Source organism: Actinoalloteichus hymeniacidonis (genome assembly GCF_014203365.1).
In the GTDB taxonomy this organism is placed as follows: domain Bacteria; phylum Actinomycetota; class Actinomycetes; order Mycobacteriales; family Pseudonocardiaceae; genus Actinoalloteichus_A; species Actinoalloteichus_A hymeniacidonis.
In genome coordinates, this window is record NZ_JACHIS010000001.1 from 1 (window position 1) to 115,343 (window position 115,343).

Here is a 115,343-nt window from a genome sequence, read left to right on the forward strand (position 1 = left end):
GCGAACCGACCGACGCATCACGCAGACACTCCGGACAGGCCGGGCGTCCACATCGAGTGCAACTCAACCCGGTGGCACGATCCGGGTGCCGCACACAGCCCGGCAGCGAGGGCGTCCCCTCGCTGCCGGATCCAGGATGCTGCCCAGGTGGCGTGGTCACCACGCCACCCGCACGCTCCGGGCCGTCATCTGGATGATCAGCCTTCCCCGCGCTCGATCTTGATCGTCTTGATGACGACATCGGTGGTCGGCCGGTCGCCTGCACCGGTCGAGGTGTGCGCGATCTTGTCGACGACCGTGCGGGAGTCCTGGTCCGCCACCTCGCCGAAGATGGTGTGCTTGAAGTTCAGGTGCGTGGTCGGGCCCACGGTCACGAAGAACTGCGAGCCGTTGGTGTTCGCACCCGCGTTGGCCATCGCCAACAGGTAGGGCTTGTTGAACTGGAGCTCCGGGTGGAACTCGTCGGCGAACTTGTAGCCGGGGCCGCCACGACCGGTGCCGGTCGGGTCGCCGCCCTGGATCATGAAGCCGTCGATGACCCGGTGGAAGATCGAGCCGTTGTAGAACGGTCCGGAGCGCTCCCCCTGCGCGTTCGGCTCGGAGTAGTCCTTGGTTCCCTCGGCGAGTCCGACGAAGTTCGCCACGGTCTTGGGTGCGTGATCGGGCAGCAGGTTGATCTTGATGTCACCCATCGAAGTCTCAAGGATGGCAACGAGCTTGCTTCCGACCAGCGTCTCATTACTGTCAGCCACGCAACCATCGTGCCATCTTCAGCGAGACCCCCGGCGAAGGGGCAGTATGGGTTTGGCGGCATCACGTCCGTCAACAAGGTTCCGGAGGCAATCGTGGACGAGGTGAGAGCAATGGCCGCGGCGGGAGAATCCGTCGGCAGGGCGATGGGCAGCGGTGTGAGAACCGTCCGCGAAGGCGCGCAACGAGCGAGCAAGGCAGGTACCGAGGCGACCGTCAAAGCGGCCAGGAAAGCGGCCCGCAGTGCCGAGGCACAGCTTGCCGAGCGTCGGCTCACACCCCAGCAGCTCGCGGAACTCATCGAAAGCAAAGCCCGACAGGGGAAGATCACGGTGGCCAGTAACAAGAAGAAGCTGCGCAAGCAACAGGCTCGCACCGGCCGAGACCTGCGCAAGGCAGGGAAGTCGGCCCGACGAGAGCTGGAGAAGCAGCTCGCCGGAGCCCGTAAGCGCAGGCGCTGGCCCTGGGTGCTCGGTTTGATCGCACTGGGTGGGGCGGCCTACGTCCTGAGCAAGCGACCCGAGGTCGACACCATCGCCGTCGACGAGGCTTTCGACTCCAACGATGCGATGCACAGCAGCGGCCGGGAGTCGAACGAGACCGTAAGCCGCAACGGATCCTCTCCCTCGCATCGTGCCGACAAGCCGGCATCCGTCGATGGGGATGCCACGAACCGCAGCTAGCGGGCAAGCAGAACGAACGAGGGCGGGAGCTGATCCCCGCCCTCGTTCGGCGTTCTACAGCGCGAGACCGGTGATGACCTCCTCGACGACTGCCTGCGCCGGGTAGCTCTGCTGCTGGTTGGTCCACACGACCACGGCCGTCTCGTCCTTCCAGACCGCGAACACCGAGCCGTCCTCGCCGCTGGTGCGTCCGCCGCTCCAGCCGCCCTCGACCTCGGCCAGCTGCGAATCGTCCACCGGGGCCTGCTCGTCGACCAGCGCCTTGGCCGTCTGCGGCTCCCCCACGAACACCCGGACGGTTAACTGGTCACTGCCATCCGGTCTGCCGAAGAAGCAGGACGGGTGCGGCTCGTCGTCGCCGATTCGAATATCGCCGAGGCGCTGGCCGTTGACCTGCTCCACGACGGTGGCGTCCAGATACGGACAGGGTCCGTCGGCAACGGGCTCCACCGGCGGCGGTGGTGCGCCGTCATCGGTGACGATCGTCGTCGATGTCGTCGTTTCGGTGGAGCCGGGTTGGGTCTGCGCATCCTGGTTGGAACAACCCGAGACGACCGCAGCGCTCGCCAACAGGACGGCGATGAGAACCGAGTTCTTCATAGCTGGCGATAATCGACCACCCGCCGAAACGACTCGGCACCGGGTCGCAGGCCGCTGCATTCGAAGCATGATCGCCGGATCGGGACATGCAGGCTTCCACGCAGCAGAGCACGTTCAATCGCCAGAACCGGCGGTCAGCAGGGGGAACGGGGGGATTCGAACCCCAACCTCCGCCGTGAAGGGGCGGTATTCTGCCACTTAAACTACGTTCCCAGTCGCCTCCGGTAACTCCTACCGGGGTGAGCACCGCTGCGGATTCGATCTTATAACTCTGCCCGGCACTCGCCATCGCTTTTCCCGGAACCGGCATGCGCTGAACGGCAGCATCGCCATCACGGTCGGTCAGGAATCGAGAAGCGCCGACAATCGGCCCTTCCTATGGTGGATCCACCAGGTTGGACGACGGCACGGGAGTGGGAGAGGCAGATGGCCGACAAGGGATCGAAGTCCGCAGACGGGTTCTCCGCGCAGGAACGCGCGGCGATGAAGAGCAGGGCCGCCGAGCTCAAGGCCGAGGCGCGACGTGCCCGCGATGCGGACAAGGCGGCGACGGACAAAGCGGACGTCCTGGCGAAGATCGCGGAGATGCCCGAGACGGATCGGCTGCTGGCCGAACGCGTGCACGCCACCGTGACCGAGGCGGCCCCCGAATTGGCGCCGAAACTGTATTACGGGCAGCCGGGCTACACCCAGGGCGGCAAGGTGCTGTGCTTCTTTCGCAGCGGGCAGATGGACAAGGAACGCTATTCGACGTTCGGATTCAGCACACAGGCCGATCTGGACGATCCCAGCAGCCTCTGGCCGACCTCTTACGCGTTGAGTGAGCCGACGAAGGAAGCGTTGGCCGCGATCGGCGATCTCGTCAAGCAGGCGGTGCGCCGAACAGCGAATTGACATCGTGCGGGGGCGGTCGGCGCGAGCGTTCGCATCCCATTTACAGGGTGTTGACGACACTCGTGCTGCCGCTTTTGGCCGAGTATTTCCGATTCGATCGGATTTCGACGATATCGCCAGCCCGGACATCGACATCTACATCGTCAGGACCGGGCACGGCCGCGCCGTTCGAATCTCTTACCGGCGTTTCGAAGGACTCACGCTCGAAGAAGGAGCGGCGAAACGGAATTCGGACCTCAAGCCTGCCAGTTCGACAGCGCTGGTCTCCGGTGGAGACGAGGGGGATCGAACCCCTGACCTCCGCCTTGCAAAGGCGGCGCTCTACCAATTGAGCTACGTCCCCGTTCGAGCGAGGAGGACTCGCATCCTCCCGACCCGATCGGCTAGCGCCTGAGCGCTAGCCGAGTACTACGCGACTCAGCCCTCGCTGGGTGCGGTTGCCTCGCGCCACAGGTCCGCCTCCGCCTTCGCGGAACGGTTGCGGCGGACGAGCAGCAGCACGACTCCAGCCACAGCGGCGAGTGCAAGCAGCTTCTTCACCTTTAATCGCCTCCTCAAGAATGTGGCGCACAATGGCCCGAACGGGCCTGAGATTCATCGAAGATCATCATGTGCGGTGGGCCTAGGAGGACTTGAACCTCCGACCTCTTCGTTATCAGCGAAGCGCTCTAACCGCCTGAGCTATAGGCCCCCGTGGGTGCGATGGAAGGAGCGTACCGCACGCCTCCCACCGCACCCAAACCGGCTACCTGTTCAGGGTGCGCGATCCACTGTTCGCGACTGAATCACCTGGTCAGCAAGCCCTAGGCCGTTTTCGCCTCAGTCCCGCTCGGAGAGCGTGACCTCGATGCCGCCCGCCAGGTCGGCCGAGACGTTGTAGACGAAGGCGCCCACTGTGGCCAGAGCAGTGAAGAGCACGATGTTCACCGCACCGATGATCGCCGCGACACCGAAGACCCTTCCGGCGCTGATCAGAGCGGCGTCCGCGCTCTCACCGGCCAGGTCGTTGTAGGTGCCGTTGAGCTGATCCCACACCTGCATGCCGTCCAGAACCCCGTAGAGGACCCCGACGGCGATCAGCCAGACGACGAACATCGCCAGCGACAAGACAAGTGTGAGCTTGAGCACAGACCACGGATCGATCCGCTTGATCTGCAGACTCGCCCGCCGAGGTCCGCGGCCGGGACGTCTACTCGCCCCGCTCGGTGAACCACCGACCGGCCGAGGCGGCGTCTGAGAACCGGGAGTCTGCCCCGGCGCCGAGCCGGGCGGACGAACGCTGCCTGCTGGGAAGGTCACGGCCGTGCGGCCGAGGCCGCCAGCCTGCTGACCACTACCTACGGGTTGGGTCATGGTCGTCGCCTCGCCTCCCCCCGCGCCCATCGATGGGCCTGCGGGTGCCCCACTCGCAGAGTACCCGGATGGCTTCACCGCGTCAGGAGACTGAGCGGCCGACGGCTGCTCCGCCACGGTCGTGCGCTGCCACGGCGGAGCGGCGGCCGGGGTCTCGACCTGCGGGGTGTCCGATCTGGACTCGGACTTCGCCGCAGGCTTCGTTCCCGTCGTCGACCCCGAACCCGCGCCCGTCGCCGAGCTGGTCGAGGCGGTGTCGGTCTTCGCGGCCGATGCTGGGGACCCCAGATCGGTCGCCTTGATCTTCGCTTGGTCGCCGCCCTCACTCTTTTCGCTCTTGGCGTCCAGAGTCGTCATGAATGAGGTCTTCTCCGAGTCCGGCGACTGTTGGTCGGTGCCAGAGGCCGAATCGGAGTTGCCTGGCGAACTCATGGCTGGTCCTTCCCGGCCGACGCAGTCTGGTCAGGGGATCCGGCCACCAGGTTCTGCCGCGCCGTGTCGTCTCCGGCGGCATCGGGATCGGCGGCCTCTTCCGCATTCCGCGCAACCGCGAGCAGGGTGGTGCCGTCGCCGAGGTTCATCAGCCGGACTCCCTTGGTCTGCCTGCCTGCCTTCCTGACCTCCTTGGCGGTCGTGCGGATCACGCCGCCGGTGGAGGTGATGGCGTACAGCTCATCGGCGAGGTCGACGATGAGCGCGCCGACCAGCCTGCCACGCCTACGGTCGTACTGGATCGTCAGCACACCCTTTCCGCCCCGACCCTGGACGGGGTAGTCGTCGATGGGAGTGCGCTTGGCATAACCGCCGTCCGTCGCCACCAGGACGAAGCGGTCTTCGCGCACCACACCCATCGCCAAGAGTTCGTCCCCCTCGTTGAACCTCATCCCGAGCACGCCTGAGGTTGCCCGGCCCATCGGCCGCAAAACCTCGTCTGTGGCGTGGAACCGGATCGACTGTCCCTCGGCCGAGACCAACAACAGGTCGTCCTCATCGGAGCAGAGCACCGCGCCGACCAGCTCGTCGTCGTCACGCAGATTGACGCCGATCAGACCGCCGGAGCGGTTCGAGTCGAAGTCGGACAACCGAGACTTCTTGACCAGGCCCTTCTTCGTGGCCAGCACCAGGTACGGCGCCGCGGTGTAGTCCTTGATCTGCATCACCTGGGCGATGTGCTCGTCAGGCTGGAAGGCCAGGAGGTTGGCGACGTGCTGTCCCCTGGCGTTGCGGCTGGCCTCCGGCAGGTCGAACGCCCTGGTGCGGTAGACCCGTCCCTTGTTGGTGAAGAACAGGATCCAGTCGTGGGTCGAGCACACGAAGAAGTGCGCCACGATGTCGTCCTGCTTGAGCGCCGCGCCCTGCACGCCCTTGCCGCCGCGCTTCTGCGCCCGATAGAGATCGGTGCGGGTGCGCTTGGCGTATCCGGTCCTGGTGATCGTGACGACCACGTCCTCGACCGCGATCAGATCCTCGACGGCGACCTCGCCGTCGTAGGGGATGACCCTGGTCAGCCGGTCCTGGCCGTGCTTGTCGACCACGATCTTCAGTTCGTCGCAGATGATCTTCCGTTGCCGCTCCGGACGATCGAGGATGTCCTGCAGATCGGCGATCTCGCGCTCGATGTCGGCGAGTTCCTTGATGATCTTCTGCCGCTCCAGGGCTGCCAACCGGCGCAGCTGCATCTCGAGGATGGCGTTGGCCTGTGCCTCGTCGATGTCGAGCAGTTCGATCAAACCGGTCCGCGCCACGTCGGGAGTGTCCGACCGGCGGATGAGGGCGATGACCTCGTCGAGCGCGTCGAGCGCCTTGACCAGGCCGCGCAACAGGTGGGCCCGCTCCTCGGCCTTGCGCAACCGGAACCGCGTCCGGCGGACGATGACCTCGACCTGGTGGCGCACGTAGTGCCGGATGATCTGGTCGAGCCGCAGCGTGCGGGGCACCCCGTCGACCAGGGCGAGCATGTTGACGCCGAACGAGTTCTGCAGCTGGGTGTGCTTGTAGAGGTTGTTCAGCACCACCTTGGCGACCGCGTCCCGCTTGAGGGTGATCACGATCCGCATGCCGCGACGCTGGTTCGACTCGTCGGCGATGTCGGCGATGCCGCTGAGCTTCCCATCGCGCACCAGAGCGGCGATGCCCTCGACGAGATTGTCGGGGTTCACCTGGTAGGGCAGCTCGGTGACGATCAGCACCGCTCGACCCTTGGCATCCTCCTCCATCTCCACGACGGCGCGGGTTCGAATCGAGCCCCGGCCGGTGCGGTAGGCATCCTCGATGCCGGAGGTGCCCAGGATCAGACCCTTGGTCGGGAAGTCCGGTCCCTTGATCCGCTGCATCAGCGCGGCCAGGGTCTCCTCATCGGAGGCTTCCCAGTTCTCCAGCGCCCAGACGACGCCGTCGGCCACCTCCCGCAGGTTGTGCGGCGGGATGTTCGTCGCCATGCCGACCGCGATGCCGCTACCGCCGTTGACCAGCAGGTTCGGCACTCGCGACGGGAGAACGTCCGGTTCCTGGGTACGACCGTCGTAGTTGTCGGAGAAGTCGACGGTGTCTTCTTCGATGTCGGCCAGCATCTGCATGGCCAACGGGGTGAGCCTGCTCTCCGTGTACCGCATGGCGGCGGCCGGGTCGTTACCGGGCGAACCGAAGTTGCCCTGACCATCGACCAACGGATGCCGCATCGACCACTGCTGAGCGAGTCGCACCAGGGTGTCGTAGATCGACGAGTCGCCGTGCGGGTGGTAGTTGCCCATCACGTCGCCCACTACGCGCGAGCACTTGACGTAACCCCGATCCGGACGATATCCGGAGTCGTACATGGCGTAGAGCACTCGACGATGCACCGGCTTGAGCCCGTCGCGCACGTCGGGCAACGCCCTGGCGACGATGACGCTCATCGCATAGTTGATGTAGGAGCGCTGCATCTCCTGCTGGATGTCGACCAGCTCGATACGGTCGCCCTCCGGCGGCAGGGTCTCGGTCATTGAAGTCCTTCGTGTGGGGACGTATGCGTGTCTTCGGAAACGACGACGACTCAGACGTCGAGGAAGCGGACATCCTTGGCGTTGCGGGTGATGAACGCGCGACGCGCTTCCACGTCCTCGCCCATGAGCACGCTGAACAGCTCATCGGCGGTGGCTGCATCGTCGAGGGTGACCTGGAGCAGAAGCCGATGGGCCGGGTCCATCGTCGTCTCCCACAGTTCATCGGCGTTCATCTCGCCGAGTCCCTTGTAACGCTGGATGCCGTCGTCCTTGGGAAGCCTGCGGCCTGCGGCGGCGCCCTGCTCGATGAGCCCGTCCCGCTCCCGGTCGGAGTAGGCGAACTGGGCTTCGCCGCGCGGCCACTTGATCTTGTAAAGCGGGGGCTGCGCGATGTAGACGTGCCCGCCCTCGATGAGCGGACGCATGAATCGGAAGACGAAGGTCAACAGCAGCGTCCGGATGTGCTGCCCGTCGACGTCGGCGTCGGCCATGATCACGAGCTTGTGGTACCGAAGCTTGCTGATGTCGAACTCATCGTGGATGCCGGTGCCCAACGCGGTGATCAGGCTCTGCACCTCGTTGTTCTTCAACACCCGGTCGAGCCGCGACTTCTCGACGTTGATGATCTTGCCACGGATCGGCAGGATCGCCTGGAATCGCGACTCGCGACCCTCCTTGGCCGAGCCACCCGCGGAGTCGCCCTCCACGATGTAGAGCTCGCACTCCTCCGGCTTGCGCGACTGGCAGTCCTTGAGCTTGCCCGGCAGCCCGCCGATGTCCAGCGCGCCCTTGCGGCGGACGAGTTCGCGGGCCTTGCGGGCCGCCATCCTGGCCTGCGCCGAGGAGACCGCCTTGCTCACGATCGCCTTGGCCTCGTTGGGGTGGCGCTCGAACCAGTCGGCGAGCTGCTCGTTGCAGGTCCGTTGGACGAACGACTTGGCCTCGCTGTTGCCCAGCTTGGTCTTGGTCTGTCCCTCGAACTGCGGTTCGGCGAGCTTGATGGAGACGATGCCCGCCAACCCTTCCCGGACGTCGTCGCCGGTGAGGTTGCTGTCCTTCTCCTTGAGCAGCTTCTTGTCGCGCGCGTATTCGTTGACGACCCTGGTCAGCGCGGCGCGGAAGCCCTCCTCGTGGGTACCGCCCTCATGGGTGTTGATGGTGTTGGCAAAGGTGTAGACCGACGGCGTGTAGCCGGTGTTCCACTGCATCGCCACCTCGACCTCGACGCCGGTGCCCTTGGCCTCGAAGGAGATGACCTTGCGGTGCACCGCCTCGCGAGTGGCGTTGATGTGGCGAACGAAGTCCTCCAGACCACCCGGGTAGTGGAAGACCCGCTCCTTCGGCTTGGCCTGCTGGCCCTCGGCGTCGACCTGCTCCTCGCCCTCGGCGACCCGCTCGTCGCGCAACCGGATGGTCAGCCCCTTGTTCAGGAACGCCATCTCCTGGAGCCTGCGCGACACCGTCTCCACGTTGTACGTGGTGGTCTCGAAGATCTCCGGGTCCGCCCAGAAGGTCACCGAGGTGCCGGTCCGGTCGGTGGGGCCGACATCCATGAGCTCGCCGGGCTCGGCCTGCACGTAGCGCTGCGTCCACATCCGGCCGCCGGTGTGGATCTCGACCTCGAGTTTCGTCGACAACGCGTTGACGACCGAGACGCCGACACCGTGCAGACCACCGGAGACCGCGTAGGAATCGCCGTCGAACTTGCCGCCCGCGTGCAGCTGGGTCAGCACGACCTCGACGGTCGGCTTGCCCTCCATGGGGTGCATCTCGACGGGGATGCCTCGACCATCGTCGACCACCCGTACCCCGCCGTCGGCGCGCAGCGTGACCTCGACCCTGGTCGCGTAGCCGGCCATCGCCTCGTCGACCGCGTTGTCGACCACCTCTTGAACGAGGTGGTGCAGTCCGCGCTCCCCCGTCGAGCCGATGTACATGCCCGGGCGCTTTCGGACCGCTTCCAGGCCCTTGAGGACGGTGATTGATGATGCGCTGTACTCGTTCTTCTTCGCTGCCACGAGCTTCGAAGTCTCCTCAATACGGCCCTTCCGCACAGGGTGATCCGGTGCGGTCGAAAAAGGGGAACCACGCCCGACCCGACCCGTTCGAAGGGTCGGCCTTCGGCCTGCCGTCCGCCCGGAGCAGACCGGGCGAGAACACGTTCGCCATCGATTCTACTGGGCCGGTACGTCAGGAGTGCCCCAAGGACACCTCTAGAATCCTCGCAGAGCCATCGAAGCGGAACGGGCTGCGATCGGCAACCCTTCCGGTCAGTAGTTCGGTCTGGCGGCCGGCTCGGCCCCGGCCAGGGGCCAAGGCCCACAAGGGTCAGCCGTCTGTGTTCCTCTGGTTACGCCCGGCAGCGTTGCGCGGGCGCGTCCGCCTCAACAAGATCATGTCGGGCATCGCGGGGTGGCAGGCGGGCACCACTCAGCCGTAGGTGTCCCTCGGACCTCGCCCCGGAACATGCTTCGGCCCGTACCGCCAACTCGGCGCCGCCGGACCCTGCACCTTCAGTCGGCGCACCACACCGGGACCTGCGGCGGAGCCGATCCGGGTCAACAGCTGCGGTTGCAGCAGGCGAAGCTGGGTCGCCCAGGCCGTCGAATCGGCCTGCACCGTGAGTTCGCCATCGTGCAGCGCGATCGGTTTGCTGTGCTCGGCCACGTCCGCGCCGACCACCCGGGCCCAACGACTGAAGACCGTGCCACCCGCCAGGCCGTCCGACCAGCCACGTTCCGTCGCCAGGCGGGACGCGAGCCTGCCCAACGGCTGCGGGTCGCGATCGTCGGGACGAGGCCCGGACCAGGTACGACGTCGACCCGCCCGCGAGCTGCGCTTGCCGGTCTGCTGCCGGGGAGACCGCCCCTTGGCCTTCGCGGCCGCGCGCGCCGCAGCGAGACTGGCCCGGGCGAGATCCACTCCCGTCGGCGGTGCCGCATCGGTCGGCGACGTCTTCGCCGGGAAGGTGTTCGCCGCGAATTCGGCGTCGACCGGGGTATCACGCGCCGCCGACGGCTTCGCACCTGCGAAATCCGACACTGTGACCTCGGGCACGCTCCGTCGAGGCGACCGGCCCGCGTCGGCGTCCGCCCAACGTGAGTTATCCACACCATCCACAGGGTTATCCCCAGATATGGGGGTCGTCGGCCCGAGATCACCCATACCGTGTGGTCGACGGTGCTGAGTCAGGTCTCTTGATCGCTCAGTCGTCACGTCGCACCTCCCCGTCTCGCACCCGGTATCGAACGCCCGCCAACTCCGGCGGCACATCGGCGGCCACGGCGGCGGTGATCAACACCTGCTCCGCGTCGGACGCGACCGCGGCCAGCCTGCCGCGCCGTCGTTCGTCCAGCTCGGCGAACACGTCGTCCAGGAGCAGCACCGGCTCCCCGCCATCGGCGCGCAGGAGTTCGTAGGCACCCAGCCGCAGCGCCAACGCGAAAGACCACGACTCGCCGTGGCTGGCATAGCCCTTCGCAGGCAGCGCTCCGAGCGCCAAGTCCAGTTCGTCCCGATGCGGGCCGACCAGACAGACACCGCGCTCGAGTTCCTTGGACCTGACCCGGCCGAGCTCGGCCAGCAGCGCCGCCTCCAGCTCCGCCACCGAGAGGCCCGCCGGGTCCAATCCCTCCACCGAGCAGCGATAACGCAACGATGCCTCCGCTGACTCGGGCGCCACCATGGCGTAGGACTCGGCGACCAACGGCCCCAGATCCGCCACCAGTTCGAAGCGACCAGCCAACAACGCCGCACCGAAATGCGCCAGTCGGGAGTCCCAGACATCCAACGTCGCGATCGCGTCGCCGAGTGGCTCCGGCTCGGACCGACCGGAACGCGACCGGCCACGGCCACGCAGTGCACCCGCGGATTTCAACAGCGCACTGCGTTGCCGCAGCACCTTCTCGTAATCGGCCCGGATCCCGGCGAACCTAGGTGCCCGCGCCGTCAACAGCTCGTCGAGCAACCGCCGTCGATCGGACGGATCGCCCCGGACCAGCGTGAGGTCCTCCGGCGCGAACAACACCGTGCGCAGGATTCCCAACACCGACCGTGGCCTGGGTACCGGCGCCCGATTCACCCGCGCCCGATTCGCCCGCCCCGGAGTGATCTCGACCTCGACCAGCAGTTCCCGGCCCTCGTTGACCACCGCACCACGCACCACGGCGCGGTTCGTGCCCTGCCGGACCAGCGGCGCATCGGCCGCGACCCGATGCGAACCGAGACTGGACAGGTAGCCGACGGCCTCGATGAGATTGGTCTTGCCCTGACCGTTGGCACCGAGCAACACGGTCGGGCCCCGCTCCAGGCTCAGATCAAGCTGGGGCCAGGATCGGAAATCGGTGACCTGGAGATGGCGTAGATGCATGAGCTCCGTCATCCGGTGGGCACTTCTCGGACGGTCGAGAATTGCGACGGTCGAGACGAAGGACCTGGTGAGCAGCGTCCGGCTGGCTGGGCGAGAGGAATCCCCCGCCCAGCACGTCTCGTCTTACGCGTTGTCGGTTACCCGACCGGCGCCGGACGTCGGGCCCGCGTTCTGCACGGCGTGGCCGCCGAACTGGTTGCGCAGCGCCGCCACCGCCCGCATCGCGGGGGAATCGGGCTGGCGCGAGGCGAATCGCGCGAACAGCGCGGCGGAGATCACCGGTGCGGGAACCGCGTGGTTGAGTGCTTCCTCGACGGTCCACCGGCCTTCGCCCGAGTCCTCCACATAGCCTCGGAGGTCATCGAGTTCCGGATCGGATTCCAATGCCTTGATCAGCAGGTCCAGCAACCAGGACCGGACGACGGTTCCCCGGCTCCATGCCTTGAGCACGGCGGGCACATCGGTCACCTCGGGAGCGGCATCCAACAGCTCGAAGCCCTCCGCATAGGCCTGCATCAGGCCGTATTCGATGCCGTTGTGCACCATCTTCGCGTAATGACCGGCCCCGACGCCGCCCGCGTGGGCGAATCCCTCCTCGCGAGGGCCCTCCGGACGCAGGGCATCGAAGATGGGCATGACCCGCTCGACGACGGCCGCATCGCCGCCGACCATCAGGCCGTAACCGACCTCCAGCCCCCACACTCCGCCGGAGACCCCGCAGTCCAGGTAGTCGATGCCGTGCTCGGCGAGGGTGCTCGCGTGCTCGCGGTCATCGGTGTAGCGGGAGTTGCCGCCCTCGATGATCAGGTCGCCCGCCGACAACAGCTCGGCGAGTTCGGCCACCGCCTGCTTGGTCGGTTCTCCGGCGGGCACCATCAGCCACACGACTCGGGGACCGGTCAGCTCGGCAACCATGTCGGCAAGGCTGGCCACGTCGCTGGCCCGAGGATTCCGGTCGTAGCCGACCACCTCGTGTCCCGCGCGACGTAGCCGCTCGCGCATGTTGAAGCCCATCTTGCCGAGACCGACCAGACCGATTCTCACCGAAGTCCTCCCCTGCTGACGAAGCTCTGACAAACCCGGCAACCGCCGGTGGATCAGCCGGGCAACCGCACCGGCATCAAGAGGTACAGGTAGCCCTCGATGACCGCGCCCTCGTCGTTGACCGGCTTGATCAGCGCGGGCCGAGTCGGCACGGTGAAGGACAGGTGGGCGCGATCGGTCCGCATGACGCCGAGGCCGTCGAGCAGGTATCCCGGGTTGAACGCGATGGTCAACGGCTCGCCGTCGAGCTGGATCGGCAGCTCTTCCTCGGCGCTGCCCTCGTCGTCGCCGCCTGCAGTCAGCCGCAGGCTGGACTCGCTGAACTCCAACCGGACCTGGGTACCGCGTTCGGCCACCAGCGACACGCGCTTGATCGCCTCGACCAGCGGGGCGACCTCGACGATCGCGCTGGCGTTGTGCTCGTCGGGCAGCAGCTGCCGGTACTTCGGGAAGTCGGCGTCCAACAGGCGGGTGGTGGTGCGCCGCCCAGAGCCCGCCAGGCCGAGCAGACCATCGCCCGAGGCCAGGGACAGCTCGACCTTGTTGCCCGCGCCGCCGAGGGTCTTGGCCGCCTCGGCCAGGGTCTTGGCCGGTACCAGCACCGAGGTGTCGATGTCGGCGTCGTTGGACTCCCAGGTGAAGTCGCGCACCGCGAGCCGGAACCTGTCGGTCGCGACCAGGGTCATCCGGTCGGCCTGGATCTCGACGCGGACGCCGGTGAGCATCGGCAGGGTGTCGTCCTTGCCCGCCGCGACCGCGACCTGCGACACCGCCTCGCCGAAGGTCTCGCCGAGCACGCTGCCCGCGAGGCCCGGCATCTCCGGAAGCTGCGGGTAGTCCTCGACCGGCATGGTCGGGAGGGTGAATCGTGAGTTGCCACAGGCGATCGTGGCGCGGGAGCCGTCGACGGTGATGTCCACCGGACGGTTCGGCAACGCCTTGGTGATGTCGGCGAGCAGTCGCCCCGACACCAGCGTCCGCCCGGGGGTGACCACCGTCGCGGGGACTCCGACCTGAGCCGAGACCTCGTAGTCGAAACCGGAGACCGTCAGGGTGCGCTCGGTCTCGTCCGGCTCCTCGCCGATCGCATCGGGGTGGCCCGCATCGAGCAACACACCGCCGAGGACCGGGATCGGTGGCCGGGACGGCAGGCTCCTGGCTACCCAGGCGACGGCGTCGGCGAGACCGTCACGCTCGACTCGGATCTTCATCAGGCGTCCTTTCATGCCGCTGCGATCTTGGGCAGCCGACCGAGCGTGACCAGGTCAGACAGCGGCGGCGCACAAGTGGCTCACCGAAGCTGCTGCCGAGCATGCTCGCCGTCGATGGCCGGGCTCGATCGGGCGAGGAGGTGTGGCAGCCCCAGGCGGGGACACCAACGTAGAGCCAGTGGGGACACCACCGTAGAGCCTCCGGGCCGGTGCCCGTGAGTGGGGCCGGCGCTTCGGGAGGTTTTTCGGCGTGTGGTTCGGCGAGCTGTCCCCACCCCCTGTTTTTCTTCTTCTTCTCTCTTAGAAGAAAAAGACAGTGATCGTAGTAAGGGCTGTGGATTGTGGGGATAACCCTCGTTTTCGCTGCTCACATGCCCCGTCACCCTGTGTGTGAACCAGTGGATCAACCGGTGGACAACTGAGGCGTTCGGTGGACAACTTCGAGGCCTTGTCGATCTGTCCACAGGGGAGCCAGGTTGTGCACATTTCTGTCCCCAGATCTGGGGGTAGTTATCACCAGGTGCTGCACAGGCATGACGTGTTGTGGATCTCGCCCGATCGTGGCTGTGGACAACTCTAATCCGAGGCTTTTTTGGGCAGGTCACGGCCCATCGGCGCCCACCGGACCAAAAATTTCTCAGCGATTTTCCGGGTTCTCCGGCCTGTCGACGCCGTTCGGCGTGTCGATGGCCGTTCGAGGACTCCGTCCTGGGCCCCGGGCGTACTCACCGGGCCTACGCACCGCCCCAGCTGGACGCGGGGCTCTCGATGGGGCGCTCCGGTCGGCCCGGCGCGCTGGAGCTCGACCGCTTCATTGCGGTCTGTACTGCTGTACTGCCGGGCGGATGCCGGGCAGGCGAACACGATGTGGGTGGCGTTGTAGCGTCCGCACCGGGCGCGAGCCCGATTAGAGCCGCGCCGTCAGCTCCTCGCGCGCTGCTTGATGCGTGAGGTCAGTTCCTGCACCTGGTCGTAGATGCGTCGCCGCTCGGCCATCTCCTTGCGGATCTTCTTGTTGGCATGCATGACCGTGGTGTGGTCCCGACCGCCGAAGGTCTGCCCGATCTTCGGCAGCGACAGGTCGGTCAGCTCCCGGCACAGATACATGGCGATCTGCCGGGCCTGCGCCAATGCCTTGGTCTTGCCGGGGCCGCAGAGGTCGTCTATCCCGACATTGAAGAAGTTCGCCGTCACGGCCATGATCGTCGAGGCGGTGATCTCGGGGGCATGCGAATCCGGGATCAGATCCCGCAGCACGATCTCGGCCAGCTGCACGTCCACCGGCTGCCGGTTGAGCGAGGCGAAGGCCGTCACCCTGATCAGGGCGCCTTCCAACTCTCGGATGTTGCGCTCGATGCGCGCCGCGATGAACTCCAACACCTCGGCGGGCGCCGCCAACCGGTCCTGCGCGGCCTTCTTCCGCAGGATGGCGATCCGCGTCTCCAGCTCCGGTGGCTGGATGTCGGTGATCAGGCCCCACTCGAACCGGGTGCGCAGTCGGTCTTCCAAGGTCTCCAGCCGCTTCGGCGGCCGGTCCGAGGACACCACGATCTGCTTGTTGGAGTTATGCAGGGTGTTGAAGGTGTGGAAGAACTCCTCCTGAGTTCCCTCCTTGCCCTCCAAGAACTGGATGTCGTCCACCAACAGCACGTCGACATCGCGGTAGCGGCGCTGGAAGGCCACCTTGCGGTCATCGCGCAGCGAGTTGATGAAGTCGTTGGTGAACTCCTCGGTGGAGACGTACCGAACCCGCATCCCCGGGAACAGCCGCTGGGCGTAGTGCCCGACCGCATGCAACAGGTGGGTCTTGCCGAGCCCGGACTCACCCCAGATGAACAGTGGGTTGTACGCCCTGGCCGGGGCCTCGGCGACGGCGACGGCCGCGGCATGTGCGAACCGGTTCGAGGCACCGATGACGAAGGTGTCGAAGTTGTACTTGGCGTTCAGCCTGGTCTGCGAGCTGGGCGGTCCGTGTCGGGGTGCTGTGTAAGCCTCGTTGTGCCCGTGCGCTTGGCCGCCGCCATTGGGCGGCGGGGGGTGCTGGGTCTGTGGAGGAGGAGTGAAGCCCTGCCATGCCTCGCCGGAGTCGGGATGCGGTTCCTGATCGTCGCCGTCGCCATCCTCGTGCGGCTCGATCTCGGGGCCCTCGGACTCCTGACTCTCCTCGACCGGAGTCGGATGCGGGGCGGACAGGACGTCCGGGATCGGGGCCTGACCAGCGTGTTCGCCCCGATGGCCCTCGAACTCGAGCTGGTCGTAGCCGCCGCCGTCGAACGACGGCCGGTCGAAGGGGATGGACTCGAAGGGCAGCGTCTCGAAGTGTGTCGGTCTACCCGGTCCATCGAGTCTCGGCGGTTCGCCCTGGCCTCGGCCGTAGCCGGGGGCGAATCTGCTCGGCGGCGGTGTCCACGCCATCGACGGCGGCATCGGTGCCGGACGGTCGCGGCCGGGGAGTTCGGCGGGATCGACGATCGGCCGTTCGAAACCCTGCGGCGGGGTGGGCGCCTCCGAGGCCAGCGGATCCGACAGCGGATCGGGCTGAGGAAGCGTGAAGGACTGCGGTCTGATCTCGTCGACCTTCACCGCGAGGGTGACCTGCCGGTCGAGATATCGGGAGAGCGCATCGGCGATGGGGACTCGAAGCGTGCGCTCGATCGCGTCCTTGGCGAACTCACTCGGCGCGGCGAGCAGCGCGATCCCATCGAGGAGACCGATCGGCCTGGTGTCTCGAATCCACGCGCGATGCAATGGCGAGAGGGTGCTGGACGAGAGTTCCTGCACCACCTGATTCCAGACAACTCCGAGATCGGCCTGGTGGTCGGCCACCGACGTGCTCCCCTCCCCTCACCACGCTGCCCCGCCCTCATAGCGGGTGCCTGTGCCTGATCGCCGTCCCTCGACGATCGGCCCGCGGAGACGAACCGACCGTGTTGACGCCGAGGTGTGCACGGCCGAGCCGACAATCCACAGGGTTGTCCACAAGCTGTGCATGAAGGTACGACGAAGCGAAGACCGATCCCCCGCTGGGGCCCACCGGGATGGCTGAGGCGGCCCTGGAGAGGAGTCTCGTCGAACGTGCGGGGCTCCGGCGTCGGTCCGGGAGATGGGCACGCTAACAAGCGGCGGGCTCAGCCACAAGGCGGCCCGCGCGGTCGGGTGAGATTCGGAGCGATCGGCGTGGCATGCCGATCGAATAAGGGGTGTCTGTGGTTGGGGAGCGTACCGTATCCAGCCCGGTCCTTGATCAACACCCAGGCGGGCGAACCGTCCCGGTTTGGGCTCTGCCGACTCCACCACGTAGTCTCATGCGGTCTATCGCCCGGCGTCACGTACTCTGGTCTTTCGCACCGCGTCACCCTGTGCCTCGCGCCAGGTTGTAGGTGTGAGTCGACATGGGTTGTGGCGGTGAAGGTCCGCGTTCGCGCCGCCGTTGCCGCCGAGCATTCGCTGGGGGAAGACCGCAGACCCTAGCTGTAGTGAAACCGGGAGACACGACCGTGAGCAAGCGCACCTTCCAGCCGAACAACCGTCGCCGGGCCAAGACCCACGGGTTCCGGCTGCGCATGCGCACCCGCGCCGGCCGCGCCATCCTCGCCATGCGCAGGCGCAAGGGCCGCGAGAAGCTGTCGGCCTGATCCACGCAGGCCGTGCTTCCGTCGGCGGCCAGGCTGACTCGGAGTCAGGACTTCTCCACGGTGGTCCGGCGGGGACGTCGGGCGGGACGACCGCGAGTCGTCGTGCACGTGCTGGCAGCGTTGCGTCCAGACGACAGCACGTCCACCACAGCGGAGGCAGCCATGGCCAGCGGTCAGCGCTCGACCCCCACCCGGGCAGGCAGTGCTCGGGTGGGTTTTGTCGTGAGCAAAGCGGTGGGTGATTCCGTGGTTCGCCACCGGGTCTCCCGTCGGCTTCGCCATGTTCTTCGTGCTCGCCTGGGCGCGCTGCCGCCCGGCACCGATGTGGTGGTTCGAGCCTTGCCGCCCGCAGCGTCGTCGACCAGCGACCAGCTCGCGTCCGACGTCGATCGGGCATTCCGGCGGCTCGGTATCACCGTCGCAGCGGTCGCCGAGACTCCGGCCGAACCCAGAGTCGGCACCGAGCAGCAGGCAGGTGGCAAGTGAACGACGATCGGTCGGCGGACGCCAAGCGCGCCGGGCCGGTCAGTCGTGTGCTCCTGCTACCGGTGCGGGCCTATCAGCGGTGGATCTCCCCGCTGTTGCCGGCCAGTTGTCGCTTCTACCCGACCTGTAGTGCTTACGCCGTCGAGGCGTTGACCGTTCATGGCGCCGCGCGGGGCATTTGGTTGACCCTGCGCAGGCTCGGCCGCTGCGGTCCATGGCACGCAGGTGGGCTGGACCCCGTTCCTCCTCGTCGACCTCCGTCCGAGGAGACCATGGTGACCAACGACAAACGCGCCGAGGAGTAGCTTCCGTGCTCAACTTCATCTACTACCCGGTGTCAGCCATCATGTGGTTCTGGCATCGGGTCTTCGGGTTCGTCCTGGGCCCTGACAGCGGGGTCGCGTGGGCGCTCTCCGTGGTCTTCTTGGTCTTCACCCTGCGATTGCTGCTGCTGAAGCCCGCCATCAGCCAGGTCCGGTCGATGCGGAAGATGCAGGAGTTCGCTCCGCAGATTCAAAAGCTGAGAGAGAAGTACTCCAACGATCGCCAGAAGATGGCGATGGAGATGCAGAAGCTGCAGTCTCAGCACGGGGTGAACCCGCTCGGCGGCTGTCTGCCCGCGCTGGTCCAGCTGCCGGTGTTCATCGGTCTGTTCCACGTGCTGCGGTGGTTCGCGATCCACGACACCGTCTACGTGTTCGGCGAGGCCGAGGTCGCCTCCTACCGCGCCGCGACCCTCTTCGGTGCGCCGCTGTCCGGCACGCTCGCCGACCCGGTGCTCGGGGCCAGCGTCACAAGCATGGCGCTGGTCGCCATCCCGCTCGCGATCATCGCCAGCATCGCCACGCACTTCACGGCGCGGCACTCCGTTCAGCGCCAGGCGATGAACCCCTCGGCGACCTCGAACGCGCAGACCGCCGTCATGAACAAGCTGATGCTGTGGGTCTTCCCGCTCTTCGTGCTGTTCGGTGGTCCCTTCTTCCCGATCGCGATCCTGGTCTACTGGCTGAGCAACAACACCTGGACGCTGGCTCAGCAGCACCTCATCTACCGTCGGATCGACCGCGAGGAAACCAAGAAGAAGGCGGAGGCCGACGCCAAGGCGGAGGCCTCGCGGCAGGCGCTGGCGCCCAAGCCGGGACAGAAGCCGAAGTCGGCAGCAGCGAAGAACCGCCGTCCGGCCGCCGGTGCCAAGCCGCAGAACGCGGCAGGCGGCGCTCAGGTGCCGAAGTCAGGCGGCGCCCAGGAGCAGAAGGCCGCGTCGAACGGCAAGGTCGAGTCGAGTGGCACGAGCTCCAAGGGGTCCAACGATTCCGGGGCCGGGGCAGCGAGCCGCAACGGGGTGACCGATCCGGTGCAACAGAGCTCCAGCTCGAAGAAGAAATCCAAGAAGCGTCGTTGAGGCGACTTCGACGTGCGACCCACCCCGTCGCACACACAGCTCGTCTGCTGGACAGACTCACGGAGAGGAGAGGCCGGTGTCGGACACCGCGCAGGTGACCGGCGTCGACCAAGAGGTCGACGCGGCCGAACAGAATGGCGACGCGGCTGTCCGCGCCGCAGAGAGCAGCGAGGAGTTGCTGGTTCGCGAGGGCGACATCGCGGGCGACTATCTGGAGCGACTCCTGGACCTGCTGGACTACGACGGTGACATCGACCTCGATGTCGAGGCGGGTCGGGCGGTCGTCAGCATCGAGGGCGGTGAGGATCTGGAGCGGCTGGTGGGCACCAAGGGCGCCGTGCTCGAAGCGCTGCAGGAGCTCACCCGGCTGTCCGTCCAACAGGCCACCGGCGTGCGGAGCAGGTTGATGCTCGACGTCGCGGGCTGGCGGGCGGAGCGTCGGGCCGAGCTCGCCGAGTTGGGCCGGACCAGTGCCGAGCAGGTCCGCGATTCCGGCAAGGCGGTCCGGCTGCACCCGATGACGCCGTTCGAGCGCAAGGTGGTGCACGACGCGGTGGCGACTGTCGCGGGCACCCGCAGCGAGAGCGAGGGCGAGGAGCCGCAGCGTCGCGTGGTGGTCCTCCCCGCCGACTGACTCGGACTCGCTGACGTTTCACGTGAAACAGAGAACGGCCCCGTCTTTCCGACGGGGCCGTTCGCTGTTGTCCGGGTGGCTCGCGCCGTCAGAGCTTGCGGAGTCGAACGCGGTGGATGGAGTGATCGCTGCCCTTCTGTAGAACGAGGGTGGCGCGCGCTCGGGTCGGCGCGATGTTCTCGATGAGGTTCGGTTCGTTGATTCCGGTCCAGAGGTCGGTGGCGATCCGGCGCGCCGCCTCGTCGTCCAGATCGGCGTAGCGATGGAAGTGCGAGTCGCTGCGGGAGAAGGCGGTGCGGCGCAAGGTCAGGAACCGGTCGACGTACCACTTCCGGAGATCTGCCAGTCGCGCGTCGACATAGATCGAGAAGTCGAAGAAGTCGGAGACGGCGAGGCTCGGGCCGGGCTGCAGGACGTTGAGTCCTTCGATGAGCAGGATGTCGGGTTGCCGGACCAGCTGGTGCTCCCCCGGCACGATGTCGTAGCTCAGGTGCGAGTACACCGGCGCTCGTACCTCGGAGCGACCGGACTTCACGTCCACCAGGAACCGCAGCAGACTTCGGCGGTCGTAGCTCTCCGGGAAGCCCTTGCGCTTGAGTAGTCCGCGCTGTTCGAGTTCGGCGGTCGGCAGCAGGAACCCGTCGGTGGTCACCAGATCGACTCGCGGATGGTCCGGCCAGCGGGCCAGCAGCGCCCGCAGGATTCGGGCCGTCGTGCTTTTTCCCACGGCGACACTTCCCGCGATGCCGATGACGAACGGCGTTCGAATGCTCGGCTCCCGAAGGAATCGGGTCGTGGTCGCGTGCAGAGCTTGGTGCGCGGCCACCTGGAGGTTGATGAGTCGCGATAGTGGGAGGTAGATGTCGGCTACCTCCTGCAGCGAAATCGCGTCGCCAAGGCTGCGCATTCCGGCGAGTTCGTCGTCGGTCAGTGGCAGCGGGGTGGCATCACGAAGCCCTCGCCAGAGGTCGCGGTTCAGCTCGACATAGGGCGAAGTGTCTAAGGTCGTCGATCGCACCCTTGCAGTGTGCGTTCCCGGCTCGGCGGATGCGACATGATGTGAGCTATCGGCGCGGTGCTTGCCTCCTTGGGCAATCCATGCGGGACACTGTCATCGAGCGACTCGGCGCGTACCGGCGCCGCGCGTTTCACGTGAAACATGGCCTGCGTGGTGGCAGGCGCACCCGAGCTGATCGCTTGGCTTTCCGGCCACGTTTCACGTGAAACGTCAGACCAATGGATAGGCGGCATGACGAACCCCAGCGCGGACTCCCCCACCACAAGCGACGAACCCGAGGCGGTGGCTGAAGCGGCGACCCGGGTATTCGGAGCGGCGTTGCCACTGGCGCGACGCTTCGTCGAGTTGCTCACCGAACATGGGGTCGAGCGAGGGTTGATCGGTCCCCGCGAGGTGGATCGGCTCTGGAGCCGGCATGTGCTCAACTCCGCGGTCGTCGGCGAACTGATGCCCGCCGGTTGCCGAGTCGTGGACGTCGGGTCCGGTGCGGGGCTGCCGGGCATTCCGCTGCAGATCGCTCGTCCCGACCTTCGTCTGACACTGCTTGAGCCGATGGCCCGCCGGGTCGCCTGGCTGGAAGAAGTCGTGGCGGAACTCGGGCTGACGACGACCGTGGTTCGAGGACGAGCCGAGGAGCCCGGGGTGCGGAAGCGACTGCGGGACTTCGATGTGGTCACCGCCCGGGCGGTGGCGCCGCTGGCGAAGTTGGCGGGCTGGGGACTGCCGTTGCTGCGGCCGGGCGGTGTGCTGCTCGCGCTGAAGGGCGCCTCGGCGCACGAGGAGTTGGCCAGAGACAAGTCTGCGGTGACGGCGATCGGGGGTGCCAGGCAGGAGGTGGCCTCCTGCGGATCGGGGATCGTGGCCGATGCCACGACGGTGATTGTGGTTGAGCGCGGTAATGCCACCAAGAGCCGTGACACCCGACGAAACTCCAGGAAAGATCGGTGACGGATTCGTAGGTCGATCGTCTCGACCGGCTCAACTGTGAGACCGAGTGGGCACGATGACCTCTGGCGCAGATCGGAGCAAGCACGGCATGTTCCACGTGAAACAACGCCGAACAGTGGTGTCTTCGGCGTTCCGAGGAGGGTCGCACCGTTGAGTTCCCCGAGGGATCACCATCAGCTTTCCTCCTGGACGCCCATCGCCGAAGAGGCGGAGCGGGCGACGAAGGTGCTGCATCCGAGCGAGACACTGCCTCCCCCGGCCCGGCGGAGGATTCTCACCGTCGCCAACCAGAAGGGCGGCGTGGGTAAGACGACGAGCACGGTGAACCTCGCGGCTGGGCTGGCATTGCGTGGGTTGAAGGTGCTCGTCATCGATCTCGATCCACAGGGGAACGCGAGCACCGCACTCGGTGTCGACCACCGATCCGGTGCGCCCTCGGTCTACGAGGTGTTGCTCGGTGAGATCAGCATCAGCGATGCGGCGGCGGTCAGCACGCAATCCGACAACCTGGTGTGCGTGCCCGCCACGATCGACCTGGCCGGTTCGGAGATCGAGCTGGTGTCGATGGCGTCCCGAGAATCGCGGCTGAAAGAGGCGCTCTCGCCCGAGGCGCTGGATCAGTTGCAGGCCGACTATGTGTTCATCGACTGCCCGCCGTCACTGGGGCTGCTCACGTTGAACGCCTTGGTGGCCGCTCCCGAGGTGCTGATTCCGATCCAGTGTGAGTACTACGCGCTGGAGGGCTTGGGACAGCTGCTGAACAACATCGACCTGGTGCGCGCGCACCTCAATCCCTCGCTGTGGGTGTCCACCATCCTGCTCACGATGTACGACGGTCGGACCAAGCTTGCCGACCAGGTGTCCGCCGAGGTGCGTCAGCATTTCGGCGACCTCGTACTGCGGACGGTCATCCCGCGCAGCGTCAAGGTTTCCGAAGCGCCTGGCTTCGGACAGACGGTGCTGACCTACGACCCGGGTTCTCGTGGCGCGATGAGCTACCTGGACGCGGCTCGGGAGATCGCCGTCAAGGGAGCCGAGTTGGAGAACAAATGACCGAACGCAGGGGGGGACTCGGTCGCGGTCTTGCCGCGCTGATCCCCAGCGGCCCGCCGCCCACCGAGTCGGCCGATTCGAGGAGCGCCCCTCCCCGGACGGACCGGCTCGCTGGACCACCGGTGCGGGGCAGCAGCGTCGCCGAGGCGAAGCTCGATGCTCTCCTGAAGGAGGAGACGGCCAGCGCGGTCTACCGCGAGCTGCCGATCGCATCGATCACGCCCAACCCGAAGCAGCCTCGGCAGGTCTTCGACGAATCCGCACTGGAGGAGTTGGAGCACTCGATCCGGGAATTCGGTCTGCTTCAGCCGATCGTCGTGCGCGAGCTCGACGACGCGAAGTACGAACTGATCATGGGCGAGCGCCGTTGGCGGGCGGCGCAGCGGGCCAGGATCCCGAACATCCCGGCCATCGTGCGTCGCACCAAGGACGACGCGATGCTGCGGGACGCGTTGCTGGAGAACATCCATCGGGTTCAGCTGAACCCCTTGGAAGAGGCGGCGGCGTACCAACAGCTTCTCGAAGAGTTTCACGTGACACACGAGGAGCTGGCTGCGCGGATCGGCCGTAGCCGTCCGGTCATCACGAACACCATCCGGCTGCTGAACCTCCCCCTGCCGGTGCAGCGCCGGGTGGCGGCGAACATCCTCTCGGCGGGTCATGCCCGAGCGTTGTTGAGTCTGGACGACGCCGAGTCGCAAGAGGACCTGGCGGCTCGCATCGTCCGGGAGGGCCTCTCGGTTCGTTCGACCGAGGAGGCCGTCCGGCTGTCCCGCCATGACGATGAGCCCGCCAAGCCGAAGGCTGCCCCCCGGAAGCAGATGCAGGCACCCGGTCTCCAGGACGTGGCCGACCGGTTGTCCAACGCCTTCGACACGAGGGTCAAGGTCGAGTTGGGCCGGCGGAAGGGGCGGATCGTCGTCGAGTTCGGCTCGGTGGACGATCTCGAACGCATTGTGGCGATGATGGCGGAAGATCAGGCAAATCGGACATAGAAGCGTCCTACCCGGTCATACCGGGGCTTTTCGTCACGGTGACGAATCAATCTTGGGCTTCGCCGGCGACTCGGAGGCCATCCGAATCGCCGGCGAGCCGAGATGATCAAGCTCGATCGATGGCGCGCTCGATCAGGTCGGCGAAGACCATTCCGAACGACTGGTCCGCCGCCTCGATCGCCATCGGCAGCAGCGACGTCTCGGTCAGACCCGGGGACACATTCACCTCAAGGAAATGCACCTGGCCGTCCGCGTCGACGACGGCATCGGTCCGCGAGACATCGCGAAGACCGAGCAGCCGATGCGCCGCGACCGCCAACTCCCCCACGTGCTCCGCGTCTCGCTCCGAGAGCCGGGCCGGCGTGTGGAAGTTCGTCAGGCCCGCGGTGTATCGCGCCGCATAGTCGTAGACCCCGCCCGTCGGATCGATCTCCACGGCGGGCAACGCGACCGGACCGTCGGCCGTGTCGATCACGCCGACGGCGACCTCCACTCCTTCGACGAATCGTTCGATCAGCACGGCATCGCCGTAGGCCAGTACTCCCACCATCGCGGCGGGCAGTTCCTCGGCGGTGCGAACCACTCGCGCCCCCAACGCGGAGCCGCCCTGATCCGGCTTGAGCATCAGGGGTAGTCCGAGCTGTTCGACGAGAGCGTCCAACACCGCCTGCGCGCCGAGGGTGCGGAAGGTGCTGTGCGGCAGCACGACCCAGTCCGGGGTGGTGAGACCCGCCCCCGCCACCTCCGCCTTCGCCGACGGCTTGTCCCAGGCCCGCCTGCACGATCGTGAGTCCGTGCCGACGAACGGCACATTGCGCATCTCCAACACGGATTGCACCGCGCCGTTCTCGCCCTCGCCGCCATGCAGTGCGACGACCACGGCGTCGGGTCGATCGCTGCCCAATCTGGACAACAGCGTCGAATCGGCGTCCCACTCGTCCACGGTCACGCCGACCGAGCGCAACGCGGCGGACAGCCTGCGGCCCGACCGCAAGGAGACGTCCCGCTCGTGCGAGAGCCCTCCCGACAGCACGGCCACCCAACGATCTGACACTGCGACTCCTCGAGGTGTTGTTCGGGTCGGGCACGGTTCCCATCGCGTGGCGACGGCGCGGCGACCTAATCGACGGGCGCCAAGCCGGTCGCGGCGAGGGGATCCTCCCAAAACATCATCCGGGCGCGCGCAGACCGGCCGAGAGCCGGTGAGCGAATACAGCGAAAGCCGCCGGAATCAGGCCGTGTCGGGGCTAGGCGACTCGGAGCCGAGCTGCGGACGCTGCGCGACATTGCCGAAGGTGGCGAGCAACTCCAGTTCGTCCCGCAGGACGGTGCCCAGCCTGCGCACCCCCTCGTGGATGCGCTCCGGCGTCGGATAGCAGAAGGACAACCGCATCTGCCTGCTGCCGAACCCGTCCCCGTGGAAGGCGGTGCCGGACACATAGGCCACCCGCTGGGTCACCGCCCGAGGCAGCATCGCCTTGGTGTCGACGCCCTCCGGGACGGTCAGCCAGACGTAGAACCCGCCATCGGGCTTCGTCCACGTGCAACCGGGCGGCATGTACTGCTCCAAGGCACTGAGCATCGCATCGCGCCGCTCGCTGTAGACCTCCCGATAGGTCTTGACCTGGCCCTGCCAGTCGTGTGTTGCCAGGTATCGGGAGACCAACAGCTGGTTGAAGGTGGGTGGGCACAGCGTCGCCGACTCCGAGGCCAGCACGAGCTTCTCGCGCACCGCGTGCGGAGCCAACGCCCAGCCCACCCGCAGGCCGGGCGCGAAGGTCTTGGAGAAGGAGCCGAGGTAGACGACGTTCTCCTCGTCCATCGACCGCAGCGCCGGGTAGGTCTGGTCGTCGAAGCCCAGCAGGCCGTACGGGTTGTCCTCCAGGACCAGCACGTTGTGCCGGGCGCAGATCTCCAACACCTCGGCGCGGCGCTCGACCGCCATGGTGACGCCTGCGGGATTGTGGAAATTGGGGATCGTGTAGAGGAACTTGACCCGCTTGCCCGCGGAATGGACTGCTTCGAGGGCAGCCCGCAGTGCGTCCGGAATCAATCCGTCGTCGTCCATCGCGACGTGCACGACCTCGGCCTGGTAGGCGGAGAAGCTGCCCAACGCTCCGACGTAGGACGGCGCCTCGGCCAGCACCACGTCGCCGGGATCGCAGAAGATCCGGGTAACGGTGTCCAATGCCATCTGGGAGCCGACGGTCACCACGACGTCGTCGGGATGCGCGCGGATACCCTCCAGCGCCATGACCTCGGTGATCTGTTCGCGCAGCTCCGGAACGCCCTGTGCCGAGCCGTACTGGAAGGCGACCTGGCCGTCCTCGGCGACCAGTCGGGCGACCTCGGTGGCCAGCGAGTCCATCGGCAGCGCGGAGAGGTTCGGCATGCCGCCCGCCAGGGAGACGACCTCGGGCCTGCTCGCCACCGCGAAGAGCGCACGAATCTCGGATGCCGTCATGCCCGCCGTCCGCGCTGCGTAGCGGTTCAGGTGCGCATCGAGGCTCCGGCCTCGGTTCTGCTGCGGTGGCTGCGACTCCTGGCTGGTCATGCGGCACTCCGAACTGTGTCTCGTCGCGTCCCGGCGAGTTCCGATCGATCGAGTGTGTTCGGCCGGGTGAGGGGCGCGTCCGACTCCTCAGTGTAACTTCGGCGGCGAAGGTCCACCGTTACCCTGTACTGGTAGATGCGGCCTCCACCGGCTGCGCCCAAGACTGGGCTTAAGGAGGTCAGGTGTCGAGAAGCGTGGTCGGCATCACGCTGGACAACCTGCATGAGCTGCCGAAGCAGTGTCGGCGCTGTGTGTTCTGGGAGCTGGCGCCACACATCAGGGAACAGGCGGAGGAATTCGGCCAGACCGAGTTCGAGAAGGAGGCCTGGATCTCGAGTGTGCTGTTGGAGTGGGGTTCATGCGGTCGGTTGGTTCGGGTTGCCGGAGTACCCGCCGGATACGCGCTCTATGCCCCGCCCTCGGCGGTCCCCAGGTCGGGAACCTTCCCCACCTCGCCGGTCAGCGCGGACGCAGTGCTGCTGACGACCCTCAAAGTGATGCCCGAGTTCGCCGACACGGGCCTGGGACGCCTGTTGGTGCAGTCGGTGGCCAAAGACCTCACTCGTCGCGGTGTGAAGGCCGTGGAGGCCTTCGGATACGCCGAGGGTGAGTCCGAGGGCAACTGCGTGATCCCGGCGGAGTTCCTGCGTCAGGTGGGCTTCAAGACGGTGCGCCCGCATCCTCGGTGGCCGCGACTGCGGCTGGAGCTGCGTTCGGCCTTCACCTGGAAGGAAGACGTGGAGGCCGCGCTGGAGCGACTCCTGGAACCGATGACGGTCTCCACCGACCCGGTTTCCCGTGGTTCGGTGGGTGCACCCACCCGCTGAGCGGACGGTACCCGAGCTGACACAGTCCCCCTCGATACTCCAACAGTCTCCGGTCGGCCCGGGCTGTTCGAGTATCGAGGGGGACTGCGTCGTCTAGTCGATCTTGGCCAGCTCGTGACGGAGCAGGTCGTCGAACGTGAAGGTGCCGGTGGGCTGGTCGTTCTCGCCGAGCAGGTAGAGCCGCTTGACCGCGACCAGGATCCGTTCGGCGAGGATGTCGCGGAACGTGGGGTCCATCAGCCTGCGCCGGTCACCGGGATTGGTCAGGTAACCGACCTCGATGTGCACGGCGGGCATCCGGGTGAGCCGCAGCACCTCCCAGGTCTTGGGATGTGCCCCGCAGTCCACCATGCCGGTCTTGGCGACGACCTCGCGCTGGATGTAGCCCGCGAGCGCCTCCCCGACGGTGGAGGTGGTGCCGTTGCCGGTGCCGAAGTGGTACGAGGCGATGCCCTGCGCAGCTGGAGACGGGTTCGTGTCCGTGTGCAGCGAGAGGAAGAGGTCGGCGCCCGCGTCGTTGGCGAACGCGGCGCGATCGGCCTCCGGCGGGCAGGTGTCCTGGCCACGAACCAGGATGGCCTCCATGCCGGTGGCGACCATGCGGCCTTCCAACCTGCGCGCCAGATCCCAGGCGAGGTCGGCCTCCGCGGCGTCCTCCACCACGGCGCCGCGATCCGCACCGCCATGACCCGGATCGAGCACGATGCGCTTGCCGCGCAGCTTCGGCCCCGAGGTGCGTACCCGTTCCTGCTCCCGGAGGAACACGGGCCTGCCGCCTCGGACCTTGGGCATGAGCTGGCGCAGGGCTCGCAGCGTCTCCGGGCCGCACACGCCGTCGGCGGTGAGCCCGTAGTCACGCTGGAAGCTCTTCAACGCGTGCTCGGTCTGCGCGCCGAAGACCTTGTTCGGTCTTCCAGCGTCGTAACCGAGTTCCAACAGGCGTTCCTGGAGGGCGAAGACGTCGTCTCCGGTGATCGTCTGACTGATCTGATAGGCCAGCGGGCGATCGCCGAGGCTCCACCGGGCGTCACGCAACGCCCGATAGGTGGCAGACCCCACCACCCCGTCGGTGATCAGCCCACGCTGTTGCTGGAAGGCTCGAACTGCGTGCTCGACGAGCCCGTCGAAGACCTGTTCCTTCTCGTCGCCGAGATTTCCGTTCGGCGGTGGGAGCAGACCCTGCGATGTGAGAATGGCCTTGATCTCGGCAACAGCCGGACCGAAGTCACCGCGGTGGAGCAGTTGCATGTACTCCTCGCTTGACTAGAGCGCCGATGTACGGCGCGAGGGGAAGCAGACAACCTATTGTGCCCTGCTGATGACATGCCGACACTTCGGGCTGCGCGCCGAGGCATCCTCACTGGTAGTGGTCTTTTGAACGCCCAAATGGTGGTTTAGCCACTCATTTGGGTGAAAGGTTGTCCGCCGCTGACGGAGCTTCGTCGTGGGGGCCGCGAGACCCTGTCGATTCCCGGCCGAGGACTTCCCCCGATGCCAGACCCGACAGGGTCCGCTGCGGCTGCCCGCACGCCTGATCGGTCAGTCCAGGTGCTTGGACAGCTCACTCATCAGTGCGGCCTTCGGCTTGGCTCCGACGATCTGGCTGACCGGCTGGCCGTCCTTGAACAGGATCAGCGTCGGGATCGACATCACCTGGTAGTCACGCTGGACGGACTGGTTGGCGTCGATGTCCAGCTTGGCGATCGTCAGCTTGTCCGCCTGCTCCGCGGCGATCTCCTCCAACACCGGAGCGACCATCTTGCACGGGCCACACCAGGTCGCCCAGAAGTCGACGAGCACCGGCTTGCTGCTGTCCAACACCTCCGACTGGAAGTTCTTCTCCGTGACGGTGACTGTTGTGCCTGCCATGGTCTCTCCTTGCGTTGTGGCTGGTCGCCGGTTGTGCTGGCGCTTGTAGCGGGGCGAGAGTCGGTGTGCGGTGAGCGCGAGATCGGCCCGTCCGATCGCGACGATGAACCGCCGCGCGCTCGCCGCTGTGAAAACTCCCCGGTGTCAGACCGAGGGGACCGGGTCGCCGAGGCCGTAGCCACCGCCGACGGACTCCGAGGTGGTCTCATGGTCGGCGAGCCACCGCTCGGCGTCGATCGCCGCCGAACAGCCGGAGCCTGCGGCGGTGATGGCCTGCCGGTAGGTGTGGTCCACCAGGTCGCCCGCAGCGAAGACACCCGTCAGGTTGGTCGCCGTGCCGCGCTCGGCAACGCGCACATAGCCCTCGTCGTCCAGCTCGACCTGGCCCTTGACCAGCTCGCTGCGCGGGTCGTGGCCGATGGCGACGAACATGGCGGTGACGTCGAGCACGGACTCCTCGCCGGTGACGGTGTCGCGCAGCCGAAGACCGCTGACCGAGCTCTCCCCCAGCGCCTCGACGACCTCGGCGTTGGTCCGCCACTTGATCTTCTCGTTGGCCCGCGCCCGTTCGAGCATGATGCGCGACGCCCGGAACTCGTCGCGGCGGTGCACGATCGTCACCGACCGGGCGAAGCGGGTGAGGAAGGTCGCCTCCTCCATCGCCGAGTCACCACCGCCGACGACCGCGATGTCCTGGTCCCGGAAGAAGAACCCGTCACAGGTCGCGCAGGAGGACACCCCACGGCCGAGCAGCCGTTCCTCGCCCGGCACGCCCACGTAGCGCGCGGCGGCGCCCATCGCGAGGATGACGGCCGTGGCGCGGTACTCGGTGCCATCGACGACGACCTTCTTCACGGGACCGGCGAGCGACACGGACTCGACGTCGGCAGGACGTAGCTCCGCCCCGAACCGCTCCGCCTGGGCACGCATCTGCTCCATCAGCTCCGGCCCCATGATGCCGTTGCGGAAGCCCGGATAGTTCTCCACCTCGGTGGTGGTCATCAGGGCCCCGCCGAACTGGGTTCCCTCGAAGATGAGCGGCTCAAGCTGGGCACGGGCCGCGTAGACCGCGGCCGTGTAACCCGCAGGTCCCGAGCCGATGATGATCAAATTCCTCACGTCGGACAACTTCGCCGCCTCCGCCGACTCGCGTATGCACCGTTCTCGCTCCGGGCGATCCCGTCCTCGCCCGTCGCCGGTCCTCTTCGCTACGAGTTACGAGCTACCAGGGTCCGACATGGGGTGCAACGCGATCCTATGCGCGGCTGTTCCCGGCGCGAGCACGTCAGGTGGGTTCGTCCGTGGTCGTCGGGTTCGACGACCGGTGTTCGCGACGAACCCACCCGAGGTCATCCGCCGATGGTGGTGTCCCCAAGGAACTCGGATTCACCCGGACCACAGGTCGCGGGGACCACGATGACGCGGAACTGGTTGAAGCCCTCGCTGAGGATCACCATCAGGCCCGGCTGGCCTGCCAGTTCGGCTTCGCGGGAGCCGAGAACGTTCGCATCGGCGACGCCGCCTGCCTCCAGGCAGCTCAGCAGCGCCTGTTCGTCGCCCAGCGCCCCGAACTCCTCGGATTCCAGGACACCGGAGAGATCGGACACTCCGAGGGCGTTCAGATCGTCCTGGCCGTCGAGCATCAGGGGCGGCTGGCCGGAGCCGGTCTCGGAACCCGGTGGGGTGGCGCTGTCGTCCTGCGTCGGGCTCCCACCGGCGTGCGGGATCCCCGGCTCGCTGTTGGAGGGCAGATTCACCGCCACGACGCTGACCACGGCCGCCGCCGCCACGAGCAGACCCGCTCCCCAACCGGCCATCCGCCTGCGCCGCTTGCGGGCCACATCCAGATTCGTCACCGGCGCGGGCGGGCCCTGATCCGGTGCCTCGTGGACCGGATGCTGATTCGGACCGTGCTCGGCGGGCGCTGCGGGCGGCAACTCGGTGACGGTCGCCGGGGTGGCTCGGGCCGGGCTGAACATGGCCTGTGCCTCACGAGCCAACGCGGCGTCCAACCGTTCCGCGAAGATCTCGGGCATCGGTGGCACCGGAGGAAGGTCACGCAGCTGCGCCTGAGTGGCGTCCAACGCTGCGAACAGTGCTTTTGCTTCGGAGTCGGACTCCGTTCTAGGTTTCAGTCGGGCTGCTGTCTCATCATCGAGAGCCCCGGCGTGGAGATCCGCCAAGAGGTCGAGAGACCACGCGGCCCCGTCTTCCGAGTCGGGCCGTGACCCGCTGGTGGGGTCGAGCCCACGCCCTTCCCACTCACTGCCGGTCATCGTCCCTCCCGAGTGCGTCGCTGCTGGCGAGCGATGTCGTCAGATGGGACGTTCGCAACTGCATCGGGGTTCCTCAGGTGCCCGAGAAGTTTCGCCAAGCGGGTTCGCCCACGGGCACAGCGACTCTTCACTGTCCCCTCGGCTATCTGCAGGATCTGTGCGGTCTCCGCCACGGAGTAACCCTCCACGTCGACCAACACGATCGCGGAACGTTGCTCCGCGGGTAGTTCGGCGAGGGCATCGTTCACCGCGAGCCTGGTCTCCTGCTCGGCCATGGCGTCCCGGGTGCTGGCGGGCTCATTGGGCCCGGTCTCCGGCAACGGGACCACCGGTCTGCTTTGTTTTCGTCTGATGCGGTCCAGGCACGCATTCACCACGATGCGGTGTAACCACGTGGTCACCTTGGACTCGGCTCGGAACGACGCGGCCGCCCGGAACGCCGAGATCAAGGCGTCCTGAAGGGCGTCGGCCGCTTCCTCCGGGTCTCGCATCGTGCGCAGCGCCACCGCCCACAATCGGTCGCGGTGGCGCCGAACCAGCTCGGTGAATGCGTATGGATCCCCGCTTGCGTGAGCCGCTATCAGGTCGGCGTCCGAACTTGCTGGGGCTGTCACACGCCGAGGATAGCGGCAGTCACATTCGGACTCGACCAGTACACGGTCCGTTAAATTCCAGTGAACGCCGCCCTGCTCGGCGATGTCGTAGTGCTTACTCGGCCTCTTGGAAGGTCACCTCGGAGATCCGGGTCTGATAGCCGCCCGGCACCGGAACGATCCCGGTGACCCAGAGCAGCACGTGTTCGGTCTCGGCCACCTCGTCGAAGTTCACGGTGGTGTCCCCGTTGGTGAGGTTCATCGTGTCGATCAGTGTGGTCTCGTCGAGCCCGCCAGGGTTGGCGGTCGGTGAGCTGCGAATCTCGATTACGCCGCCCGCGCTCGGCGAGTTCACCGTGACCTCCGCCAGCCGGGACGCCTCGGAGAAGGAGACCATCAAACCGACGCCCTCCTTGAGCGCTCGATCACTGTCGAAGGAGTCGAAGTACGCCGAGGTCGTCCAAGCGGTGGCCGGGTCGCCATCGATCGCCTGACCGGCGCGCGCCGCATCATCGAGATCCTTCCCCGGCGGCTGCCACTCCGCTACGCCGCTGGGACCGATCGGACCAGCCGCGACCGGCGGGCCTGTCTCCTCGACGTCTTCCTCGGCGTTGCCGTCCTCGCCATCGTCCAGCCCGTCCTCGACGATCTCGAACTGGCCCTCGGCGCTACTGTTGCTGGTGAACATCTGGGCCACCTGGAAACCGAGCCACCCGACGATCAACAGGGTCGCGACACTCAGGATCGCCATTCCGACACTGAGCTTGCGCTTGGTGGCGGTGTCGGGCTCCGGGTCGCGGTCCCGCCAGATCTCGTTCTCGGGCGCGGGATTGCCGATCGGCGACTGATGCATCAGGGTGCCCGAATTCTCGGACGCCGCAGCGCGCTCGAGCACCGGGATCATCGCTGCGGCAGTGCGAATGCCGCCGGTGTTGATGGTGCTGTCCGGTCCGGCCAACGCCTTGACCGCCGCGTTCGACAGCTCCAACGGCACCGCCGGCCGCAGGGACCGAGGCGTGATCGGCTGGCCGTCGTGCGGCATCTGAACGGTCTGCACCCCATCGGGGGCGTCCGGCAACGGCCAACGGCCGGTGAGCAGGTAGAACAGCACCGCGCCGAGTCCACGGACGTCGTCGGTGGCGCTGGCCTCGGGCCGCACGCCAGGGAAGGCGAACCGCAGTTCGCCGTCGGCGCTGACCCGGATTCGCTGTGGGTGATCGATGCCGAGCACCAAGCCGACATGGTGTGCGGTCTCCACCGCAACGGCGAGTGCCTGCAGCAGCCGCGCCGCCGTGGCAGGCGGCACCGGCGAGTCCTTGACCAGCTCGGCCAGGTCGGTGCCGTGAGTCCATTCGGCCACCACGATGCCGAGCACCCGATCCGAGTCCGCCAGCCCCTGGTTCGCGCTGATCACGTCGAGCACCCTGGCGGCGCCGACGCAGTGGAAGCTCGCCGCGTGCATGGCGCGTTCGAGGGCTCGACGGGCCTTGGCCGTCACCTGGGTGTCGGAACGGTCGCCGACCAGGATGGTCAGGGCGACGTCTCGGCCCAGCGCGGAGTCCTTGGCCCGCCACAGCTGGGCGTTACCTCGGACGTCGTGGCCCACGTTTCCGATAAGCCGGTAGCGGCCGTCACCGAGCACGGTGCCCGGCGCCAGCCCAGCATCCTCAACGCCCGGACCGGTGTCCTTTCGGTTCGGTGCGATGTACTCCGTCGGCTTGCCGCTCACGGTCATTTCTCCTGGTCCACCCACTCCCCGGACAGCGGAGGCCTCAATGGGCATGCCGTGGTCTCGAATGGCATGCCGTGGAGAGACTCGTGGTCGAGAGTACGGGAAGTCGGCTGTCGTCGAGTTGCCACCAGCACGTCATGTTCGGAGTGCACCCATGTGGCGAAGGGCGGTTCCAACACCTTCAGGGGACGTACTGCAGGGGGTGCGAGGTTGCTTCCCATTTCCATATACGTGTGAGGTGGGCCAATCGTTACCGCCTGATCATGCGTTTGACCCTACCGAGCACCGGATCGAGTTCCCGGACCTTGAGCAACAGCATGAAACCGAGAGTGACGACGGCTAGGAGCGCGGAGCCCGCGATGAGCTGAACCCACGCCGTGCCCGCGCCGTCGGCCTGCGGCATCACCATGCTGATGCCCTGCGCGGCGAGCAGGGCCAGCCCGCCGCCCCAGATCGAGGCCATCGCGGCCTTGCCGATGGTGACCATCAGCGCCTTGTTGCCGAGCTTGCCGATGCGATGACGCAACCACACCTCGCCGACGATCCAGCCGACGACGAAGGTGAAGGAGTTGACGAAGGTGATACCGAGTACGACCTGATCGTCGTCGAGCAACACCGGGCACAGGTACAGCAGCGGCACCTTGACGGCCGTCATGATGGCCAGGATCAGCGTCGGAGTCCTGGAGTCCTTCATCGCGTAGAACACCCGAAGCTGCAACATGGTGATCGCATAGGGCAGCAGGCCGAAGGACGACACGACCAATGCCTGACCGAGTCGAGTCGCGCCGCCCGCGCCCTCGCCGAGCGAGAACAGCGCGACACCGATCTGGGTGCCGAACACCGTCATGAGCACACTCAGCGGGAGCAGGATCAGGGTGCAGAGCCGGGCGCCCAGGGAGAGGTCGGCCTTGAGACGATCGTAGTCCTCGTCGGCGGCGGCCCGGCTCATCCTGGGCAGCACGGCCGTCATGATCGAGAAGCCGATCACGCCGTATGGCAGCTGCAACAACAACCAGGCGTTCTGATAGATGGCCAGGCTGCCGGGGAAAGCGGTAGCCACCCTGGTCAGGGCGATGACGCCGAGCATTCCGACCAGCGCGTAGCCGATCACCCAGGCGGCCAGGCCGCCGAACTCGCTGAGCCGTTTGTCCCAGCCCCAGCGCCAGGCAGGCCGGAAGCCACTGCGACGGAGCGCCGGGATGAGGATGGCTGCCTGTGCCACCACGCCGAGTGTCACCCCGAGGCCGAGGGTCAATAGATGCGCATCGGTCATCCGAACCGGGTCGACGACGATCTCGCCGGGGATCATCCAATAGACCAGGATCGTGCCGATGATGACGAGGTTGTTCACCACCGGCGCCCAGGCCGGCGGACCGAACACCTGCTTGGACTGCAGGATCGCCATCAGCAGGGCGCTCAGGCCGTAGAAGAGGATCTGCGGTAGGAGCAGATAGGCGAACGCGGTGACCAACGCCCGGTTGGCCTGACCGTCGCCGCCGCTCACGTACACCGCCGTCAACAGCGGTGCCGCGATGATCGAGAGCAGGGTGCCGACGCCCAGGATGACCGTCGCCAGGGTCACCAACCGCTGGGTATAGGCCAGACCGCCGTCGGAGTCCTCCTTCTGCGCGCGGACCAGGACCGGCACGACGATGCTGGTCAGCACCCCGCCGAGCAGCAATTCGGTGATGATGGTCGGCAGGTTGTTGGCCACGGTGAAGGAGTCGTTGATCAGGCCGAGCCCGACGACCCAGACCAGCATCGCCTTCCACAGGAAGCCGGTGATGCGGCTGATCAAGGTGGCGATGGCCATCATCCCGCTGGCCTTGAGCAGGGACTTGCCCGCAGGCTTGCTCTCCACCGCCGCCTGCTGCGCGGTGGTCTCGGCATCCTCGTCGGGCACCGACGGCACCGGCGACATCTGGGTCGTCTGCTCCGGGTCGACCGGGTCGAGCATCGGGATGGCCCTGGTGCGGTCGAGATCGGGTCCTCTGGCCGCACCGGGATCGCGGCGCGGGGGTGCCGGACGATCCCGACGAACGTTGGGCCCCGCACCGGGAGCCTGCGCATGACCCATCGCGGGCGGTTGTGGATATCCGGGCGCCGGGCGCCCCTGCTCCGGCCGCAAGTTCGGCTCCGAATCGTGGTCGGGTCGCGGCCGAGGCTGCGACGGGCGATCAGGTGGTGGCTGAGGATGGCGATGTCGCGGCGGGGCCGGCGGGCGCTGCTGGTGCGGAGGCGGTGGGAAGGGCGGCCGGGCCGGTGGACCCGGGGAACCCTGCGGCCGGGTGGGATGCTCGCCGAAGCGAGGGTGCTCCGCGTCGTCCGTGCTCACAACGTCTCCTCGTCGAGCCGCCGGGATAGCGGCCCCTTGGCGCGAGCGGCCCGGCCACCATGCTCTCGGCAGCCGGTCGGACGGACCAATCCGGCGGTGCGGTCAGTCACCGGACTTCTCACTGCTCGTCGACCCACGGCCGGTCGTGAGACCCGCGCTCGCCTCGGCTCGCTCGCCACCCTGCCGCTCCGAACCGTGCCGCTCCGAACCGTGCCGCTCCGAACCGTGCCGCTCCGAACCGTGCCGCTCCGAACCCTCGCCGTCGTCTGCCTCGGCTGGACCCGCCTTGTCCTCGGGGTCGGGTTCGGCCGCCGTCGATTCGGCGTCCCTCGGACCGACATCGGGATCGTCCGCCTGCGGTGAAGCGGCGGGCTCGGGTTCGTCCGGCGAGATCTCGGTGGGTCCCGACTCGGGTGTGTCCGTATCGGCTGCGGTGCCCTCCGTACCGGGATCCGCCGCGTTGCCGCCGTCCTCGGGGTCGGTGGGCACGCGATCGTTGGGATTGGGACCGTCACCCTCGCCCGGCCTGCCCGCGCGGATCCGCCGAACCAGTCGATAGGTGACCAACAGGATCAGCGTCGCGCCCGCGACGATGGTGAGGATGAGTGTCAGGGTGCCGTAGGCGCTGGACATGACCACGAAACGCACCGGGCTGCCGAGACCGGCGCCGTCCGGGGTGCGCAGCGCGACATCGGTGGTGAACTGGCCGGAGCGACTCACCTCGGCCGGCACCCGGATGGCCCGCGAGTTGTGGGCGGGAACGGCGAACTCCTGCACGCTCGCCGCCCGAAGACCGGGCGAGTTCTCCAAGGTCACCTGGACCCGGATGTCCACCGGCAGGTCGTTGGTCACCGACAGCGGCAGCGGACTGTCCGAGGCGGCCAAGGAGAGCGGGATGCCGGGGTCGTTGACCTGCACCTGTCTGCGCAGAGCCGTCAATTCGTCGACAGCCCGATCGACCACCCGCATGGCTGCGCTCTCGTCGCCCCGCAGGCTGCTGGACATGCCGCGCAACAGGCCGAGCTGCAACGGCTGCATCAGATCCACCGGTTCGGTGCGGGACTCCGGTGGAACGGAGAGATCCGAGCTCATCGCCGAGCCGAACTCCTCCGCGAGGGTCGCCGCCCGGGAGACCTCCCGCGACACCGATGCCTGCAGTTCTGCGGCTCCAGCCTCGGCCGGGTAGTTCAGCGTGCTGGTGCCCGCGGGCTCGGTAAGGCCCTCCGAGAGCGGCACGGGCACGGCGAGGCCCATATCGAAGAGCCTGCCCAGCTCGCCGAGCAGGACGGACAGCTCCTCGGCCTCGGGCTGCCAACGGCGCGGCGGGGCGATCACCACTCTGCCTGCCGCTTCGCCGCTGGTGTCACCGATCGCCCGGAACATCACCATGCTCAACGTGTCCTGCACGGGATCGCGAACCCCCGGCGGAACCGTCGAGCCCGCCTCGGCGGTCATGCTCTGCGGTCGCCAACCGGTGGTGGTCGATCCGGCGAGGACGTCGCTGATCAACGGATCGATCTGGACTGCCACCGGCGGGGTCTCGGCTTCCGCGTTCGCCAGGGTCGTCGGGGTGAGTTGTGGCGGCGCGCCTTGGAGGCTTCTCGGATGCAGCAACATCGAACCGGCCCCGGAGCCGACCAATGTGTCGAGCGTCTGATCGTCCAGCACTCCATCGGCCGGCCAGACGAAGCCGTCCATCGGCCGGGTGCCCACGATCTCCTCGACGACGGCGGCACCACGGTCGAGCGCCAGATCGACGAGATCGGGCCGTCCTGCCCTGGACAACGCGACCACATCGGCATCCGCATAGGGCATCGCCACCATGCAACGGCCTTGGGCCACATCCTGCAGCCGCATCAACCAGACGCCTGCCGCCGCCGAACCCACACCGTCGACGAGGCCGCCGCCTGCCGATTGGACACGGTAGCCATCGCGCATGGCCGCGACCGTCTCCAGCAGATCCGGATCGACCGCGAAGCAGACCGACCTGGAGAGCTCCGATGCGGGTGGCACCGAATCCTCCATGGCCGACAACAGCATGGCCAACCGACCACCGCCGACCAAGGAACCCGCCAGCTCGTCATCGGTCAGGATCGTCTCGCCGCCGATGCCGTTGCGCACCATCTTCGGTTCATCGGCCAGCGGCCAGATCAACGTGGTCCGCGGCTGAGTCGATGGTTCGGCCTCGGCGCCATCCGGTACCCCGACGACGGGCAGCAGCAGATCTGCGGTGGCGATGCGGGCCTGCGCGCCGTAGTCGGGCATCCCGTTGACGTTCATCAACAACGGATAGACACCGGGCTCGTCGATGCCTAGTCCATCGGGGGCGTCGACCGGGACGGCCACGGTGAAGTCGGTGCTCCGGCCTGCGGGCAACGGCGACTCGATCGGGACGAACTCCGATGATCCGGCATCGGTCTCGGACTCGCCGCGCAGCGAGGCCAGTGTCGCGCCGGTGCTCTCCAGCGGATCGCCCCGCTGGGCGCGGATCGAGATGGCCTCGATGGACCGATCGCTGGTGTTGGTCAGCGTGCCGGTGATGCGCAGCATCCGGTCGCCGTCGACGGTGACGACCCGGGGGGCGATCTCGTCGATCTGCAGATCGGCCAGCGGCTCCTCCGGCTGTGCCTCGGCGGGGCGCACCGAGCCCACCAATGCCACCGGTAGTGCGACCAGGGCGGCAAGTGCGGCGTGCACCAGCCGGGTGCCGCCCTTTCGGCGGTCGATGTGTTGTCTCACCCTCGCTCCGTGCCTGCCTGACGCATCGACCGCGTCTGGTCGGTTGCGGCATCGAGTTCGGTCAGTACCTGGTCGAGCCTGCGGACCAGCTTGCGCTCATCGGCGTATGCCAGTCGTCCATCCAGCTCACCAAGCGGCACCCATGCCACCTCGGTGACCTCCACGTCCTCGTCGGAAAGCTCACCGCCGACGGCCTCGATCACGAAGTGATGCACCGTCTTGTGTACGCGTCGATCCTCGGCGACGAACCAATAGTCGATCGTCCCCAGCGGGGCCAGAACCGTGCCACGGATGCCCGTCTCCTCGGCTACCTCCCGGACAGCGGCCTGCGGCGCGGTCTCCCCCGCCTCAAGATGTCCCTTGGGAAGCGACCAGAGCAGTCTGCCCCGTCGATCCAGCCGCCCAATGATCGCAGCGTTCGCTTTCGCCGCGTCGAGCACCAGCCCACCCGCCGACGTCTCGTCCACGGTATGGAGTCTCCGACGCCTCCTCCGGTTCCGGCGTCGCGGCTTGGCACCGCCAGAACGGCCGGATGACGTGGGCATACCTGGATGGTAATCCGACTGGTCCAGGCTCGTCTGGTTCCGATGCCACATCCCGACGGCCCAATCAGCCGACACGCAGAAGGCCTCGACCGATACCCTCGCTCACCGTGTCTCCATCCAGGCCAGACCGGCAGCAGTCCGTCCAGCATGTTCCCGACGCCTCGGCGAACGCAGCGATGCCCACCGGCACCGCGATAGGTACCGCAGGCATCGATGATCGTGCCGTGGACCGGGATGCGGTCCGCCGGGAAGCCGTGACACGGCTGCTGCGGACCAATCCGGTCGCCGTCGATCTCGCGGGCCGATTCGCCTCGGCGGGGCATCGGCTGTACCTGGTGGGCGGCAGTGTGCGGGATGCTCTGCTCGGCAGGTTGGGCACCGATCTCGACTTCACCACCGATGCTCGCCCCGAACAGGTGCTACGGCTGGTCAAGGGCTGGGCGGAGGCAGTCTGGGACACCGGGATCGAGTTCGGCACCGTCGGCGCGTCCCGACAGGGCGTGATGGTGGAGATCACCACCTTCCGGGCCGATCGGTACGACCGGATCGGACGCAACCCCGAGGTCGTCTACGGCGATGACATCGAGAGCGATCTGATTCGACGGGATTTCACCGTCAACGCGATGGCGGTCGACCTGGCGGCGGCGGGCACCCCGGATGGGGGCGTCGATGCGGCGGCGGGCTTCGTGGACCCGCACGGTGGGCTCGACGCCCTGCTTGCGGGCCGACTGGACACCCCGGCCACCCCGCAGGAGTCCTTCGCCGACGACCCGCTGCGGATGCTGCGGGCGGCCCGGTTCGTCGCCCAGCTCGGCTTCACCCCGGAGCCCAGGGTGGTCGAGGCGATGACCGCGATGGCCGGTGAGATCGATCGCATCACCGTGGAACGCGTCCAAGCGGAACTCGCCAAGCTGATGTGCGGGGTCGAGCCCCGCAAGGGCATCGAGCTGCTCGTGGAGACGGCCCTCGCCGACCGGGTGTTGCCCGAGGTTCCCGCGATGCGGCTGGAGATCGACGAGCATCACCAGCACAAGGACGTCTATCAGCACTCACTGGTAGTACTCGATCAAGCGGTCGACCTGGAGCGACGCGACGACCCGAACAACCCGGACCTGGTGTTGCGGCTCGCGGCGTTGCTGCACGACATCGGCAAGCCGGACACTCGGCGATTCGAGTCGGGCGGCGGGGTGAGCTTCCATCACCACGAGGTGGTCGGCGCGAAGATGGCGCGCAGGCGACTTCGCGAGCTGCGTTTCCCCAAGGACGTCGTCGAACAGGTCTGCCAGCTGGTCTACCTGCACCTTCGGTTCCACGGTTACGGCACCGGCGAGTGGACCGACTCGGCGGTGCGGCGCTATGTGACCGATGCGGGGGTGCTGCTGTCCCGGCTGCACAAGCTGGTTCGCGCGGACTGCACCACACGCAACCGGCGCAAGGCCAACGCGCTGCAGCGGTCCTACGACGACCTGGAAGCCCGCATCGAACGGCTGCTCGCCGAAGAGGACCTGAAGCGGGTCCGACCGGATCTCGACGGCAACGCGATCATGGAACTGCTGGGGCTGCCGCCGGGCCCGATGGTTGGTAGGGCCTGGAAGCATCTCAAGGAGCTTCGACTCGACCGGGGTCCGCTGGACCGGGACGAGGCCGAGGCGGAGCTGCTGCGGTGGGCTGCCTCGGAGGGCATCGAGGTACCGGACCGTCCCTGAACCACCCGGCGCGGCCGCTTGGATCGCAGCCCGTTGACCGCCGGGCACTCGATCACCCCACCGAGTGGTGGGGAACCGGCTGTCCGATGCCGATGGTCCAGTCGTGGCCGAGGCGCAGTGGGGCGTGATCCCGGACGGAGCTCTGCAGTACTCCTTCGGCACGGGCTCCGCCCCGCCGACGGTGTGGACCAGCTCGGCCGACGTCGACTTCGCGGGCGGCGGCAGCTACGACGCGGTGCGGTTGGATTTCACCGGCGACGGTCGTGCGGTCGATCTGCTGTGGGACTCCGATGGCGACGGGGTGGCGGACACCGCACTGCTGGACCTCGACGGCGACGGCCTGGTGGACGCGGCATTCACCGATCCATCCGGGACGGGCGTATGGAACACCCCCGTCGAGCTGCCCGCAGATCAATCGGGTCCGACCGATGCCGATGCCGATGCCGATGGGGACGCGGCGGGCTCGGCGGACCTGCACTGGGTGGACGCCGACGACACCGCCTGGACCAGCAGAGCCGAGGTGGACATCGACGCGGACGGCATCCCCGATACGGCGTGGGTGGACTACGACGGCGATGGCCTGGTCGACGAGGTGATCGTGGATATCGATGGGGATGGCATCGTCGACGAGGTCTACCTCGACGGTGAGGGCGGCATCCTCGACAGCATGCTGTTGGATCTGGACGACGATGGTCGGATGGACGTCCGGTTGGTCGATTCCGACGGTGACGGAGAGACGGACCAGATCATCGAGCGGGGCGAGCCCGGCTTCTGATCGGCGAACCCGTCGAGGTGCGCGTCATGGGGTCGCGCCGTCGACGGATGCCCGTGCCGGGCTCCGATGCGGGTGCACCGAGAGATGGGCCACCAGCCCGAGCAGATAGACGGCGGCGGCGAGGCCGATGAGCCAGGGCGCGTCCCCATTGCCCGGTACGACGGTGGCCGCTGCGGCGATCGCCAGCACGTAGGCCGCGTTGAAGACGGTGTCGTAGAGGGCGAACACCCGACCTCTAGTCGTGTCGTCGACATCCTGCTGCACGTGTGCGTCGGTGCAGAGCTTCACCACCTGGCCTGCACCGCCCACCAGGAACGCGGCGAGCACCATGGCGGGCAGCGACAACAGGGCGGCCGCGGCCAACTGAGTGGCCGCAGCGAGCAGCAACGCGCCTCGGACGGCGCGGGCGGTGCCGAAGCGGGCCACCAATCGCGGGGTGGCGACGGCTGCGATCAGGACGCCGACGGCGGCTGCGCCGATGAGCTGTCCGACTCCTGGCAGCCCGGCCCGAAACAGGCCTGCATCGACGAAGACATGCCGCATGAGCAGCAAACCCACCAGGGTGGTGATACCGAACGCCGCCCGGTGGGCGATCAACGCCAGGAAGCTCGCGGCGACGGTGGGCCTGCTCGCCGCGGCCCGCGCGCCCTGCCACAGCCCGCCTGCCACGGCGAGGATCGTCTGTCGGGCGGTGCCGTGCTCCAGTCGATCCGGCCCCAGAGCGCCCCGTGCGAAGGTGAGTACCACCGCTGCGGCGCCGAGGGCGCCCACCGCGCCGAACGTCGTGACCATGGCCGATCCGACGTCGCCCGCTCCGAAGACGCTGCGCAGGGCGATCGCCGAGCCCGCGCCGATGGCGGTGACCACGGCACCGAGGGTGGTGGCCACCGCGTTCGCCTCGACGAGATGCTCGCGGGGAACCACATGTGGCAGGGCTGCGGACAGCCCCGCGCCCGCGAATCGGCTGACCGCCATCACGATGAGCGCCCCGACGAACAACGGTGCCCCGTCCGCTCCGGTCGCCAACGCGGCGGAGACGGCCACGATCAGCAGGGCCCGGAGCAAGTTGGCCACCAGCAGGACCCGACGTCGGTCCCAACGATCCAACAGGGTGCCCGCGAAGGGTCCGATGATCGAATATGGCAGGAGCAGAACCGCCAGACCTGCGGCGACCGCAGCGGGATCGGCTTCCCGCTCCGGGTTGAACAGGACAGCGCCGCCCAGACCCGCCTGGAAGATCCCGTCGCCCCATTGGGCAGCGAACCGGGTGAAGAGCAGTTTGCGGTAATCGGCGAACCGGGTGACGAGTTGGACTCCGAGGCGCAGCGAACCGGCCCGGCCCGTCGTCTCGGCCGTGTTCGTCGGTTCGGGGTCAGCACCGGGGTTCGTCGAGGCCACGCGTCGACTCTACGGATCCGTGCCAGGTCAACGTGGTGGTCGGGCCGCTGGAATGTTCCATGCCCGTGATAGCCGGTGGTTGATGATTCGGTATCCCCGGATGGGATCATGGCGGGGTGGGAGCCGACGCCGAGGTGGGACCGGGAAGTCTCTTGGTGGCCTCGCCTGGGCTGGGCGACCCCAATTTCCGCCGTACTGTCGTGTACGTCATCGAGCATCGCGACGAGGGAACGCTCGGCGTGGTGCTCAACCGCCCGGACGAGACCTCGGTCGGAGACGTGCTGCCCGAGTGGGGCCCGTACGTGAGCAATCCGCAGGCGGTCTTCCTGGGCGGACCGGTCGAGCAGCAGGTCGCGCTGTGCTTGGCGACCTTGCGTAGCGGGGTGGATTCCACCGAGCTCTCCGGGGTCGTGGGAGTGCGAAAGCCGGTCGCGATCGTGGCGTTGGACTCCGATCCCGCATTGTTGGCGCCCCGACTCGGCGGGCTGCGGGTCTTCGTCGGTTATGCCGGCTGGGATAGCAGTCAGCTCGCGGGTGAGATCGAACGCGGGGATTGGTTCGTGGTTCCGGGGTTACCGGACGACGTGGTCGGTGTGCCGGGTAAGGATTTGTGGGGTCGGGTCCTGCGACGACAGCCGTTGCCGTTGTCGCTGTTGGCGACCCACCCGCTTGACCTGCGCAGGAACTAGTTAAGAATTTATTTCGCATTTAGTGGCATTCGCGGATGTCGACAGCGGAATAGTTCTCTCTGCAATTACTTTTCAGTGTTCGACTCACGTCGAGAAACGTTGCCCGGAAATAGCCGCCATTGATACCTTCTGTAATGAAGTGGGCACACACGGCTAAGGGGGCGAACGTGGCCACGGGGGATGGATCTACCACGCCGATGATGCTGAAATGCCATCGGTTCGAAGGCTACGAGTTGGCGGAGAAGTATTCCTGGATGCAGGACGGCTCCGGGGCTGCGGAAGCGGTCAGAGTGAGCGCCGCGATCAACGACCTGCACACCCTGATGGCCGAATCGGACCCGCAGCTGCGGTCGGCCCTGGCCAGAATCGGTGTCGAGTGGCACGGCGACACGGCACAGCTGTTGAGCTCGGCCATCGCCGAGAGCGCTGCCTGGTCGGTGCAGACCACCCAGACCGCCCAGGACGTCGTCGGACAGCTCGCGGCGGACGGCGAGGTCTTCGCCGCGACGAGGCAGGCGATCGATCAACCGGCGGACGTCGGAGGCTACGGGCTCGGCGATCGCGTGGTCGACGTGCTCGGCGGTCCCTTCGGCGCCGTGTCCGATCACCGGAAGCGGGCCGAGGAGGAGGCGGCCAAGGACGAGGCCGCCAACCGGGCGCTCTATGCCTATGAAGCACACAGCCACCAGACCTTGGCCGCGATCAGGACTCCGGAGGCCCCACCGACGATCGTCGTTGGCAGCAGTGCCGCGCAGCGCCCGACGATCTCCGAGCGGATCGAGATCGGTGACCTACAACAGCCGGGCGGCCACGGTGGTGGCGGCGGAACCGGTGGTGGCGGTGGCGGGCACGGCGGCGGTGGCGGTGGTGGAACCGACCACGACAACGGCGGGCATGGCGGCGACGACAACGACAGCGATGACGGTCGCGAGCCGGATCTTCCGCCGCGACCGGAGCCGCCGGAGGACGAACTGTCCGACCCGGTCCTGCCGCTGCCACCCGACGAACCCCCGGACTGCCCGGATACCCCGGAGTCCCCCTCGGATCTGGAGATGCCCGACTACCAGATTCCGTGGTCCGAGACGCCCTACCAACCAAGGCCGCCACTCGAAGAACCACGTCCGCCCCTCGAACAGCCCGATACCCAGGTTCCCGATCGACCGAGCCCGGAGGTCGACACCGCCGGATACGGCCCGCCGGGCGGTGGCGGGATGTCACGCCCGGACCTGCCGGTCGCAGGCGCACCGGGCTTCACCGCAGGTCAGGGGACGGGGACACCCGGTTCGGCGGGTCTGTTCGGCACGCAGGTCCCGATCGGCGGTCTCGGTTCTTCCGCTCCCGCCGCCGGCGGCGTGCCTGCAAGCCAGCCCCCGGCGCTCAACTCCCCACGCGCAACCATGGGGACCGCCGGCCTGGCAGGCGGTGCCGCTCCGAGGGGACAGGCTGCCGAGGAGGTCGAGGACCTGGAGCACACCGATCAGTACGCGAAACCGGACGACGGGTTCTTCGGGCTGGACGACCTGCCTGCGGTGGCACCGCCCGTGCTCGGCGAGAGGCAGGGGCCGTGGCAGTGAACTCCTCCCCCGTCGTGGACCGGGCTATCGAACTGTCGGTCGTCGAGTTCGACGTGTGCTGGGAGGCGGCCCGGCTAGGTGAGCGTCCGGTGCAGCTCAGAGGACCGAGCCCGGGGCGGACCGCCGAGGAACGCCGCCGAATCGTCCACGAGGCGATGAACGGGTTGCAGCGGCGAGAACTGGCCTCCGCAGGTAGGCCGTCCGATGAGCTGACCGAACTGTTGACCATGCTCAAGCACCATCGGTGGTCGGTGGACGCCTGGTTGTGGCTGGCCCGACCGGTCTCCGCGATCGTCTGCGTCGCAGGGCGAGAAGCCGTGCTTGCGGCCTTGGACGGGGCCACGGTGCGGCTGCAGGCGTTGCCCGACTATCGGGCCATCACCGGGCTCGTCCGGCTGGCGGGCTCCGCGAAACCGGGCGTCGGTGACTCGACGAGTCTGCGAGCCGACCTACTGCTGCGAATCAACAAGGAAGCCGACGGCGACCTGCACTTCCTCGCGGAACGTCTGATCGCGGCGGGCGAACGGCCTGCGACGGTGCGCTCCTTCCTCCGCATGATCGACGGCGCGGGAACTCACGGTCGGTTCGCCGCAGGCAAGGTCGATGCGAACGGACGACGGCGGTACGGCGATCGAGCCGTGGTCTTCCACGACACCCCGAGCGGCAGACACCTGCAGTTACACACGGGGTCGGGTTCCGACGCGTGGATCACGGTGTTGCCCGCAGACGAGGCGAAGGTCATCGCGGCCGTGCGGGAACTCGTCGATGAGTTGTAGCGATCAATCGAGCTGCATCGAGAAGGAGTCGAGTCGATGACCTCCACACCTACAACCGGAGGTGGTGCTGTGGACATCGAGGTGTCCGAGGAGACGGTCCTGGGTGTGCGCAGCGTGCTCCTGGCCGAGGCGGAACGCCTCCGGGGCGGGCTGATCCACCTGCACCGCGAACTGAATGTCGAGCCGATGGGTGGTGACCCGGTGTCTCTCGAGGCTGCGCCGATCTGGACGGGGAGATTGGCGGTCGATCAGGATTCCTATTGGCAGCGTTGCTGGGACTACATGGAGAGCCTCCGGCAGGCGGGCGAGGAACTCACCCAAATCGCCTTGACTTACGGCTACACCGAAGAAGAGATCAGCAACTCCTTCACGCCGGTCCGGGCGGGACTCGATGACTGAGCAGCGCACGGGACTCGCGATCGTCTGTGTCGTGGTGGGCGTATTGGCCGGTTGTTCGAGCCAGGACAGCGGGTCGGCAGGCCCGACTGCAGGACCGGACACGGCGGGCGGCGATCAGACCGCCCAGCCGGAGGTCGCGCCGACGGATTCGGCGGTGATCGAACCTGTTTCGAGGCCACAGGACATCGATGTCGCGGGGGTCGATTCGTGCACCCTGCTCACCGAGGAGCAACTGGCCGAGCTCGGCGCGTCGGATCCGCCGAGGGCCACGGACTTCGCCGAGGGCTACGACGACGGCTGTACCTATGGTGACTTTCTCGGGGACCCCGCGTTCAGCTATGTCCTCGGGACCGGATCCTCGTTGGAGTTCGATCGCTTCCAGGATTCGCCGAACTCCGAGGTACGGGCCATCGAGGTGCTCGGCTACCCGGCCTCGCAGCGCCAGTTGATCGGGGCCGAGGCGAATTGCATCGTCGATGTGAGCCCGTCAGAAGGACAAACCCTCTCGGTGCAGTACATGGACGACAGCTTCGAGGAGGGTGCCGAGGTCGTGTGCTCGAAGGCGGCCGACGCGGCGGGCCTGGCATTGGAGACGCTGCGCGCAGCAGGCAGTTGAGCACCGTACGCGGCCGTTATCGGCCGCTATGCGCCGACGGTCACCGCGTCGGCGGGGGCGTCGGCGGAGATGCGTGCGGCGCCGATCAGGCGATGCCGCAGACGTTGCTGCCGCAGCACTGGCCCGCGCAGCCGATCTTGCGGGCAGGCTTGTCCGGAACCAGGGCCGCAGCGCGGGTGCCCAGCACGCCACCGGCCGCGACCAGCCCGAAGACGCCCAGCACTCCGATGGCCAGCGCGACCCACTGCGCCGGTCCGGAGAGGCCGAGTAGCGCGACGGCGGTGAGGATGCCGATCACTCCGGAGACCATCGTCGGCAGGCCAGCAGCGCGGTTTCCCACCCGGAACGCCTCGTCACTGCGCAGCGTCGCGGGGGTGCGCACGCCTGCGAATCGATTTCTCGGCAGCTTCTCCTGCAGCCCACGCCAGCCGATGACCGCCAGCGCCGCGCCGACAAGGATTAGCACGACCGACACGGCCACGACGATCGGAAGCGGCACTGTGCCCGCCTCGGCCGTCGCTGCCTGCACGAACCCCTGACTGGACTCCGCATTCGTCACCCCAGCAGGGTAGGCGCCGGTCGATGACGGCCGCCGTTCACCCTATCGGTGCGGTGACCGTGGTCACGGCGGCGCGCTGCCTCGGCGCGGCAGCGGCCGTAGGCCCGGGGGCGGCTCCCGGTATGCTTGGGGTATGAGCACGGGTCGCCTGCTCCTTAGTTAGCCGTGTTGACCGGCTAGGCCGAGTCGACGCGGCAGCCCCTCTCGTCCATCAGGGCGGAGGGGTTTCGTCTTGTTCGGGGCGCACACGTAGCTGCCGAGGCGACCAAGAGGAAGGAACGGACCCATGGGTGAGGGCAATCCCCATCCCGTCACGCAGGACGAGACCCCGCCGTTCCGCTACACAGCGGAACTGGCCGCGCAGGTCGAGAGCCGGTGGCGGACGCACTGGGAACAGCATGGCACCTTCCACGCGCCGAATCCGGCGGGCGCGTTGGCCGAGGACGCCCTGCCATCGGACAAGCTGTTCGTGCAGGACATGTTCCCCTATCCCTCCGGCGCGGGGCTGCATGTCGGCCACCCGCTCGGTTTCATCAGCACCGACGTCTTCGCTCGTTTCCATCGGATGCTCGGCCGCAACGTGCTGCACACGATGGGCTTCGACTCCTTCGGGCTGCCCGCCGAGCAATACGCGGTCCAGACGGGTCAGCACCCCAGAATCACGACCGAACAGAACATCGAGCGCTACCTGGAGCAGATCCGTCGCCTGGGGCTCGGGCACGACGAGCGTCGGCGGGTCGCGACGACCGACGTCGAGTTCTACCGCTGGACTCAGTGGATCTTCCTGCGTGTCTTCAACTCCTGGTACGACCCCAAGGCACGCGACGGGCAGGGCGGCGCCCGGCCGATCGAGGAGCTGATCGAGCAGTTCGCCTCCGGTGAGCGGGCCACCCCCGACGGCTCGCCGTGGGCGGAACTGGACACCGCCCAGCAGCGCGCGGTGATCAACGACTACCGGCTGGTGTACCGGTCGGAGGCCCCGGTGAACTGGTGTCCAGGACTGGGCACCGTGTTGGCCAACGAGGAGGTCACCGCCGACGGTCGCAGCGAGCGGGGGAACTTCCCGGTCTTCCGACGCAATCTGCGTCAGTGGATGATGCGGATCACCGCCTACGCCGACCGGTTGATCGACGATCTGGACCGGCTGGACTGGCCGGACAAGATGAAGACGATGCAGCGCAACTGGATCGGTCGCTCGCACGGTGCGCGGGTTCGGTTCCCCGCCTCGGTGGCCGATGGGTCCGAGGAGAGCATCGAGGTCTTCACCACGCGGCCGGACACCCTGTTCGGCGCGACCTACATGGTCTTGGCGCCGGAACACCCGCTGGTGGACGTGCTGAGCACCAGGGTGTGGGGCCAGGATATCGACCCGCGCTGGACGGGTGGCGCGGAGAGCCCTGCCGAGGCGGTCACCGATTACCGGGCCAAGACGGCGCGGAAGTCGGAGTTGGATCGGCAGGAGAACAAGGACAAGACCGGTGTCTTCATCGGGGCCTATGCCACCAACCCGGTCAACGGCGAGCAGATTCCGGTGTTCATCGCCGACTACGTGCTGATGGGCTACGGCACCGGCGCGATCATGGCGGTCCCCGGCCAGGACCAGCGGGACTGGGACTTCGCGACCGCGTTCGGGCTGCCGATCATTCGCACCGTGCAACCGCCCGAGGGCTTCGACGGCGAGGCGTACGCGGGCGACGGGCCCGCGATCAATTCGTCCAGCCTGTTCTCGGTGAACCTGGATGGCACCGACATCGCCGAGGCGAAGAAGACCATCATCGACTGGCTGGAGTCCAACGGCTGGGGCGAGGGCACGATCCAGTACAAGCTGCGCGATTGGCTGTTCTCGCGGCAGCGGTACTGGGGCGAGCCGTTCCCGATCGTCTACGACTCCGACGATCAGCCGATCGCGCTGCCCGCCGATCAGCTGCCGGTCGAGCTGCCGGAGGTCGACGACTACTCGCCGAAGACCTTCGATCCGGAGGACGCCGAAAGCGAGCCGTTCGCGCCGTTGGGTCGGGCGGAGGAGTGGCTGACGGTCGAGTTGGATCTGGGCGACGGACTCAAGACCTACCGTCGAGACACCAACACGATGCCGCAGTGGGCCGGTTCCTGCTGGTACCAGCTGCGCTACATCGACCCGAAGAACGACGAGGCCTTCGTCGATCCGGAGAACGAGCGCTATTGGATGGGGCCGAGGCCCGAGATCCATGGCGAGTCGGACCCGGGTGGCCTGGACCTGTACGTCGGCGGCGTCGAGCACGGCGTGCTGCACCTGCTGTACAGCCGGTTCTGGCAGAAGGTCCTGTTCGACCTGGGCGAGGTCTCGGCGGTCGAGCCGTATCGGAAGCTGTTCAACCAGGGCTACATCCAGGCGTTCGCCTACACCGACTCGCGAGGGATGTACGTCCCCGCCGCCGAGGTCGAGGAGCGGGACGGCAAGTTCTTCTGGAATGACGAAGAGGTCACCCAGCAGTACGGCAAGATGGGTAAGAGCCTGAAGAACTCGGTCTCTCCCGACGAGCTGTGCGACGAGTACGGCGCGGACACCCTGCGGCTGTACGAGATGTCGATGGGGCCGATGGACGTCTCGCGGCCCTGGGCGACCAAGGACGTCGTCGGCGCGCATCGCTTCCTGCAGCGGTTGTGGCGTAACGCGGTGGACGAGACCACCGGCGAGGCTCGCATCAGCGAGGACGCTCCCGGCGAGGAGACGCTGAAGCTGCTGAACCGGACCATCGCGGGCGCGCACGAGGACTTCGCCGCCTACCGGTTCAACACGGCGGCAGCGAAGCTGATCGAGCTGAACAACCACCTGACCAAGACCTACTCGGCCGAGGCGGGCACGCCGCGCTCGGTGATCGAGCCGCTGATTCAGCTGTTGGCGCCGTTGTGCCCGCACATCGCCGAGGAGCTGTGGTCGAAGCTGGGCCACGGCGAGTCGTTGGCACATGGCCCCTTCCCGGTGGCCGATGAGAAGTACCTGGTCGACGACACGCTGGAGTACCCGATCCAGGTCAACGGCAAGGTGCGGTCGCGGATCACGGTCGCGGCCGACGCGGCCAAGGACGTCGTGCAGGCGGCCGCCTTGGCCGAGGAGAAGATCGTCGCCGCGCTGGAGGGGCGAGAGCCGAAGAAGGTGATCGTCGTTCCCGGGAAACTGGTGAACGTCGTGCTCTGAGGCTTCCGTCGCCCTGCAGTGGGCGATGAAGGTGGACTGCGCTGATCGGCCCGGTCGATGTTTCACGTGAAACATCGACCGGGCCGATTTTCGTCCGTCAGTCGTGCGATCCGGCCTGCTGGTCCGTGGATTCCTGCAGGAAGGCCATGTCCTGCACGAGTTCGGTCAGCATCGACTCGAAGAGTCGTTCCGCGTTGTTCACCGCGAAGGGGAACCGCCCGAACACCTCCAGTGCGACATGCCCGTACACCCGTATCCACCAGTTCAGCAGCGCATAGACCGCGGTGAGCTCCAACATCTGCGGCGGGACCACGATGTCCAGGCCCGCCATGCTCTCGACGACGGCGGTGCGCGCGACGATGAGTTCGGCTTCCAACTCCGGTGGAAACCGTTCTTGGGCGGGCATGGGCGCCTCGGTGGTGACGATATTCGCCACCAAGGCGAGGAATATCTGCCCGAATTGATCCGGGACCGTGCACGAGGGGTCGGAATCGGCGCGGGTATGGCGCGATGCGAAGACGAGTTCGAATTCCTTCGGGTGTTCCAATGCCCAGGTTCGGAGTCGCCGACAGGCGGCGAGCACCCGGCCGGGCAGGTCGGAGGTGTCGACTCGTTCGATCGCGGTCGTCAGTTCCGCCGCGAGTCGCAGACAGATGTCATCGCCGACCTGTCTCAGCAGGTCTTCGCGCGAGTTGTAATAGCGGTACAGCGCTGGCGCCGTGACCCCCAGTTCGCGGGCGATGGCTCGAAGGGTGACCGCGTGCTGTCCCTGGTCTACCAGGAGTTGTCGGGCGTGTTCGCGGATCTCCAGCTCGGTTGCCGCCCGAAGTCGCTCGCGGCGAGTGATCTCTGTCATGCGTCCCTCTTCGGGGTTGTAAACGCTGTTTACTGAGTTCTACAGTGTCCGACTGTAGGTGAACGTAATTCACCGCTTTTTACGTTGTTCACACAACTTATCCCGGTTGCGGCCGGCGATCCAATATGTGGAGGCCGACAGGTGTTCGCCAGATGGGGGGCCGCGGTACACCGTGCTCGGTGGACCGTGCTCATCACGATGCTCGTGCTCGCGATCGTCGGCGGCGGTTGGGGGCTCGGGGTCTTCGATCGACTGACCCAGGGCGGTTACGACGATCCGAACAGCGAGGCATCCGAAGCTGGCGAGATCGCCGCCGATGCACTGGACGGCCAAGCAGGCGACGTCGTCATCATGTACACCGTTCCGGATGGCCAGACACTGGACGACCCGGAACTCGCCTCGGCCGTCAACGACCACCTGGCCTCGCTGCCCGAAGCCCAGGTCGAGAGCGCGATCTCGTACTGGCAGACCGGCTTACCGCAGTTCGCCTCCGAGGACGGCGACGTCGGTCTCGCCGTGCTCGGCCTGGTGGGCGAGGACTCGGACGAGAAACTCACCGCCTATGAGGAGATCGCCGACGATCTCACCCTCGACGGCGTCGAAACCCAGGTCGCAGGCGCGGTCGTCGCGGAACACACCATCGGCATCCGGGCCGAGGAGGACATCATCGCAGCGGAGATCGTCTCGCTGCCGATCGTCCTAGTGCTACTGGTGGTCATCTTCGGTGGTCTGGTCGCCGCTTCGCTCCCGGTCATCGTCGGTGGCCTCGCGGTGTTCGGCTCCCTCGGCGTGCTCAATCTGATCGCGCAGTTCACCACGGTGAACGTGTTCGCGGTCAACGTCGCCAGCATGCTCGGCCTCGGTCTGGCGATCGACTACGGACTCTTCGTCGTCGGCCGATTCCGCGAGGAACGGGAAGCGGGCCGCGACACCTCGGACTCCGTGCGGCGCAGTGTGGCCACGGCCGGTCGGACGGTCGCCTTCTCCGCGGTGCTGCTGGTCATCGCGCTGTCCGGCTTGATGCTCTTCCCCCAGGAGTTCCTGCGCTCGCTGGCCTACGGCGGAATGAGTGCCGTCGCCATGGCCGCGGTGATGTCGTTGACCGTGCTGCCCGCAATGCTCGCGTTGCTGGGTCACCGAGTCGACAAGCTCTCGTTGCCCTTCCTCAAGCGCAGGCAGGGTCGCGACACCGGCGCGGGCTGGCGTCGGTTGGCCAACGGGGTGATGAAGCGCCCCGGGCTCATCGCACTGCCGATCACCGCAGGCTTGATCCTGCTCGGCTCGCCCTTCCTGAACACCCAGTACGGCATGCCGGACGAGCGGGTACTCCCGGCCGACGACCCAGCCCGGGTCGCCACCGAAGCACTCAAGGCCGACTTCCCGGCGATGGGCGGCGACGGCATCCAGGTGGTGCTCCAGGGTGACGGCGCGCCGCCTGCCGAGGCCGAGATCGGTGCCTATCTCGCCGAATTGGGCCAGGTCAACGGGATCGAGTCCGCCGCGCCCGCCGGTGCTGCCGGCGAGGTCGTCGTGTTGGAGGCGCAGGTCGACTCCGACCCCTTCGGCGACACGGCCAACCAGGCGGTCCGCGACATCCGGGCTCTCGATGCTCCGACGGACACCGAGGTGCTGGTCGGCGGCATCACCGCTGCCAACCTGGACAGCCTGGACGCCACCGCCGAGATGTTGCCGTGGATGGCGTTGCTGTTGGTCGGTGCGACCCTGATCCTGATCTTCCTCGCCTTCGGCTCGGTGCTGCTGCCGATCAAGGCCGTGATCATGAGTGCCCTGAGCCTCTCGGCCACCTTCGGCGTGTTGACCTGGTTGTTCGTCGACGGGCACGGTTCCGGCCTGTTGGGCGTGACACCGATGCCGATGGAAGCCGGAATCGTGGTGCTCATCGCCGCGATCGTGTTCGGGTTGTCCACCGACTACGAGGTCTTCCTGCTCTCGCGCATGGTGGAGGCCAGGGCGAACGGTGCCACCACCGAGGAAGCAGTCCGCACGGGTCTGGTTCGTACCGGCCGGGTGATCAGCGCCGCCGCCTTGCTGTTGGTCGTGGTCACCGGCGCCTTCGCGTTCTCCGGCATCCAGATGATGCGGTTCATCGGCGTCGGGATGATCATTGCTCTCATCCTGGACGCGACGATCGTGCGAATGCTGCTGGTCCCCGCCGTGATGAAGCTCCTCGGCGACGCTGTCTGGTGGGCCCCCGGCCCGCTCAAGCGGCTACAGGAGCGCGTCGGGCTCTCCGAGGTCGAGAAGCCCGAGGAAGCCGAGGCCGAGACCGCGAGTGCCGGAGCGGGATCCCGGTAGTCCAGCGGAACCGATTCGTGGTCGACATGATTCGGCGACGGAGATCGAGCATGCTTGGGGTCATGACCGAGGTTGTGTTCTACGCCAGGCCAGGGTGCCCGTTCTGCGTGATGCTGCGGGCTGACCTGCGTCGTCGGAAACTGCCGTTCCGCGAGGTGAACATCTGGGAGGACCCGGAGGCCGCTGCGGCGGTCCGCGCGGTCGCTGACGGGAACGAGACGGTGCCGACCGTGAATGTCGGCGAACGGTGGATGGTCAATCCCTCCGGCAAGAAGGTGATCGCCGCCGTCGAGGAGCAGGCACCGGAGTTGTTGCCCGGCAATTGATGGCGGCTGGGGCGACCAGCCGAGTAAGACCGTGAGAGATGGGGCCGAAAGGATCGCTTTCGGCCCCATCTCCTGTGTCTGCCATCGGTTGCGGCCGGTCTTCGTAGAGCTGCAGGGGCGATGCCGACCGCGTCGGGGGGCTCCACGGAAGGCATCGCCAACCGGCTTCGGCCCGCAGGACGATGGAAATGCCGGTCGAAGTGAACCGACGCGGCCGGCCGACGGCCGGATCCCTGCTTTTGCAAACTTCTGCCGCCGGTGCACCGAGTTCTGCATCACGTGCGGCAACCTCGGATGGCGGTCATCCCGTCGGCCCGTGCCTGGCCTGCCGCCGAAGGGCTAAGGAGGGGCGGCGGTGGTAGCGCTCCGCGCTGCACTAGCGTACGGAGCCGCGTACAAGTGACGGATTGGTCTAGGCCCGGTGAACCGTTGATCACTAAACCGGTAAAGCGGTCGCAAAAGCTTGTGTATTCGATTAACCATCCCGTGTAATCGTTACCAGGGCGACGAGGTCATGACACTCCGTGTCGACACTCTTTCCAATATCGGATTCGTCGTAGACCTCACGAGGAGCGCGCAGTGGCGACCATGAAGGACGTGGCGCAGGCGGCAGGCGTGTCCACCGCCACCGTCTCTCGCGTTCTCAACGGTCACCCCGCGCCCACCGAGCAGACCCGCAGGCGGGTCGCCGAGGCGATCGAGGCACTCGGTTACCGACCCAACACCCTGGCCCGATCGTTACGGCTGCACACCACGCACACGCTGGGCCTGGTGATCTCCGACCTGACCAACCCCTTCTTCGCCGAGGTGGCCAGAGCGGTCGAGAACGAGGCGAGGGAACACGGCTACAGCGTCGTCGTCGGCAACGCCAACGAGAGCGTCGAGCAGCAGCGGCGGTACGTGCGCACCCTGTTGGATCGTCGGGTGGACGGGCTGCTGGTGTGCCCGGCCACCGACGAGGGCGATTGGTTGGCCGAGGCCGCCGAGACCGGGGTGCCGCTGGTGCTGCTGGATCGTCGGATCGCGGGCTCGGTCAAGGTCCCGGTCGTCCGAGTCGATGGCACGGCGGCACTGGACAATCTCGCCGCGCACCTGGTGGCCTTAGGCCATCGACGTATCGGAGTGATCGCAGGCCCGGCGGAGGCCAGCACCGGCCGGGAGCGGCTGGACGCGTTCGCCGCCGCCCTGGGTTCCCGAGGCGCGCCGCTGGCGGAACGCTTGGTCGTCTACGGCGACTTCCAACGGCCCAGCGGTGCCTCGGCGGCGCACACCCTGATGTCCGGGCCGAATCGGCCGACCGCCCTGGTCGCAATGGACAACCTGATGGGCCTCGGCGCTCTGGAACAGCTTCGTGCCATGGGCTTCTCGGTCCCCGGCGACGTCGGGCTCGCCGTCTACGACGACCTGCCCTGGTTCTCGTTGCTCGAACCGGCGATCACCGCCATCGCCCAGCCCACCGATGACCTCGGTCATGCCGCCGTCCGTGTCCTGCTCGACCTCATCGAGCGGGGCAACGCGGAGAACGTGGTGCTGGATGCGGAACTGGTCATCCGCAGTTCCTGTGGAGAACGGGCCGAACACGGCCGAGGAGAAGGTGTATGACCTCGCATGACCCCTTGCACCATCCGGCGGGCCCTGTCCTGCTCGAGGTGCGTGACATCACCAAGCGCTTCACCGGGGCGTTGGCCCTCGACGAGGTGGACTTAGCGGTCCACGCGGGCGAGGTGCATGTCCTGTTGGGTGAGAACGGTGCGGGCAAGAGCACGCTGATCAAGATCCTGGGTGGCGTGCACAGCCCGGACAAGGGCGAGATCCTGGTCGACGGCAAGCCAACGACCATCCGATCGCCCGGGCACGCCAGGAAACACGGCATCGCCGTCATCCACCAGGAGTTGACCCTGGTCCCTCGGCTCTCGGTCGCGGAGAACCTCTTCCTGGGTCGGGTGCCCCGCCGGTTGGGGATCGTGGACAAGCGACGGATGCTGCGGGATGCGATCCCGTTGCTCCAGCGGGTCGGGCTCGACGTCGATCCGCGCGTCGCGGTGGACACCCTCGGCATCGCCCAGCAGCAGATGGTGGAGATCGCCAGGGCATTGGACGAGGACGCGCGGGTGTTGATCCTCGACGAGCCGACGTCGGCGCTCACCGCCACGGAGACCGACCGACTGCTGGAGATCATGGCCGAACTGCGCCAACAGCAGGTCGGATTGGTCTTCATCACCCATCATCTCGACGAGATTCAGCGCATCGCCGATCGGATCACCGTGTTGCGGGACGGTCGCGGTGCAGGCGTGCTGCCCGGCGGCTCCTCGGTCGATCTGATGGTGCGGACGATGGTGGGCCGGGACATCAACGACCAGTTCCCCCGGCATCGGACGTCTACCGGCGGGCCCCTGCTGAAGGTGTCGAAACTGACCCGCAAGGGCGTCTTCAGCGATATCGACTTCGAGGTTCGGGCCGGGGAGGTCGTCGGTATCTCCGGCCTGGTCGGCGCGGGCCGGACCGAGGTGGTGCGAGCCATCTTCGGCGCCGACCGCTATGACTCCGGCACCGTCGAGGTGGCCGGAACCGTGCTCCCCGGCGGGAATATCGGTGCCGCCATGCGCGCGGGGATCGGGCTGGTTCCCGAGGACCGCAAGGGCCAGGGACTGGTGTTGAACTCCTCGGTCGGCGAGAACATGGGCCTGGTCACGCTGCGCTCGGCCACCTCGGCCGGGCTGGTGGATCGCAGCGGCCAAGCGCGTCGAGCCGCCGAGATGGCAGGCAAGCTCCGGGTCAAACACTCCGGTGCGAACCAGACCATCCGCGAACTCTCGGGTGGCAATCAGCAGAAGGTCGCCATCGGCAAGTGGTTGCTGTCCGACCCCAAGGTGCTGATGCTCGACGAGCCGACCAGGGGAATCGACGTCGGCGCCAAGGTCGAGATCTACGAACTCATCAATGCGCTCACCGACTCCGGACACGCGGTTCTGCTGGTCTCCAGTGAACTGCCCGAGGTCATCGGCATGAGCGATCGAATCCTGGTGATGGCGCATGGCCGCATCACCGGCGAGCTGCCCACCGACGGTGTCACCCAGGAACAGGTGATGGCGCTCGCGGTGGCGGCCAGGGAAGAGGAGGACCTGGCGTCATGACCAGTGCCGAGAAGACCGGAAGCCGCACCAAGGGCGGCTTCGACCTCAGCAAGCTGCTCGGCGAGAACGGTGCCCTGCTCGGGCTCCTGGTGCTCGCGGGTGCGCTCTGGCTCATGGTGCCGAGCTTCGGCTCGCCCCAGAACCTGCTGAACATCGGCGTCCAGGCTGCCGTGGTGGCCGTGATGGCCTTCGGTGTCACCTTCGTCATCATCTCCGGCGGCATCGACCTCTCGGTCGGCAGCGTTGCGGCGCTCTCGGCGATGGTCGGTTCCTATTCGGCAGCCGAACTCGGGCTGTCCTCCGAGTTAGCCCTGATCATGGGCCTGCTGACCGGTGTGGCAGCCGGGTTGGTCAATGGAATGCTGGTCAGCTTCGGCAAGCTGCCCGCATTCATCGCCACGCTCGCGATGCTCAGCATCGCCCGAGGGCTCACCCTCGTGGTCTCCGAGGGCAGGCCGGTCGCGACTCCCGAGTCGATCAGCTTCCTCGGTTCGACGCTCGAACTCGGATCGTTCCAACTTCCCGTGCCGGTCATCATCCTGCTCGGCATGTTCCTGGTGACCGGTTTCGTGCTGGTCAGGACCTACTCCGGCCGTGCGATGTATGCGATCGGTGGCAACGAGGAGGCCGCACGGCTCTCCGGGATCAACGTGCGCAACCAGAAGCTCGTCGTCTACGCACTGTCGGGCCTGTTCGCCGCGATGGCGGGCATGATGCTCGCCGGCAGGCTCTCCTCGGCCGGACCGCAGGCCGCCGAGGGTTACGAGCTCGATGCCATCGCGGCGGTCGTCATCGGCGGCGCCTCGCTGTCCGGCGGGATCGGACGCGCGACCGGAACCCTGGTCGGCGCACTCATCCTCGCTGTGCTGCGTAACGGACTCAACCAGCTGCAGGTCTCGTCGTTCTGGCAACAGGTCGTGATCGGCGTCGTGATCGCACTGGCGGTCCTAGTGGACACCCTCCGCAGACGCGGCAGGTGATTCGTCCCGGCTGATGCCGGGCGGGGAACTCGGGGCGACCCGAGGAAGGAGAAAAGTGCAGATGCGAGGGGTACAGCGAGCGGGAACGACCGCTCTCACCGTCGCCGCTCTCGGGTTCGTCGCAGCCTGTGGCGGTGGCGACGCAGAAGGCTCCGGTGGCGGCGACGCGGAGTTCACCATCGGACTGTCGGTCTCGACCTTGAACAACCCGTTCTTCGTCGACATCGAGCAGGGCGCACAGGAGGCTGCCGAGGAGTTCGGCATCGAGCTGATCGTGCAGGACTCCCAGAACGACCCGGCGACGCAGATCAGCCACGTCGAAACCTTCGTCACCCAGGGCGTCGACCTGATCCTGATCAACGCGGTCGACTCCGACCAGGCCACCGCCGCAGCGGCCGCTGCCGCCAATGCCGACATCCCGGTGATCGCGCTCGACCGGTCGATCACCGACGGCGAGGTCGTCCAGGAGATCGTCTCCGACAACGTCCAGGGCGGTGAGCTGGCCGCCGATGCACTGGTGGAGGCCGGTGTCGAAGGCGACGTCATCATCCTGCAGGGCGTGCCCGGTTCCTCGGCCAGCCGGGAGCGTGGCGAGGGCTTCGGCAACGGCGTCGAGGCGCACTCGGAGTTGAACGTGGTGGCAGAGCAGCCCGCGAACTTCGACCGCACCGAGGGCTTGGACGTCATGACCAACCTCCTGGAGTCCAACCCCGACGTCTCCGCGGTCTTCGCCGAGAACGACGAGATGGCACTCGGCGCGATCCAGGCGCTCGGCGAGCGGGCAGGCGAGGACGTGCTGGTCTTCGGCTTCGACGGCACGCCGGACGGTTTGGACGCGATCGTGTCCGGGACGCTGGCGGGCACCATCGCCCAGCAGCCCGAGGAGATGGGCTTCCAGGCCGTGGAGCAGGCGCACACCCTGCTCGACGGTGGCGAGATCGAGCCGAAGATCCAGATCGAGGTTCAGGCGGTCACGCCGCAGAACGTCGAGCAGTACACCCCCTGAGCCGGCGATGACCAAGCAGGCAGACGTGGTGGTGATCGGTTCGGCTAATGCCGATCTCGTGGTCACGGTCGATCGTCGACCGGCGGCGGGCGAGACGGTGCTGGGCGACGACGTGACGACGATTCCCGGTGGGAAGGGCGCCAATCAGGCGGTGGCGGCGGGCAGGCTCGGCGGTGCGGTCGCACTGCTGGGCGCTGTGGGCGCCGATCAGTACGGCGAGCTTCTTCGGGAATCGCTGCGCGCGGCGATGGTCGACACCTGTCTGCTGCGCACCGTCGAGCGGCCCACCGGTAACGCGTTCATCACCCTGACCCCCGATGGGGAGAACACCATCGTGGTCTCGCCGGGAGCGAACGCGGCGGTGTTGCCCGCCGATGTGGTCGAAGCGGCTTCGGCGCTGGCTGCGGCGAAGGTGGTGGCACTGTCGCTGGAGATTCCGCTGGAGACGGTGCGCCACGCCGTCGCAGCGGCCTCGGCCGCCGGGGCACGGGTGTTGTTGAACCTGTCCCCGGTGGCTCCGCTGGACGAACAGACCCTGCGGCAGCTCGACCCCTTGGTGGTCAACGAGCACGAGGCCGCGTGGTTGCTCGAGGAGCGGGCGGCAGCGGATCCGGCGACGACCGCGCGGCGGTTGTTGGAGCTCGGCGTGCGATCGGTGGTCGTCACGCTGGGTGCCAGCGGTGCCGTCGTCGCCGATTCGACGGGGACCACCGCGATCGATGCGCCCCGGGTGCGTGCGGTGGACAGCACGGGTGCGGGTGACGCCTTCGCCGGTGCACTGGCCGTCGGTCTCGCCGACGGTCGGTCGCTGGTCGAGGCGGCCACCTTCGCGGCACGGGTGGCGGCGACCGCCGTGACCCGGCCGGGTGCGCAGCCGTCCTACCCGACGTTGTCGGAGGTGATCTCGTGAAGCGAAGCGGAATCCTGCATGCGGAACTGAGTGGGGCGTTGGCCCGGCTCGGTCACACCGACAAGGTGGTGGTCGCCGATTGCGGGCTGCCCATCCCGGCGGGACCCACTCTGATCGATCTCGCATTCCGGTTCGGAGTGCCGTCGTTCCTCGAGGTGCTGGACGGCCTGCTGGCCGAGGTGGTCGTCGAGGGCGCGGTGGTGGCAGGCGAACTGGCCGCCGGGAATCCGGTGATCGCCAGCGGCGTGGCCGAGCGTCTCGGCGAGACCGAACAGGTACAGCACGAGGAGTTCAAGAGCCTCGTCGCGGGCGCCGCGCTGGTGATCCGTACCGGCGAGGCGACGCCGTACGCGAACGTCATCCTCCGGTGCGGCGTTCCGTTCTGAGTTCGTAGTGTTGCTCGGCTGGCCGTCGCGTCGAATCCTCGACAGCGGCGGTCACGCCGGGCACACCGACTTCCGGCAGCCCCCTTACCACGCTCAGACAGCGGTATGGTCTAGACCATGGCCGTCATCAGTCTGCAAGGGGTAGGGGTCAGCGCCGGGCAAGCGGCCGGACCGATCGTCCGGGTGGCCGAACCGTTGCCGCCGCCCCCGACCGGTCCCGCCCCCACCGATCCCGAGGCCGAGGCCGCGCGGATCGGTCCCGCCGCCGAAGCGGTGGCAGGCGAGCTGACCACCCGCGCCGCGCGGCTGGACGGCGAGCCGAAGGCGGTACTGGAGACCACGGCGGCGATGGCCGCCGACCCCGCCCTGATCTCCTCGGCCGAGGCCTTGGTGCGCGATGGTGGATTGCCCGCCGCCCGCGCGGTGTACGAGGCAGCCGAGAAGTTCGCCGCGGACCTGCGCGCCCTCGGCGGCTACCTCGGCGAACGGGCCAAGGACGTGCTCGACATCCGCGACCGGGTGGTCGCAGAGCTGTCCGGTGCGCGGCCCCCGGGAGTCCCCGACCTGCTCGAACCGGCCGTCCTGGTGGCGCGCGATCTCGCCCCCGCCGACACCGCAGACCTCGACCCCACGCTGGTCCTCGCGCTGGTCACCGAGGAGGGCGGGCCGACCAGTCACACCGCGATCCTGGCCAGAGCACTGCGGATTCCCGCCGTGGTGGCCTGCGCAGGTGTCCTCGAACTGGATGACTCCCTCGGCCTCCACATCGACGGCGACACCGGCACCATCACCGTGCAACAGGGCCCGATCGAGGTCCATGCGGTCGAGCGGAGCCCGGAACCGACCTGGTCCGGCCCGGGACGCACCGCCGACGACGTCCCCATCCGGCTGGTGGCCAACGTGGGTTCGGCCGCCGACTCGGCCTCGGCCGCCGAAGCGGGCGCGGAGGGAATCGGACTGTTCCGTACCGAGTTCTGCTACCTCGACGCCGAGACCGAGCCGACGGAGTCCGCGCAGCGCACCGCCTATTCCGAGGTGCTCGGCGCCTTCCCCGGCAAGCCGGTGGTGGTGCGGAGCCTGGACGCCGGCTCGGACAAGCCGCTGCCCTTCCTCACCGGTGCCGGTACCGAGCCCAACCCGGCGTTGGGGGTGCGCGGTTTGCGGCTCGGTCGGGTGGAGACGGGAGTGCTCGACCGACAGCTGGCGGCCATTGCGGGTGCCGAGGCCGATTCCGGGGCCGTCGTCTCCGTGATGGCCCCGATGGTGGCAACCGCCGAGGAAGCCGCCTGGTTCGCCGATCGGGCGCGGGCCGCCGGAATCTCCCGAGTCGGCGTCATGATCGAGATTCCGGCTGCGGTGCTCACCGCCCGCGAGGTGTTCGAGGTGGTCGACTTCGTCAGCGTCGGCACCAACGACCTGGCGCAGTACGTGTTCGCGGCCGATCGGATGCTGGGTTCGCTGGCCACACTGAACGACCCGTGGCAACCCGCCTTGCTGCGCTTGCTGGCCACCCTCGGCGATGCGGCTCGGGAGACCGGTTTCCCGGTCGGTGTGTGTGGCGAGGCCGCAGGCGACCCGTTGCTCGCCCCGGTTCTGGTCGGATTGGGCGTCACCAGCCTGTCGATGACCGCAGGAGCGCTGTCCTCGGTGGGCAACCGACTCGCCTCGGCGACCTCGGCGCAGTGCGCGGAAGCGGCGCGGATCGCGCTGCGTAGTCCCGACCCGACGGCTGCGCGCGCGGCGGTCCGGGAATCACTCGGCTGACCTACCTCGGGCGGGGTCGTCGCGCGGGCGCTCAGCTACGAGCGTTGCGGATCCGAATGGAACTCCCGCGCGCGATCCCGCTCAGCCGCAGCCGGTGCTCCGGCTCCACTCGCGGCGACCGCGTTCGATCCCGGAAGAAACCGAAGCGGTTCTCCAGATCGATGGAGTCGATGACCGTCGTCCGCCCCACCGTGATGTCCAAGTTGCAGCCCAGGATGTCGATGTCGATCTCGACCACCCGGCTGAGGAACTCCGCCTCGGAGAAGTCGAGTCGCATCTCGCCGGCGCGCGCCTGCACGTTGACCGCCGGGGGAACCGTCCAGCGGCCATTGCGAACCAGGCTGGAACTGGTGAGTTTCAGATTCAGCGGCGTGTGCTCCGGAAGTGGGGCCACGACCAGTCCAGGCAGATCCACCAACAGGACGTTGAGCTCCTCCCTGGTGCGGGAGGTCAGTGCCTGATCGGCTCGATCACTGAATTCGTCCAGATCGATGAGGCCGAGAGCGACGGCCTTCTGGAGCAGTTCGACGACGTGTGCACGTTCGGCATGGGACACCCGGAGACGCCGTGGCGGCACCGGATCTGCGGTGGTCACAGCAGCAACCGTAGGTCATCTTCGGCAGGCGCGCGGCAGATTTGACGGGCCGGACCCATCGCTGTGGCGGACTTCAATCCTCGTCGAGTCCGTGCTCGATGGCGTATCTGGTCAGTTCGACGCGATTGTGCAGTTGGAGCTTGCGAAGTGTGGATTGGACGTGGTTCTCCACCGTTCGATGCGACAGCGACAGCCTGCTCGCGATCATGCGTGCGGACAGGCCTTTCGCGACGAACCGCAGCACCTCGGTCTCCCGATCGCTCAATCTCGGCGCGTCGGCGCCCCGCACCGACGCGATGCGCCGGTACTCGCCGAGGACCAGACCGGCCAGACCCGGCGTGAAGACCGCATCGCCCACCGCGGTCTGACGCACCGCATCCACCAACTCGGTGACCGAGGCCGACTTCAGCAGATATCCCGAGGCGCCCGCCTTCACCGCCTCCAGCACATCGGCGTGCGCGCCGCTCGCCGATAACACCAGGACCCGCACCTCCGGCAGCGACGCGGCCAGTCGCCGGATCGCCTGCACGCCCGACACGGTGCCGAGGTTGAGATCCATCAACACCACGTCGGGGCGGGCTGCCGCCGCGATGCGCACCGCGCTGTCGGCATCGGATGCCGTGGCCACCACGGAGAAACCGCGCTCGGACAGGTCACGGGCGACACCGTCCCGCCACATCGGATGATCGTCGACCACCATCACCGAGATGGCTTCGTCAGTCATGGCTTGCGCTCCCTTGCTCGGTCGTCGACTCGCGGTACCCGTGCCTCCCACTCGGTCCCCGCACCGGGGGCCGTCTCCAATACGAGAGTCCCACCCAGCGCGAGCACCCTGGCTCGCATCGAGAGATCCACTCCCATCCGACCCGCCGCCTGTGCTTGGGCGAGCCGATCAGGTGGGATACCGACTCCGTCGTCGCGCACGCTGAGGATCACCTCCTCGCCGAGGTCCTCGAGAAGCACCCAGGCCGAGGCGTTCGGGCCGGCGTGTTCGACGACATTGGCGAGGGCCTCCTTGACCATGGCCAACAACTCGGTCGCGGTGGTGACCGGCAGGGAGACCGGTGTCGCAGGCACCGAGACCTCGACGCGCGACGTGGCCAGCAATCGGAGCCCGACACCGAGGTCGATCTCGTCGGACTCGTTGGGTTCCTGGGCGGCCGTGCTCACCAGCGCCCGGAGCGCCACCTCCTGTTCCCCGGCCAGGGCGGCCAGTTCGGCGGCCTCGCCACCGAGTTCGGCACCGCGTCGGCGCACGCGGGCCAGTACCTGCAGGACGCTGTCGTGCACCATCCTGGCCAGGCGTTCCCGCTCGCTCGTCGCGGCTTCCAGCCGAACCGCCCTGCGGAGCTGTTCGGCCGAGTGCCGCGCCGTCTTCGACGCCAGGCCCAGTACGAAACCGACGCCGAGAAGTAGGACCGCATCCCGGGCGAGGTCGATATTGAGATAGCCCCTCGGCAGGATGTTGGTCACGGCGGCGAGCATCCCGGCGAGTACACCGAACAGCGGACCGCGATGCACCGCGACGACGACCACCGCGCCGGGCGCCCAGATCGTGGTGACCAACGGTGTCACCGACTCGTCGAGTTGAGCCGGACTCAGCACGAGTTCCGATGCGAGCACCAATGCCTGCGTGAGCATCAGATCGCCGAGCACCAGTGCATCGGTGCGCTTGGCGGGCTGTAGATACAGAACGGATGTGATCACCGTCCACACCGCCATCACGGCCAGCACGATCAGACCCAGTTCCGGCCGGATGTAGTCGTCCAGATTGACCGCGACACCGACTGCGGCGAAGGGCAGCGTGACGATCCGTAGGAACACTGCGGCACGCCACAACGGCGTAGTGCTGTTCACGTGACTGTGATTAACCGAGTTGGGTGCATCCGATCGCTCCACGTATGCCTCCTCCCGCCCCATTGTTGTGCCGTTCGTGTTTATCGCTACCCCCAGGTGGCCGTCTACTACTGTCCGGCTCGATATGCCAGGCTGACCTAAGGCCAGGGGAGGGGCCGGCGGCAGCGGGGAGCAGGCCGTCGGAGTGGATTTTCGCGGTGGTTCGTGCCGGGGAGCACGAATGCCGGATGGTTTCGCGTCGGCCCCCGACCCGTGAATTCGGGGAGGCACCGTGCGGAAGTGGTCGTTGTGGACACTCCCTCTGGGTGCCCTGTGCTACTGGCTGGTGATCGACGCGGCCGCCTTGGCCACCTCGGTCATCGTATTGATCAACACCGACCGGCCCACCGACATCGATCTCATCCGGTTCGCCGGGATCGCCGCCACGGCGACCGCCGTCATCGTCGGAACCTCGGTCTTCATCCAGTTGTCGCGCGAGTCCAATCGCAACCCGTGGTCGGTGCACGCCTGCTACCTGATCGCCGGAATCATGGTGCTGCCGCCGAATCTGCTGATCCTGTTGCTGCTGGGCCCGGCGCTCTCCGGCGTGCTCGGCCCGCGAATGGAGACGCACCGCTGGCTGTTCTCCACGGCGGGCACCGTATTGGCCACCCTGGGCGCCCGGTGGTTCCTCGGTTGGGACACCCCGAGCTGGAACCCGATCATGTTGCTGACGGCGGGTGCGTTGTTGGTGCTGGCCAGGGCAGCGATCATCGCCCTTGGTCTGCGGCTGCGCAGGCCGGACGCGCCGGGGACCGAGATCCTCGGCTCGCCGATCGACATCACCCTCGGAGTGGTGGCGGTGAGCGTCGGTGTGTTGATGGCCAAGGTCGTGGTCGACGAACCGTTGATGGCGATGCTGGCAGGCGCGCCGATGGTCCTGTTGGAACAGGTGGGGCATCTGCCGCAATGGCGGCGGTCGGCGCAGCGCGATTCCAAGACCGGCCTGGCCAACGCGATGTACTGGGATCGGCTGGCCAGCGTCGAATTGAGCCGAGCACGCGAACGGCGGACATCGACCGCCGTGCTGCTGCTGGACATGGACCACTTCAAGCGGGTCAACGACGATCTCGGGCACCTGGCGGGCGACTCCGTGTTGGCCGCCGTGGCCCTACTGCTGCGGACCAACATCCGCCGAGGCGACGTGGTGGGCCGGTTCGGCGGCGAGGAGTTCGTCATCCTGTTGCCCGCCACCGAACCGGCGGAGGCCGAGGCGATCGCGCAGCGGGTCCGCCGTTCGGTCGCGGCACTCCGGGTCCCGCTCACCACCGCCGAGGGCCAACCCCACGAGCTGGTGGGCCTGACGGCGAGCATCGGGGTGGCCACCAGCCAGCGCTTCGGCTACGAACTGCCGAGTCTGCTCGCGGCCGCGGACTCCGCCCTGCTTGCGGCGAAGGGTTCCGGCCGCAACCTGGTCACGATGGCCTGACCGGGAAACGGCGATCTTTCGGTTGCTCAGCCCTCTGCGGGACCGTCCTTGGGCTCGTCGTTCTCCGCAGTCTTAGTGGTCGCTGGACGCGCACCGGGCCTACGGATCTTGGGCGAGCGGGACTTGCCAGGGTTGAGCCGGTTCAACTTGGGCAGTGTCAGCCGAGGACGGCGGGGCTCTTCATCAAGCTCGGCCGAGGAATCCTGGCGCAGCGACCGGATCGCCTCGTTGACCACGGCCAGCAGTGGCACCACCAGCAGCGCGCCGATGATCTGCGCCTGCACGACACCGACGGCGATGGCCAACACCACCGCGAGCGGGTGCAGCCGGACCGCACGGCCGAGCAGCAACGGCTGGAGGACGTGGCCTTCGAGTTGCTGCACCGCCAGGACCACCAGCAGCACCAGCAGAGCGGTCACCGCATCCACCGTCACGAGCGCGACCAGCACGGCCACCGACCCTGAGAGCACGGCACCGATGATCGGCACGAAGGCGGCGAGGAAGACCATCGCGGACAACGGGATGGCCAGCGGGACTTCCAGGACGACGAGCCCGATGCCGATGCCCAGCGCATCGACGACCGCGACCAATGCGGTGGCGCGTACATAGCCGACCAGGGTGCGGAAGGAGCGCGTTCCCGCCGTGTGCACCCTGGTCCGCACGTTCTTGGGGGCGAACTGCACGAGGTAGGACCAGATCTTCGGTCCGTCGTGGAGGAAGAAGATCAGGGTGAACAGGGTCAGCAGGATGCCGGTCAGCAGCTCACCCACGGTCGCTGCGGTAGACAGTGCTCCCGAGGTGATGAGCTCCTGGTTCTCCTGCAGCATGTCGGTGAGGCCTGCCAGGAACTGATCGATCTGTTCCTGACGGAGATTGAGCGGACCATCGATCAGCCAGGTCCGGATCGTCTCCACGCTCGCCGTCAACCGAGTGATCATCTCGGGAAGGCCCTCGGTGAACGCACTGATGACGAAGGTCAGCACGCCTGCGACCACGGCCAGCCCGGCGATCAGTGTGATACCGGTGGCCAGTGACTTGGGAACCCCGATCTTGGTGAGTCGATTCACCACCGGGGACATCAGGGCGGCGAGCAATAACGCGACCGCGATCGGGATACCGACGACGCTGGTGCCGACGACGATCCACATCAGCACCCACAGCGCGGCGGCGATCACGAGGAAGCGCCATGCCACGGCGCTGGCGACCCGCAGACCGCGCGGGACCGACGAATCCACCGGATCTTCCTTGGTCTGCTTCAGCTCAGCCACATACTTACGTTAGCTCGTTGCCGCAGGTGCTCAGGACGATCCGCACCGTCGCCGCCAGGAGGTCGTGTGGCTGCTCACATCAGGTACTCCGCACTCACCGCATGTGAGCAGGGCGTGCTTCGCGGTTTCGCAGGCGGCGAGTTGCAGACCTTCCTCGACTCCGATGGCGACCGCGAGGTGCGAGGCGAATTCCTGAGCGGCCTGCTCACCGGGCTGTATCCGGTGCGAGCGACCGGGATTCCCGCCCTGCGCCTAGCGGGCGCTCGGGTGACCGGCCGACTTGATCTGGAGTCCGCTCAGGTTCGACACCTCATCGATCTGCGGGACTGCCGGTTCGACCAGGTCATCGATCTTCAGATGGCCAGCATCATCGGACTGCGGATGACGGGTTGTCGCGTGCCGGGGTTGTCCGGGCGCAACCTCTACGTCGGCAGCGACCTGGTTCTGGAGGACGGTTTCCACAGCGAGGACGTGGTCGACCTGACCGACGGCGAGGTACGCGGCACCTTACGACTCACCCGCGCGGTACTGCGCGGCCGCACGGGTCACGCCCTGCTCGCCGCGCGCCTGAAGATCGCCGGTTCCGTCGAGGCGAGCGGATTGCGGGCCAACGGCGAGGTCCGGCTACGCGGCGCCGAGATCGGCGGAAGTCTGCACCTGAGCGGTGCCCGGTTGGCGAATTCCCACGGTGCCGCACTGGAGGGAACCGGGTTGGTGGTCACGGGAAACATCTTCTGCGACCCCAAGGGCAGCAGATTCTCCGCGACGGGCCGCCTGTTGTTGACCGGTGCGCAGGTCGGCGGTGACGCCGTGTTCTCCGGCGCACACCTGGAGACCGCCGTGTCGGACCAGGGGGTCAGCATTCTCGCCAGCGGGCTGCTGGACAGCAACGCCGCTCTGGTCGCCGATCGAATCCGCGTGCAGGGCAATCTGGAGCTCAACGACGATCTGCGCGTGGTGGGCTCGGTTCGCATCCCCGCCGCGCAGATCGGCGGTCATCTGCATCTCTCCGGCTCGGTGCTCGGCCGTCCTGCCTCGGTGGCTCGGATGCCCGACAACGACACCATGTCGAACTCGCACGTCCCGGTGGCGTTGTTGGCCGACGGCGCCCGAATCCAGGGTGACCTCGATGCGAGGACCAAGGTCGGTGCCAGACACGGCAACGACACCGCGATGACCGCCTACGGCCAGGTACGCCTGGTCGACGCATCCATCAGCGGAAACGCCAGACTCAGCGGCGTTCGATTACACGGCCAGGGACTCGACGTGCTGTTCGCGGACCGCGTCACGGTCGGCGGTGCGTTCTTCCTGCAGTACCTCTACGCGCAGGGCTCGGTTCGATTGCAGAACGCGCAGATCGGCTCTTCGCTGGACTGCACCGGTGCGCGACTGGTGTTGCCGAGACGGCGAACGGATCGCAGCTACAAACCCTCACTGGACGTCCGGGCCGCCGTGGTCGGCAAAGACCTGTTGTGCAGCCGGGGATTCGTCGCGGTCGGCGGAGTGCGGATTCGGCTCGTCGAGGCGGGCAAACTCGTGAGCTTCGACAACGCGTTGTTGGGCATGGCCACCGCCGCCGATTCCGAGGGGACACTGGTCGCGCTCAACGCCTATGGGCTCATCGCCGTCCGGCTGGTGCTCCGGTTCGAGACGCCGCCGAAGGGCCAGGTGATCCTGCGGCGGGCTCGGGTGACGTCGATGTCCGACGGACCGGAGTTATGGGACTCGGCGGGCGGAGTCGATCTGGAGGATTTCGCCTTCCAGGCCATCGAAGCCCGCCCCTCAGTGACGGTCCAGACCCGGCTTCGGTGGCTGCGGCGAGTGGTGAAGAGCTACCTGCCCTCGCCCTATGAACAGCTGGCGAGGGCCTATCGCGAGTCGGGTGACGACGAGCAGGCCGATCGGGTGTTGCTGGCTAAACAGCAGCGTCGGTTCGCCTCGCTGGGACCGCTCGGGCGGGTGTGGGGCTGGTTGCAGGAATACACGGTCGGCTACGGCTATCGACCAAGGTTGGCGGGTTGGTGGTTGGTCGCGCTGTGGTTGGGCGGCGCCTGGTGGTTCGACCGGAACGAACTGACGGAACTCGACGACGGACAGAGTCCGGTCTGGAATCCCTGGTTGTTATCCGCCGATCTGTTGTTGCCCGTGGTCAATCTCGGTCAGGACGGAATGTGGCGGATCGACGGAGCCTCGCAGTGGGTGGCGAGTCTGCTGATCGCGGCGGGCTGGATTCTGGCGTCCACGGCCGCGGCGGGAACCACCCGGGTGTTGAAGCGTTCCTGAGTATTCGGCGCTCGTTGATTCCGGAAGAAATGTCTCACGCACCGTTGCGCCGCCACTCATTCAGGGGGATCCAAGGCTGCGGTGCATTCCGATAACGCGAACCGGCGGTGATCTTTCTCCGTCTTGGTCATCCGGTCCGGTGATCTTCGTGCTTCGGCCTAACACCAAGCCGTTCCGGCTGGGTACTGTGATCGCCGGATGCCAGGTAGCGATTGTTCCCCGGATTCCTCACTTCCGGAGTTCGACAGACCTGGTGCGAGATGAAGAAGCCGTTGTGTGTCGACCACGAAGGGCTAGCCGGTGTCGGAACAAGCTCGACAGCCACAGACAGGAGCCACCCGCCGTCTGCGGGTCGCGCTGTCTCGTGCGCTGTGGGTCTTGGGCGGTACGGCGGCGTGCACCGCAGCGGCATGGACTATCTCCGGCGTGGCCAGCGCGGAGACGATCACGACGCAGCCCGAGGTCGACAGGCCTTCCGGGTTGCTCGGCGGTCTCACCGAAGACGGCGTCTCGCGGCTCACCGACCTCGAGTTGATCGACACCGTCGACCAGGTGATCGAGATCCCGCTCGATGGGGCGTCTCGCCTGCTCACGGTCGACTCCGATGGCGGTAAGTCCGATACATCGGCTGGCTCGGAGGAGCCGGACGGTCCACTCCGTACCGTTATTCGGCCGATCGGTGAAGCCGCTGACGGCCTCACCGGCGGACTGGTCGGTTCGGAATCCGATCCCGATGGCGGACTCCTGCCCGCACCGCCCCCGCTGCTTCCCCTGATCGGTCTGTCCGATCCAGTCGAGGAAGCTGCAGACACCAACAAGGTGATCGCGGGCACCCCGCCTGCACACGGCGCGATTCGGCCCTTCGACCGTCCCACCGACAAGCCGGTGGCGGAGTCCGAAGAAGCCGAGGATTCCGAGTCCGCCGAGTCCAAGGCCAAGAAATCCGAGCGTGCGGCCGATTCCGACGCGTTCGGCGGCATCGTGGCGTCGGATCAGGCGCTTGCGCTTCCATTGCCGGTCGAGGCGACCGCGGTCGACATCGCCGAGCCGGCCGACGATTCCGATGAACGCAAGCGACTCTTCCCGGCGGGCGTTGCCCGAGGGTTGAATTCCGGAATTGCGCCACACGCCGCATCATCGATGAACTTCGGTTCCGCACTGACCGGGGGAATCATCCCCGGATATCTAGCAGCTGCCGTGCACCCGCCGGTCTCCATGACCGGCGTCACCGTGCAGCCCGCCGCCGTTGGCTCTTCGGCCGTTTTGGCCGAGCAGCCCGGCACCACTCCTGACTGATTCCTCCGCGCGACATCGGCCTAGTGGCTTGTCGTTGCGGGTCTTCATTCTGCCTGCGTGCGCTCGTCTCGCCGATGTCGTTTCCCGCAAATCCCTTCGGGTGTCGCCGTTCTGGCGATGACCGCAGAACGGTGGCCGGGTTCGCAGCGGGATCAGTTTCGTTGTTCAGACCGGCTCGGCCGCCTCGACATCGCTCTTGGGCAAACAAAGACGGAAAGGAGAACTCCCATGCAGACCTGGGCGAAGCACCGCAGAGATGAGCTTCCTACCGGCGGCACCATCCAGCCACGCCGAGGTTCGCTTGCGAGCGGAGACCACATCGAGGCTGCTCCGGACGGACTGCCGACCTTGGAGGAGTGCGGAACGCGACGTAGCGACCGGACCCGGTCCGGCGGCAGCCACTCTCGTTCCGACGACCAGGCGCCTGCCGGAGCCCATGCACTGCCGGACGCCTTCTCCGGGCGGCTCGCGCAGCGCAGCACTGCCCGAGAGCCCTTCTCCTTCCGTGCGGGCGTGCACCAGAGCGTCAAGGCGGCGCTGGTCACCGGCGGCCTACTCATGGCGGGCCAGGGCGTGGCATCGGCGGACATCGAACCGCCGGCGATCGAGCCCATCACCGGTTCCCTCGAGTGCTGCCCGGTGGTCGGCAGCTCGGCAGGCGCCCCCGAGTTCAACACCTCGTCCGAGGCGGCGCCGCAGTTCGCCGCTCGCGACAGCAACACCGAGATCGACACCGACACCGACTCGAAGGCATTCCGGTCCGCCGACGAGATCGGTTCCGGGACGGATGCTCCGACCGCCGCCCGACCGCTCGCCCCGGTCGAGACGGACCCGGCCCCGCTGCCTCGCGCCAGTGACTCCCCCGACCTCGCAGTTCAGCAGGAAAGCAGGAACACCATGACGATGCCTGCGGCCGATGACGCGGCACTTCCCACCTACTACGAACCCCGGTTCAGTCAGCACCGGGAGATCGCCGAGTACTGGAATCTCTGGGCCGACGTCAACTCTGCTCGGGGCAAGCTCTCCACGGAGACGTTGGATCGGTTGCCCGCAGGCCCGCTGTTCCACGGCCTGCAACCGGTGATGACGGGTCAGATCCTCACCGAGCCGGTGCAGCAGTCCCACGTCGACGCGAACGAGGTGACCACCGAGTTCAACATCAGCGAGCTGACCGGACGTCTGCATCAGGCCGCCACGACCGTCTCCGGGATCGCGCCGAAGCCCGCCCCGGCCCATGCGGCTCCCGAGGGCGGCCGAGGATCCGGCGCGGTGTCGTCGGTGCTGGACGCTGCGGTGACGGCGGAACTGCCGAGGATCTCCATCTCCACCCCGGCGCCGCGGCACCTGGCCGATGAGGCGGAACGCCGGTTGGTGGAGACGTCTGAGAGCATGCTGCCGGACGGCTCGGTGCTGCGTTTGGAGTCGCTGCCGCGCGAGGTCGTCCGGGCCAGCCTGAGCCGGGGGCCGCTGCCGATCGTGCCGATGGCCGAGGACGCCGACCCACTGGCGGTGTGGGGCGAGTGGCTGCCTGGCGCGGGCGATCTGCCCAGGATTCCCGAGCTGACCGCGATCGTGCGCAGTGCCGCGCTCTCCCCCGCCAGCGTGCTGCCCGAGATGGGCAAGCTCAGCGGCTTGGGTGCGAACCTGCCGCTGCCGGTGGCACTGCCGGAACCGGTGAGCCTGCCGGAACCGGTGGCACTGCCGGAACCGGTCGAGGATCGGACCGGACTCCCGGCGTCCTCGGGCGAGGTGGCTGCGGCTTCGAACGCCGGGGCGAAGGCAGAGCCTCGTTCCGACTCGGACGAGCTGCCGACGGCCGAGCTGTCCCTGCCTCGGTGGGCGGATGCGGATCCGACGTCGCTGTGGCTGCTGCCCGTGCTGCATGCCAAGTCGTGGGGATTGCCCAGCCCGACGGACCTGCCGATGTTCCCCGAACTGGAGGACGCCTTCGGTCAGGTCTCGCTGACCGATCCCGCGGTGATCTCGGTCAGCCTGCCCACGCCGACGGCCGCCGCCGAGCCGGTGGTCACGATCTCGGACGCTGCAGCACAGACGTGGCCTACCGAGTCCGACCAGCTCGAGGCATCGACCGATGTCGATGCTCGTCAGCTCGACCTGGGCAACCTGGGCGGTGCCCTGTCCGGCCCCAGCCCGCTGGACACCATCGAGTTCGACGCGCTCAACGACATGAACGGCCTTCCGCTGCTCAGCCGGGGCGAGGCACCTGCCCTGAGCATGCTGGACACGGTGGTGCTGCTGCGTTCCGTCACCGAGGACCTGGCCAAGGAGGAGCTGGGCGCCCGCCGCTGACGGTCTGTTCTCGACTCGCCGTCCCGAGGTGCACGGTATCGACGAACCCGTCGACGCCGCGCACCTCGGGACGGTCGTCTGTCCGGGGGACAGACTGTTTCTGCCGAGTATGAGTCGGGTGGCCTGCGATTCTGGGCGATGTCGCCGACCGACACGGCGGGGCGCGGGACACGGCGGTTCGGCGTAGATGAAGGAGATTCGTCGCTCGGGTCGACGATGCGGACTGATTAGCCTCTGCGGCGCAGGATCGTCTCGGCACGGTCGATCATCGCCACCGATCCGGCGCTGCCGTCGCTGGTGACCCACGCGGTTCGCAATTCGGGATGCAATCGGATGCGACCCAGCTGCATCGCACTGCCTGCCACTTCACGCACCTTCGACGCGATGGCGCCGCCGCTGCCTCTGGGGTGCTCGGCTACCACCGCGAACTCATCGCTGCCGAACCGGGCGACGGTGTAGTCCGCTCGCATGCCGGATCTGAGTCGGCAGGCGAGCATCGTCAACAGGTCGTCGCCGCGTTCGAACCCGTGAGCGGCATTGACCTCGGCGAGCCGACAGATATCCAAGAGCACCAGGGTGACCAGCGTCCCCCTGGTGCCGGCTCTGATCAGACTCTCCTGCAGCCGGTCGAGCAGCAACGCGCGGCTGGGCAGGCCGGTCAGCGGATCGAGCATCCCGGTGAGTCGACCCGGTTCGGCATCGACCGGGCGCAGGAACGACAGCAGGACGTCGACACCGCTCAGTCGGGCCGTGTGCAAGCCGACCCAGAGCCTCGCGGGCTCGGTGCCCGGCGCGGTGCGAAGCACCGGCAGCTGTAGCGCGCCCGAATGACGGCGCAGCTGGTCGATGAGATGGCCCGCGCTGGGCAGCGGTGCACCGGACTCGTCTCGCAGTGCTTGGTCGATTCGAATCCGACCTGCGGTCAGCTCCGCCTCGGGGATGCCGAGCAGCGTCGCTGCGAGTTCGTTCGCGGCGAGAACGTCACCGCGCATGTTCTGAAGCAGCACTCCGACCGGTAGTTCTGCGACGATGTCGCCCCAGACCGACCCGACTTCGCGTCGTGCCGCCGTACCCACGGCACTCATTTGGCCCCATACCTTCCGCCGAACGGAGCACTGTGGCTGAGCCTTCCTTGGGATTAGCCACAGTTCAAGTCAGCCGTGGCGCTCAGAAGGATGGTTTCCGCAGCTATGTGACAGCACAGAGTGACGGCGACGGGAACCGATGCTGCCCTACCCGGTGGTGATGCACCTTCGGAAGCTCCACCGAGACGCGAGTGCCGGTGATCATGGGTCGGTTCGCAGCAGTTCCCAGGTCGGGTAATGCGGGTCGAAGGATCGAAGGGGCCCCCGGTCTGTTGTCGACCGGGGGCCCGCAACGTGGATCGGAGAATGGTTTCGATCAGCCCTTGGCTGCGGCGCGGATGGGTGCGCCGACGTGGTGCATGTGCTTCAACGCGATGGCGTAGGACTCGATCAGGCCCGTCTCCTGATAGGGGACCTTCAGCTCGGCGCAGTAGTCGCGCACGATCTTCTTCGCCTTCGGCAGGTTGGGCGAGGGCATGTTCGGGAACAGGTGGTGCTCGATCTGGTAGTTGAGGCCGCCGAGCGCGATGTCGATGGCCACCCCACCCTTGATGTTCCGCGAGGTCAGTACCTGCTTGCGGAGGAAGTCGAGCTCGTCCTCCTTGGTCAGCGTCGGCATGCCCTTGTGGTTGGGCGCGAACGTGCAGCCGAGGTAGACGCCGAAGAGTGCCTGGTTGACCAGCAGGAACACGATGGCCTTGCCGACCGGCAGCACGGTGAACACCGCGGCCAGGTAGAAGGCGAAGTGGGCGAACAGCGTCACAGCCTCCCAGGCGCGGCCACGGAGGTTCGGCCGGAACAGACCTCGGACACTGGCCACATGCAGGTTGAAGCCCTCCAGGGTGAGCAACGGGAAGAAGAGGAACGCCTGCCTGCGGCCGATGAACTTGGCGATCCCGCTGCTGTTGCGTGCCTGTCGCTCCGACCAGATGAGCAGTTCCGGCGAGACGTCCGGGTCGAGCTCCTCATGGTTGGGATTCGCATGGTGGCGGGTGTGCTTGTCCATCCACCAGCCGTAACTCATGCCGACACCGAGATTGCCCGCTATTCGACCGGAGATCTCGCTGATCCGCCGCTTCCGGAACACCTGCCGGTGCGCGAGGTCGTGTGCGACCAAGGCGAGCTGGGCGAAGATCACCGCGAGGAAGGCCGCGACGGTGAGCTGCCACCAGGTGTCGCCCATCAGGAAGAACGTGACCCAGCCGCCTACGTACAGCAGGCCGACGATGCTCAACCTCGCGACGTAGTAACCGGGCCTGCGTTCGAGCAGTCCCGCATCGTTGATCCGCTTGGCGAGCTCGGCGAAGTCGCTACCCGTCGGCGCCGTGGCGGTCTCGGATGCCTCCGGCCGGGCTGCGATCGTGGCGGTCGCGGATCCGTCTTTCGCATCGCTCCGCGCGGCGACCCCGCCGGAGGGGGCTGCTTCAGTCATGTGCACTGATTCTACGGAGCAGCCCGCTGGATACAGTCAGGGTAGACGTCTGGACTTCTCGCAAGATTCGTGCATTCGTTGCCGTTCTCGCCGCGAAATCATCGGCGATGCCGGGATTGACGGATTCATCCGATATCACGGGCGACGGTGGGTCACCAATCGAACACCTGCTAGCGTGGAGAATGTGAAGCGCGCTGGTCTGACGACGACGCCGGAGACCGTCCCGGCGCGCTGAACACTGTCTTACCAGCAGAAGCCCCGGGGCGAGTGCCCCGGGGCTTCGCCGTCTGGTCACTCGCTCCGCTGGATCGCGAGGAGACCAGCAGAATGCAGGATCATCGAAAGCTCGGCCGCGAGCTAGAACTATTCGGGTCCGACCCCTTGATCGGCGCGGGCCTGCCGTATTGGCTGCCGGATGGGGCGGTGGTGCGGCACGCCCTGGAGGAATACCTCCGGGAGGTGGAGCGCCACGCCGGTTACCAGCACGTCTACTCGCCGGTGTTGGGCAAGCGCGAGCTGTACGAGATCTCCGGCCACTGGTCGCACTACCGCGAGCACATGTTCCCGCCGATGAATCTCGGGGACGAGCAGGTCGTGCTACGGCCGAGTCTGTGTCCGCATCACGCGTTGATCTATCGCTCGCAGGCCAGGAGCTACCGCGAGTTGCCGTTGCGGATCGCGGAGCTGGGCGGCATGTACCGGTCGGAGCTCTCCGGTGTGCTCGGTGGGCTGACCAGGGTCCGGTCCATCCAACTCAACGATGCCCACATCTTCTGCACCATCGACCAGGTCGCCGCCGAGGCATCGGCAGCGCTGGCACTCATCCGCGCCGCCTATCGGGATCTGGGGATCCAACCGGTCGGATACCGGCTCTCCCTGCCTGCGCAGCAGGGCGAATACGTCGGCGAACCCGCGATGTGGCGGCGGGCGGCCGAACTGTTGACCGGGGTACTCGACGATGCGGGGGTCGACTATCGCGCAGAAGCAGGCGAAGCGGCGTTCTACGGCCCCAAGATCGATGTCCAGATCGCAGATCACGCAGGCCGGGAGAGCACCCTGTCGACCATCCAGGTCGATTTCCATCAGCCCGCGCAATTCGATCTGCACTACGTCGGCTCCGATGGTGCCCAGCATCGACCGGTGATGGTGCATCGGAGCATCATCGGCAGCATGGAGCGCGCCATGGCGCAGCTGATCGAGATTCACGGTGGTGCTTTCCCGGCCTGGTTGGCCCCGACTCAGCTGGCGGTCCTGCCGGTCTCCGATGCGGAGGTGCCCGCAGCGCAGGACTGTGTCCGACAGGGCATCGCCGCTGGTCTACGTGCTCGGCTGGTCGCTCCTTCCCAGGGCAGTCTCGGCGCGCGGATCCGTGCCGATCGTCGGGTGCCCTACCAGGCGGTGATCGGGGAGCGGGAGGTCGCAGGCCGGCAGGTCGCACTGCGGTTGCGGAACGGGCATCGACCTGCGGCTTTGCCGGTCACCGAGGCGGTGGCGGGCATCCGGGCGAACGTCGTGGCCCGAAGCGTCGACCTCTGGGCGGCTACCGATCGCGAATAATGCGGGGCAAACGGGACTACTTCGGATCCTCGGCCGCCTTGATCACCGCCGCGACCCACGCCTCGGTCGCGGCGGTGCCCGCCGGATCCGGACCGGGTGTGCCGTTGATCGTGGCGGTCAGGGCGATGAAGCGGTCGAAGATGCCGCCCCACTGGGTCATGAAACCGTCGACGGCGTCGCCGACGTTATTCAGTTCCGGTGGATCGGCCAGCCAGCCGCGAACCTCCTCGATATCGGCTTCGTCCGCGGCGCGGCCGGATGCCTCGGCGGTGATCTCGGCGGTCGCCACGACCAGGCGTTCGACGATCTCTCTGGCCATCGGCGAATCGACCGCCACGCCGCGCTGTTGGGCCTCGGCGGCCTCCAAGTCGACCTTGTGTTGTTTCTCGATCGCCGCGAGCATCGGCGGCGCGGTGATCTCTATCGAGCGCTCCGAGGCGGAGAAGCTGGTTTCGAAGAACTGGCGAACCGAGCGTCGGTACTCGGCGTCGCGTACCAGGTCCGCCAGTTCGATCCAGGCTTCCAGCTGTTCGGTGGTGGGCTCCTCGGGCAGCTTGCATCGCCACTGATGCATCTGCTCGGCGAAGGCGGGATGAACGTTGATCCCATCGGTGATCTCATCCCAGAACTCGTCGATGAGTCGATCGCGTTCGTCATCGGACATGGACACCAGCTTGTGCATGAGACTCACCTGTTCTGTGCTGCTGTGTTGTTTCACGATGGTCCGTAGGACGGCCCGTCGAGCCTGGAGCCTGCGGGTCTGCCGCTCGACCAGACCCAGATGGGTCGTGGCCAGTTCACGCAGGGTCGTCTCCTCCGCGAGTAGCCGCCGGACCTCGTCGAGGTTCGCGTCCATCTCGCGCAGCGTTCGGACGAGGCTCAGCCGCGCCACGGCGTGGATGTCGTAGAGCCGGAATCCGCCGTTGGTCAGCTCCGTCGGCGGGATGATCCCGATGTCGGAGTAGAACCTGATGGCACTGACGCTCAGGCCCGTGCGGCGGGCCGTGTCGCCGATGGAATACAGCTCGTTGTCGTCCACGGGCACCACTATGGGATCTCAAGCAGCATGAGAATCAAGTCCGCATCCGCAGTGCGGGAGCCGCTCAGCCTTGACTCGCGGTCGCGAGGTGACGTCGGAACCACCTCGTCAGCCCGGCATCCACATCGCGAGCCTGCGGCAGTTGTGGCGCAGGCTCGATTCCGGGTTCGTCGGCAAGGGGATGCGCCAACCCGGGAATCGACAGCATTTCGGATCGCAGGTCCAATGCGTCGGCGAGATGGAAGGCATCGGCCCGCAGCTCAGGATGGTCCGATTCGCCGCTGACGATCAGCAGCGGCGCGCGAGCAGCGATGATGTCTGCTTGGGCCACGAAGTCGAGACCATCGACGATCTGCTCGGACTGGGCGTCGTAGGGATAGTCCCCGAACAATCCGACGACCGACCTCATCCGGATGGCCGCATTCACGATGGCGGCCGCAGCGACCGGGATGTCGGTGTCGGTCAGGATTCGCAGGGCGACGGCACCGCCCAACGAACCGCCGAGCACACCGAGCGGACCGTCGTTCACGGGCAGCTGTGCACGGATCGACGCGAGCGCCGCCGGAAACTCCTCGGTCGCCTGTCGGACGAAGGGGTGCAGGAAGGACATCAGGACGTCTTCGCGCATCAGCTTCAGGCCGGCGTCCATGCTGCCGTCGACCATCCGAGCTCCGCACATCGGCATACCGAGGTGCACTCGCCACACCGGTAGCCCGTTCATCGGCAGAGCGGCCGCGAAGGCGGCATTCGATCTCGGCGCATCCAACATGTGCCAACTGACGAGCAGTGGCGCGGGTCCATCGGTCGCCGGTGGTAGCGCGGTGAACGGCACACCGGCGGCGGTTCCGGTGATCGGTGAGGTCATGGGTCGACGCTAGGTCGACCAGTGATCACGGGGAACGGTTTGCGCTGACGGCGGAAGTCGCCACCGACATGGAGGCTTAGCGGTGGATAAGGTGCCGCGCGCTGTCGCAGTGGTCAGGAGGCGGCTTCGAGCCGAAGACCGTTGCGCCAGGCGGCGGCGAGGTCCTGGATCGGCAGGTCGAGCACCTCGCTGAGGCAGGCGATCGTGCCGAATGCCGGGGTCGGCAGCCTGCCGGTCTCGATCTTGCGCAGTGTCTCCGGCGACATGCCCGCCGCCTGCGCCACCTCGCCGAGATCTCGGTCCGCCCGTGCCGCCCGCAGGAGCTTGCCGAGGCGCCGACCGGCCTCGATCTGTTCGGGCGTGTGCGGATTGCGGACCACGACATCAGGGTACGGTTGGTACTTTAATACCGCAAGGTGCTACCTTGGTATTATTATACCAATGGTGGAAGGTGTTCCATGATCGAGTTGAAATCGCCTGCGGAGATCGAACGCATGCACGTGGCCGGGCGGTTCGTCGCCGAGGTACTCACCGAGGTCGGCAGACTCGCCGACGTGGGCGTCAATCTCATGGACCTGGAACACCACGTCCGAGGCATGATCGAGAAGCGCGGCGCGCAATCGTGCTACTGGGACTACTCGCCGTCCTTCGGCAAGGGTCCGTTCCGCAACGTCATCTGCCTCTCGGTCAACGACGCGGTCCTACACGGCCTGCCGCACGACTACGTGCTCCGTGATGGCGACGTGCTGAGCGCGGACATCGCGGTGAGCATCGACGGCTGGGCGGCCGATTCGGCACGCACCATCATCGTGGGCACCCCCGCCGAGGAGGATCTGCGGATCATTCGCGCCACCGAGGAAGCGTTGGAGGCAGCGATCGAGGTGTCGCGCCCCGGAAATCGCATCGGCGACATCTCGGCGGCGATCGGTGCCGTGGCCGGTGACTACGGCTATCCCGTCAACACCGAGTTCGGCGGCCACGGCATCGGCCGCACCATGCACGAGGACCTCCACGTCGCCAACAAGGGCAAGGCGGGCCGGGGCATGAAGCTCAAGCCGGGGCTCACCCTCGCGCTCGAACCCTGGTTCGCGCGGACCACCGACCGGATCATCTACGACCCCGACGGCTGGACCATCCGATCGGCCGACGGCTCGCGCACCGCGCACTCCGAACACACCATCGCGGTCACCGAGGACGGACCCCTGGTGCTCACTCGCCGCGAGTCCGCTGCCGCGTGAGTTGCTCGACGGCGCATTCCCTCCCACTGGGGTGATCATGGTGTCCGGGTCTGTTCGGCAACGGTGCTATTCCGAGAGGTAGATCGGGCCGCTCGTAGCGCCGGGCTGGTCAACGCCAGGTCGGGGTTGTCCCGCCCAGCGAGCATGTGGTCGAGCCAGCGTTCATACCAGGCTAGGAAGTCAGGCGCGGACGAGACGGTGGGCTCCCGATAGCCTTCGGAGTTCCCGGTGACGATGCGGCCGGTGAGCGGCCCGGTGATGCCCAGCAGCACCAGATCGCTGCACCCTGCCTCGATGATGTGTAGGAACAGGTCATCCTGACAAGGCGGTCTCGCGAGGCTGAACCCCCGGTGGGACGCGCCGTTCCTCGGCGGGTCCATCGTCCGTAGTTCGCAGGACTGCAAGCTCAGCAGTCCGTAGAACGGCGAGGCAGCGCCACCGCCGAGTGTGGTCAGGAAGCCGCGGTATGGGCCAGGCAGTTCGATGCCGTGGCCGGCTTCGAACTCGGCGACCGCGGTTCTCGACAACGGCGCGTCGAGGCGGAACCGGTGCACCTGTTCGCCGAAGGAGTGGCTTCGGAGTGGGGCATAGGGCACCTGTGCGAGCTTGCGGCCGATGTGGCCGAGTCGCGGGTCCATGCGGATCATTCTCCCCAGAGCATTGGTTCGAGGATTCATCCGAGCTGTTCGCCACCGATCGCTGCCGATGGGAGTGGCCCGGGAAGCTGCCGTTACCGGCAGATCCGCTCGGTCGGCAGCGCTGTCGGACAAGCGCCGTTCGCGGTCGTCCGACCTTCCTCGGTGCATCCCGCTTCCTGGGTATCACGGGGAGTCTTGCCTGGTCGGTTCAGGACAAGGTTCGTGGACCGACCGGTCAAGAATCCGTATCCTGGGCCGCATGCCACGTCCGCGATCGTTCGACGAGAAACAGGTGCTGAACGCCGTCCGTGATCAGTTCTGGGGCGCCGGTTACGCCGCGACCTCGCTGGAGGACCTGATGCGGGTCAGTGGCCTGGGCAAAGGCAGCCTGTATGCAGCGTTCGGCGACAAACGTCAGCTGTTCCTCCGGGCGCTGCGCAGCTACACCGAGGAAAGCCATGGCCACCTTCGACGAGCCCTCGATGAGGCCCCACGGGCCTTGGACGCACTACGCGCGCTCCTCAAGGCACCGACCGACGACGTGAGCGACACCGGCACGCGGCGAGGCTGCCTGCTGGCCAACAGCGCCTACGAACTCGGTAACGCCGATCCGGAAGTCCTCGACCACGCCCACCGCACCTACGAGACGTCCACCGCGCTGATCGGTGACTGCGTCGCCCGCGCCCAACGCGAGGGCGACCTGCCTACCGGAGTGGATCCGATCGGACTGGCGCGGGCCCTGCTGGCCGCACAACAGGGGCTCGTGTTCATGAGCCGGACCGGGCTGGACACGGCCACACTCGACCTCACGGCACGATCGCTCGCGGCTCGGCTCCTGCCGGACCACTCCGGCGACTGAACGCCGTGAATCTGCTGGTCAGGAGGATCCCGAAGGTCGATCGGTCGGGTAGGGGTCAGCGGGATCGAACTGACCCGGCGAGCGGATCTGCGGCTCTGCCCGGCTGCAGGGATCAGCTCTGGGCCATGTCGACGAAACGGCTGTAATGCAGCTGGTGGGCCAGGGTGACCGTGGAGGTCGGGCCAGCACGGTGCTTGGCCAGGATCAGGTCGGCCTCGCCCATCCGGGGGTCGTCGCGCTCGAAGGCATCCGGGCGGTGGATCAGCAGCACCATGTCGGCGTCCTGCTCAAGTGATCCGGATTCACGCAGGTCGGAGAGCATGGGGCGCTTGTCGGTCCGCTGTTCGGGTCCTCGGTTGAGCTGACTGATCGCCACGACCGGCACCTCAAGTTCCTTGGCCAACAACTTGAGATGTCGGGAGAACTCGGAGACCTCCTGCTGTCGGGATTCGACGCGCTTACCCGAGCTCATCAGCTGGAGATAGTCGACGACGACGAGCTTCAGATCATTACGCTGCTTGAGCCGTCGGGCCTTGGCGCGGATCTCCATCATGGTGAGGTTCGGCGAGTCATCGACGAACAGCGGTGCCTCGCTGACCTCGCCCATCCGTCTGGCCAGCCGGGTCCAGTCGTCATCGGTCATCTTGCCGCCGCGCATGTCCTGGAGTCGGATGCGGGCCTCTGCGGAGAGCATCCGCATCACGATCTCGGTCTTGCTCATCTCGAGCGAGAAGATGACGCTGCTGAAGCCGTGCTTGATCGAACAGGATCTGGCGAAGTCCAGGCCCAGCGTGGACTTACCGACACCGGGACGCGCGGCGACGATGATCATCTGTCCGGGGTGCAGCCCGTTGGTCACCGCGTCCAGGTCGGCGAATCCGGTGGGGACTCCGAGTGACATGCCGTCGCGGGAGGCGATGGCGTCGATCTCGTCCATGGTCGGCTGCAACAGGTGTTCGAGGGCCACGTAGTCCTCGCTGGTGCGGCGCTCGGTCACCTCGTAGATGGCGGCCTGCGCCCGGTCGACCACCTCGTCGATCGCCGCACCCTCGGAGCCGTGGTAGCCGAGCTGCACGATTCGGGTGCCTGCCTCGACAAGACGTCGTAGGACGGCCTTCTCCGCCACGATCTCGGCGTAGTAGCCGGCGTTGGCCGCGGTGGGGACGGTGGCGATCAGGGTGTGCATGTAAGGCGCACCGCCGATCCTGGTCAGCTCGGTGCGTCGTTCCAGCTCGGCGGAGACGGTGATGGCATCGGCGGGCTCACCTCGGCCGTAGAGATCGAGGATGCAGTCGTAGATGGCCTGATGCGCGGGGCGGTAGAAGTCGTCGGGGCGGACCACCTCCACGACGTCGGCGATGGCGTCCTTGCTGAGCAGCATCCCGCCGAGGACGGACTGCTCGGCCGCGAGATCCTGCGGTGGTTGCCGGTCGAATCCGCCGCCGTTGTCCGTCGCCGCTGCGCGATCGTCGGTGAGAGCCACCTGTTCCCTCCGGTCCTTGCTTCGCGATTCCCCGGTAGCCCCGGGTTGGAGTCGATGCCTTCGGCGCCCGTGGTCTGCGCCGAATCTCGTCCCTGGCGCCGGCGTTGGCCTGCGGGTTCGCACCGCTTTCGGCGACGACGTTCTTACACCGCCCGACGAACGCTAGATCCCTCGTCTGGAGCAGGCAAACACTCCTGTGGACATGCCTGTGGATAACCTGGGGATGGTTGCCTTGATCTGACCACAGCCTGCGGCAAGCCTGGGGACAACCTGTGGATAACTTGGGTAGCTCTGATAGAAAGCCCAGGTCAAACCCTGTGGGCAAAGTGTGGGGAAACTAGCCGCCGTTCCCATCGGCGTGTCGCGGAAAGCGGGCCGTCGGCGTGTCGATCTTGCTCTAAACGCGAAATGATCCACAGGAGCGGCGTGAGCTATCCACTAGTGCTTCTGAGTGATAACAGCGAAGGCTCGCACCCACCGTTCGACCGTGTGTTACCGCGAACTCGCGAGCGCTTCGACATGATCGTCTTCGATGTATCGATGCGAGCGGGGCCAGGCCGCCTGGGCGACGAGCGTGCAGGTCCGCCCCGAACAGACCCGAAGTGGCGACAGCGGCCGCCGTCGGACACGCCCCACACAGACGACTGCGGCGCCGCCCCGTTCGAGAACGGGAAGCGACGCCGCAGCACGATGTCATCGGTGAATCACCGACGAGGCACTTACGCGGGAGCAACCTCGAGGTTGATCGCCACGGTGACCTCCGGGTGCAGCCGGACGCTCACCGAGTGCTTGCCGGTCTTCTTGATGTGACCGGGAAGCTGGATCGACCGCTTGTCCAGCAGCGGTCCACCGGCGGCCTTGACCGCGGTAACCACGTCGGACGTCGTGACCGAGCCGAAGAGCTTGCCGCTGTCCTGGGAGGCACGAACGCGGTGCCGGATCGCACCGAGGCCCTCCAGGCTCGACTTGATCTCCTTGGCGTGGTCGAGGTCGCGGATCCGCTTGCCCTCTTGGGAACGGCGGATCGTGGCGACCTGCTTCTCCGCGCCACGGGTGGCCAGGATGGCCAGCCCGCGCGGCATCAGGTAGTTGCGGCCGTAGCCGTCCTTGACCTCGACGATGTCGCCGGGGCCGCCGAGACCGCTGACATCAGCGGTGAGGATGAGCTTCATTTTCGCTCCTTACCCTCTCAGCGAGCGGTCGAGGTGTAGGGCAGCAGGGCCATCTCGCGCGAGTTCTTGACCGCGACGGCGACGTCCCGCTGGTGCTGGCTGCAGTTACCGGTGACCCGGCGAGCCCGGATCTTGCCGCGGTCGGAGATGTACTTCCGAAGCAGCGTGGTGTCCTTGTAGTCGATGTTCTGCGGGTGGCCCTTGCGGGCGTCCTTGCAGAAGACGCAGACCTTCTTCTTAGGCTTGCGTACGGGTGGCTTAGCCATTGGTCTTACTCCTGGTTGTCATCCTCATCGGCCGCGGATGCGATGTCCTCGGCCGAAAACGCCGTGGCCGTCTAGAACGGAGGCTCGTCGCTGTATCCGCCGCCGGATCCGCCACTGGGACCGGCCGGGGGCGCGGAGCCCCACGGGTCGTCGACGGGTGCGCTGCCGCCACCGCCGCTCGATCCGTAACCGCCGCCACCGCCACTGCCCCGGTTCACCTTGTTGACCTTGGCGGTCGCGTACCGCAGCGAGGGGCCGATCTCGTCGACCTCGAGCTCGACGACGGTGCGGTCCTCGCCTTCCTTGGTCTTGAAGGAACGCTGCCGCAGCCTGCCCTGAACGACGACACGCATGCCTCGGCTCAGCGACTCGGCCGCGTTCTCGGCGGCCTGCCGCCAGAGGCTGCAGCGGAGGAACAGCGCTTCGCCGTCCTTCCACTCGCCCGACTGCCGGTCGAAGGTGCGGGGGGTGGAGGCAACGGTGAAGTTCGCCACCGCGGCACCCGATGAGGTGAAGCGGAGGTCTGGATCGGCGGTCAGGTTCCCGACCACGGTGATTGTCGTCTCACCAGCCATCAGTGTGCCTCCGACCGATCACTTGGAGACGGAGTCACGACGCAGGACCTTGGTGCGCAGCACCGTCTCCTGCAGCGAGAGCTGACGGTCGAGTTCCTTGACCGCGTCCGGCTCGGCGTGCACGTTCAGCAGGGCGTAGATGCCCTCGGCGTGCTTCTCGATCTCGAAGGCCAACCGGCGGCGGCCCCAGACGTCGACGTTCTCCACGTTGCCGCCTGCGGTGCGGATGACGTTGAGGAACGTGTCCAGGGACGGAGCGACGGTGCGCTCGTCGAGACTGGGGTCAAGGATGACCATTACCTCGTAATGACGCATGACAGACCTCACCTCCTGTGGTCTCATCGGCCACGGGCTATCCGTGGCAGGAGGGTCGTCGCGTCGACAACAGCACCACGTTATCAGCGAGGTCGCCCACGGCCCTTCGGGCCCCGTCACCAGCTCACATGAGCCAACCGCAGACCTCACTTACCGGCCGTCTGTTGGTTACCCTCACCGCATGCCTATCGGTGCGCACGTCGACGCCGACGATCCGCTCGGCACCGCCCAGGAGCGTGGAGCGGATGTCGTGCAGTTCTTCCTGTCCGATCCGCAGACGTGGAAGGCCCCCACGCCGCACCCGCAGGCAGCGCAGTTGCAGGCTGCGGGGATCTCGGTCTTCATCCACTCCCCCTATGTGCTGAACGTGGCATCCACCAACAACCGGATCCGGATTCCGTCGCGCAAGGCGGTGATCGCGCAGGCCAAGGCCGCCGCCGAGACACACGCCCTGGGATTGATCGTGCACGGCGGTCATGTCCGGCAGGGCGAGGATCCGGCCGTCGGCGTGGACAACTGGCGCAAGCTCTTCTCCCGGCAGGCCGCCGAGGGTGGCTTCGCCGTGCCGATCCTGATCGAGAACACCGCGGGCGGCGATGGCGCGATGGCCAGGGGTCTCGACGCTCTCGGCAGGTTGTGGGACTCGATCGGCGAATTCGATCCCGGGTTCTGCCTGGACACCTGTCACGCCTTCGCCTCCGGTGAGGAGCTGGCGAGTCTCGTCGAGCGGACCAAGGCGATCACCGGTCGCATCGACCTGGTGCATCTGAACAGCTCACGGGACGCCTTCGGCTCGGGCCGAGACCGGCACGCGAACCTGGCGGACGGCACGATCGAGGTCGAACAGTTGGTCGCGGTCTGCGCTCAGGCGGGTGCGCCGGTCGTGGTCGAGACTCCCGGCGCCGGTCAGGCTGCCGACATCAGTCATCTACGTCGTGAACTGGGAGTTTGATCCGCCGTGCCGAGCGATGATCGGGACACCGTGCAGGCGTGGGATCAGTCGCAATCAGCACCATCGGGTTCGTCCACGGACACTCGCGGCACGGGTGGGATGACCAAGAAGGTCGCATTGACCAGGTACGCGCTGGCGTTCCTCGTACTGCTCAGCGGCCTGACACTGTTCCTCGGTTATGCCAACAAGGCCCGCTGCACCGGGCCGGAGTTCGATCAGTTCGGCCGTAGTCAGCCCGACTACAAGGAACGCATGGACGGCGATGTCTGTTACTCCGACATCCAGCATCTGTGGCTCGGCCGCGACATCGATCAACATGTCTTCCCCTATCTCAGCGGCGGCATCACCGAGGATGGCCAGCTCGTCGGCGGTGTCGTCGAGTACCCGGTCCTCAGCGGCCTGTTGATCTGGGCGGGCGCCCTGTTCGCCACCAACGACGCGGGTTTCCTGTTGGGCTCGGCGGTGGTGATGGCGCCGTTCGGTCTGCTCACGGCGTGGCTGCTCGGGCAGCTCGCGCGGTGGAGGGCGTTGTTGTGGGCCTTAGGGCCGCCCATCGTCCTCTACGCATTCCATAATTGGGATCTGCCGGTGGTCGCATGTGCGGTGGCGGCCATCTATGTGTTGCAGCGCGGCTGGGGACGAGCAGGCGCGGATCGACCACTGATCGATCGAGCCACCGCAGCCTCGGTGCTGCTCGCCCTCGGCTTCGCCTTCAAGATCTATCCGGGCATCTTCGTGCTGCCATTGGTGCTGTACGTGCTCACCGGCGGCTATCGCGGCCGGGAGATGCCTGCCGACCTGGTGGCGCGCGGCGCCAGATGGGATGTGGTGGGCGCCGCGAAGGTCGCGATGGCCGCGATGGTGACGGTCGTCGCCGTCAACCTGCCCTTCGCCGTGTTGGGGCTGGAGGGCTGGCTGGCCTCATTCGAGTTCCAGGGAATGCGTTACGTCGACGTGACGACGAACTCGATCTGGTATTGGGGTTTCCGTCCCTGGTCCAACTCCGACAACGCGGGCTTCCAGGCCGCATTGGACATCATCTCGCCTGCTGCGGTGCTCGCGTCCTTCGCGCTGGCCTGTTGGTTGGGGTGGCGTCGATTCCAACGGGAGGGCACCTTCCCGTGGATCCAGGTCTCCGGCGCAATGCTGTGCGGATTCCTGCTGCTGCACAAGGTCCACTCGCCGCAGTACGCGTTGTGGCTGCTGCCCTTCTTCGTGCTGCTGCGGATTCGTTGGGAGTGGATCGCCGCGTACTTCGTGGCCGATCTGGCGATTGGGATCGGCATTTTCCGCTGGTACTACATCACCACTCAAGGCCTGCCATCGTCGATCTACGACAGTTTCGTGCCGCAGGCGGTGATGATCGGCGTCTGGGGCCGGGCCGTATTGCTGGTGGCGTTGTTCTTCGCGTTCCTCGCGGCCAGATCCACCGTGGAGGACGAGGTGCCGCCGGGCCGAGGCTCGCCACGAGGCGTCTCGCCGTCGACGGCAGGCCTGCCGCAGCAGGGTGAGGGCGGCGGCGAATTGGTCGGGGGGCGTACCAACCCGCCGCCACCGATGCTCAGTGTTGACTATTCGCACGGTTTCCGTAAGGGGGTCGGGCACCGGACACCGGCGATTGGGTGAAATTCTCCTGATCATTGGCTTTCGTCCTGCCGGACCGGTACGGCCCTAGCACGCTCTACTCAGAACAAGATTCAGGTTCTGATGACCGATGTGGACCAGGGTTCCCCGGAGGGCGGTGGCGTCATGCGTGATCGTGGCGTGATCAGTGGTGACGAACGATGCAGGATTCAGGTGCTCTTCGGCGACCGGGTGGTCGGAGTTCGATACCGAGGTCAGCTACGCGGTCCGGTAATGCTGCTCACCAGTCAATCCTGGGCGCGCTTCCTCCGCGCCGTTCGGCGCGACGAGTTCTTCGACTTCGCCGTCCCGGAGGAATTCTTGGCCCGACAGCGTACGCCGTCGATCCCCGAGCGGCGAGGTGCCTATGACCCCGCCGAGGCGCCCGACGCCGCCGAGGCGGGATTCGGACCCGCCGTGCTGGCGGGCTCGGTGATCCTCGGCTCGGCCCGGCGCGGACGTTTCCACACGACCACATCGGCGGCGCCGTCGACGACACCGCCGATGGGATCGTCGGCTCCCGTCGATCGCACCGGATCCCCGGCAGGTCGATAGATATCGCGCAGCACCAGCACACACAGCAGGATCACCACGAGATCCCGCAGCACCACCGTGCTCAGGAACCATTCGGCGGGTAGCCCCTTGTTGTCCTCGCCGAGGTAGAAGAACATCCTCGGCGCCCAGAGCAGCGCATCCACCGCCATCCAGGCCAACAGCGGTCGCCAGCGTGCCAACGCCAGCACGGCCAGCGGCACCAGCCACAGCGAGTACTGCGGGCTCCATACCTTGTTGGTCAGTAGGAACAGGGCGACGACGAGGAACATCAGCTGCGCCAGCCGTGGTCTGCGGGCGGCGGTCAATCCCACGATCGCGATGCCCGCGCAGCCCAGCAGGAACAACGTCGCCGTCACGGTGTTCAACACCACCGGTGTCTGCCCGGCGGCCAACGGCCCGTCGAAGCCCGCCCAACCGGTGAACCGACTGATCACGTTGTAGAGCGAGTCGGGATCGGCGGGGCGCTCGCTGTTCAACCGGTAGAACTCCCGCCAACCCGTCGGATACAGCAGGGCGAAGGGGATGTTCACCACCAGCCACGCGACCGCTGCGGCCGAGGCCGTCCTCGCCCAATGCGCCAGCCGGCCGGATCGAAGGCACAGGATCAGCAGCGGGCCGAGTAGGAACAGCGGATACACCTTGGCCGCGCCGCCCAAGCCGATCAACACCCCGGCCAGTACCGGGCGGCGACGCGCCCAGGCGAGCATGCCGGTGGTGGCGAAGGCGGTGGCGAGGGTGTCGAAGTTCGTGAAGGCGTGCACCATGACCAGCGGCGAGATCGCGGCCAGCGCCGCATCCCACGGGCGCCTGCCCGCCAACAGCGTCAACGACCAGACGGTGGTCAGCCAGGCCCCCGCCAGCCAGATCGAACTGATCGTGAAATAGACGGCGACCGGTAGTACCGAGGTGGTGGAGCCCTGGTCGGTCCAGCCGGTCCACAGGCTGGTCAGTTCGGCGTTGACCCACTGGAACATCCCGGTGATCACCGGATATTCCATGTAGCGCACTTCTTCTTCGTCGGTCCCCTCGTTGTCGACCCAGGAGTCTCGATAGGGGAAGGCACCGACGTCGAGGTGCTCGGTCGTATAGAGCGGCACGATGTCCGAGTAACACAACGCCACGTACTGCCGGTTGCCGCGCCAATCGAGCTGCGCCACGCCCTGTTCGTCGACGTACTGCTGGATACACGGTGCCTTGATGCTCCAGCCCAGGGCCAACACCAGGATCGACAGCAGCAGGCCCACCCGCAGCGGGCTCCAGAACCAGTGCCTGCCGACGACGGCGTGCTTGCCGAGCGGGCCGCCGAAGATGCGGCTGGCCGAGCGCGCAAGGTTCTCGGTGTCGGTCGGAGCTGCGCGTTCCTCCGGCCGCAGTGTTGCGTTGTCGACCCGGTGGCCGGGGCCGGTGGGTTCGTCCTCGGCGCCCGCCGCTTCGGCAGCCTGCTGCGATGCCGAATGGTCGCTGCCGTCGGCGAAGCGGGCCTCGGCCATCGGTCTCTCGGTGTCCGTGTTGCGTTCGGTCGACTGGGTGGATCGTGTCGTCTCCCGCTCACTGGGCACGGGCGGATCGTACGTGTCGATAGCGCGCCTGCGCAGGTAGCCCGGCCGAGTAAGCGGCCGCAGGCGTAGAGGATCACGGTGTCCTGAAACGACCGAAGTCGTGACCGAACGGGCCCCGAGATGTGGGGCTTGCGACGGTCACGACTTCGGTCGTGCTTCTCGGTCTTCTGTTATCCGCCCGGTTCAGTAATCCAGTGGCACTTCTCCGGTTGGGGCTACCTCGGGCTCGCTGCGTGCGTTGCCGGTGGTGTTGCCGCCGGGGAACCAGCCGCCGTCGTCACCACCGTTGTCCTCACAACGTGGACCCGGACAGTTCTCACCCGGGTTGCCGCCGCCCCAGCCTGGTTCATCGCTGCCCGGTGGCTCGTCGCTCTCGGGCGGGTCATCGCCCTCCGGCGGGTCCGAGGACTCGGGCGGGTTGGAGGACTCGCCGTCCTCGTCGCCGTTCTCGCCGTCCTCGTCGCGATTCTCGTCCTCGTCCTCTTCGCGATCCCGGTCTCGGTCGCGGTCCTCATCCTCGTCGTTTTCCGTGGGCGGCGGCGCGGGCCGCTGCTGTTCCTCGAAGATTCCGATCGGAGTGATGTCGGTGGGGAAGTTGACGACCTCCTTGTCACCGAGGTACGCCTCCATGAAGGCCTGCCAGGTGAACGCCGGGATATTGCGCCCCCAGAGTTTCTCCGCCGTCGGATTCGTCGCGGTCGCGTTCACCATGAGCGGCGCAGGAGTGTCGGAGCCGACCCACACCGCGACCGAGATCTGCGGGGTGTAGCCGACCATCCAGCCTGCCTGGTTCCCATCGGACTGGGCGTACTGGTGGGTGCCGGTCTTCGCGGCCACCTCACGGCCGGGGATGTCGTGCAGACCATGCGCGGCCACCGGCTTCAACACCTCGGTGACATTGTCGGCGACCATCTTGCTGGCGCCCGGGTCGCTGCTGAAGGCGATTTCGCCTGCCTTGTCGTCGTCGGAGCGTTCCATCGCCACTCGGCCGCCCTCGACACCGACGTACTCCACGAAGTACGGCTCGTGCCGGACGCCGCCGTTGGCGAAGGTCGCGAAGCCGACCGCCATGTCGATGGTGCGCACCTCGTACTGGCCGAGTGCGATACCGGCGGCGGTGACGCCCGCTTCGGTCATCAGGGTATTCGCGCCGTTAACCTCTTCGGGAATCCCGGCCTGCCAGGCGGCTTGGGCCACACTGCGTGGGCCGAATTGATGGGCCATGTCGACGAACGGGGTGTTCGACGACACCAGCATCGCCTCGCGAACCGAACAGTGCTCGTTAGCGCCGGTTCGACAGGTCGCGGTGTTGGCAAAGGTCGTGCCCTCGATGTCGATCGTGTTACGGCCGTCGTAGAACTCGCCGATGCCTTTGCCAGCCTGCAAACCGGCCGCGACGACGAAGGGTTTGAACGAGGAACCCGGTGGCTGCATGGATGCGGCATAGTCGATACCCGCGCTCCATTCGCCGCCGTTATAGGCCCGCACGGCCCCGGTCGTGGGGTCCACGGCTACCAGGGCCCCGCGCAACTCCTCGGGCTGGCCATCGAACTGCGCCGCCATCACGGCCTCGGACTGTTCCTGAGCCGTCTTGTCGATGGTGGTCTTGATCGTCATGCCCTCGCGGCGGACGTCGTCCATCGAGATGCCGAACTCGTCGAGCTCCCGCTCGATCTGGGTCTGCACGTGGACATCGGTCACACTCCGGCCGGTGTTGCCCCCGGTGCCCCTCGGCAGCCATTCGGGAAACTCCAGCGCGTCGGCCTCAGCCTGGCTCAGATGGCCGCGTTCGACCATCTTGTTGACGACGTAGTCGAATCGGCCCTGCATGCCTTCGAGGTTGTTGTCCGGGTCGTAGTGCGACGGCGCGTTCAGGATGCCCGCCAGGAACAGCGACTCGTTGGTCTCCAGTTCCGTCGCCGACTTGCCGAACCAGGTCTGCGCCCCGGCCTCGAGTCCGTAGGTGTTGCGGCCGAACGAGGTGATGTTGGCGTAGGACTCGAAGATGTAGTTCTTCTCCTCCTGCTGGGTCAGCTTGAAGGCCATCACCACTTCTTGGAACTTCCGGGCGTAGGTCGCGTCGTCCTGCCCGGTGGAGAGCTTGATGTACTGCTGGGTGACGGTCGAGCCGCCGCCGGTACCGGTGACCGCGGCCCGCAGGATGCCGACCGGGTCGAAGCCCCAGTTGTCCTCGAAGGTCGGGTCCTCGGTGGCGGTCACCCCGTGGAAGAAGTCCTCGGGGATGTCCTCATAGTCGAGGAAGCGGCGGTCGCCCTCGCCCTCGCCGTTGGGCACGATCTGCAGCATCTCGCTGCCATCGGCGTACTGCACCGTGACGGTCTTGTCGAGATCGTCCAGGATGTCGTCGGGCGATTGGATATCCCACATCTGGTAGCCGACGGCGAAGGCGACCAGCGGGGTGAGGATCATCAGACCGGCCATCACATAGCCGGTGCGCCGGACCCGACGCCAGATCTTCTTGCGCTTCGCCTTCTTCACGGCCTCCGGGGACTCCTCAGGATCGTCGTCCTCGTCGTAGTAGTCCTCGTCGTAATCGTCGTCGGAGGGCGGTGGCGGGGGTTCGGCATGGGTCAACAACGCCGGTTCGAGCTGCGTGGTCGGCTGCTCGTCGACGCGCTGTCGGGCCATCGGCTGCTCGCCGGGACGCCGCGACGGGCCTCCGGGACCTCCAGCGGCGCCGGGTCCACCAGGGCCACCTCCGGGAGGGCCTGCGCCCATGCTGGACGCGGCGGCACCGCCTGCGGCGCCCAGTGCCGCACCCGCAGCTGCGGCACCGGCAGCCGAAGGGCCGCGAGAGCCAGCCGGTCGCCGGTCGCCGCCGGGCGGTGGCCCCGCCTGCATCGAGGTCGGTCCGCCGCCTGCGCCCGGTCTACCGTCGGTCCGGTTCGCGCCTGGCTCGGCAGGCCCGCCATGGGGTGGTCGGCCGCCTGCCGCTCCCGGAGCACCGGGGTTCGGTCCATTGGGCCCGCGTCCACCCGGGCCTTGCGCGTTGGGGGGCCCACCGGGTCCACGTCCGCCCATGGCCTGGCCGCCCGGGCCGGGGCCGTTCGGGGCGTCGGGGCGCGGCTGGCCGCCGGGCGGCCTGCCCGCTTGCGCACCGGGCGTCGGAGTACCGCCGGGCGGAGTGCCCGTGCCGAGCCGATCGCTCAGCGAGGAGACCGCCCCGGTCGGGGCGATGTTGCCCGCGCCTGCCGGGCCGTTCGGTGCGCTCGGCCCGTTCGCGGGCCTACCGCCGGGGCCACCCTGACCTGGTGCGGAACCCTGCGGTGGCCTACCGGGCGGCGGAGCGCCGGGTGGTCCCTTCGGCGGCTGGCCGTGCTGTTGACCCTGCGGGCCCTGGGGCCCCTGCGGACCCGGGCCGTTTCGCGGGCCACCGGGACCGCCCTGACCGGGCGGCGGCCCAGGCGGCGGACCATCGGAGCCACCGCGCGGCCTGCCTGCGTCCGGGGGCCGCTGCATGCCGCCGGGCGGCGTCGAAGGCCGCTCCGGCATTCGGTTGGCGGGCGGCTGACCGCCGTTGTCCGCCGCGCTGTGTGGTGTGTCACGACCCCGACCGTGTCCGGGCGAATTGTCCGGTTCGCTCGGTGTTCGGGGTGGCAGGTGCCTGCCGGGGCCCGCGCCGAACTGTTGGTCCGGTCTGGGCGCCCCGGGAGCACCGGGCGCCTCCGGTGGCGGGCCATGTCGCGGAGGTCCCTCCGGGCCGCCCGGCGGCTGACCGGGCCGTGGCGGCGGTTCGCCACCTGCGGGCGGGCGAGCACCGCTCGCCTCACCGGGGACGTGCGACATCTGGCCCTCCACCTGCGGCCTCGAAGGTCGGCCTGCAGCTGGCCTGCCGTTGTGTGCGTCGTTCACGAGTGGGCCTCCCACACCGACGTGCCTCTTTGGCACGTAGTTCGGTGGTCGTCTGTGCTGTGGCGCTCTCGCGCCCGCGCACGCGTTGGAGACGGAATCACTCCGCAGCGCTTCGCCGCTGCGGGCGCCCGTCATCCATGCCACGCGTTCCCAGGACGTATGACTGCACCAGGTGGTTCCAACTACAGGTGCGGCAAACCTCCACCACGTAGACGGTGAACTCCTCGAAGAGGGTTGCCATCCTGGTGAGTTCGTCGTTCGTCCTGGCGGACCCGGCCGCGTGCTTCAGCTCGTCCCCGTAGACCCAGGACACCTGGGTCAGCGGTTCCTTGCGGCACACCGGACAGGTCACCTCGCTTGGCTGACCATGGAATTTCGCTGCCCGTAGCAGGTACGGGCTCGCGTCGCAGACCTCCATCACCCCGACCCGACCAGAGTGGACACCGGCGAGCAGCGTTCGGCGCTGCAACGCGTAGTCGACCACCTGTCGTTGGGTCCGCACGTTAGACAGCGTACGTGTCTGCGGTCGATGGGTGATGGGCCGTTCGGGGCGCGACCCATGGCGTGCAGCGCTGTGACCTAGCCAAGGTGAGCGGGATGTATCGGACCGATATAGTGAGTTAATCCATCGCGGCGACGTGATGGATGGTCTTGGTCGGTAGCGGTGTGCGGAGGTGCGACGTGCTCGAGCTTGCGGTGCTCGGCCTGCTGCACGACGCGCCGATGCATGGTTATGAACTGCGTAAACGCCTGCACACGCTGCTGGGAGCGTTCCGAGCGTTCTCCTACGGCTCGCTCTACCCGACGCTGCGCAGGCTTCAGGTCGCTGGGCTGATCACCGATGAGGCGGCCGAGGACGCGGTGCCGCGCACCTGGAACCGGCGGGCCAAGACGGTCTACAAACTCACAGCGGAGGGCAAGGAACGCTTCGCCGAATTAGTCGTCGATGTGGGCCCACAGACGTGGGACGACGGATCATTCGGCATCCATCTGGCGTTCTTCTCCCGCACACCGGCGGAGGCGCGGATGCGCATCCTCGAGGGACGCAGGCGTCACGTCGAGGAACGGCGAGAGGGATTCCGCTCCACCCTCGGTCGGGCAACCGAACAGATCGACCGCTACACGCTCGAACTGCACCGGATGGGCCTGGAGAGTTCCGAGCGTGAGGTTCGTTGGCTGAACGAGTTGATCGCGCATGAGCAAGCCGAAGGTGACGACCCACCGTCGGGGAGTCCGAGTGGTTGAGGTCTCCAGGCAGCGGAGCCCGCAGACGGGGCGAAGCCAAGGTGGCGAGAAGAAGTAAGGACCACTGCGTCCGGCCGGCGACGACGGCGTCAACCGTTGCTCGCCCGGTACTTGAGGATTCTAAGAAGGAGGACCCGGCAATGGGCGTAGATCGTCGCGTGCGGGTGGCAATCGTCGGCGTGGGCAACTGTGCGGCTTCGCTGGTGCAGGGCGTCCAGTACTACCGGGACACCGCCCCGGACGCCCAGGTCCCGGGCCTGATGCACGTTGAGTTCGGCGAGTACCACATCCGCGACATCGAGTTCGTGGCCGCGTTCGACGTGGACGCCAAGAAGGTCGGTCGCGACCTCTCGGAGGCGATCGTCGCCAGCGAGAACAACACCATCAAGATCTGCGACGTCCCGCCGCTGGGCGTCTCGGTGCAGCGTGGCACGACGCTTGACGGGCTCGGGCGCTACTACCGCGAGATGATCGAGGAGTCCGACGAGGCCCCGGTCGACGTGGTCGCCGCTCTGCGTGAGGCCGAGGCCGACGTGCTGGTGTGCTACCTGCCGGTCGGCTCCGAGGACGCCGCTCGGCATTACGCCGCCGCCGCGCTGGAGGCCGGGGTGGCCTTCGTCAACGCGCTGCCGGTCTTCATCGCCTCCGACCCGGAGTGGGCCGAGCGGTTCCGCGCGGCGGGTGTGCCGATCATCGGCGACGACATCAAGTCGCAGGTGGGCGCGACGATCACGCACCGCGTGATGGCGCGGCTGTTCGAGGACCGGGGCGTGCTGCTCGACCGGACCATGCAGCTCAACGTCGGCGGCAACATGGACTTCAAGAACATGTTGGAGCGCGACCGCCTGGAGTCGAAGAAGGTCTCCAAGACGCAGGCCGTGACCTCGCAGGTCGATCGCGATCTCGGCAAGCGCAACGTCCACATCGGACCGTCGGACTACGTGCAGTGGCTCGACGACCGCAAGTGGGCCTACGTCCGGCTGGAGGGCCGGGCCTTCGGTGATGTCCCGCTGAGCTTGGAATACAAGCTGGAGGTCTGGGACTCCCCGAACTCCGCAGGCATCATCATCGACGCCGTGCGGGCGGCGAAGATCGCCAAGGACCGCGGCATCGGCGGACCGATCCTCTCCGCTGCCTCGTACTTCATGAAGTCGCCGCCCGAGCAGTACTCGGACTCGGTGGCCAAGGAGCGGGTCGAGCAGTTCATCCGGGGGGACGCCGAGCGTTGAGCCTCGCCACCTCGATGAACTGCGGTTCTTCGAGGTCGATGTCGAGCGGGCGGCGCAACGAGGCACCGCCCGCCGCACCACTACCCTCCGAGTCCGCCGCAGGTCCGGCGCTGCGGCGCGAGTCTGTTCGGGTTCCCTGCGCACGGCCGTCCGCTCCCGGCGAGAATTCGTCCGGCGGGTCATCCTCGACGAGTTCGGAGGTCCTCGACGGTGATCGTTTTCGGGGCCGTTCTGCTGTTGGCCGGGCTGTACTCCTTCTTCATCGGCACCAACGAGGTGTTGGGGATTCAACCCCGCCCGCTCGGCGGTTCATTGCTGGTCATCGGTGGTGTGCTGCTCATCATCGGGGTGACCCGGCGGATCAGGGCCCGCCGTGATTCGCCGGAGACCGAGCCCATCGGCGGGCCGGTGCGCCGAATTCGCGCCGTGCCCCGGTTGGTGCGCGCGGCCGGACGCGGATATCCGGGAATGCGTCGGCGGCACCTGGGGCTGTGGGCCCTGGCGGGTGTCTATCTGATCTCGCCGATCGATCTGATCCCGGAGCTGTTGCCCATCATCGGTTTCACCGACGATGCCGCGCTGTTGTTCTGGCTGGTCGGGGACATCTCGAACAACTCGGGTCGCTTCCTGAACTGGGAACGCCGCGCGAGCGCTGAGCAGCGGGCCGTCACGGATCGGACGCCATCGGGCACCGACGGATCGACCGGACGTGACGAGGACCCCTCGAACTAAGTCGTCGCCCGAGCAGCCTCGGCGCCGCCGGACCGGCCCGGTCTCTTGGCCGTGCGGCCGTCTTGAAGTGCAGCCTCGCAGTGTCCTGGGCCGCAGAAATCCGTTGGACATGGGACTGTCCGCCACTTCGGAGTGGTTGTTCGGCCTGTGTTCACCCTGAAGTAGTAATCCGCTCTTACGGTCAGCGCGTTCCCACCAACCAGATCTCGGAGGTCTGCGTGCTGACCCCACCCGAAGACAGCCGCACCATCCCGCTGACGGTTCTTTCCGCCGGAGGTCATGGCAAGCGCTCGTCCGTCACCTGTCGATACCGGTGCGGCGACGCCTGTGGCCATGACGTCCCGAACACCTCGTCCAACCCCTATTTCGGGGATGTCGTCGCACAGGTGATGAGCCGCCGGGGGGCGTTGCGAGCAGCGGCCGTCGTCGGTATCACGGGCGGCGCGCTGGCGGCGCTGGGCAGCACCGCCGCAGCCGACGAGGTCGCCACCCAGGGCGGGCGACCCGGCCACGGACCGGGCCACGGCAACGGTCCCGGTAAGCCGGACAGGCCGATCCCCGGCACCGACTACGAGTCGGTCCAGCCCAACACCCAGGACGCGATCGTCGTTCCGGAGGGATACGAGCACAACGTCGTCATCCGCTGGGGCGACCCGGTGCTCGAGGGCGCCCCGGAGTTCGACTTCGAGAACCAGACGGCCGCCGCGCAGGAGCGCCAGTTCGGCTACAACTGCGACTTCGCCGGTCTCATCCCCTTGGACGGCGCAGGCAGGCGGAACCTGCTCGTGGTCAACCACGAGTACAGCACCGAGCCGTTCATGTTCCGGGGCTACGACGAGGCCAACCCCACCGAGGAGCAGGTCAAGATCGCCTGGGCCGCGCACGGACTCAGCGTCGTCCTGGCCGAGCGCGACACCCGCAAGGGTGGGCTGAGCACCCGGCGCAGCCGCTTCAACCGGCGGATCACCGCGACCACCGAGTTCGAGGTACGCGGACCCGCCGCAGGTAGCGACCTGTTGAAGACCAGCGCCGACCCGACCGGCACCCGGGTGCTGGGCACCCTGAACAACTGCGCGGGCAGCGTCACCCCGTGGGGCACGGTGCTCTCCGGCGAGGAGAACTTCAACCAGTACTTCGGCAACGCCGATCAGATCACCGACCCGGACCAGTCGGCGAAGCTCGCCAGGTACGGCATGTCCGGCGGCGCCAGCGAGCGGTTGTGGGAGCGATTCGACCCGCGCTTCGACATCGCGCAGGAGCTGAACGAGACCCACCGCTTCGGCTGGGTCGTCGAGATCGACCCGCACGACCCCGACTCGACCCCGATCAAGCACACCGCGCTGGGCCGGTTCAAGCACGAGGGCGCCGCCGTCCGCGTTGCCGAGGACGGCCGGGTCGTCGCGTACTCCGGTGACGACGAGCGCTTCGACTACATCTACAAGTTCGTGTCGAAGAATCGGATGAAGAAGGGCGAGAGCAAGCACGCCCGCAGGCACAACATGACGCTGCTCGACGAGGGCACCCTCTACGTCGCCCGCTTCACCGGCGACAGCCCGGTCGAGGAGATCGACGGTTCCGGCACCCTGCCCGCCGACGGCGAGTTCGGCGGCACCGGCGAGTGGATCCCGCTGGCCGAGGGCGACAAGTCCTTCGTGCCGGGGATGACCGCGGAAGAGGTCTACATCTACACCCGGCTGGCCGGTGACGTGGTCGGCGCCACCAAGATGGACCGCCCCGAGGACATCGAGCCCAACCCGGTAACGGGCAGCGTCTACGCGGCCCTGACCAACAACACCAACCGGGGCACCGAGGGCGCGGCGGCCGCCGACGAGGCCAACCCGAGGAACACCAACAAGCACGGCCACGTCCTGGAGTGGACCGAGCGGCACAACGACGCGACGGCGACCAGGTTCACCTGGAAGCTGCTGCTGGTCTGTGGTGACCCCGAGTCGCCGGACACCTACTTCGCCGGTTTCGACAAGAGCCAGGTCAGCCCGATCACCAGCCCGGACAACGTCGCCTTCGACACCCACGGGAACCTGTGGGTCTCCACCGACTCCACCGGGGCCCTGGGCATCAACGACGGTCTCTACTCGGTGCCGGTGCAGGGTGCCGATCGCGGGCACCTGAAGCTGTTCCTCACGGTCCCGGCAGGCGGCGAGACCTGTGGCCCAGTGATCACCGAGGACCTGGTCACGGTGTGTGTGCAGCACCCCGGCGAGGTCGACGGCGCCAGCATCGAGGAGCCTGCGTCCAACTGGCCGGACCGGGGCGACTCGCAGCCCAGGCCGTCGGTGGTCAGCGTGTGGCGCGTCGGCCGCAACGGCCGAGTGGGTCGCATCGGCGAGTGAGCTGATCGACGGAAGGTCGTGGCGAGGTGGTCTGCTGGTCGACCACCTAGGCTCTCGGACATGAGTTCACGTCCCCTTGCCCTGGTCACCGGTGGTTCTCGCGGTGTGGGAGCCGCCGTGGCCAGGGCATTGGCATCGACGCACGATCTGTTGCTCGGCGGTCGGGACCGCCAGGCGCTCGCCGAGTTGGCCGAAGAGCTGCCGGGTGCTCGGCCGTGGGCGGTCGAGCTGACCGACGAGCATGCGTTGGCGACGGCGGCCGCCGATATCGAGCGGCTGGACGTCCTCGTGCACAGCGCGGGGGTGGTCGAGTTGGGGCCGATCGCCGAGACACCTGCGGCGTCCTGGCGGCGGGTCATGGAGGTCAACCTGGTCGCGGTGGCCGAGTCGACGCGGTTGCTGCTGCCCGCGTTGCGTGCGGCGCAGGGCAAGGTGGTGTTGATCAACTCCGGCGCCGGACTGCGGGCGAATCCGCAATGGGGTGCCTATGCGGCGAGCAAGTTCGCCCTCCGTGCCTTCGGTGATGCGTTGCGGGCGGAGGAGGCCGAGAACGGCGTCCGGGTCATCTCGGTGCATCCGGGTCGGGTGGCCACCGATATGCAGCGGGCGGTCCGGGCCACCGAGGGCGGCGACTTCCAGCCGGAGAAGTACCTACGTCCGGAGACCGTGGCCGAGGCGGTGGCCGCTGCGGTCCGGCTGCCCGACGACGGCCAGATCACCGAGCTGGTGCTGCGGCCGAATCCCTGATCGGTCGGGTCACGACCGCTGTTCGTTGCCGAAATCGGACGTGAGCCACTGCTCCAGCGACGCCGCCGGGAAGGCGTGCGGGCGGAACGTGCCGGGCAGCGTCCGGAGATCTTGCATGCGGTCGAGACAGAACAGTCGCCAGTCGTCTCGGTCGATGTCGAATGCCACCAGGTACCAGCGTTCCCGTTGCAGTACGTGCCGGAATGGCTCGACGGTGCGAACGGACTCCCGTGCGTGTCGGTCGGTGTAGTGAAACCCGACCCGAGAACCGGTGGCAACGGCATCGGCCAGGACGCCGACCACCGCCCAGTCGATGACGGCGGTCGGACGTTGTAGAACCTGGGTGGTCAACGCGGTGGCCGCCGCACGTTGGCGCAGCTTTCGTGGGAGCACCTGATCGAGCTTGATCAGCGCGGCAGCCACCGCCTGGTCATTCGGAATCCAGGACTCCAGCACGGCCAGACCTGCCACGATCGCGCTGACCTCGTCCTCGGTGAACAGCAGCGGCGGGATCCTCACCCCCGGGCGGAGCCGATAACCGGCGCCCGGCCCGGGGCGGGCATGCACGTCGTATCCCAGCTCTCGGAGGCGATGGGCATCCCGCCGCACTGTTCGCTCGCCGACCCCGAGGCGCTGTGCCAGTGTTGCGGCGGGCCAGGTTCCACCGGCTTGCAGCAGGGACAGCAGACGCAGGGTCCGCGTCGAGGGTGTCTCCATGCCGCTCATGGTGGCTTGAGATGAGGACAGGATCGGGCCGCGTCTGTCCGTAGCGTTTTCTCCTCACGATGCGGAAGGAGACATTGCTATGCGGGTAGCCGTAACCACCCCCAATGGGAACGTGGGCAGCCATTTGACGCGCATGTTGGTGCGCGCAGGCGTCCGGCCGGTCCTACTGATGCGCGATCCCACTGGGCCTGCGCAGGACCTGCGGGGCTATGTCGAGGTCGTTCGCGCCGACTCGTTCGTGACGCAGGAGGTCGTCACCGCGACTCGGGATGTCGACGCCGTCTATTGGGTGGATCCCACCTCGGCCGCCGCAGACCCGCTGGCGGATTATGCGCGGGCGACTGCGGCGATCAGCGCGGCCGTCCGACAGAACGGCATCGGCCGGGTGGTGTTCCAGAGCAGCGTGGGCGCGGAGAAGCGGCACGGTGCAGGCGAGATCGACGGGTTGGGCACCACGGAACTGGCGTTGGACGAGCTGGGCATCGACGTGGCACATCTTCGGTGTGGCTACTTCTTCTCCAACCTTGCGCTGCAGTTGGACGACATCCGATCCGGGACCATCCAGACCGTGCTTCCGCTCGACGCGCCGATGGGTTGGGTGGCTCCCCGGGATATCGCCGAGGTAGCCGCCACCGTGCTGCTCAGTCCTGCCTGGTCCGGCCGTCGGGTACAGGCCGTCCACGGTCCCGCCGATCTGAGCTGGACCGAGGTGGGCGCGATCCTGAGCTCCGAGCTGGGCCGTCGGGTGGCGGTGGAGCGGATCGGTGACGAGGCGATGTACGAGCAGTACGTCCAGATCGGGATGTCTCCCGGCCTTGCTGCCGCAGTGCTGGGCATGTCGACCGGTCTGCGGGACGACTTCGTCCCCGAACAGCGACGCACGGTGGAGACGACCACTCCGACCACCCTGGCGTCCTGGGTTCATGCCGAGCTGGCGACGGCACTCTCCCAGCTCGGGTAACCCGGTAGCGCGAAGCGGGCGCCGGTTACGTAGCGCGGTAGAACGCAAGAAGCCTCACCCATATGGGTGAGGCTTCGAACTCTGAGAATTGGAAAACCCCGCAGTGCTGCCAGGTCGGGGGTCCGCCAGCACCGCAGGGTCACTTGGTTCATCGCCAGTGCGCCCGAACGTGTTACACCCTGTCGAAATGTGGTCTGCGACACGATGGCGCTTGGCGGCGCGGTGCTCGCTTGGGATTAGCGGTTCAGCAGGTCGTGACGCTGAGCGATGATCAGCAGCTCATCGCGGAGCGCCGGGCTCGACGCCGAGTTGATCGCCTCTTGCAGTGCCCTGTTCGTCCGGGGGCGCTTGTTGTCGCGGCGGACGCGAAGACGGGCGGCGAGATTCATCGGGTGTCCATCACCTTCGTTTTCTTGACTTCTCGGTACGACTCAAGTATGCCCCATTGATCGGCAAAACGCACCCGATTGTCCGGTGAGGAGCGGCACACGCCGATGATTGTCCGGTCGCTAACGTATTCAACCTTGGAAGCGATGGAACCTAAAATGGGCTCCTAGTAACGTGTTCGTCGTGTGCCGGTCACCGGGACGTTTCCTGAATCGGTGCGGACAAGAAAGATCGACAACGCCGCAGAAGTCGCCTCCCGTGCCGGATTCCCAGGCGGGGCTGGAGATCGAAGCCGCAGCGCACCTTGCGATCGGACACCCCGGCGGGTTTGCTGGCTCGGGTGACCGAAGTCGTGACACAGGGGACAGGACGAGCGTCGGCGCGTGCGGACCGTGCCGTACTGCGGGTGGCCTACAGCAGTTCCGCGCCGACCCGCGCCGAGGCGGTGGCCAAGCTGAGCAGCCAGGTAGCCGCTATCGAGCCGCTGCTGAAGCGGGACGGCGTGTCGGTGGACTCCCGACGCTTGGCCGTGCACGCCGACTGGCAGAAACAGAAACAGGTGGGTTGTCGCGCCGAACAGAACTATCAGCTGTCGGTGACCGACCCCGAGGTTCTCGCGGAGCTGGCCGGGGCGTTGATCGCCGCCGAGCCCGCCCGACTGGACGGCCCCACCTGGTCGTTGAGCGATGACACCGAACCCCGCAAAGCCGCACAGCGGGCCGCCGTCGCCGACGCGCGCGCCAGGGCCGTCGGATACGCCGACGCGCTCGGCAGGGAACTCGGCGGGCTACTGCGCATCAGCGATGCGGAGGTCGGCGGGGCGCTGCCGCGAAGCGGCTACGGGGGCGCGGAGGCCGCGGTCGCCGCACCCGCGGGCATCCGCAGCGGCCAGGACGTCAAGCGGCTCAACCTGGAACCGCAGGACGTCACGGTCACCACCCGATGCGTGACCAACTGGAAACTAGCCGACTGAAGAACGCAGCAGAACGGGGCGCGGATGCCCCGTTCTGCCGCGTTAGGCGTCGAGATCAGTACATCAGTACGTCAACGCCAGCCCGGGATCCGCCAGCAACGCGCCGACATCGGCGAGGAACTGCGAACCCTGCTGACCGTCGACGACCCGGTGATCGAAGCTCAAGGCGAGCTGACACACCTTGCGCGGCACGACCTGCCCATCGACCACCCACGGCATATCGCGGATCGCGCCGAAGGCCAGGATCGCCGACTCGCCGGGGTTGATGATCGGCGTGCCGGTGTCGACCCCGAACACACCGACATTGGTGATGGTGAAGGTTCCATCGAGCATGGCCGCCGGAGTCGTCCGACCCTCGCGTGCCGTCGTGGCCAGTTCGTCCAACGCCACGGCCAGTTCCCGCAACGACATGTCCTGCGCCTCGCGGACCTTCGGAACCACCAGACCCCGGGGAGTCGCCGCCGCGATCCCCAGGTGCACGTAGGACTTGTAGACGATCTCGCCCGCCTGCTCGTCCCAGGTGGCGTTGACGTCCGGCGTCCGACGGGCCGCCAGACACACCGCCTTCGCGGCGAAGGCCAACGGAGTGATCTTCACGCCCTGGAAGTCGGGGCGCGCCTTGAGCCTGGCCCGTAGCTCCATCATCGGTGTCACATCGACGGTGAGGAACTCCGTGACATGCGGAGCGGTGAACGCGCTCTGCACCATCGCCTGCGCGGTCGCCTTGCGGACGCCCCGAATCGCCACCCGCTGTTCGCGCGGGCGATCGGACGGCGCGGCGGCCGGAGCGGACGCGGTGGAGATCGCCTTGGTCACGTCGTCCCGGGTGATCACCCCGTCCGGTCCGCTGCCGATCACCGTGCGCAGGTCGAGACCGGCTTCCTTGGCCAGCTTCCGAACCGGCGGCTTGGCCAGCGGAACACGGGCGGACTCGGTGGTGGCCGGTGGCGCCACCACCGCCGCAGCGGGCACCGGCGCGGGCGTCGGCGCGGCCGGAACTGCTGCGGGCGGGGCGGCCGGAACCGCTGCCTGCGTCGCACCCGCGTCGGTCCGCTTCCTCGGCCTGCGGGCGGCGGTCTCGGTCCGAGGGCCGTAGCCGACCAGGTTCGCGACCCGACCCTCGCCATCGGCGGGCTTCGAACCGTTCACGGCCACCGGTGCCGACGGCTCGGCAGTGCCATCCGGATCGACGTCGATGGCGATGATCGGTACCCCGACCTCGACGGTCTCGCCGACCTGGGCCATCAGCTGGGAGACCTGCCCGGCGAACGGGCAGGGCAGCTCCACCACGGCCTTGGCCGTCTCGATCTCGACGATGATCTGGTTGACCTTGACGGTGTCGCCCTCGGCGACATGCCAGGTGATGATCTCCGCCTCGGTCAGGCCCTCGCCGGTGTCCGGCAGTGGGAAGTGCTTCAGTTGTGGCATTTCCTCGCTCCTCCCGCTACCAGCGCAGCGAACGTTCGACGGCGTCCAACACCCGTTCCAGATCGGGGAGGAACTCCTCCTCGAGCTTGGTGGGCGGGTAGGGCGTATCGAAGCCGGTCACCCGGAGCACCGGCGCCTGGAGCGAGTAGAAGCAGTGCTGCTGTACCTGGGCCGCGATCTCCGAGGTGATCGAGGACTGGCCGGGTGCCTCGCTGACCACGACCAACCGACCGGTCCGGCGCACCGACTCGAAGACCGGGTTCAGGTCCAGCGGAGACAGCGAACGCAGGTCGATCAGCTCGACCCGGTGCCCTTCCTCCGCCGCGACCCGCGCGGCATCCGTGCAGGTGCGGACCATCGGGCCGTAACAGACGACGGTGACGTCCGAACCCTCCTGCAACACTCGCGACGAGTGCAGCGGGATCGGCTGGACGCTCGTGTCCAGCTCGGCCTTGTCCTGGTATCGACGCTTGGGTTCGAAGAACAGGACCGGGTCATCCGAGGCGATCGCCTGCTGGATCATCCAATAGGCATCCACCGGATTACCGCAGGCCACGACCTTCAGACCCGCCGTGTGAGCGAAGTACGACTCCGGCGATTCCGAGTGATGCTCGACCGCGCCGATGCCGCCGCCGAAGGGCACCCGGATCACCACGGGCATCTTCACCCGGCCCTGGGTACGGAACTGGAGCTTGGCCAGCTGGCTGACGATCTGGTCGAACCCGGGGAAGATGAACCCGTCGAACTGGATCTCGCAGACCGGGCGGTAGCCCCGGATCGCCAGCCCGACCGCGGTTCCGATGATCCCGGATTCCGCCAGCGGCGTGTCCATCACCCGCTGTTCACCGAAGTCCTTCTGCAGGCCGTCGGTGATGCGGAAGACCCCGCCGAGCTTGCCGATGTCCTCGCCCAGCAACAGCACCTTGGGGTCGCGTTCCATCGCGGTGCGCAACCCGAGGTTGAGTGCCTTGGCGATGGTGATCTTCTGGGTCGAGGCGGGCTGCTCGTCCGAGCCGAGGGAACCGGATCGGTTGGTCGTGTCGATGCTGCGTGTCGCCGTCCGGGAAGTCGTCTCGGCCATCAGAGCGCACCCCCCGCGTGCTCGAACTTGGACAGGTAATCGAGGAACTCGTCACGCTGCTGATCGAGGACCGGGCTGTTCTCGCTGTAGACATGCGAGAAGATCCGGTCGGCGGGCGGCGTCGGCATGTTGATGCAGAACTCGCGCAGCCGTTCGGCCAGTGCGTCGGATTCGGCGTCGACCTGAGCGAAGAAGTCGGCATCGGCGAATTGACTGCGCACCAGGTGGACCCGGACCCGTTCGATCGGGTCCTTGAGCTTCCACGCCTCCAACTCATCGGAGAGCCGGTAGCGGGTCGGGTCATCGGAGGTGGTGTGCGCATCCATCCGATAGGTGAACGCCTCGATCAGCACCGGTCCGTTGCCGCTGCGGCACTCCTCCAGCGCCCAGCGGGTGACCGCCAGCGTCGCGAGCACGTCGTTGCCGTCGACCCGGATGCCGGGGAAGCCGAAGCCGCTCGCCCGCTGATAGAGGGGGATCCGGCTCTGTCGTTCCATCGGCTCGGAGATGGCCCACTGGTTGTTCTGGCAGAAGAACACCACCGGGGCGTCGTAGACCGCGCCCCAGACGAAGCCCTCGTTCACATCGCCCTGGCTGGTCGCCCCGTCGCCGAAGAAGACGATGGTGGCCTCGGCATCATCCTGATGGCCGTCGCCGACCTTGCCGTCCAACCGCTGACCCATCGCGTAACCGGCCGCGTTCAAGACCTGGTTGCCGATGACGATCGTGTAGGGATGGAACCGCTTCTCCTGCGAATCCCAGGTCCCATGGTCGGTACCCCGGAAGATGCCGAGCAGGTCGGTGGGGTCGATGCCCCGGCACCAGGCGACACCGTGCTCGCGGTAGCTCGGGAACGCCATGTCCTGGGGGCGCATCGCGCGGCCCGCGCCGATCTGGGCGGCCTCCTGCCCCAGCAGCGGGACCCAGATACCAAGCTGACCCTGTCGCTGCAGTGCGTTGCACTCGCGGTCGGTGCGTCGGACCAGGACCATGTCCCGGTAGAGGCTTCGCAACTCCTCCGGGGTGATGTCGAGGTCGAAATGCGGGTGCGTCACTCGCTCACCCTCCGGGGTGAGGAGCTGCACCAGGTCGGGACCACCTTCCGAGGTGGCGCGCAGTCCAGCGATCACCTGTTCCGCCGTAGGTCGGGCCGCCACGGCGGCCTGGTTGCTCCCCGGTGGCGGCGGCTTCTCGGCCGATGAACTCGGCCATGGCTTGGTCCAGTATTCGGGCGACGACATGCCTGTCTCCTCAGTCTCGAGGCCCGCGCTCACCGCTTGTGGAGGCGGACGCGGACGCACCGCCGGCGTCGTCACCGTCCTTTAGGACCGCGACATCGACCGTCGGCACTGACGGTTCGCTTCCGTCATACTGGCATGGTCTCGGGGCAGGCAAGAGTATCGATGGTCGCTAAAGAAGCCTGCCTTTTGTGGTGGAGACCGTCCCTGGTTGCCGGTTCTACCACCCAGGGTGTTCGTCGGTCACCAACGGTCACGTCCTGGCCGGTCATCGTGCTTCGAACCATCGATTCGGCCTGCTTGCGATGACAGGATGGCCGACCGTGACGCATTCAGATTTGACCAAGATCGTTCAACAACGGTGGGATGACGCCGTGCTGCCCAGCTTGCAGAAGCTGGTCGAGATCCCGGCGCTCTCGCCCGTCTTCGATCCGGACTGGGCCACCACCGGGCATCTCGATGCGGCGGTGGAGCATGTGCAGTCCTGGATCGACGAGCGGGGTTTGACGGGTGCGACCTCGCGAGTGCTGCGGCTGCCCGGCCGGACTCCGCTCCTGGTGATCGATGTTCCGGCCACTGCTGGCGCGGAGGACGCGGGCACCGCCCTGCTGTACGGGCATCTGGACAAGCAACCCCCGGTCGGCGGCTGGTCGGAGGGGCTCGGCCCGTGGACGCCGGTGGTGCGGGACGGCAGGCTCTACGGCCGGGGCTCGGCCGACGACGGCTATGCGGCCTACGCGGCGACGACGGCGCTGGAGGCATTGCGAGCCGCCGGGGGCGCGCATGCCAGGGCGGTCATCCTGTTGGAGACCGGTGAGGAATCCGGCTCGCCGGATCTGCCTGCCTACCTGGCCGAATTGAGCGACGACCTCGGCGAGGTCGGTCTCGTGGTCTGCCTGGACTCCGGTGCAGGCGATTACGACCGGATGTGGCTGACCACCTCGCTGCGCGGGATGGTGCAGTTGCAGGTCACGGCCACGGTGTTGGACGCGGGCCAGCACTCGGGCATGGCCAGTGGAGTGGTGCCGAGTTCCTTCCGGGTCTTACGCGTGCTGTTGGACCGCATCGAGGATGCTCGGACGGGTGCCATGTTGTTGCCCGAACTCAGTGTCGAGGTACCCGCGAACCGGGTCGCCGAGGTGCGGGCCGCGCTCGAAGCCGTTCCGGGATTGATATCCGATGGCATCCCGATGCCTGCGGATATCCGTCCGATGACCGATGACCCGGTGGAACAGGCGCTGAACAACACCTGGCGGCCCACGCTCTCGGTGATCGGCGGATCGGGGCTGCCCGATCCCGCCTCGGCGGGCAACGTGCTGCGACCCTCGACGACCTTGGCCCTGAGCTTCCGGCTGCCGCCCACCGCCGACCCCGATGCCGCGCTCGCCGCGCTGCGCGAGGTGCTGACCTCGGACGTTCCCTACGGTGCTCGGGTGGAGCTTGATCGCAGCGAGTGTGCGCCGGGATGGAACGCACCCGATGTCGCGCCCTGGCTGGACGAGGCACTGTCCACGGCGAGCAGCGAGGTGTTCTCGGCGCCGTGGCGGACGATGGGCATCGGCGGATCCATCCCGTTCATGGGGCTGTTGCATGCCGCGTATCCGGCGGCGCAATTCGTCGTGACCGGTGCGCTCGGCCCGGGCAGTAATGCACACGTTCCGGATGAGTCGCTGCACTTGAACTATGCGGCGAAGATCACTGCCGCGGTGTCGGTGGTGCTCGACGCCCACGCCAGGCAGGTCTGATCGCGACTGCTCTCCTGCGGTGACCGACAGGTCACCGCAGGTGAGTGCGAGCCCGACGCGCGGCCAGGGTCGTTTTGGGCGTGCGGTCACGAATTCGAGCCGCTCCCGGTGGCTGTCGAACCACTTAGTCCACCTGGCCGAACAATTGCACCCACATGCGACACATCCCTACGCAAGGTTGAGCCCCTTAATCCAATGGTTACCTAAATTTTCGGCCAGCAGTGGAATGATGCCTGTCGTTCGACACGGAATGTGATCGGAGGGCGACGTTTTGGCACAGACGATCAGACCGAAGGTTCTTCTCGCATGGGGATTGGCACTTTCTTTCGGTCTCGCCGGATGCGGCACGTCGGGAGCCGAGGCCCCAGAAGAGGAACAGCGCGTCGTCCCGGACGTCGATCTCGTCTCGGATGGCAGGCTTCTGACCTGCACTCATCTTCCTTATGATCCGTTTCAGTTCGAGCAGGACGGTGAGGTCGTCGGCTTCGACGTCGACATCGTGGACCTCATCGCCGACGAGCTCGACGTCGAACAGGCGATCGTCGACATGCCCTTCGAGGGCATTCAGACCGGTGTGGCGCTCGACGCGGGGGAATGCGATATCGCCGCTGCGGCGATGACCATCACCGATGAGCGCAGCGAAGTGATCGACTTCGCCTATCCGTACTTCAATGCCGCGCAGGCATTGCTGGTGGAACGCGCTTCGCCGGTCCGAGGGCTCGATGGCCTGCACGGGCAACGCCTAGCGGTGCAGGAAGGCACCACGGGCGCCGCTTTCGCCGAGCAGTACAACGCCGACAACGGCGAACCGATCGAACTCCTCTACTACCCGAACCTCTCCGCGCTGACCCAGAGTCTGCGATCCGAGGAGAGCGACGGCGTGCTCTCCGACAACGGGCCGCTCCACGAGTTCGCGCAGGTCTATCGGGATACCGAGGTAACCGCCGAGTTCGACACCGGCGAGCAGTACGGCCTCGCGGTGCGACAGGGCAACACCGAACTTCTCGACGTCGTCAACCGGGTGCTCGAGGAGGCCCGCGCGGACGGCCGGTACGAGGAGATCCACCTGAAGTGGTTCGGAGTTACCCCGAACCAATGGTGATCATGCTGGTCATGCCGTCCTTGACGGCGATTCGAGTGGTACCGACTACGGTGCCCCACACATCCCCCGCTCATCGTCAATCGAAGGAACAGAACATTGGAACGGCGTAGTAGAAGGATCCTCCGTCCTGCCGTCGTGCTGGCACCCGTGCTGGCCCTGTCCCTTGCCGCGTGCGGGGGTGACAGTGAGGGCGCATCGGTCGACGGCATCGAGCTGGTGTCTGATGGTCAGCTGACGACCTGCACCCACCTGCCGTACGAGCCGTTCCAGTTCCGCGAGGGCGAGGAGATCGTCGGGTTCGACGTCGACCTCGTGGACCTCGTCGCCGAGGACCTCGGCGTCGAACAGGCGATCGTCGACACCCCCTTCGACACGATCCAGTCCGGGGCCGACCTGGACACCGGGAAGTGCGATGTCGCTGCTGCGGGCATGACCATCAACGATGTCCGCGAAGAGAACATAGACTTCGCCGACCCGTACTTCGACGCCAGCCAGGCGTTGTTGGTGGCTGCGGACTCCGATATCGAGGGCGAGGCCGACCTCGCGGGCCTGCGTGTCGCGGTGCAGACCGGTACGACCGGCCAGGAATGGGCGAGGGAGAACCTGCCTGACTCGGAACTCGTCACCTTCGAGGACCTGGCGCTGCTGACAGCATACGTCCAGAACGGCGAGGTCGACGCGGGCATCAACGACAACGGCGTCCTCTACGACTTCGCGGGTGACAACCCCGATGTCGCGGTCGTCGCGGAGTTCGACACCGGCGAGCAGTACGGCGTTGCGGTGCGGACCGGCAACGACGCTCTGCGGGAGCGGATCAACGAGGTCCTGGCCGCTGCCCGCGAGGATGGCCGCTACGACGAGATCTATGAGAAGTGGTTCGGTACGGCGCCTGCTGGCGACGACGCGGCCGAGGGTGAGGACGCCGAGGACACCGAGGCTGATGACACCGAGGCCGACGCCGAGGAGGGCGCGGCGGACGAGGAGTCCGAATCCTCGGAGAGCGCCGAGGATTCGGAGAACTGAGTAGCTGATCGAGGCGGGGCCGGCGTGCATTGCGCGCCGGCCCTCTCGCATTCCCCATCGGCAGGCGAAGGGCCTGTCGCACCGACACCTTCCATCGCACTCCAGGAGTACGAGAGACCATGGCGGGAAACAACACGGTGGGCACGGTCGCCGGGGAGGACCCCCCGGCCGCCCCACCCCGGCCTGCTGCAGGCAGCACGGGTGACCAGCCCCCGAAGCGGAAGATGAGCAAGCGCCAACGGGCCAAGGTGATCAGGGGCGTGCAGTACGCGATCCTGATCGCGGCGGTGCTGTTGATCATCGTGGCCGCGGACTGGGGCCAGATCCAGCGCGCCTTCTTCAATATGGACGTCGCGGCCAACCTGTTCCCGACGGTCATCACGGTCGCCCTGGGCAACACGATCTTCTATACGGTGCTCGGCTTCGCGCTCGGCCTCGGGCTCGGGCTGGTGCTCGCGTTGATGCGCCTGTCCTCGGTGGCGCCCTACCGGTGGATCTCGGGCATCTACATCGAGTTCTTCCGAGGCCTGCCCGCCATGCTGGTCTTCCTCGCCGTCGGCGTGGGCATCCCGTATGCCTTCGACACCCGGTTGGACCGCAACGTCCAGATCATGGTCGCGCTCGGATTGGTCGGCGCCGCCTACATCGCCGAGACCATCCGCGCGGGCATCCAGGCGGTGCCCAAGGGCCAGATCGAGGCGGCCCGCTCACTGGGCATGTCGCCTACCCGCACGATGATCACGGTGATCATTCCGCAGGCGTTCCGGATCGTGCTGCCGCCGTTGACCAACGAGTTGATCCTGCTGACCAAGGACTCCTCGCTGGCCTTCTTCCTCGGCAGTACCTTGGCCCAGCAGGAGTTGGCGCAGTTCGGCCGCGAGGCGTTGAACACCAACCAGAGCATGACGCCGGTCCTGGTGGTCGGAGTCTGTTATCTGATCATCACCATCCCGCTGTCGTTCGTCTCCCGAGCCTTGGAGAAGCGATTCGGCAAGGGAGTAGCCAGGAAACAGGCCAAGGCGAGTGCGACACGCAGCGGGGGACAGTGAGATGGCGGATGCCAAGACCGACGACCCGGCCGGCGCCGTGAGCTCGGAGACCCCGGTGATCTCGATCGACGGGCTCAAGAAGTCCTTCGGTGATCTCGAAGTCCTCAAGGGCGTCGACCTGAGCGTCACCCGGGGCGAGGTGGTCTGTGTGATCGGACCATCCGGCTCCGGCAAATCGACGCTGCTGCGCTGCGTGAACCTGTTGGAGGAGCCCACTGCGGGAAAGATCGTGGTGAGCGGTACCGAGCTGACCGACCCGGACTGCGATATCGATGCGGCCCGGACCCGGATCGGCATGGTGTTCCAGCAGTTCAACCTGTTCGCGCACCTCAACGTGCTGGACAACCTGACCATCGCCCAGCGCAAGGTGCTCGGTCGGGGCAAGGAGGAGTCCGAGCGGGTCGCCAAGTCCAACCTGGAGCGGGTCGGCCTGTCGGACAAGGCATCGGCGATGCCCGCGCAGCTGTCCGGGGGTCAGCAGCAGCGCGCCGCGATCGCCAGGGCGCTGTCGATGAACCCGGACGTGATGTTGTTCGACGAGCCGACCTCGGCGCTGGACCCCGAGTTGGTCGGGGATGTGCTCGGGGTGATGCGCGGTCTCGCGGAGGAGGGGATGACCATGCTGGTCGTCACCCATGAGATGCAGTTCGCCCGCGAGGTGGCCGACACCGTCCTGTTCATGGACGGCGGATACGTCGTCGAGCAGGGCGATCCCGCGCAGGTCATCGGTGCACCGAGGGAACGGCGGACCAAGGAGTTCCTGGCGCGCGTTCTGGACCCCACGCATCAGAACCCGCAGGACACCGCAGTCTGATATCGGCCGTGGTCGACGGGGCGGGACGCAGGCGAGAGCCGCGACCCGCCCCGTTCGCTTTCCCAAGGGGTGGACGCCGGATTTTTCCGCCGGATTAAGCGTTGTTCTGTGTCGTGACGAGTACTCCACAGTCCGTGTTCTCCGGGTTAGGGTGCCGCCCGTGAACAGCACTGACGTTGGCGAACCGACCGCACCCGCCCCGCCCGACGACGCCTATCTGCGGGCGATGACCGAGGCCACCGCACGGGCGGTCGCCAGCGCGAAGCCACTCGAATCCGAGTACGGCGGCGCGGCGGCCGACATCAGGACCTCGATTCGGACCACCTCGGCAGCGATCGCCGATGAGTTGGTCGCGTTGAGCCAGGACCTGCATGCCCATCCGGAGGAGGCCTTCGCAGAACACCGATCGGTGCGGGCCGTCGCGGAGCTGCTGGCGGCCCACGGGCATCGCGCCGAGGTCGGCATCGGTGGCCTGGACACCGCCTTGCTGGCGACCAGTGGATCCGGCACCGGCCCGCACCTGGCGGTCCTCGCCGAGTACGACGCCCTGCCCGGCATCGGACACGGCTGCGGACACAACATCATCTGCTCGGCAGGTGTCGGCGGTTTCCTCGGCGTGGCACCGGTCATCGAGCGACTCGGCGGTCGGATCTCGCTGATCGGCACTCCGGCCGAGGAAGGTGGCGGAGGCAAGGAAACGCTGGCCAGAGCCGGGGTCTTCGACGACGTCGATGCGGTGGTGATGCTGCATCCCTTCAGCCACGACCTGGCGATGCACCCGTTCCTGGGCCGCAGGCAGCTGGAGATGGTCTTCCACGGGGTCGCCGCACATGCCGCCGCCCAGCCCTTCATGGGCCGCAACGCCTTGGACGCTGCGGTCGCCGCCTATCAGGGGGTAGCCGCGCTGCGACAGCACATCCCGCCGGGCGATCGGGTGCACGGCGTGTTCACCGACGGCGGTGCCCGTCCGAATGTGGTGCCCGACCGTGCCGCAGTGCTGTTCTACCTGCGCTCGGCGGACCCGGCGACCCTGCGCGACCTGGCCGCCCGAATGGAGCGGATCGCCCATGGTGCCGCCGAACTGGCCGGTTGCGGCGTCGAGCTGCGGTGGGACTCGCGGCCGCCGTATCTGCCGATCCGACACAACCAGACGCTGGTCGGTCGATGGGCGGCCAACCAGCAGCTGTGTGATCGCAGGCCGCTGGCCCCCGGCGCGGTGCCCGGTTTCCTCACCGGCTCCACGGACCTGGGCAATCTGAGTTATCGACTACCCGCGATCCACCCGATGATCGCCGTCTCCGCGCCGACGGTCGCCTTGCACACCACGGATTTCGCCGCCGCCGCCGCGAGCCCCGCAGGCGATAAGGCGGTGCGGGACGGGGCGCTCGGCTTGGCGCTCACCTCGGCGGACTACCTCGGCGACGCGCGGCTGCGAGCCGCCGTGCACGCGGAGTTCGAGGCCACGGGTGGCGCGA

General features: G+C 67.3%; 98 protein-coding genes, 3 tRNA genes and 2 pseudogenes (1 of these 103 running past the window's edge). 50 read left to right on the forward strand and 53 right to left on the reverse strand.

The window, feature by feature from the left end:
• Positions 1 to 197: 197 nt before the first annotated feature.
• On the reverse strand, positions 198 to 752 hold the full coding sequence (locus BKA25_RS00005) for a peptidylprolyl isomerase (RefSeq protein ID WP_257786083.1): 555 nt from the start codon (positions 750 to 752) through the stop codon (positions 198 to 200).
• 93 nt (positions 753 to 845) lie between these two features.
• Between BKA25_RS00005 and BKA25_RS00010 the strand changes: the two genes are divergently transcribed.
• Positions 846 to 1,433 carry a hypothetical protein gene (locus BKA25_RS00010; protein WP_157420862.1) on the forward strand — a complete coding sequence of 196 codons (588 nt, stop codon included), beginning with the start codon at positions 846 to 848 and terminating at the stop codon, positions 1,431 to 1,433.
• Positions 1,434 to 1,487: 54 nt separating this feature from the next.
• On the opposite strand, the gene BKA25_RS00015 is transcribed toward BKA25_RS00010, so the two are convergent.
• Entirely contained in the window at positions 1,488 to 2,033 is a 546-nt protein-coding gene (locus BKA25_RS00015) for a DUF2020 domain-containing protein (protein WP_069845595.1), read from the reverse strand.
• 141 nt (positions 2,034 to 2,174) lie between these two features.
• Positions 2,175 to 2,246 (reverse strand) — tRNA-Glu (locus tag BKA25_RS00020).
• Between the two features lie 213 nt (positions 2,247 to 2,459).
• Between BKA25_RS00020 and BKA25_RS00025 the strand changes: the two genes are divergently transcribed.
• The gene (locus tag BKA25_RS00025) at positions 2,460 to 2,927 is read left to right on the forward strand and encodes a DUF1801 domain-containing protein (protein WP_069853100.1); all 468 of its coding nucleotides are present in this window, start codon (positions 2,460 to 2,462) and stop codon (positions 2,925 to 2,927) included.
• 270 nt (positions 2,928 to 3,197) lie between these two features.
• On the opposite strand, the gene BKA25_RS00030 is transcribed toward BKA25_RS00025, so the two are convergent.
• From BKA25_RS00030 to dnaA, 11 genes and pseudogenes are all read right to left on the reverse strand, one after another.
• Positions 3,198 to 3,270 (reverse strand) — tRNA-Ala (locus BKA25_RS00030).
• An 80-nt stretch (positions 3,271 to 3,350) separates the two neighbouring features.
• Positions 3,351 to 3,467 (reverse strand): annotated as a pseudogene (locus BKA25_RS27120) (DLW-39 family protein); the annotation flags it as partial.
• Positions 3,468 to 3,544: 77 nt separating this feature from the next.
• Positions 3,545 to 3,618, reverse strand: a tRNA-Ile gene (locus tag BKA25_RS00035).
• A 128-nt stretch (positions 3,619 to 3,746) separates the two neighbouring features.
• Entirely contained in the window at positions 3,747 to 4,568 is an 822-nt protein-coding gene (locus BKA25_RS00040) for a DUF3566 domain-containing protein (RefSeq protein WP_221312469.1), read from the reverse strand.
• Positions 4,569 to 4,708: 140 nt separating this feature from the next.
• On the reverse strand, positions 4,709 to 7,261 hold the full coding sequence (gene gyrA, locus BKA25_RS00045; protein ID WP_069845593.1) for a DNA gyrase subunit A: 2,553 nt from the start codon (positions 7,259 to 7,261) through the stop codon (positions 4,709 to 4,711).
• Positions 7,262 to 7,311: 50 nt separating this feature from the next.
• Positions 7,312 to 9,279, reverse strand: a complete 1,968-nt coding sequence (gene gyrB, locus BKA25_RS00050) for a DNA topoisomerase (ATP-hydrolyzing) subunit B (RefSeq protein ID WP_069845591.1) — start codon at positions 9,277 to 9,279, stop codon at positions 7,312 to 7,314.
• Positions 9,280 to 9,691: 412 nt separating this feature from the next.
• Positions 9,692 to 10,318 carry a DciA family protein gene (locus BKA25_RS00055; RefSeq protein ID WP_375791839.1) on the reverse strand — a complete coding sequence of 209 codons (627 nt, stop codon included), beginning with the start codon at positions 10,316 to 10,318 and terminating at the stop codon, positions 9,692 to 9,694.
• Between the two features lie 148 nt (positions 10,319 to 10,466).
• Positions 10,467 to 11,630 carry a DNA replication/repair protein RecF gene (gene recF / locus BKA25_RS00060; protein ID WP_069853094.1) on the reverse strand — a complete coding sequence of 388 codons (1,164 nt, stop codon included), beginning with the start codon at positions 11,628 to 11,630 and terminating at the stop codon, positions 10,467 to 10,469.
• A 123-nt stretch (positions 11,631 to 11,753) separates the two neighbouring features.
• On the reverse strand, positions 11,754 to 12,674 hold the full coding sequence (gene gnd, locus BKA25_RS00065; protein ID WP_084642319.1) for a phosphogluconate dehydrogenase (NAD(+)-dependent, decarboxylating): 921 nt from the start codon (positions 12,672 to 12,674) through the stop codon (positions 11,754 to 11,756).
• 53 nt (positions 12,675 to 12,727) lie between these two features.
• Positions 12,728 to 13,885, reverse strand: a complete 1,158-nt coding sequence (gene dnaN / locus BKA25_RS00070) for a DNA polymerase III subunit beta (protein WP_069845590.1) — start codon at positions 13,883 to 13,885, stop codon at positions 12,728 to 12,730.
• A 921-nt stretch (positions 13,886 to 14,806) separates the two neighbouring features.
• A complete protein-coding gene (gene dnaA / locus BKA25_RS00075; protein ID WP_069845588.1) occupies positions 14,807 to 16,711 on the reverse strand; it encodes a chromosomal replication initiator protein DnaA in 1,905 nt (634 codons plus the stop codon).
• A gap of 671 nt (positions 16,712 to 17,382) precedes the next feature.
• Between dnaA and rpmH the strand changes: the two genes are divergently transcribed.
• The 5 genes from rpmH to BKA25_RS00100 all read left to right on the forward strand — a co-directional run bounded on the left by rpmH (position 17,383) and on the right by BKA25_RS00100 (position 20,042).
• Positions 17,383 to 17,520 carry a 50S ribosomal protein L34 gene (rpmH, locus tag BKA25_RS00080; protein WP_069854206.1) on the forward strand — a complete coding sequence of 46 codons (138 nt, stop codon included), beginning with the start codon at positions 17,383 to 17,385 and terminating at the stop codon, positions 17,518 to 17,520.
• Positions 17,521 to 17,532: 12 nt separating this feature from the next.
• Positions 17,533 to 18,006, forward strand: a complete 474-nt coding sequence (gene rnpA, locus BKA25_RS00085) for a ribonuclease P protein component (RefSeq protein ID WP_069853091.1) — start codon at positions 17,533 to 17,535, stop codon at positions 18,004 to 18,006.
• Positions 18,003 to 18,311 (forward strand): membrane protein insertion efficiency factor YidD, encoded by a 309-nt coding sequence (yidD, locus tag BKA25_RS00090; protein WP_069853089.1) that lies wholly within the window; start codon positions 18,003 to 18,005, stop codon positions 18,309 to 18,311. The genes rnpA and yidD overlap by 4 nt, the downstream gene beginning before the upstream one ends.
• A 5-nt stretch (positions 18,312 to 18,316) precedes the next feature.
• On the forward strand, positions 18,317 to 19,408 hold the full coding sequence (yidC, locus tag BKA25_RS00095) for a membrane protein insertase YidC (protein ID WP_069853087.1): 1,092 nt from the start codon (positions 18,317 to 18,319) through the stop codon (positions 19,406 to 19,408).
• Positions 19,409 to 19,484: 76 nt separating this feature from the next.
• Positions 19,485 to 20,042 (forward strand): Jag family protein, encoded by a 558-nt coding sequence (locus tag BKA25_RS00100; RefSeq protein WP_084643503.1) that lies wholly within the window; start codon positions 19,485 to 19,487, stop codon positions 20,040 to 20,042.
• Between the two features lie 88 nt (positions 20,043 to 20,130).
• On the opposite strand, the gene coaA is transcribed toward BKA25_RS00100, so the two are convergent.
• Complete coding sequence (gene coaA / locus BKA25_RS00105) at positions 20,131 to 21,060, reverse strand: type I pantothenate kinase (RefSeq protein ID WP_069853085.1); 930 nt, start codon at positions 21,058 to 21,060, stop codon at positions 20,131 to 20,133.
• 231 nt (positions 21,061 to 21,291) lie between these two features.
• Here coaA and rsmG point away from each other — a divergent pair, with 231 nt between their 5' ends.
• The 3 genes from rsmG (at position 21,292) to BKA25_RS00120 (ending at position 24,056) form a co-directional block, all read left to right on the forward strand.
• Entirely contained in the window at positions 21,292 to 22,008 is a 717-nt protein-coding gene (gene rsmG / locus BKA25_RS00110; RefSeq protein ID WP_069853084.1) for a 16S rRNA (guanine(527)-N(7))-methyltransferase RsmG, read from the forward strand.
• A gap of 150 nt (positions 22,009 to 22,158) precedes the next feature.
• Positions 22,159 to 23,061: a ParA family protein gene (locus BKA25_RS00115; protein WP_069853082.1), complete on the forward strand. Its 903-nt coding sequence runs from the start codon at positions 22,159 to 22,161 to the stop codon at positions 23,059 to 23,061.
• Entirely contained in the window at positions 23,058 to 24,056 is a 999-nt protein-coding gene (locus BKA25_RS00120; RefSeq protein WP_069853080.1) for a ParB/RepB/Spo0J family partition protein, read from the forward strand. The genes BKA25_RS00115 and BKA25_RS00120 overlap by 4 nt, the downstream gene beginning before the upstream one ends.
• Positions 24,057 to 24,162: 106 nt before the next feature.
• Here the strand turns inward: BKA25_RS00120 and BKA25_RS00125 are convergent, their stop codons facing one another.
• Together BKA25_RS00125 and BKA25_RS00130 are read right to left on the reverse strand one after the other, a co-directional pair.
• The gene (locus BKA25_RS00125) at positions 24,163 to 25,110 is read right to left on the reverse strand and encodes a D-alanine--D-alanine ligase family protein (RefSeq protein ID WP_069853078.1); all 948 of its coding nucleotides are present in this window, start codon (positions 25,108 to 25,110) and stop codon (positions 24,163 to 24,165) included.
• Between the two features lie 177 nt (positions 25,111 to 25,287).
• The gene (locus tag BKA25_RS00130; protein WP_069853077.1) at positions 25,288 to 26,610 is read right to left on the reverse strand and encodes an aminotransferase-like domain-containing protein; all 1,323 of its coding nucleotides are present in this window, start codon (positions 26,608 to 26,610) and stop codon (positions 25,288 to 25,290) included.
• A 182-nt stretch (positions 26,611 to 26,792) separates the two neighbouring features.
• Between BKA25_RS00130 and BKA25_RS00135 the strand changes: the two genes are divergently transcribed.
• Entirely contained in the window at positions 26,793 to 27,437 is a 645-nt protein-coding gene (locus tag BKA25_RS00135) for a GNAT family N-acetyltransferase (RefSeq protein WP_069853075.1), read from the forward strand.
• Positions 27,438 to 27,530: 93 nt separating this feature from the next.
• Here the strand turns inward: BKA25_RS00135 and BKA25_RS00140 are convergent, their stop codons facing one another.
• From BKA25_RS00140 to BKA25_RS00180, 9 genes are all read right to left on the reverse strand, one after another.
• Positions 27,531 to 28,685, reverse strand: a complete 1,155-nt coding sequence (locus BKA25_RS00140; protein ID WP_069853073.1) for an N-acetylmuramoyl-L-alanine amidase — start codon at positions 28,683 to 28,685, stop codon at positions 27,531 to 27,533.
• Positions 28,686 to 28,976: 291 nt separating this feature from the next.
• Positions 28,977 to 29,306 (reverse strand): thioredoxin, encoded by a 330-nt coding sequence (trxA, locus tag BKA25_RS00145; protein ID WP_069853071.1) that lies wholly within the window; start codon positions 29,304 to 29,306, stop codon positions 28,977 to 28,979.
• A gap of 144 nt (positions 29,307 to 29,450) precedes the next feature.
• A complete protein-coding gene (gene trxB / locus BKA25_RS00150) occupies positions 29,451 to 30,434 on the reverse strand; it encodes a thioredoxin-disulfide reductase (RefSeq protein WP_069853070.1) in 984 nt (327 codons plus the stop codon).
• Positions 30,435 to 30,655: 221 nt separating this feature from the next.
• Positions 30,656 to 31,582, reverse strand: coding sequence for an anti-sigma factor family protein (locus BKA25_RS00155; protein ID WP_512699139.1), 927 nt, complete (start codon positions 31,580 to 31,582; stop codon positions 30,656 to 30,658).
• Positions 31,579 to 32,196: an RNA polymerase sigma factor SigM gene (gene sigM, locus BKA25_RS00160; RefSeq protein WP_069853066.1), complete on the reverse strand. Its 618-nt coding sequence runs from the start codon at positions 32,194 to 32,196 to the stop codon at positions 31,579 to 31,581. Before sigM ends, BKA25_RS00155 begins: the two co-directional genes overlap by 4 nt.
• Before the next feature lie 94 nt (positions 32,197 to 32,290).
• On the reverse strand, positions 32,291 to 33,904 hold the full coding sequence (locus tag BKA25_RS00165) for a protein kinase family protein (protein WP_069854204.1): 1,614 nt from the start codon (positions 33,902 to 33,904) through the stop codon (positions 32,291 to 32,293).
• A 253-nt stretch (positions 33,905 to 34,157) separates the two neighbouring features.
• The gene (gene murJ, locus BKA25_RS00170; protein WP_236750429.1) at positions 34,158 to 35,984 is read right to left on the reverse strand and encodes a murein biosynthesis integral membrane protein MurJ; all 1,827 of its coding nucleotides are present in this window, start codon (positions 35,982 to 35,984) and stop codon (positions 34,158 to 34,160) included.
• Between the two features lie 360 nt (positions 35,985 to 36,344).
• Positions 36,345 to 38,981, reverse strand: coding sequence for a DUF6049 family protein (locus BKA25_RS00175; RefSeq protein WP_069853062.1), 2,637 nt, complete (start codon positions 38,979 to 38,981; stop codon positions 36,345 to 36,347).
• The gene (locus tag BKA25_RS00180; protein WP_069854203.1) at positions 38,978 to 39,526 is read right to left on the reverse strand and encodes an NUDIX hydrolase; all 549 of its coding nucleotides are present in this window, start codon (positions 39,524 to 39,526) and stop codon (positions 38,978 to 38,980) included. Before BKA25_RS00180 ends, BKA25_RS00175 begins: the two co-directional genes overlap by 4 nt.
• 176 nt (positions 39,527 to 39,702) lie before the next feature.
• On the opposite strand from BKA25_RS00180, the gene BKA25_RS00185 reads away from it, so the two are divergent.
• Both BKA25_RS00185 and BKA25_RS00190 read left to right on the forward strand, forming a co-directional pair.
• Positions 39,703 to 41,232 carry a CCA tRNA nucleotidyltransferase gene (locus tag BKA25_RS00185; protein WP_084643500.1) on the forward strand — a complete coding sequence of 510 codons (1,530 nt, stop codon included), beginning with the start codon at positions 39,703 to 39,705 and terminating at the stop codon, positions 41,230 to 41,232.
• Between the two features lie 103 nt (positions 41,233 to 41,335).
• Complete coding sequence (locus BKA25_RS00190) at positions 41,336 to 42,007, forward strand: hypothetical protein (protein WP_216637770.1); 672 nt, start codon at positions 41,336 to 41,338, stop codon at positions 42,005 to 42,007.
• Positions 42,008 to 42,031: 24 nt separating this feature from the next.
• Here the strand turns inward: BKA25_RS00190 and BKA25_RS00195 are convergent, their stop codons facing one another.
• Entirely contained in the window at positions 42,032 to 43,405 is a 1,374-nt protein-coding gene (locus BKA25_RS00195; protein WP_236750428.1) for an MFS transporter, read from the reverse strand.
• A 92-nt stretch (positions 43,406 to 43,497) separates the two neighbouring features.
• Between BKA25_RS00195 and BKA25_RS00200 the strand changes: the two genes are divergently transcribed.
• The 5 genes from BKA25_RS00200 (at position 43,498) to BKA25_RS00220 (ending at position 47,459) form a co-directional block, all read left to right on the forward strand.
• Entirely contained in the window at positions 43,498 to 44,094 is a 597-nt protein-coding gene (locus BKA25_RS00200) for a YqgE/AlgH family protein (protein WP_257786127.1), read from the forward strand.
• A gap of 233 nt (positions 44,095 to 44,327) precedes the next feature.
• Positions 44,328 to 45,668, forward strand: coding sequence for a hypothetical protein (locus BKA25_RS00205; protein ID WP_184285069.1), 1,341 nt, complete (start codon positions 44,328 to 44,330; stop codon positions 45,666 to 45,668).
• Positions 45,659 to 46,444: an ESX secretion-associated protein EspG gene (locus BKA25_RS00210; protein ID WP_172803886.1), complete on the forward strand. Its 786-nt coding sequence runs from the start codon at positions 45,659 to 45,661 to the stop codon at positions 46,442 to 46,444. The genes BKA25_RS00205 and BKA25_RS00210 overlap by 10 nt, the downstream gene beginning before the upstream one ends.
• A gap of 36 nt (positions 46,445 to 46,480) precedes the next feature.
• Positions 46,481 to 46,843: a hypothetical protein gene (locus tag BKA25_RS00215; RefSeq protein ID WP_157421330.1), complete on the forward strand. Its 363-nt coding sequence runs from the start codon at positions 46,481 to 46,483 to the stop codon at positions 46,841 to 46,843.
• Complete coding sequence (locus tag BKA25_RS00220; RefSeq protein WP_069853054.1) at positions 46,836 to 47,459, forward strand: DUF3558 domain-containing protein; 624 nt, start codon at positions 46,836 to 46,838, stop codon at positions 47,457 to 47,459. Before BKA25_RS00215 ends, BKA25_RS00220 begins: the two co-directional genes overlap by 8 nt.
• Positions 47,460 to 47,544: 85 nt before the next feature.
• Here the strand turns inward: BKA25_RS00220 and BKA25_RS00225 are convergent, their stop codons facing one another.
• Positions 47,545 to 48,018: an SdpI family protein gene (locus BKA25_RS00225; protein ID WP_311734441.1), complete on the reverse strand. Its 474-nt coding sequence runs from the start codon at positions 48,016 to 48,018 to the stop codon at positions 47,545 to 47,547.
• Between the two features lie 286 nt (positions 48,019 to 48,304).
• Between BKA25_RS00225 and leuS the strand changes: the two genes are divergently transcribed.
• Positions 48,305 to 51,196, forward strand: coding sequence for a leucine--tRNA ligase (leuS, locus tag BKA25_RS00230; RefSeq protein ID WP_069853052.1), 2,892 nt, complete (start codon positions 48,305 to 48,307; stop codon positions 51,194 to 51,196).
• Between the two features lie 97 nt (positions 51,197 to 51,293).
• Here the strand turns inward: leuS and BKA25_RS00235 are convergent, their stop codons facing one another.
• Complete coding sequence (locus BKA25_RS00235; protein ID WP_069853051.1) at positions 51,294 to 52,052, reverse strand: TetR/AcrR family transcriptional regulator; 759 nt, start codon at positions 52,050 to 52,052, stop codon at positions 51,294 to 51,296.
• Between the two features lie 141 nt (positions 52,053 to 52,193).
• On the opposite strand from BKA25_RS00235, the gene BKA25_RS00240 reads away from it, so the two are divergent.
• The 9 genes from BKA25_RS00240 to BKA25_RS00280 all read left to right on the forward strand — a co-directional run bounded on the left by BKA25_RS00240 (position 52,194) and on the right by BKA25_RS00280 (position 62,874).
• Positions 52,194 to 54,368 carry an MMPL family transporter gene (locus tag BKA25_RS00240; protein ID WP_069853049.1) on the forward strand — a complete coding sequence of 725 codons (2,175 nt, stop codon included), beginning with the start codon at positions 52,194 to 52,196 and terminating at the stop codon, positions 54,366 to 54,368.
• A gap of 62 nt (positions 54,369 to 54,430) precedes the next feature.
• On the forward strand, positions 54,431 to 54,694 hold the full coding sequence (locus tag BKA25_RS00245; RefSeq protein WP_069853048.1) for a glutaredoxin family protein: 264 nt from the start codon (positions 54,431 to 54,433) through the stop codon (positions 54,692 to 54,694).
• 588 nt (positions 54,695 to 55,282) lie between these two features.
• Positions 55,283 to 56,296 carry a LacI family DNA-binding transcriptional regulator gene (locus BKA25_RS00250; protein WP_221312504.1) on the forward strand — a complete coding sequence of 338 codons (1,014 nt, stop codon included), beginning with the start codon at positions 55,283 to 55,285 and terminating at the stop codon, positions 56,294 to 56,296.
• On the forward strand, positions 56,293 to 57,828 hold the full coding sequence (locus BKA25_RS00255; protein ID WP_069853044.1) for a sugar ABC transporter ATP-binding protein: 1,536 nt from the start codon (positions 56,293 to 56,295) through the stop codon (positions 57,826 to 57,828). The genes BKA25_RS00250 and BKA25_RS00255 overlap by 4 nt, the downstream gene beginning before the upstream one ends.
• Entirely contained in the window at positions 57,825 to 58,808 is a 984-nt protein-coding gene (locus BKA25_RS00260) for an ABC transporter permease (RefSeq protein ID WP_069853042.1), read from the forward strand. The genes BKA25_RS00255 and BKA25_RS00260 overlap by 4 nt, the downstream gene beginning before the upstream one ends.
• Before the next feature lie 61 nt (positions 58,809 to 58,869).
• On the forward strand, positions 58,870 to 59,814 hold the full coding sequence (locus BKA25_RS00265) for a substrate-binding domain-containing protein (protein ID WP_069854198.1): 945 nt from the start codon (positions 58,870 to 58,872) through the stop codon (positions 59,812 to 59,814).
• A gap of 7 nt (positions 59,815 to 59,821) precedes the next feature.
• Positions 59,822 to 60,724 (forward strand): ribokinase, encoded by a 903-nt coding sequence (locus BKA25_RS00270; RefSeq protein WP_069853040.1) that lies wholly within the window; start codon positions 59,822 to 59,824, stop codon positions 60,722 to 60,724.
• A complete protein-coding gene (gene rbsD, locus BKA25_RS00275; RefSeq protein WP_069853039.1) occupies positions 60,721 to 61,110 on the forward strand; it encodes a D-ribose pyranase in 390 nt (129 codons plus the stop codon). Before BKA25_RS00270 ends, rbsD begins: the two co-directional genes overlap by 4 nt.
• A gap of 117 nt (positions 61,111 to 61,227) precedes the next feature.
• A complete protein-coding gene (locus tag BKA25_RS00280) occupies positions 61,228 to 62,874 on the forward strand; it encodes a phosphoenolpyruvate--protein phosphotransferase (protein ID WP_069853037.1) in 1,647 nt (548 codons plus the stop codon).
• A gap of 31 nt (positions 62,875 to 62,905) precedes the next feature.
• Here the strand turns inward: BKA25_RS00280 and BKA25_RS00285 are convergent, their stop codons facing one another.
• The 3 genes from BKA25_RS00285 to macS form a co-directional block, all read right to left on the reverse strand.
• Entirely contained in the window at positions 62,906 to 63,469 is a 564-nt protein-coding gene (locus BKA25_RS00285) for a DUF1707 SHOCT-like domain-containing protein (protein ID WP_069853035.1), read from the reverse strand.
• Positions 63,470 to 63,542: 73 nt separating this feature from the next.
• On the reverse strand, positions 63,543 to 64,193 hold the full coding sequence (locus BKA25_RS00290) for a response regulator (protein ID WP_069853034.1): 651 nt from the start codon (positions 64,191 to 64,193) through the stop codon (positions 63,543 to 63,545).
• Positions 64,190 to 65,326, reverse strand: a complete 1,137-nt coding sequence (gene macS / locus BKA25_RS00295) for a MacS family sensor histidine kinase (protein ID WP_236750427.1) — start codon at positions 65,324 to 65,326, stop codon at positions 64,190 to 64,192. Before macS ends, BKA25_RS00290 begins: the two co-directional genes overlap by 4 nt.
• Positions 65,327 to 65,597: 271 nt before the next feature.
• On the opposite strand from macS, the gene BKA25_RS00300 reads away from it, so the two are divergent.
• The gene (locus tag BKA25_RS00300) at positions 65,598 to 66,794 is read left to right on the forward strand and encodes a GGDEF domain-containing protein (RefSeq protein ID WP_069853031.1); all 1,197 of its coding nucleotides are present in this window, start codon (positions 65,598 to 65,600) and stop codon (positions 66,792 to 66,794) included.
• Positions 66,795 to 66,820: 26 nt separating this feature from the next.
• Here BKA25_RS00300 and BKA25_RS00305 read toward each other — a convergent pair whose 3' ends face one another.
• Positions 66,821 to 68,062 carry an AI-2E family transporter gene (locus tag BKA25_RS00305; protein WP_069853029.1) on the reverse strand — a complete coding sequence of 414 codons (1,242 nt, stop codon included), beginning with the start codon at positions 68,060 to 68,062 and terminating at the stop codon, positions 66,821 to 66,823.
• Between the two features lie 66 nt (positions 68,063 to 68,128).
• Here BKA25_RS00305 and BKA25_RS00310 point away from each other — a divergent pair, with 66 nt between their 5' ends.
• The 3 genes from BKA25_RS00310 to BKA25_RS00320 all read left to right on the forward strand — a co-directional run bounded on the left by BKA25_RS00310 (position 68,129) and on the right by BKA25_RS00320 (position 73,951).
• Positions 68,129 to 70,345, forward strand: coding sequence for a translocation/assembly module TamB domain-containing protein (locus BKA25_RS00310; protein ID WP_069853027.1), 2,217 nt, complete (start codon positions 68,129 to 68,131; stop codon positions 70,343 to 70,345).
• 300 nt (positions 70,346 to 70,645) lie between these two features.
• Positions 70,646 to 71,641 (forward strand): hypothetical protein, encoded by a 996-nt coding sequence (locus tag BKA25_RS00315; protein ID WP_069853026.1) that lies wholly within the window; start codon positions 70,646 to 70,648, stop codon positions 71,639 to 71,641.
• Positions 71,642 to 71,869: 228 nt separating this feature from the next.
• Complete coding sequence (locus BKA25_RS00320) at positions 71,870 to 73,951, forward strand: hypothetical protein (protein WP_069853024.1); 2,082 nt, start codon at positions 71,870 to 71,872, stop codon at positions 73,949 to 73,951.
• 227 nt (positions 73,952 to 74,178) lie between these two features.
• Here BKA25_RS00320 and BKA25_RS00325 read toward each other — a convergent pair whose 3' ends face one another.
• Both BKA25_RS00325 and BKA25_RS00330 read right to left on the reverse strand, forming a co-directional pair.
• Positions 74,179 to 75,036 (reverse strand): GGDEF domain-containing protein, encoded by an 858-nt coding sequence (locus tag BKA25_RS00325; RefSeq protein ID WP_069853022.1) that lies wholly within the window; start codon positions 75,034 to 75,036, stop codon positions 74,179 to 74,181.
• Between the two features lie 316 nt (positions 75,037 to 75,352).
• On the reverse strand, positions 75,353 to 76,468 hold the full coding sequence (locus BKA25_RS00330) for a fatty acid desaturase family protein (protein WP_084643496.1): 1,116 nt from the start codon (positions 76,466 to 76,468) through the stop codon (positions 75,353 to 75,355).
• A 303-nt stretch (positions 76,469 to 76,771) separates the two neighbouring features.
• Here BKA25_RS00330 and thrS point away from each other — a divergent pair, with 303 nt between their 5' ends.
• A complete protein-coding gene (gene thrS, locus BKA25_RS00335; protein ID WP_257786126.1) occupies positions 76,772 to 78,025 on the forward strand; it encodes a threonine--tRNA ligase in 1,254 nt (417 codons plus the stop codon).
• A gap of 16 nt (positions 78,026 to 78,041) precedes the next feature.
• On the opposite strand, the gene BKA25_RS00340 is transcribed toward thrS, so the two are convergent.
• The 3 genes from BKA25_RS00340 to BKA25_RS00350 form a co-directional block, all read right to left on the reverse strand.
• Positions 78,042 to 79,064, reverse strand: coding sequence for a helix-turn-helix domain-containing protein (locus BKA25_RS00340; RefSeq protein ID WP_069853021.1), 1,023 nt, complete (start codon positions 79,062 to 79,064; stop codon positions 78,042 to 78,044).
• Positions 79,065 to 79,128: 64 nt separating this feature from the next.
• Positions 79,129 to 79,929 carry a hypothetical protein gene (locus BKA25_RS00345; RefSeq protein ID WP_069853019.1) on the reverse strand — a complete coding sequence of 267 codons (801 nt, stop codon included), beginning with the start codon at positions 79,927 to 79,929 and terminating at the stop codon, positions 79,129 to 79,131.
• Between the two features lie 113 nt (positions 79,930 to 80,042).
• On the reverse strand, positions 80,043 to 80,309 hold the full coding sequence (locus BKA25_RS00350; protein ID WP_069853017.1) for a helix-turn-helix transcriptional regulator: 267 nt from the start codon (positions 80,307 to 80,309) through the stop codon (positions 80,043 to 80,045).
• 78 nt (positions 80,310 to 80,387) lie between these two features.
• Here BKA25_RS00350 and map point away from each other — a divergent pair, with 78 nt between their 5' ends.
• The gene (gene map / locus BKA25_RS00355) at positions 80,388 to 81,167 is read left to right on the forward strand and encodes a type I methionyl aminopeptidase (protein ID WP_069853016.1); all 780 of its coding nucleotides are present in this window, start codon (positions 80,388 to 80,390) and stop codon (positions 81,165 to 81,167) included.
• A gap of 35 nt (positions 81,168 to 81,202) precedes the next feature.
• On the opposite strand, the gene BKA25_RS00360 is transcribed toward map, so the two are convergent.
• The gene (locus BKA25_RS00360; protein ID WP_069854195.1) at positions 81,203 to 81,805 is read right to left on the reverse strand and encodes an SMI1/KNR4 family protein; all 603 of its coding nucleotides are present in this window, start codon (positions 81,803 to 81,805) and stop codon (positions 81,203 to 81,205) included.
• A gap of 259 nt (positions 81,806 to 82,064) precedes the next feature.
• Between BKA25_RS00360 and BKA25_RS00365 the strand changes: the two genes are divergently transcribed.
• Positions 82,065 to 82,664 (forward strand): TetR/AcrR family transcriptional regulator, encoded by a 600-nt coding sequence (locus BKA25_RS00365; RefSeq protein ID WP_069853014.1) that lies wholly within the window; start codon positions 82,065 to 82,067, stop codon positions 82,662 to 82,664.
• Between the two features lie 112 nt (positions 82,665 to 82,776).
• On the opposite strand, the gene dnaB is transcribed toward BKA25_RS00365, so the two are convergent.
• From dnaB to rpsF, 5 genes are all read right to left on the reverse strand, one after another.
• Positions 82,777 to 84,147 (reverse strand): replicative DNA helicase, encoded by a 1,371-nt coding sequence (gene dnaB / locus BKA25_RS00370; RefSeq protein WP_069853013.1) that lies wholly within the window; start codon positions 84,145 to 84,147, stop codon positions 82,777 to 82,779.
• 719 nt (positions 84,148 to 84,866) lie between these two features.
• The gene (gene rplI / locus BKA25_RS00375; RefSeq protein ID WP_069853011.1) at positions 84,867 to 85,319 is read right to left on the reverse strand and encodes a 50S ribosomal protein L9; all 453 of its coding nucleotides are present in this window, start codon (positions 85,317 to 85,319) and stop codon (positions 84,867 to 84,869) included.
• A gap of 17 nt (positions 85,320 to 85,336) precedes the next feature.
• Positions 85,337 to 85,585 (reverse strand): 30S ribosomal protein S18, encoded by a 249-nt coding sequence (gene rpsR / locus BKA25_RS00380; RefSeq protein ID WP_069853009.1) that lies wholly within the window; start codon positions 85,583 to 85,585, stop codon positions 85,337 to 85,339.
• Positions 85,586 to 85,656: 71 nt separating this feature from the next.
• Positions 85,657 to 86,160, reverse strand: a complete 504-nt coding sequence (locus BKA25_RS00385; RefSeq protein WP_069853007.1) for a single-stranded DNA-binding protein — start codon at positions 86,158 to 86,160, stop codon at positions 85,657 to 85,659.
• Positions 86,161 to 86,178: 18 nt separating this feature from the next.
• A complete protein-coding gene (rpsF, locus tag BKA25_RS00390) occupies positions 86,179 to 86,475 on the reverse strand; it encodes a 30S ribosomal protein S6 (RefSeq protein WP_084643495.1) in 297 nt (98 codons plus the stop codon).
• A 181-nt stretch (positions 86,476 to 86,656) separates the two neighbouring features.
• Here rpsF and BKA25_RS00395 point away from each other — a divergent pair, with 181 nt between their 5' ends.
• Positions 86,657 to 87,427 carry a deoxyribonuclease IV gene (locus BKA25_RS00395; RefSeq protein ID WP_069853004.1) on the forward strand — a complete coding sequence of 257 codons (771 nt, stop codon included), beginning with the start codon at positions 86,657 to 86,659 and terminating at the stop codon, positions 87,425 to 87,427.
• A 99-nt stretch (positions 87,428 to 87,526) separates the two neighbouring features.
• Positions 87,527 to 89,053, forward strand: coding sequence for a glycosyltransferase family 87 protein (locus tag BKA25_RS00400; RefSeq protein WP_069853002.1), 1,527 nt, complete (start codon positions 87,527 to 87,529; stop codon positions 89,051 to 89,053).
• Between the two features lie 362 nt (positions 89,054 to 89,415).
• Here BKA25_RS00400 and BKA25_RS00405 read toward each other — a convergent pair whose 3' ends face one another.
• The 4 genes from BKA25_RS00405 to BKA25_RS00420 form a co-directional block, all read right to left on the reverse strand.
• The gene (locus tag BKA25_RS00405) at positions 89,416 to 91,095 is read right to left on the reverse strand and encodes a glycosyltransferase family 87 protein (protein WP_084643881.1); all 1,680 of its coding nucleotides are present in this window, start codon (positions 91,093 to 91,095) and stop codon (positions 89,416 to 89,418) included.
• Between the two features lie 252 nt (positions 91,096 to 91,347).
• Positions 91,348 to 93,813 carry a transglycosylase domain-containing protein gene (locus tag BKA25_RS00410; RefSeq protein ID WP_069852999.1) on the reverse strand — a complete coding sequence of 822 codons (2,466 nt, stop codon included), beginning with the start codon at positions 93,811 to 93,813 and terminating at the stop codon, positions 91,348 to 91,350.
• Positions 93,756 to 94,145 carry a hypothetical protein gene (locus BKA25_RS00415; RefSeq protein WP_069852997.1) on the reverse strand — a complete coding sequence of 130 codons (390 nt, stop codon included), beginning with the start codon at positions 94,143 to 94,145 and terminating at the stop codon, positions 93,756 to 93,758. The genes BKA25_RS00410 and BKA25_RS00415 overlap by 58 nt, the downstream gene beginning before the upstream one ends.
• Before the next feature lie 989 nt (positions 94,146 to 95,134).
• The gene (locus BKA25_RS00420; protein WP_069852995.1) at positions 95,135 to 95,539 is read right to left on the reverse strand and encodes a DUF5318 domain-containing protein; all 405 of its coding nucleotides are present in this window, start codon (positions 95,537 to 95,539) and stop codon (positions 95,135 to 95,137) included.
• Positions 95,540 to 95,718: 179 nt separating this feature from the next.
• Between BKA25_RS00420 and BKA25_RS00425 the strand changes: the two genes are divergently transcribed.
• The 5 genes from BKA25_RS00425 to BKA25_RS00445 all read left to right on the forward strand — a co-directional run bounded on the left by BKA25_RS00425 (position 95,719) and on the right by BKA25_RS00445 (position 101,341).
• Positions 95,719 to 96,282: a PadR family transcriptional regulator gene (locus BKA25_RS00425; protein ID WP_069854194.1), complete on the forward strand. Its 564-nt coding sequence runs from the start codon at positions 95,719 to 95,721 to the stop codon at positions 96,280 to 96,282.
• Positions 96,283 to 96,422: 140 nt separating this feature from the next.
• Positions 96,423 to 97,511, forward strand: a complete 1,089-nt coding sequence (locus BKA25_RS00430; RefSeq protein ID WP_069852993.1) for an inositol-3-phosphate synthase — start codon at positions 96,423 to 96,425, stop codon at positions 97,509 to 97,511.
• Between the two features lie 210 nt (positions 97,512 to 97,721).
• Positions 97,722 to 98,243 (forward strand): YkvA family protein, encoded by a 522-nt coding sequence (locus BKA25_RS28200; RefSeq protein ID WP_069852992.1) that lies wholly within the window; start codon positions 97,722 to 97,724, stop codon positions 98,241 to 98,243.
• Between the two features lie 218 nt (positions 98,244 to 98,461).
• Positions 98,462 to 100,594, forward strand: a complete 2,133-nt coding sequence (locus tag BKA25_RS00440) for a PhoX family protein (RefSeq protein WP_084643492.1) — start codon at positions 98,462 to 98,464, stop codon at positions 100,592 to 100,594.
• Positions 100,595 to 100,654: 60 nt separating this feature from the next.
• The gene (locus BKA25_RS00445; protein WP_069852990.1) at positions 100,655 to 101,341 is read left to right on the forward strand and encodes an SDR family oxidoreductase; all 687 of its coding nucleotides are present in this window, start codon (positions 100,655 to 100,657) and stop codon (positions 101,339 to 101,341) included.
• Between the two features lie 9 nt (positions 101,342 to 101,350).
• Here the strand turns inward: BKA25_RS00445 and BKA25_RS00450 are convergent, their stop codons facing one another.
• Positions 101,351 to 102,058: a helix-turn-helix transcriptional regulator gene (locus BKA25_RS00450; protein WP_069852988.1), complete on the reverse strand. Its 708-nt coding sequence runs from the start codon at positions 102,056 to 102,058 to the stop codon at positions 101,351 to 101,353.
• Between the two features lie 88 nt (positions 102,059 to 102,146).
• On the opposite strand from BKA25_RS00450, the gene BKA25_RS00455 reads away from it, so the two are divergent.
• Positions 102,147 to 103,028, forward strand: a complete 882-nt coding sequence (locus BKA25_RS00455) for an NmrA family NAD(P)-binding protein (protein ID WP_069852986.1) — start codon at positions 102,147 to 102,149, stop codon at positions 103,026 to 103,028.
• Between the two features lie 236 nt (positions 103,029 to 103,264).
• Here BKA25_RS00455 and BKA25_RS00460 read toward each other — a convergent pair whose 3' ends face one another.
• On the reverse strand, positions 103,265 to 103,417 hold the full coding sequence (locus tag BKA25_RS00460) for a hypothetical protein (RefSeq protein ID WP_172803885.1): 153 nt from the start codon (positions 103,415 to 103,417) through the stop codon (positions 103,265 to 103,267).
• A gap of 338 nt (positions 103,418 to 103,755) precedes the next feature.
• On the opposite strand from BKA25_RS00460, the gene BKA25_RS00465 reads away from it, so the two are divergent.
• On the forward strand, positions 103,756 to 104,388 hold the full coding sequence (locus BKA25_RS00465; RefSeq protein ID WP_172803884.1) for an SIMPL domain-containing protein: 633 nt from the start codon (positions 103,756 to 103,758) through the stop codon (positions 104,386 to 104,388).
• 63 nt (positions 104,389 to 104,451) lie between these two features.
• Here the strand turns inward: BKA25_RS00465 and BKA25_RS00470 are convergent, their stop codons facing one another.
• From BKA25_RS00470 to pdhA, 3 genes are read right to left on the reverse strand one after another with little or no spacing between them, the layout of a single operon-like run.
• Positions 104,452 to 105,816, reverse strand: a complete 1,365-nt coding sequence (locus BKA25_RS00470) for a dihydrolipoamide acetyltransferase family protein (protein WP_069852983.1) — start codon at positions 105,814 to 105,816, stop codon at positions 104,452 to 104,454.
• 16 nt (positions 105,817 to 105,832) lie between these two features.
• Positions 105,833 to 106,897: an alpha-ketoacid dehydrogenase subunit beta gene (locus BKA25_RS00475; protein WP_084643490.1), complete on the reverse strand. Its 1,065-nt coding sequence runs from the start codon at positions 106,895 to 106,897 to the stop codon at positions 105,833 to 105,835.
• On the reverse strand, positions 106,897 to 108,138 hold the full coding sequence (pdhA, locus tag BKA25_RS00480; protein WP_069852981.1) for a pyruvate dehydrogenase (acetyl-transferring) E1 component subunit alpha: 1,242 nt from the start codon (positions 108,136 to 108,138) through the stop codon (positions 106,897 to 106,899). The genes BKA25_RS00475 and pdhA overlap by 1 nt, the downstream gene beginning before the upstream one ends.
• A 320-nt stretch (positions 108,139 to 108,458) precedes the next feature.
• Between pdhA and BKA25_RS00485 the strand changes: the two genes are divergently transcribed.
• The 6 genes and pseudogenes from BKA25_RS00485 to BKA25_RS00510 form a co-directional block, all read left to right on the forward strand.
• Positions 108,459 to 109,880, forward strand: a complete 1,422-nt coding sequence (locus tag BKA25_RS00485) for a M20/M25/M40 family metallo-hydrolase (protein ID WP_236750426.1) — start codon at positions 108,459 to 108,461, stop codon at positions 109,878 to 109,880.
• A 313-nt stretch (positions 109,881 to 110,193) separates the two neighbouring features.
• Complete coding sequence (locus tag BKA25_RS00490) at positions 110,194 to 110,982, forward strand: ABC transporter substrate-binding protein (RefSeq protein WP_236750425.1); 789 nt, start codon at positions 110,194 to 110,196, stop codon at positions 110,980 to 110,982.
• A gap of 96 nt (positions 110,983 to 111,078) precedes the next feature.
• Positions 111,079 to 111,873, forward strand: a pseudogene (locus BKA25_RS00495) (ABC transporter substrate-binding protein); the annotation flags it as partial.
• A gap of 356 nt (positions 111,874 to 112,229) precedes the next feature.
• Positions 112,230 to 113,054, forward strand: coding sequence for an amino acid ABC transporter permease (locus BKA25_RS00500; protein ID WP_069854189.1), 825 nt, complete (start codon positions 112,230 to 112,232; stop codon positions 113,052 to 113,054).
• 1 nt (position 113,055) lies between these two features.
• The gene (locus BKA25_RS00505) at positions 113,056 to 113,868 is read left to right on the forward strand and encodes an amino acid ABC transporter ATP-binding protein (RefSeq protein ID WP_069854188.1); all 813 of its coding nucleotides are present in this window, start codon (positions 113,056 to 113,058) and stop codon (positions 113,866 to 113,868) included.
• 226 nt (positions 113,869 to 114,094) lie between these two features.
• On the forward strand, positions 114,095 to 115,343 hold the 5' portion of the coding sequence (locus BKA25_RS00510) for a M20 family metallopeptidase (protein ID WP_069854187.1). 26 nt of this gene lie beyond the right edge of the window; the window shows 1,249 of its 1,275 coding nt (coding positions 1–1,249); the start codon lies at positions 114,095 to 114,097; its stop codon lies off the right edge, out of view.

Coding starts and splice junctions, on each gene's coding strand:
- BKA25_RS00015 (WP_069845595.1), bottom strand. CDS start 2,033: ATGAAGAACTCGGTTCTCATCGCCGTCCTGTTGGCGAGCGCTGCGGTC.
- BKA25_RS00025 (WP_069853100.1), top strand. CDS start 2,460: ATGGCCGACAAGGGATCGAAGTCCGCAGACGGGTTCTCCGCGCAGGAA.
- gyrA (WP_069845593.1), bottom strand. CDS start 7,261: ATGACCGAGACCCTGCCGCCGGAGGGCGACCGTATCGAGCTGGTCGAC.
- recF (WP_069853094.1), bottom strand. CDS start 11,630: ATGCATCTACGCCATCTCCAGGTCACCGATTTCCGATCCTGGCCCCAG.
- dnaN (WP_069845590.1), bottom strand. CDS start 13,885: ATGAAGATCCGAGTCGAGCGTGACGGTCTCGCCGACGCCGTCGCCTGG.
- rsmG (WP_069853084.1), top strand. CDS start 21,292: ATGACGAACCCCAGCGCGGACTCCCCCACCACAAGCGACGAACCCGAG.
- BKA25_RS00120 (WP_069853080.1), top strand. CDS start 23,058: ATGACCGAACGCAGGGGGGGACTCGGTCGCGGTCTTGCCGCGCTGATC.
- BKA25_RS00130 (WP_069853077.1), bottom strand. CDS start 26,610: ATGACCAGCCAGGAGTCGCAGCCACCGCAGCAGAACCGAGGCCGGAGC.
- BKA25_RS00140 (WP_069853073.1), bottom strand. CDS start 28,685: ATGCAACTGCTCCACCGCGGTGACTTCGGTCCGGCTGTTGCCGAGATC.
- trxA (WP_069853071.1), bottom strand. CDS start 29,306: ATGGCAGGCACAACAGTCACCGTCACGGAGAAGAACTTCCAGTCGGAG.
- BKA25_RS00155 (WP_512699139.1), bottom strand. CDS start 31,582: ATGACCGGCAGTGAGTGGGAAGGGCGTGGGCTCGACCCCACCAGCGGG.
- murJ (WP_236750429.1), bottom strand. CDS start 35,984: ATGGGTCATGCGCAGGCTCCCGGTGCGGGGCCCAACGTTCGTCGGGAT.
- BKA25_RS00180 (WP_069854203.1), bottom strand. CDS start 39,526: ATGCCCACGTCATCCGGCCGTTCTGGCGGTGCCAAGCCGCGACGCCGG.
- BKA25_RS00185 (WP_084643500.1), top strand. CDS start 39,703: ATGCCCACCGGCACCGCGATAGGTACCGCAGGCATCGATGATCGTGCC.
- BKA25_RS00215 (WP_157421330.1), top strand. CDS start 46,481: ATGACCTCCACACCTACAACCGGAGGTGGTGCTGTGGACATCGAGGTG.
- BKA25_RS00220 (WP_069853054.1), top strand. CDS start 46,836: ATGACTGAGCAGCGCACGGGACTCGCGATCGTCTGTGTCGTGGTGGGC.
- leuS (WP_069853052.1), top strand. CDS start 48,305: ATGGGTGAGGGCAATCCCCATCCCGTCACGCAGGACGAGACCCCGCCG.
- BKA25_RS00235 (WP_069853051.1), bottom strand. CDS start 52,052: ATGACAGAGATCACTCGCCGCGAGCGACTTCGGGCGGCAACCGAGCTG.
- BKA25_RS00245 (WP_069853048.1), top strand. CDS start 54,431: ATGACCGAGGTTGTGTTCTACGCCAGGCCAGGGTGCCCGTTCTGCGTG.
- BKA25_RS00250 (WP_221312504.1), top strand. CDS start 55,283: ATGAAGGACGTGGCGCAGGCGGCAGGCGTGTCCACCGCCACCGTCTCT.
- BKA25_RS00255 (WP_069853044.1), top strand. CDS start 56,293: ATGACCTCGCATGACCCCTTGCACCATCCGGCGGGCCCTGTCCTGCTC.
- BKA25_RS00260 (WP_069853042.1), top strand. CDS start 57,825: ATGACCAGTGCCGAGAAGACCGGAAGCCGCACCAAGGGCGGCTTCGAC.
- BKA25_RS00265 (WP_069854198.1), top strand. CDS start 58,870: ATGCGAGGGGTACAGCGAGCGGGAACGACCGCTCTCACCGTCGCCGCT.
- BKA25_RS00270 (WP_069853040.1), top strand. CDS start 59,822: ATGACCAAGCAGGCAGACGTGGTGGTGATCGGTTCGGCTAATGCCGAT.
- BKA25_RS00280 (WP_069853037.1), top strand. CDS start 61,228: ATGGCCGTCATCAGTCTGCAAGGGGTAGGGGTCAGCGCCGGGCAAGCG.
- BKA25_RS00290 (WP_069853034.1), bottom strand. CDS start 64,193: ATGACTGACGAAGCCATCTCGGTGATGGTGGTCGACGATCATCCGATG.
- BKA25_RS00320 (WP_069853024.1), top strand. CDS start 71,870: ATGCAGACCTGGGCGAAGCACCGCAGAGATGAGCTTCCTACCGGCGGC.
- BKA25_RS00325 (WP_069853022.1), bottom strand. CDS start 75,036: ATGAGTGCCGTGGGTACGGCGGCACGACGCGAAGTCGGGTCGGTCTGG.
- BKA25_RS00330 (WP_084643496.1), bottom strand. CDS start 76,468: ATGACTGAAGCAGCCCCCTCCGGCGGGGTCGCCGCGCGGAGCGATGCG.
- BKA25_RS00345 (WP_069853019.1), bottom strand. CDS start 79,929: ATGACCTCACCGATCACCGGAACCGCCGCCGGTGTGCCGTTCACCGCG.
- map (WP_069853016.1), top strand. CDS start 80,388: ATGATCGAGTTGAAATCGCCTGCGGAGATCGAACGCATGCACGTGGCC.
- BKA25_RS00360 (WP_069854195.1), bottom strand. CDS start 81,805: ATGGACCCGCGACTCGGCCACATCGGCCGCAAGCTCGCACAGGTGCCC.
- BKA25_RS00365 (WP_069853014.1), top strand. CDS start 82,065: ATGCCACGTCCGCGATCGTTCGACGAGAAACAGGTGCTGAACGCCGTC.
- rplI (WP_069853011.1), bottom strand. CDS start 85,319: ATGAAGCTCATCCTCACCGCTGATGTCAGCGGTCTCGGCGGCCCCGGC.
- rpsR (WP_069853009.1), bottom strand. CDS start 85,585: ATGGCTAAGCCACCCGTACGCAAGCCTAAGAAGAAGGTCTGCGTCTTC.
- BKA25_RS00385 (WP_069853007.1), bottom strand. CDS start 86,160: ATGGCTGGTGAGACGACAATCACCGTGGTCGGGAACCTGACCGCCGAT.
- rpsF (WP_084643495.1), bottom strand. CDS start 86,475: ATGCGTCATTACGAGGTAATGGTCATCCTTGACCCCAGTCTCGACGAG.
- BKA25_RS00395 (WP_069853004.1), top strand. CDS start 86,657: ATGCCTATCGGTGCGCACGTCGACGCCGACGATCCGCTCGGCACCGCC.
- BKA25_RS00400 (WP_069853002.1), top strand. CDS start 87,527: ATGACCAAGAAGGTCGCATTGACCAGGTACGCGCTGGCGTTCCTCGTA.
- BKA25_RS00405 (WP_084643881.1), bottom strand. CDS start 91,095: ATGGCCGAGGCCCGCTTCGCCGACGGCAGCGACCATTCGGCATCGCAG.
- BKA25_RS00410 (WP_069852999.1), bottom strand. CDS start 93,813: ATGGCCCGACAGCGCGTCGACGAGCAGCCGACCACGCAGCTCGAACCG.
- BKA25_RS00415 (WP_069852997.1), bottom strand. CDS start 94,145: ATGGACCGAACCCCGGTGCTCCGGGAGCGGCAGGCGGCCGACCACCCC.
- BKA25_RS00430 (WP_069852993.1), top strand. CDS start 96,423: ATGGGCGTAGATCGTCGCGTGCGGGTGGCAATCGTCGGCGTGGGCAAC.
- BKA25_RS00445 (WP_069852990.1), top strand. CDS start 100,655: ATGAGTTCACGTCCCCTTGCCCTGGTCACCGGTGGTTCTCGCGGTGTG.
- BKA25_RS00450 (WP_069852988.1), bottom strand. CDS start 102,058: ATGGAGACACCCTCGACGCGGACCCTGCGTCTGCTGTCCCTGCTGCAA.
- BKA25_RS00455 (WP_069852986.1), top strand. CDS start 102,147: ATGCGGGTAGCCGTAACCACCCCCAATGGGAACGTGGGCAGCCATTTG.
- BKA25_RS00460 (WP_172803885.1), bottom strand. CDS start 103,417: ATGAATCTCGCCGCCCGTCTTCGCGTCCGCCGCGACAACAAGCGCCCC.
- BKA25_RS00470 (WP_069852983.1), bottom strand. CDS start 105,816: ATGCCACAACTGAAGCACTTCCCACTGCCGGACACCGGCGAGGGCCTG.
- BKA25_RS00475 (WP_084643490.1), bottom strand. CDS start 106,897: ATGGCCGAGACGACTTCCCGGACGGCGACACGCAGCATCGACACGACC.
- pdhA (WP_069852981.1), bottom strand. CDS start 108,138: ATGTCGTCGCCCGAATACTGGACCAAGCCATGGCCGAGTTCATCGGCC.
- BKA25_RS00500 (WP_069854189.1), top strand. CDS start 112,230: ATGAGCAAGCGCCAACGGGCCAAGGTGATCAGGGGCGTGCAGTACGCG.
- BKA25_RS00505 (WP_069854188.1), top strand. CDS start 113,056: ATGGCGGATGCCAAGACCGACGACCCGGCCGGCGCCGTGAGCTCGGAG.